Origin of the sequence: Gilliamella sp. B14384G10 (assembly GCF_016101685.1) — a bacterium.
Lineage (GTDB): Bacteria > Pseudomonadota > Gammaproteobacteria > Enterobacterales > Orbaceae > Gilliamella > Gilliamella apis_A.
This window is the reverse complement of sequence record NZ_JACFQA010000004.1, coordinates 1-115,343: the sequence shown is the minus strand read 5'-3', so window position 1 is coordinate 115,343 and position 115,343 is coordinate 1. Positions and strand designations below refer to the sequence as shown.

General features: G+C 35.5%; 102 protein-coding genes and 1 riboswitch. Of the genes, 45 read left to right on the top strand and 57 right to left on the bottom strand.

Annotated features, from left to right (window positions below):
• Positions 1 to 198: 198 nt before the first annotated feature.
• The 30 genes from dnaE to pgk all read right to left on the bottom strand — a co-directional run bounded on the left by dnaE (position 199) and on the right by pgk (position 35,199).
• On the bottom strand, positions 199 to 3,678 hold the full coding sequence (gene dnaE, locus H3T54_RS10120) for a DNA polymerase III subunit alpha (RefSeq protein WP_198222297.1): 3,480 nt from the start codon (positions 3,676 to 3,678) through the stop codon (positions 199 to 201).
• A gap of 167 nt (positions 3,679 to 3,845) precedes the next feature.
• Entirely contained in the window at positions 3,846 to 4,937 is a 1,092-nt protein-coding gene (locus H3T54_RS10115; protein ID WP_198222299.1) for a glycerol dehydrogenase, read from the bottom strand.
• 238 nt (positions 4,938 to 5,175) lie between these two features.
• On the bottom strand, positions 5,176 to 6,420 hold the full coding sequence (gene fabF, locus H3T54_RS10110; RefSeq protein WP_065614599.1) for a beta-ketoacyl-ACP synthase II: 1,245 nt from the start codon (positions 6,418 to 6,420) through the stop codon (positions 5,176 to 5,178).
• A 158-nt stretch (positions 6,421 to 6,578) separates the two neighbouring features.
• Positions 6,579 to 6,812, bottom strand: a complete 234-nt coding sequence (gene acpP, locus H3T54_RS10105) for an acyl carrier protein (protein WP_025316503.1) — start codon at positions 6,810 to 6,812, stop codon at positions 6,579 to 6,581.
• 150 nt (positions 6,813 to 6,962) lie between these two features.
• Positions 6,963 to 7,697 (bottom strand): 3-oxoacyl-ACP reductase FabG, encoded by a 735-nt coding sequence (gene fabG / locus H3T54_RS10100; protein ID WP_110448548.1) that lies wholly within the window; start codon positions 7,695 to 7,697, stop codon positions 6,963 to 6,965.
• Positions 7,698 to 7,715: 18 nt separating this feature from the next.
• The gene (gene fabD, locus H3T54_RS10095; RefSeq protein ID WP_110448549.1) at positions 7,716 to 8,651 is read right to left on the bottom strand and encodes an ACP S-malonyltransferase; all 936 of its coding nucleotides are present in this window, start codon (positions 8,649 to 8,651) and stop codon (positions 7,716 to 7,718) included.
• A gap of 35 nt (positions 8,652 to 8,686) precedes the next feature.
• Positions 8,687 to 9,640, bottom strand: a complete 954-nt coding sequence (locus H3T54_RS10090) for a beta-ketoacyl-ACP synthase III (protein ID WP_110448550.1) — start codon at positions 9,638 to 9,640, stop codon at positions 8,687 to 8,689.
• Positions 9,641 to 9,644: 4 nt separating this feature from the next.
• A complete protein-coding gene (gene plsX, locus H3T54_RS10085; protein WP_232350190.1) occupies positions 9,645 to 10,691 on the bottom strand; it encodes a phosphate acyltransferase PlsX in 1,047 nt (348 codons plus the stop codon).
• A gap of 33 nt (positions 10,692 to 10,724) precedes the next feature.
• The gene (gene rpmF / locus H3T54_RS10080; protein WP_025316508.1) at positions 10,725 to 10,892 is read right to left on the bottom strand and encodes a 50S ribosomal protein L32; all 168 of its coding nucleotides are present in this window, start codon (positions 10,890 to 10,892) and stop codon (positions 10,725 to 10,727) included.
• A 4-nt stretch (positions 10,893 to 10,896) separates the two neighbouring features.
• The gene (gene yceD / locus H3T54_RS10075; RefSeq protein WP_086320900.1) at positions 10,897 to 11,406 is read right to left on the bottom strand and encodes a 23S rRNA accumulation protein YceD; all 510 of its coding nucleotides are present in this window, start codon (positions 11,404 to 11,406) and stop codon (positions 10,897 to 10,899) included.
• Between the two features lie 297 nt (positions 11,407 to 11,703).
• The gene (locus tag H3T54_RS10070; RefSeq protein WP_198222301.1) at positions 11,704 to 13,623 is read right to left on the bottom strand and encodes a transcription antiterminator; all 1,920 of its coding nucleotides are present in this window, start codon (positions 13,621 to 13,623) and stop codon (positions 11,704 to 11,706) included.
• A gap of 3 nt (positions 13,624 to 13,626) precedes the next feature.
• Positions 13,627 to 14,367, bottom strand: coding sequence for a KDGP aldolase family protein (locus H3T54_RS10065; RefSeq protein WP_198222303.1), 741 nt, complete (start codon positions 14,365 to 14,367; stop codon positions 13,627 to 13,629).
• On the bottom strand, positions 14,367 to 15,506 hold the full coding sequence (locus H3T54_RS10060; protein ID WP_198201735.1) for a DgaE family pyridoxal phosphate-dependent ammonia lyase: 1,140 nt from the start codon (positions 15,504 to 15,506) through the stop codon (positions 14,367 to 14,369). The genes H3T54_RS10065 and H3T54_RS10060 overlap by 1 nt, the downstream gene beginning before the upstream one ends.
• Positions 15,484 to 16,638, bottom strand: a complete 1,155-nt coding sequence (locus H3T54_RS10055) for an amidohydrolase/deacetylase family metallohydrolase (protein ID WP_198222305.1) — start codon at positions 16,636 to 16,638, stop codon at positions 15,484 to 15,486. The genes H3T54_RS10060 and H3T54_RS10055 overlap by 23 nt, the downstream gene beginning before the upstream one ends.
• Positions 16,639 to 16,687: 49 nt before the next feature.
• Positions 16,688 to 17,341: a DUF4310 family protein gene (locus H3T54_RS10050; RefSeq protein ID WP_086358844.1), complete on the bottom strand. Its 654-nt coding sequence runs from the start codon at positions 17,339 to 17,341 to the stop codon at positions 16,688 to 16,690.
• Between the two features lie 18 nt (positions 17,342 to 17,359).
• Entirely contained in the window at positions 17,360 to 18,112 is a 753-nt protein-coding gene (locus H3T54_RS10045) for a DUF4311 domain-containing protein (RefSeq protein WP_086362279.1), read from the bottom strand.
• A gap of 15 nt (positions 18,113 to 18,127) precedes the next feature.
• Entirely contained in the window at positions 18,128 to 18,424 is a 297-nt protein-coding gene (locus H3T54_RS10040) for a DUF4312 family protein (RefSeq protein ID WP_065578355.1), read from the bottom strand.
• A gap of 13 nt (positions 18,425 to 18,437) precedes the next feature.
• Positions 18,438 to 18,806: an SFCGS family glycine-rich protein gene (locus H3T54_RS10035; RefSeq protein ID WP_198222307.1), complete on the bottom strand. Its 369-nt coding sequence runs from the start codon at positions 18,804 to 18,806 to the stop codon at positions 18,438 to 18,440.
• Between the two features lie 45 nt (positions 18,807 to 18,851).
• Complete coding sequence (locus H3T54_RS10030; protein WP_198222309.1) at positions 18,852 to 19,187, bottom strand: PRD domain-containing protein; 336 nt, start codon at positions 19,185 to 19,187, stop codon at positions 18,852 to 18,854.
• A 350-nt stretch (positions 19,188 to 19,537) separates the two neighbouring features.
• Positions 19,538 to 20,455, bottom strand: a complete 918-nt coding sequence (locus tag H3T54_RS10025) for a YgcG family protein (RefSeq protein WP_198222311.1) — start codon at positions 20,453 to 20,455, stop codon at positions 19,538 to 19,540.
• Between the two features lie 5 nt (positions 20,456 to 20,460).
• Positions 20,461 to 21,060, bottom strand: a complete 600-nt coding sequence (locus H3T54_RS10020) for a LemA family protein (protein ID WP_086358839.1) — start codon at positions 21,058 to 21,060, stop codon at positions 20,461 to 20,463.
• Between the two features lie 362 nt (positions 21,061 to 21,422).
• Positions 21,423 to 21,734: an antibiotic biosynthesis monooxygenase gene (locus tag H3T54_RS10015; RefSeq protein ID WP_065614605.1), complete on the bottom strand. Its 312-nt coding sequence runs from the start codon at positions 21,732 to 21,734 to the stop codon at positions 21,423 to 21,425.
• A gap of 84 nt (positions 21,735 to 21,818) precedes the next feature.
• Positions 21,819 to 26,039 (bottom strand): DNA-directed RNA polymerase subunit beta', encoded by a 4,221-nt coding sequence (rpoC, locus tag H3T54_RS10010; protein ID WP_086358838.1) that lies wholly within the window; start codon positions 26,037 to 26,039, stop codon positions 21,819 to 21,821.
• 90 nt (positions 26,040 to 26,129) lie between these two features.
• Positions 26,130 to 30,158 (bottom strand): DNA-directed RNA polymerase subunit beta, encoded by a 4,029-nt coding sequence (rpoB, locus tag H3T54_RS10005; protein WP_198222313.1) that lies wholly within the window; start codon positions 30,156 to 30,158, stop codon positions 26,130 to 26,132.
• Between the two features lie 243 nt (positions 30,159 to 30,401).
• Positions 30,402 to 30,770 (bottom strand): 50S ribosomal protein L7/L12, encoded by a 369-nt coding sequence (gene rplL, locus H3T54_RS10000; protein ID WP_034901671.1) that lies wholly within the window; start codon positions 30,768 to 30,770, stop codon positions 30,402 to 30,404.
• Positions 30,771 to 30,828: 58 nt separating this feature from the next.
• A complete protein-coding gene (gene rplJ, locus H3T54_RS09995) occupies positions 30,829 to 31,326 on the bottom strand; it encodes a 50S ribosomal protein L10 (protein ID WP_086362789.1) in 498 nt (165 codons plus the stop codon).
• Positions 31,327 to 31,549: 223 nt separating this feature from the next.
• The gene (gene rplA, locus H3T54_RS09990; RefSeq protein ID WP_198222315.1) at positions 31,550 to 32,251 is read right to left on the bottom strand and encodes a 50S ribosomal protein L1; all 702 of its coding nucleotides are present in this window, start codon (positions 32,249 to 32,251) and stop codon (positions 31,550 to 31,552) included.
• Between the two features lie 3 nt (positions 32,252 to 32,254).
• Positions 32,255 to 32,683, bottom strand: a complete 429-nt coding sequence (rplK, locus tag H3T54_RS09985) for a 50S ribosomal protein L11 (RefSeq protein ID WP_110448561.1) — start codon at positions 32,681 to 32,683, stop codon at positions 32,255 to 32,257.
• 196 nt (positions 32,684 to 32,879) lie between these two features.
• Positions 32,880 to 33,959 carry a class II fructose-bisphosphate aldolase gene (gene fbaA / locus H3T54_RS09980; protein ID WP_086362787.1) on the bottom strand — a complete coding sequence of 360 codons (1,080 nt, stop codon included), beginning with the start codon at positions 33,957 to 33,959 and terminating at the stop codon, positions 32,880 to 32,882.
• Positions 33,960 to 34,035: 76 nt separating this feature from the next.
• Positions 34,036 to 35,199 (bottom strand): phosphoglycerate kinase, encoded by a 1,164-nt coding sequence (pgk, locus tag H3T54_RS09975; protein ID WP_110448562.1) that lies wholly within the window; start codon positions 35,197 to 35,199, stop codon positions 34,036 to 34,038.
• Positions 35,200 to 35,429: 230 nt separating this feature from the next.
• Between pgk and rpsT the strand changes: the two genes are divergently transcribed.
• The 4 genes from rpsT to dtd all read left to right on the top strand — a co-directional run bounded on the left by rpsT (position 35,430) and on the right by dtd (position 37,695).
• Entirely contained in the window at positions 35,430 to 35,693 is a 264-nt protein-coding gene (gene rpsT, locus H3T54_RS09970; protein WP_034901681.1) for a 30S ribosomal protein S20, read from the top strand.
• Between the two features lie 116 nt (positions 35,694 to 35,809).
• Positions 35,810 to 36,397, top strand: coding sequence for an SPOR domain-containing protein (locus H3T54_RS12115; RefSeq protein ID WP_034901683.1), 588 nt, complete (start codon positions 35,810 to 35,812; stop codon positions 36,395 to 36,397).
• Positions 36,398 to 36,410: 13 nt separating this feature from the next.
• Entirely contained in the window at positions 36,411 to 37,253 is an 843-nt protein-coding gene (locus H3T54_RS09960) for a virulence factor BrkB family protein (protein WP_198201743.1), read from the top strand.
• 7 nt (positions 37,254 to 37,260) lie between these two features.
• Positions 37,261 to 37,695 (top strand): D-aminoacyl-tRNA deacylase, encoded by a 435-nt coding sequence (gene dtd / locus H3T54_RS09955; RefSeq protein ID WP_034901687.1) that lies wholly within the window; start codon positions 37,261 to 37,263, stop codon positions 37,693 to 37,695.
• A gap of 54 nt (positions 37,696 to 37,749) precedes the next feature.
• Here dtd and H3T54_RS09950 read toward each other — a convergent pair whose 3' ends face one another.
• A complete protein-coding gene (locus H3T54_RS09950; protein ID WP_034901689.1) occupies positions 37,750 to 39,129 on the bottom strand; it encodes a histidine-type phosphatase in 1,380 nt (459 codons plus the stop codon).
• Positions 39,130 to 39,321: 192 nt separating this feature from the next.
• Between H3T54_RS09950 and dauA the strand changes: the two genes are divergently transcribed.
• Positions 39,322 to 40,995, top strand: coding sequence for a C4-dicarboxylic acid transporter DauA (dauA, locus tag H3T54_RS09945; protein WP_198222317.1), 1,674 nt, complete (start codon positions 39,322 to 39,324; stop codon positions 40,993 to 40,995).
• Positions 40,996 to 41,182: 187 nt separating this feature from the next.
• Positions 41,183 to 41,728 (top strand): HdeD family acid-resistance protein, encoded by a 546-nt coding sequence (locus H3T54_RS09940; RefSeq protein ID WP_198222319.1) that lies wholly within the window; start codon positions 41,183 to 41,185, stop codon positions 41,726 to 41,728.
• Positions 41,729 to 41,822: 94 nt separating this feature from the next.
• Here H3T54_RS09940 and rsgA read toward each other — a convergent pair whose 3' ends face one another.
• Complete coding sequence (gene rsgA, locus H3T54_RS09935; RefSeq protein WP_198222363.1) at positions 41,823 to 42,848, bottom strand: small ribosomal subunit biogenesis GTPase RsgA; 1,026 nt, start codon at positions 42,846 to 42,848, stop codon at positions 41,823 to 41,825.
• 80 nt (positions 42,849 to 42,928) lie between these two features.
• Between rsgA and orn the strand changes: the two genes are divergently transcribed.
• The 5 genes from orn (at position 42,929) to H3T54_RS09910 (ending at position 48,795) form a co-directional block, all read left to right on the top strand.
• Positions 42,929 to 43,501 (top strand): oligoribonuclease, encoded by a 573-nt coding sequence (gene orn / locus H3T54_RS09930; RefSeq protein WP_198222321.1) that lies wholly within the window; start codon positions 42,929 to 42,931, stop codon positions 43,499 to 43,501.
• Positions 43,498 to 44,766: a lipid IV(A) 3-deoxy-D-manno-octulosonic acid transferase gene (gene waaA, locus H3T54_RS09925; RefSeq protein WP_232351568.1), complete on the top strand. Its 1,269-nt coding sequence runs from the start codon at positions 43,498 to 43,500 to the stop codon at positions 44,764 to 44,766. The genes orn and waaA overlap by 4 nt, the downstream gene beginning before the upstream one ends.
• 3 nt (positions 44,767 to 44,769) lie before the next feature.
• Entirely contained in the window at positions 44,770 to 45,747 is a 978-nt protein-coding gene (gene hemH / locus H3T54_RS09920) for a ferrochelatase (RefSeq protein WP_110448569.1), read from the top strand.
• A gap of 155 nt (positions 45,748 to 45,902) precedes the next feature.
• Complete coding sequence (locus H3T54_RS09915) at positions 45,903 to 47,234, top strand: CoA-disulfide reductase (RefSeq protein WP_198201749.1); 1,332 nt, start codon at positions 45,903 to 45,905, stop codon at positions 47,232 to 47,234.
• Positions 47,235 to 47,373: 139 nt separating this feature from the next.
• On the top strand, positions 47,374 to 48,795 hold the full coding sequence (locus H3T54_RS09910) for a cation:dicarboxylate symporter family transporter (protein WP_198222323.1): 1,422 nt from the start codon (positions 47,374 to 47,376) through the stop codon (positions 48,793 to 48,795).
• Between the two features lie 90 nt (positions 48,796 to 48,885).
• Here H3T54_RS09910 and galU read toward each other — a convergent pair whose 3' ends face one another.
• From galU to H3T54_RS09880, 6 genes are all read right to left on the bottom strand, one after another.
• Positions 48,886 to 49,800, bottom strand: coding sequence for a UTP--glucose-1-phosphate uridylyltransferase GalU (gene galU, locus H3T54_RS09905; protein ID WP_198201751.1), 915 nt, complete (start codon positions 49,798 to 49,800; stop codon positions 48,886 to 48,888).
• A 20-nt stretch (positions 49,801 to 49,820) separates the two neighbouring features.
• Positions 49,821 to 50,321, bottom strand: a complete 501-nt coding sequence (locus tag H3T54_RS09900; RefSeq protein ID WP_198201752.1) for a DUF2569 domain-containing protein — start codon at positions 50,319 to 50,321, stop codon at positions 49,821 to 49,823.
• Positions 50,322 to 50,331: 10 nt separating this feature from the next.
• On the bottom strand, positions 50,332 to 50,838 hold the full coding sequence (locus H3T54_RS09895; RefSeq protein WP_198222325.1) for a hypothetical protein: 507 nt from the start codon (positions 50,836 to 50,838) through the stop codon (positions 50,332 to 50,334).
• Positions 50,839 to 50,883: 45 nt separating this feature from the next.
• Positions 50,884 to 51,033 carry an entericidin A/B family lipoprotein gene (locus tag H3T54_RS09890; protein ID WP_110448575.1) on the bottom strand — a complete coding sequence of 50 codons (150 nt, stop codon included), beginning with the start codon at positions 51,031 to 51,033 and terminating at the stop codon, positions 50,884 to 50,886.
• 24 nt (positions 51,034 to 51,057) lie between these two features.
• On the bottom strand, positions 51,058 to 52,254 hold the full coding sequence (locus H3T54_RS09885) for an amino acid aminotransferase (RefSeq protein WP_198201754.1): 1,197 nt from the start codon (positions 52,252 to 52,254) through the stop codon (positions 51,058 to 51,060).
• A 265-nt stretch (positions 52,255 to 52,519) separates the two neighbouring features.
• Positions 52,520 to 52,903, bottom strand: coding sequence for a RidA family protein (locus H3T54_RS09880; protein WP_110448577.1), 384 nt, complete (start codon positions 52,901 to 52,903; stop codon positions 52,520 to 52,522).
• Between the two features lie 147 nt (positions 52,904 to 53,050).
• On the opposite strand from H3T54_RS09880, the gene ffh reads away from it, so the two are divergent.
• A complete protein-coding gene (gene ffh / locus H3T54_RS09875) occupies positions 53,051 to 54,418 on the top strand; it encodes a signal recognition particle protein (protein ID WP_065651701.1) in 1,368 nt (455 codons plus the stop codon).
• Positions 54,419 to 54,486: 68 nt separating this feature from the next.
• Here the strand turns inward: ffh and H3T54_RS09870 are convergent, their stop codons facing one another.
• Positions 54,487 to 55,359, bottom strand: coding sequence for an EamA family transporter (locus tag H3T54_RS09870; protein WP_198201755.1), 873 nt, complete (start codon positions 55,357 to 55,359; stop codon positions 54,487 to 54,489).
• A 166-nt stretch (positions 55,360 to 55,525) separates the two neighbouring features.
• Positions 55,526 to 56,509, bottom strand: a complete 984-nt coding sequence (gene ispB / locus H3T54_RS09865; protein WP_110448580.1) for an octaprenyl diphosphate synthase — start codon at positions 56,507 to 56,509, stop codon at positions 55,526 to 55,528.
• A gap of 155 nt (positions 56,510 to 56,664) precedes the next feature.
• Between ispB and H3T54_RS09860 the strand changes: the two genes are divergently transcribed.
• Positions 56,665 to 57,510, top strand: coding sequence for a TonB family protein (locus tag H3T54_RS09860; protein WP_110448581.1), 846 nt, complete (start codon positions 56,665 to 56,667; stop codon positions 57,508 to 57,510).
• Between the two features lie 106 nt (positions 57,511 to 57,616).
• On the opposite strand, the gene pepP is transcribed toward H3T54_RS09860, so the two are convergent.
• Together pepP and H3T54_RS09850 are read right to left on the bottom strand one after the other, a co-directional pair.
• Positions 57,617 to 58,930 carry a Xaa-Pro aminopeptidase gene (pepP, locus tag H3T54_RS09855; RefSeq protein WP_232351569.1) on the bottom strand — a complete coding sequence of 438 codons (1,314 nt, stop codon included), beginning with the start codon at positions 58,928 to 58,930 and terminating at the stop codon, positions 57,617 to 57,619.
• Positions 58,931 to 58,962: 32 nt separating this feature from the next.
• Complete coding sequence (locus H3T54_RS09850; RefSeq protein WP_086362765.1) at positions 58,963 to 59,505, bottom strand: UPF0149 family protein; 543 nt, start codon at positions 59,503 to 59,505, stop codon at positions 58,963 to 58,965.
• Positions 59,506 to 59,628: 123 nt separating this feature from the next.
• Here H3T54_RS09850 and H3T54_RS09845 point away from each other — a divergent pair, with 123 nt between their 5' ends.
• From H3T54_RS09845 to crr, 4 genes are all read left to right on the top strand, one after another.
• Positions 59,629 to 59,973 (top strand): hypothetical protein, encoded by a 345-nt coding sequence (locus tag H3T54_RS09845; protein WP_034901722.1) that lies wholly within the window; start codon positions 59,629 to 59,631, stop codon positions 59,971 to 59,973.
• A 142-nt stretch (positions 59,974 to 60,115) separates the two neighbouring features.
• A complete protein-coding gene (ptsH, locus tag H3T54_RS09840; RefSeq protein ID WP_034901724.1) occupies positions 60,116 to 60,373 on the top strand; it encodes a phosphocarrier protein Hpr in 258 nt (85 codons plus the stop codon).
• Positions 60,374 to 60,424: 51 nt separating this feature from the next.
• Positions 60,425 to 62,152, top strand: coding sequence for a phosphoenolpyruvate-protein phosphotransferase PtsI (gene ptsI, locus H3T54_RS09835; RefSeq protein ID WP_198222327.1), 1,728 nt, complete (start codon positions 60,425 to 60,427; stop codon positions 62,150 to 62,152).
• Positions 62,153 to 62,161: 9 nt separating this feature from the next.
• Positions 62,162 to 62,665 (top strand): PTS glucose transporter subunit IIA, encoded by a 504-nt coding sequence (crr, locus tag H3T54_RS09830; protein WP_065614627.1) that lies wholly within the window; start codon positions 62,162 to 62,164, stop codon positions 62,663 to 62,665.
• 62 nt (positions 62,666 to 62,727) lie between these two features.
• Here crr and pgi read toward each other — a convergent pair whose 3' ends face one another.
• Positions 62,728 to 64,377 carry a glucose-6-phosphate isomerase gene (gene pgi, locus H3T54_RS09825; RefSeq protein WP_198222329.1) on the bottom strand — a complete coding sequence of 550 codons (1,650 nt, stop codon included), beginning with the start codon at positions 64,375 to 64,377 and terminating at the stop codon, positions 62,728 to 62,730.
• Between the two features lie 256 nt (positions 64,378 to 64,633).
• Between pgi and H3T54_RS09820 the strand changes: the two genes are divergently transcribed.
• The gene (locus tag H3T54_RS09820) at positions 64,634 to 65,383 is read left to right on the top strand and encodes an IclR family transcriptional regulator (RefSeq protein WP_086362760.1); all 750 of its coding nucleotides are present in this window, start codon (positions 64,634 to 64,636) and stop codon (positions 65,381 to 65,383) included.
• Between the two features lie 56 nt (positions 65,384 to 65,439).
• On the opposite strand, the gene H3T54_RS09815 is transcribed toward H3T54_RS09820, so the two are convergent.
• A complete protein-coding gene (locus H3T54_RS09815) occupies positions 65,440 to 66,582 on the bottom strand; it encodes an iron-containing alcohol dehydrogenase (protein WP_110448584.1) in 1,143 nt (380 codons plus the stop codon).
• A 219-nt stretch (positions 66,583 to 66,801) separates the two neighbouring features.
• Between H3T54_RS09815 and H3T54_RS09810 the strand changes: the two genes are divergently transcribed.
• The 9 genes from H3T54_RS09810 (at position 66,802) to fucO (ending at position 77,805) form a co-directional block, all read left to right on the top strand.
• Positions 66,802 to 67,719 carry a dihydrodipicolinate synthase family protein gene (locus H3T54_RS09810; protein WP_110448585.1) on the top strand — a complete coding sequence of 306 codons (918 nt, stop codon included), beginning with the start codon at positions 66,802 to 66,804 and terminating at the stop codon, positions 67,717 to 67,719.
• Positions 67,720 to 67,733: 14 nt separating this feature from the next.
• Positions 67,734 to 69,002: an MFS transporter gene (locus H3T54_RS09805; protein ID WP_110448586.1), complete on the top strand. Its 1,269-nt coding sequence runs from the start codon at positions 67,734 to 67,736 to the stop codon at positions 69,000 to 69,002.
• Positions 69,003 to 69,031: 29 nt separating this feature from the next.
• The gene (gene ilvD, locus H3T54_RS09800; protein WP_110448587.1) at positions 69,032 to 70,744 is read left to right on the top strand and encodes a dihydroxy-acid dehydratase; all 1,713 of its coding nucleotides are present in this window, start codon (positions 69,032 to 69,034) and stop codon (positions 70,742 to 70,744) included.
• A 235-nt stretch (positions 70,745 to 70,979) separates the two neighbouring features.
• Positions 70,980 to 71,756 carry a class I SAM-dependent methyltransferase gene (locus H3T54_RS09795; protein WP_198222331.1) on the top strand — a complete coding sequence of 259 codons (777 nt, stop codon included), beginning with the start codon at positions 70,980 to 70,982 and terminating at the stop codon, positions 71,754 to 71,756.
• Positions 71,757 to 72,370: 614 nt separating this feature from the next.
• Positions 72,371 to 73,129, top strand: coding sequence for an IclR family transcriptional regulator (locus H3T54_RS09790; RefSeq protein ID WP_110448589.1), 759 nt, complete (start codon positions 72,371 to 72,373; stop codon positions 73,127 to 73,129).
• A 28-nt stretch (positions 73,130 to 73,157) separates the two neighbouring features.
• Positions 73,158 to 74,363 carry an L-rhamnonate dehydratase gene (rhmD, locus tag H3T54_RS09785; RefSeq protein ID WP_086362754.1) on the top strand — a complete coding sequence of 402 codons (1,206 nt, stop codon included), beginning with the start codon at positions 73,158 to 73,160 and terminating at the stop codon, positions 74,361 to 74,363.
• A gap of 144 nt (positions 74,364 to 74,507) precedes the next feature.
• Complete coding sequence (locus tag H3T54_RS09780) at positions 74,508 to 75,773, top strand: MFS transporter (protein ID WP_198222333.1); 1,266 nt, start codon at positions 74,508 to 74,510, stop codon at positions 75,771 to 75,773.
• Between the two features lie 55 nt (positions 75,774 to 75,828).
• Positions 75,829 to 76,635: a 2-keto-3-deoxy-L-rhamnonate aldolase gene (gene yfaU / locus H3T54_RS09775; RefSeq protein WP_198222335.1), complete on the top strand. Its 807-nt coding sequence runs from the start codon at positions 75,829 to 75,831 to the stop codon at positions 76,633 to 76,635.
• 18 nt (positions 76,636 to 76,653) lie between these two features.
• Positions 76,654 to 77,805 carry a lactaldehyde reductase gene (gene fucO, locus H3T54_RS09770; RefSeq protein WP_086362751.1) on the top strand — a complete coding sequence of 384 codons (1,152 nt, stop codon included), beginning with the start codon at positions 76,654 to 76,656 and terminating at the stop codon, positions 77,803 to 77,805.
• An 86-nt stretch (positions 77,806 to 77,891) separates the two neighbouring features.
• Here the strand turns inward: fucO and metA are convergent, their stop codons facing one another.
• The 6 genes from metA to rne all read right to left on the bottom strand — a co-directional run bounded on the left by metA (position 77,892) and on the right by rne (position 85,374).
• Complete coding sequence (gene metA / locus H3T54_RS09765) at positions 77,892 to 78,824, bottom strand: homoserine O-succinyltransferase (RefSeq protein WP_086362750.1); 933 nt, start codon at positions 78,822 to 78,824, stop codon at positions 77,892 to 77,894.
• Between the two features lie 188 nt (positions 78,825 to 79,012).
• Positions 79,013 to 79,825: an ATP-binding cassette domain-containing protein gene (locus H3T54_RS09760; protein ID WP_086365112.1), complete on the bottom strand. Its 813-nt coding sequence runs from the start codon at positions 79,823 to 79,825 to the stop codon at positions 79,013 to 79,015.
• Positions 79,826 to 79,846: 21 nt separating this feature from the next.
• A complete protein-coding gene (gene sapD / locus H3T54_RS09755) occupies positions 79,847 to 80,836 on the bottom strand; it encodes a putrescine export ABC transporter ATP-binding protein SapD (RefSeq protein WP_086362748.1) in 990 nt (329 codons plus the stop codon).
• Positions 80,837 to 80,838: 2 nt separating this feature from the next.
• Positions 80,839 to 81,699 (bottom strand): ABC transporter permease subunit, encoded by an 861-nt coding sequence (locus tag H3T54_RS09750; RefSeq protein ID WP_198201771.1) that lies wholly within the window; start codon positions 81,697 to 81,699, stop codon positions 80,839 to 80,841.
• Positions 81,692 to 82,621: an ABC transporter permease subunit gene (locus H3T54_RS09745; protein WP_198222337.1), complete on the bottom strand. Its 930-nt coding sequence runs from the start codon at positions 82,619 to 82,621 to the stop codon at positions 81,692 to 81,694. The genes H3T54_RS09750 and H3T54_RS09745 overlap by 8 nt, the downstream gene beginning before the upstream one ends.
• Before the next feature lie 68 nt (positions 82,622 to 82,689).
• Positions 82,690 to 85,374, bottom strand: coding sequence for a ribonuclease E (gene rne / locus H3T54_RS09740; protein WP_198222339.1), 2,685 nt, complete (start codon positions 85,372 to 85,374; stop codon positions 82,690 to 82,692).
• Between the two features lie 741 nt (positions 85,375 to 86,115).
• Here rne and syd point away from each other — a divergent pair.
• The 5 genes from syd (at position 86,116) to gluQRS (ending at position 90,215) form a co-directional block, all read left to right on the top strand.
• On the top strand, positions 86,116 to 86,649 hold the full coding sequence (gene syd / locus H3T54_RS09735) for a SecY-interacting protein (protein ID WP_198201774.1): 534 nt from the start codon (positions 86,116 to 86,118) through the stop codon (positions 86,647 to 86,649).
• Positions 86,650 to 86,778: 129 nt separating this feature from the next.
• Positions 86,779 to 87,954, top strand: a complete 1,176-nt coding sequence (locus H3T54_RS09730; protein ID WP_110448600.1) for an amino acid aminotransferase — start codon at positions 86,779 to 86,781, stop codon at positions 87,952 to 87,954.
• A 258-nt stretch (positions 87,955 to 88,212) separates the two neighbouring features.
• Positions 88,213 to 88,698 carry a 2-amino-4-hydroxy-6-hydroxymethyldihydropteridine diphosphokinase gene (gene folK, locus H3T54_RS09725; RefSeq protein ID WP_198222340.1) on the top strand — a complete coding sequence of 162 codons (486 nt, stop codon included), beginning with the start codon at positions 88,213 to 88,215 and terminating at the stop codon, positions 88,696 to 88,698.
• Between the two features lie 135 nt (positions 88,699 to 88,833).
• The gene (gene dksA, locus H3T54_RS09720; protein ID WP_110448602.1) at positions 88,834 to 89,289 is read left to right on the top strand and encodes an RNA polymerase-binding protein DksA; all 456 of its coding nucleotides are present in this window, start codon (positions 88,834 to 88,836) and stop codon (positions 89,287 to 89,289) included.
• Positions 89,290 to 89,324: 35 nt separating this feature from the next.
• Positions 89,325 to 90,215: a tRNA glutamyl-Q(34) synthetase GluQRS gene (gene gluQRS, locus H3T54_RS09715; protein WP_198222342.1), complete on the top strand. Its 891-nt coding sequence runs from the start codon at positions 89,325 to 89,327 to the stop codon at positions 90,213 to 90,215.
• Here gluQRS and moaA read toward each other — a convergent pair.
• On the bottom strand, positions 90,195 to 91,169 hold the full coding sequence (moaA, locus tag H3T54_RS09710) for a GTP 3',8-cyclase MoaA (protein ID WP_363317454.1): 975 nt from the start codon (positions 91,167 to 91,169) through the stop codon (positions 90,195 to 90,197). The genes gluQRS and moaA overlap by 21 nt on opposite strands.
• Positions 91,166 to 91,291, bottom strand: a riboswitch (molybdenum cofactor riboswitch). It overlaps the preceding gene by 4 nt.
• A gap of 407 nt (positions 91,292 to 91,698) precedes the next feature.
• On the opposite strand from moaA, the gene ppnN reads away from it, so the two are divergent.
• Positions 91,699 to 93,075, top strand: coding sequence for a nucleotide 5'-monophosphate nucleosidase PpnN (gene ppnN, locus H3T54_RS09705; protein ID WP_065614640.1), 1,377 nt, complete (start codon positions 91,699 to 91,701; stop codon positions 93,073 to 93,075).
• A 94-nt stretch (positions 93,076 to 93,169) separates the two neighbouring features.
• On the opposite strand, the gene radA is transcribed toward ppnN, so the two are convergent.
• From radA to H3T54_RS09690, 3 genes are all read right to left on the bottom strand, one after another.
• The gene (gene radA, locus H3T54_RS09700; protein WP_198222345.1) at positions 93,170 to 94,546 is read right to left on the bottom strand and encodes a DNA repair protein RadA; all 1,377 of its coding nucleotides are present in this window, start codon (positions 94,544 to 94,546) and stop codon (positions 93,170 to 93,172) included.
• Between the two features lie 9 nt (positions 94,547 to 94,555).
• Positions 94,556 to 95,530 (bottom strand): phosphoserine phosphatase, encoded by a 975-nt coding sequence (gene serB, locus H3T54_RS09695; RefSeq protein WP_198222347.1) that lies wholly within the window; start codon positions 95,528 to 95,530, stop codon positions 94,556 to 94,558.
• Between the two features lie 199 nt (positions 95,531 to 95,729).
• Positions 95,730 to 96,071, bottom strand: coding sequence for a helix-turn-helix domain-containing protein (locus tag H3T54_RS09690; protein ID WP_232351571.1), 342 nt, complete (start codon positions 96,069 to 96,071; stop codon positions 95,730 to 95,732).
• Between the two features lie 111 nt (positions 96,072 to 96,182).
• On the opposite strand from H3T54_RS09690, the gene H3T54_RS09685 reads away from it, so the two are divergent.
• Positions 96,183 to 96,722 carry an NAD(P)H-dependent oxidoreductase gene (locus H3T54_RS09685; protein WP_198222349.1) on the top strand — a complete coding sequence of 180 codons (540 nt, stop codon included), beginning with the start codon at positions 96,183 to 96,185 and terminating at the stop codon, positions 96,720 to 96,722.
• Positions 96,723 to 96,778: 56 nt separating this feature from the next.
• Here H3T54_RS09685 and rsmB read toward each other — a convergent pair whose 3' ends face one another.
• Both rsmB and H3T54_RS09675 read right to left on the bottom strand, forming a co-directional pair.
• The gene (rsmB, locus tag H3T54_RS09680) at positions 96,779 to 98,068 is read right to left on the bottom strand and encodes a 16S rRNA (cytosine(967)-C(5))-methyltransferase RsmB (protein ID WP_198222351.1); all 1,290 of its coding nucleotides are present in this window, start codon (positions 98,066 to 98,068) and stop codon (positions 96,779 to 96,781) included.
• A gap of 31 nt (positions 98,069 to 98,099) precedes the next feature.
• Positions 98,100 to 99,443 carry a Na+/H+ antiporter family protein gene (locus H3T54_RS09675; RefSeq protein ID WP_110448607.1) on the bottom strand — a complete coding sequence of 448 codons (1,344 nt, stop codon included), beginning with the start codon at positions 99,441 to 99,443 and terminating at the stop codon, positions 98,100 to 98,102.
• Between the two features lie 361 nt (positions 99,444 to 99,804).
• Here H3T54_RS09675 and H3T54_RS09670 point away from each other — a divergent pair, with 361 nt between their 5' ends.
• From H3T54_RS09670 to H3T54_RS09620, 11 genes are all read left to right on the top strand, one after another.
• On the top strand, positions 99,805 to 100,677 hold the full coding sequence (locus H3T54_RS09670) for a shikimate dehydrogenase (protein ID WP_198222353.1): 873 nt from the start codon (positions 99,805 to 99,807) through the stop codon (positions 100,675 to 100,677).
• A 23-nt stretch (positions 100,678 to 100,700) separates the two neighbouring features.
• Positions 100,701 to 101,465, top strand: a complete 765-nt coding sequence (gene aroD, locus H3T54_RS09665; protein ID WP_086365103.1) for a type I 3-dehydroquinate dehydratase — start codon at positions 100,701 to 100,703, stop codon at positions 101,463 to 101,465.
• A gap of 349 nt (positions 101,466 to 101,814) precedes the next feature.
• Complete coding sequence (gene plsB, locus H3T54_RS09660) at positions 101,815 to 104,235, top strand: glycerol-3-phosphate 1-O-acyltransferase PlsB (protein WP_198222355.1); 2,421 nt, start codon at positions 101,815 to 101,817, stop codon at positions 104,233 to 104,235.
• Positions 104,236 to 104,528: 293 nt separating this feature from the next.
• Positions 104,529 to 107,597, top strand: coding sequence for a formate dehydrogenase-N subunit alpha (gene fdnG / locus H3T54_RS09655; protein WP_110448611.1), 3,069 nt, complete (start codon positions 104,529 to 104,531; stop codon positions 107,595 to 107,597).
• A 15-nt stretch (positions 107,598 to 107,612) separates the two neighbouring features.
• Positions 107,613 to 108,587 (top strand): formate dehydrogenase subunit beta, encoded by a 975-nt coding sequence (gene fdxH / locus H3T54_RS09650; protein WP_086358780.1) that lies wholly within the window; start codon positions 107,613 to 107,615, stop codon positions 108,585 to 108,587.
• Positions 108,580 to 109,278: a formate dehydrogenase subunit gamma gene (locus H3T54_RS09645; RefSeq protein ID WP_086362721.1), complete on the top strand. Its 699-nt coding sequence runs from the start codon at positions 108,580 to 108,582 to the stop codon at positions 109,276 to 109,278. Before fdxH ends, H3T54_RS09645 begins: the two co-directional genes overlap by 8 nt.
• An 89-nt stretch (positions 109,279 to 109,367) precedes the next feature.
• On the top strand, positions 109,368 to 110,276 hold the full coding sequence (gene fdhE / locus H3T54_RS09640) for a formate dehydrogenase accessory protein FdhE (protein WP_198222357.1): 909 nt from the start codon (positions 109,368 to 109,370) through the stop codon (positions 110,274 to 110,276).
• Between the two features lie 118 nt (positions 110,277 to 110,394).
• Entirely contained in the window at positions 110,395 to 111,357 is a 963-nt protein-coding gene (locus H3T54_RS09635; RefSeq protein WP_198222359.1) for an ABC transporter substrate-binding protein, read from the top strand.
• A 248-nt stretch (positions 111,358 to 111,605) separates the two neighbouring features.
• Entirely contained in the window at positions 111,606 to 112,583 is a 978-nt protein-coding gene (locus H3T54_RS09630; RefSeq protein ID WP_198201785.1) for an ABC transporter substrate-binding protein, read from the top strand.
• A 62-nt stretch (positions 112,584 to 112,645) separates the two neighbouring features.
• The gene (locus tag H3T54_RS09625; protein WP_110448614.1) at positions 112,646 to 113,590 is read left to right on the top strand and encodes an ABC transporter permease; all 945 of its coding nucleotides are present in this window, start codon (positions 112,646 to 112,648) and stop codon (positions 113,588 to 113,590) included.
• A 2-nt stretch (positions 113,591 to 113,592) separates the two neighbouring features.
• On the top strand, positions 113,593 to 114,387 hold the full coding sequence (locus H3T54_RS09620; protein WP_198201787.1) for an ABC transporter ATP-binding protein: 795 nt from the start codon (positions 113,593 to 113,595) through the stop codon (positions 114,385 to 114,387).
• Positions 114,388 to 114,456: 69 nt separating this feature from the next.
• Here the strand turns inward: H3T54_RS09620 and H3T54_RS09615 are convergent, their stop codons facing one another.
• The gene (locus H3T54_RS09615) at positions 114,457 to 115,002 is read right to left on the bottom strand and encodes an NADAR family protein (RefSeq protein WP_198222361.1); all 546 of its coding nucleotides are present in this window, start codon (positions 115,000 to 115,002) and stop codon (positions 114,457 to 114,459) included.
• Positions 115,003 to 115,343 lie beyond the last annotated feature (341 nt).

The window sequence follows — 115,343 nt, the reverse complement described above, 5'->3', positions numbered from 1 at the left end:
AATACGTTACTAAATTTAGTATACAGACTATTTATTAAAAGAAAATTAAATCAATTTTACTATGTAATCGTCATTGAAGTCATCAATATTTATTATTAATACACTTAAACAGGTTAAATAGCACCTTTAATGTTTATTTAAATCTTTACATCTAAATAGCCCAGATTTTTTATTACTTATTCGATTAATATAACTTAATTAATCAAATTCAAAATTCACACGTTCATTACCTAGTAAGGTTTTTAGTTCTATTATTAATGCATCTTCAGGTACTATACGCCAAGTGGTACCAAATTGCAGGCGTACGATGGAGTCTTCTCTTTGATAATATAAATTAACAGGCACACTACCATGTCGATAAGGTTCTATAATTTGTTGAAGCCTTTGTAGGATTGTCCGATTAACCTCAATATCAGTTAATGTAACAGCTAACCCCTTAACATATTTAGCCCGAGCATCTTTTAAGTCAACAATGTCTCGCACAGATAATTTAAAGCCACCATTGAAATCATCATGACTTACTTGACCAGAGACAATTAAAATTTTATCTTTTACAAGTAAATGCCCAAATTTATCTAATGCTTCAGAAAAAAGCATTCCATCAATTCGTCCTGACCTATCATCTAAAGTGAATAATCCAATTTTATTACCTTTTTTGGTAATCCGAACTCTGGCATCAACAACTATACCGGCAAAAGTAGCCATTTTTCCCCATCCAGTAGGTGCTGCCTCGCTAATACGAACACCTCCGGAATATCGATTGAGTTCTTTTAAATATTGGGTAACCGGATGTCCGGTTAAATAAAGTCCTAATGCTTCACGTTCACCTTCAAGTAAAACTTGTGCTGGTAATTCAGGTACAGCAGCATATGCGTGCTCAACTTGTTCTGGCTCTTCAGCAAGGACGCCAAACATATCTTCTTGACCAATATTCTGCGCTTTAGCATATTGATCTGCCGCTTGCATAGCATCATTGATACTATGTAAAATAGCCGCTCTATGTGGTCCTAGTTTATCAAAAGCACCAGCCATAGTTAATTTTTCTAACACTCGACGATTAATTTTTTTCATATCCGTTCGAGCACAAAGCTCGAAGATATTTTTAAAATAACCACCGCTATTACGAGCTTCAACAATAGCTTCTATTGGGCCTTCCCCTACTCCCTTTATAGCACCAATACCGTAAACAATTTCACCTTTATCATTCACATGAAAATGGTAAAGACCACTATTAATATCAGGAGGATTAACTTGCAACCCCATTCTTAGACATTCGTCAACTAAACCAACAATTTTATCAGTATTATCCATATCAGCAGTCATTACTGCAGCCATAAATTCAGCTGGATAATGTGTCTTTAACCATAAAGTCTGATAGGAAACAAGCGCATAAGCAGCAGAGTGAGATTTATTAAAGCCATAACCAGCAAATTTTTCAACCAGGTCAAAAATATGCATTGAAAGTTCACCATCAACGCCTTGCTTTTCCGCACCTTCTTTAAAAACAGAACGCTGCTTAGCCATCTCTTCTGGTTTTTTCTTACCCATCGCTCGTCGTAACAAGTCTGCGCCACCTAGCGTATAACCAGATAGTGTTTGGGCAATTTGCATAACTTGTTCTTGATATAAAATTATGCCATAGGTTGGCTCTAATATTGGTTTAAGAGATTCGTGTTGATGATTGATATCTGGATAAGATACTTCTTCTCGTCCATGCTTACGGTCAATAAAATTATCCACCATCCCTGACTGTAACGGCCCCGGTCGAAATAAAGCAACTAAAGCGATCATATCTTCAAAGCAGTCTGGCTTTAACCGCCTGATCAAATCTTTCATACCACGCGATTCCAATTGGAAGACCGCGGTAGTTTCAGCTTTTAGTAGTAATTGGAACGATTCTTCATCATCTAATGGAATACGAGTAATATCAACTGTTGGCTTGCCATCTCTTAACTGACGCTCATTAATCATTTTAATCGCCCAGTCAATAATGGTTAAGGTACGTAATCCTAAGAAGTCAAATTTAACTAGTCCAGCATATTCAACATCATTTTTATCAAATTGCGTTACCGGATGATGCCCCTCTGGATCACAATAAATAGGAGAAAAATCAGTAATCTTAGTTGGCGATATTACGACACCTCCAGCATGTTTACCTGCATTTCGATTAACACCTTCCAACTGTCTTGCGATATCAATAAGAGACTTAACTTCTTCATTATTATCATAAAGCTCTTGTAGTTGTGGTTCAGCTTCAAACGCCTTAGCTAAGGTCATACCAGGATCAAGAGGAATTAATTTGGAGATACGATCGACAAATCCATAAGGATGGCCAAGTACTCGCCCTACATCACGGATAACCGCTTTTGCAGCCATAGTACCAAAGGTAATAATTTGCGATACCGCATCTCGACCATACATATCAGCAACGTGATCAATAACCATATCACGCTTTTCCATACAAAAGTCGACATCAAAATCCGGCATTGAAACTCGTTCAGGATTCAAAAAACGTTCGAAAAGTAGATCAAATGCTAATGGGTCTAAATCAGTTATTTTTAAAGCATACGCAACCAGTGATCCTGCCCCTGATCCTCGCCCAGGGCCAACGGGAATATCGTTATCTTTTGACCATTGAATAAATTCCATCACGATCAAAAAGTAACCAGGAAAACCCATCTGATTTATTACGTTTAATTCTGTTTCTAATCGCTCATCATATTGTGAACGTTTTTGTTTTCGTTCTTCCGGATCAGGAAAAAGAAATTCTAATCTCTCCTCTAAACCTTCTCGAGATTTATGTACCAAAAAATCTTCCGTCGACATATCACCAGTAGGAAATTGCGGTAGGAAATATTCACCAAGCCTTATAGTAACATTACATCGCTTAGCTATTTCTACGCTGTTTTCTAATGCCTCTGGAATATCTGAAAATAAATCACACATCTCTTGTTCAGTACGCAAATACTGTTCAGCAGAATAATTTTTCGGTCTATTAGGATCGTCAAGTGTATTACCATCATGAATAGCAACTCGAATTTCATGAGCTTCAAAATCCGAAGATTTCAAAAATCGTACATCATTAGTCGCCACAACAGGTAAGGAATATTGTTCAGCTAGCTGAATGGCGCTATGAATAAATAATTCTTCATTAAGCCGATTAGTGCGAACTAATTCAAAATAAAAGTGTTGATTAAAATTTTCTCGATAAAAGTTAATTGCATCTTCAATAATTTCCTGATTATCGCGAATAATACCAATACCAATATCACTTTCACGACCAGCTAATATAATTAAACCATCGCGATGCGACCTTAACCATTCCTGATCAACAACCGGCATATCTCCAATATAACCACGCTGGTAAGCTTTAGAGATTAATAATGTAAGATTTTGATAGCCTTCATTGTTTGCTGCTAACAATGTTAATCGATAAACATCATCATTTAATTGTGAATTTTTAACGGCTAAATCGGCACCAATAATCGGTTTGATGCCCTTACCCATTGCTGAACCATAAAACTTCACCAGTCCACACAGATTGGTAAAATCAGTAATGGCAAAAGCAGGCATTTGCAACTTGCTTACTTCATTAACTAAAGTACCTACTTTAGCTATGCCATCAATCATTGAAAAATCGCTATGTAAGTGAAGATGAATAAACTTAGGTTCAGTCATATTTACCAAAAATAATTACCCAGAAAATTAGCCACAATTATAGCATAAACCATATGAATTTTCTTATTGTCTTTATTTGTCACTAATTATACCAACTAATCAATTACAAAAACGTCCGTCATAAAACAACGGACGTTAATCGAATTAGTGTTGATAAATGCGAAACGTTATTTGCGTCGTAAACCTTCAGCATTTGCGGCTTTTATTGCTGCAAATACTGTGTCGGGAGTGATTTCGGCAGGAGAATTATAAATTGACTCACCTTGCGCACAAGCTAAAATTGCCACTTGCATTAAGTCATCATCGCTAACATTAGCTAAACCAATTTCTGCTAGAGTGGTTGGCAACCCAACGGACTGACAGAAATCATAAACGGTTTCAATCATTTGTGGATCACTATCAATTAACATTAACATAGCAAGTGTACCAAACGCCACTTTTTCACCATGCCAGTAATCATGTGTCGCTTCTAATGCAGTAAATCCATTATGAATGGCATGTGCAGCTGAAAGGCCACCACTTTCAAATCCTAATCCAGAAAGTAACGTATTAGCTTCGATCACATGTTCCAATGCTGAGGTTACTACTTTTTGTTCACAAGCATTTTTAGCTTGTACACCATATTTTAACAATATTTCAAAACAAAATTTTGCTAGCGCAAATGCGGTCATTGGGCCAGGTCGCCCACTCATATTCCCTGCTTTTGATTGCCTACAATCTTCGGCTTCAAACCAAGTTGCTAAAGCATCGCCCATACCTGCAACTAAAAATCTTGCAGGAGCATTAGCGATAACTTTTGAATCAACTAAAACAACATCAGGATTTCTTGGTAGCACAAAATAGCGTTTAAATTCACCTGTTGAAGTGTAAATTACTGATAAAGCACTGCAAGGTGCATCTGTTGAGGCAAGCGTTGGCACAACAACACAAGGATAATGAATAGTTGCGGCTACAGCTTTCGCTGTATCAATAACCTTCCCTCCACCTATACCAACAATCACATCAATGTTTTGAGTTTTGGCTAACTCAATTATTCTTTTAATTTCTTCATCACTACATTCTCGGTTAAAAATATCAACGACACTTTCAATCTTATCTGATAGTGATTTTTCGATAGTTTTAGATAAATTTTTGTGGGCAGATGGACTTTCAAGCAATAACGCTTTTTTTCCAAGTCTCGCTAATTCTTCGCCTAAACTATTTTCAATTGCATTAAAGCCTTGAATGTATCGATTGGGGAAAAGTGCAGTAGTAATCATAATAACAGCTCCTAAAAATTAAAAAATCCTGCATAGATAAATCTTATTACCATTATTCAGCAAAATATTTTTTATCCATGTATTAAGTTAAAACATACGCTTTTATTAATATTAAGCTACTAAATATTTTTAAAAATGAGGTATATGCCACATTTTTTAGTCTGTGAAGTGTATTATCAAAAGAAAAGATAATAGAATAGGTGATTCCCATCACTTAATTGTGATGGGAAGAAAAAGATTAGATCTTCTTGAATAAAACTGAACCGTTAGTACCACCAAAACCAAATGAATTACAAAGCGCATATTCTAAGTTTTTCACTTGACGAGCTGTATGTGGAACATAATCCAGATCACAACCCTCATCAGGGTTATCAAGATTAATTGTTGGTGGAACAGCTTGATCACGTAATGCAAGCACCGTAAAGATAGATTCAACAGCACCAGCAGCACCTAATAAATGCCCAATCATTGATTTAGTTGAACTTACCATTACTTTATTAGCATTTTCTTGGAAAATACTTTTAACTGCTTGCGTTTCTGCTTTATCGCCAGCCGGAGTTGACGTACCATGCGCATTAATATATCCAACTTGTTCCGCCGTTATCCCTGCATCACGAATAGCACATTTCATAGCTAATGCTGCACCACTACCATTTTCTGGAGGTGAAGTCATATGATAAGCATCGCCACTCATACCAAAACCAACGATCTCAGCATAAATTTTAGCACCACGTTTTTTAGCATGTTCATATTCTTCTAAGAACATGATACCTGCACCATCACCAAGCACAAAACCATCACGATCTTTATCCCACGGGCGACTAGCAGCTTTAGGATTATCATTGTTTGTTGATAATGCACGAGCAGCACCAAAACCACCAATACCCAATGGTGTACTCGCTTTTTCACCACCACCGGCTAACATTGCATCGGCATCACCATAAGCAATCATACGTGCAGCATGACCAATATTATGCACACCCGATGAACAAGCAGTAGCAATAGTAATACTTGGCCCCTTTAATCCGTAGATAATTGATAAATGACCAGCAATCATATTAACTATTGTTGATGGCACAAAAAATGGGCTAATTTTACGCGGTCCACCATTGACTAATGCACTATGATTTTCTTCAATTAATCCTAGTCCACCAATACCTGAACCGATAGCACAACCGATGCGTTCTGCGTTTTCTTCAGTAACTTCAATGCCAGCATCTTGCATTGCTTGCATTCCTGCAGCAATACCATATTGGATAAAATAATCCATTTTACGAGCATCTTTACGTGAAATATTATAATCTTCGCCATTAAAGTCTTTAACCATCGCTGCGAAGCGGGTTGCAAAAGGGGCTGTATCAAAGTGTTCTATAAGTTCTACGCCACTTTGACCTGCTAATAAAGCTTGCCAAGTAGACTCAACTGTATTACCTAATGGAGATATCATGCCCATTCCAGTAACAACAACTCTGCGTTTAGACACATTGTCCTCCAGAAAAGGATTGAAATGAAATTTGAATCATTGAAAATTTTATTATGAGTTTTCAGAATTAAATTATGTCAAATTCACTCTATAAAAATAGAGACATAAATAAAAACTAGGCGATCATTTGACCGCCTATTGTGAAAACTCTGCTAACCTTATTGATTTGCAGTAATATAATCAATTGCTGATTGTACAGTTGTAATTTTTTCAGCTTCTTCATCAGGAATTTCTGTATCAAATTCTTCTTCTAAAGCCATAACTAATTCAACTGTGTCAAGAGAGTCAGCGCCAAGATCTTCAACGAAAGAAGATTCATTCTTAACTTCGTCCTCTTTCACACCAAGTTGCTCAACAATAATTTTCTTAACTCGCTCTTCAATAGTGCTCATACTCTTTTTTTTCCTATAAATATCGCCGAAAGTGGCGGTGAATGTAAGTTTATAAAATGTTGAAAAAGATGCCAATCATTTTTCAACCCAATTGCTTGTTTTTTGTTCAAAACTTCAAATTATTGGTTCATTTTACACTATTCTGATCAATTACACCATATACATGCCGCCATTGACATGTAAAGTTTCACCTGTAATGTAAGATGCTTCATCAGAAGCCAAAAATGCCACCGCATTAGCAATCTCAGCCGGTTCACCTAAACGTCCTGCTGGTACTTGTGCTAACGTTAAAGCTTTTTGCTCATCCGTTAGGGCTTCTGTCATATCAGTTGCAATAAATCCTGGTGCAACAACATTAACTGTAATTCCACGAGATGCAACTTCACGTGCTAAAGATTTACTAAATCCGATTAATCCAGCTTTTGCTGCAGAATAATTAGCCTGACCAGCGTTACCCATAGTGCCTACAACTGAGCCTATAGTAATAATTCGACCATAACGTTTTTTCATCATAGTACGCATTAATGCTTTTGATAAACGAAAAACTGATGTTAAGTTAGTATTTAAAATATCTTGCCATTCGTCTTCTTTCATTCGCATTAATAGATTATCACGGGTAATGCCTGCGTTATTAACTAAAATATCAATATCGCCAAACTCCGTTTTAATTGCATTAATAACTGATTCAATAGATGCTTCGTCAGTTACATTTAGTGCCAAACCTTTTCCGTTAGAGCCTAAATATTCACTTATGGCCTGTGCGCCTTTTTCTGTCGTTGCAGTACCAATCACTGTTGCACCACATGCAACTAATTTTTCTGCAATGGCCTTTCCAATTCCACGGCTTGCACCAGTTACTAAAGCAATTTTTCCTGATAGGTTCATAACTACCCCTTTTGTATTCTATTTAGTATTTTCAATTGCAACATCTAATGACGCTTTATCATTAACAGCACAAGCTGATAATGAATCAACAATTCGTTTAGTTAAGCCCGTTAAAACTTTACCTGGACCCATCTCAACTAATAGTGTTACACCTTGTTTTGCCATTTCTTCAACCGTTTCAGTCCAACGAACTGGGCTATATAACTGGGCTATTAATGCCGCTTTAATATTATCTGCCGATGATTCAACTTTAACATTAACGTTATTAATCACAGCAAATTGAGGTGGATTAAACGTCATGTTATTTAAAGTTGTCGCTAGTTTATCAGCGGCTGGTTTCATCAATGCACAATGAGAAGGAACACTTACCGCCAATGGTAACGCACGTTTAGCGCCGGCCTCTTTACAAAGAGCACCAGCACGTTCAACAGCTTCTTTATTACCAGCAATAACAACTTGGCCTGGTGAATTAAAATTAACTGGCGCAACAATTTGACCTTGAGCCGCTTGCTCACATGCTTTTTTAATTGAATCGTTATCTAAACCAATAATAGCAAACATTGCACCAGTACCACTTGGCACTGCCTCTTGCATTAATTTACCACGTAACTCGACTAATTTAATAGCATCTTTAAAATCAATCACACCAGCACATACTAATGCTGAATACTCACCCAAACTGTGACCAGCCATAAATTCTGGTTGAGGGCCATTAATACTTTGCCAAACTCGGTAAATCGCAACCGATGCAGCAAGTAATGCCGGTTGTGTTTGCCAAGTTTTATTTAATTCTTCAGCTGGACCAGCTTGAACTAAAGTCCATAAATCATAACCTAATACTTGTGATGCTTCATCGAAAGTTGATTTCACAACTGGATAATTTTCAGCAAGATCTTTTAACATACCAACAGCTTGTGAGCCTTGTCCTGGAAATACCATTGCAAATTTGGTCATTTTGAAATCCTTGATTACCTAAATAATTTATAAAATTAAAATCTAACGAGTGCTGAGCCCCAAACAAAGCCGCCACCGAAAGCTTCTAATAAAATTAGTTGCCCACGTTTAATACGTCCATCTCGTACACCTGTATCTAATGCACAAGGTACTGATGCAGCAGACGTATTTCCTTGTTTATCAAGTGTAACAATCACCTTACTCATATCCATATCAAGACGTTTAGCTGTAGCTGAAATAATCCGTAAATTAGCTTGATGTGGCACTAACCAATCTAAATCAGATTTATTGAATGTATTTTCGGTTAAAAGTTCATCAACTAGATTAGAAAGTTCTTTGACTGCAATTTTGAATACATCGTTGCCTTGCATTGTCATATAGAGAGGATCATTAAGTGAACGGCGATCAACATATGGGTATTTTAATAATTCACCATAACGGCCGTCGGCATGTAAATGAGAGGCAATAATACCTGGCTCTTCAGAAGCACCAACCACAACTGCTCCAGCACCATCACCAAAAATGATAATTGTACCTCTATCTGTTGGATCAACACCACGAGTTAACATATCAGAACCAACAACTAAGGCATATTTTATTACACCACTTTTTACATATTTATCAGCAATATCTAATGCATAAATAAATCCAGAACAAGCTGCCGACACATCGAAGGCAACCACATCACCGAGATCTAATTTAGCTTGTAATTCTGTAGCCGAGCTAGGAAAAGCGTTAGCAGACGTTGCTGTTGCAACAATAATCAAACCAATCTCTTGTTTATCAATATCCGCCATTTCAATAGCTTTAATCGCCGCTTCATAGGCCATACTAGTAACAGTTTCATCGGGTGCAGCTATCCTTCTTTCTTTAATACCCGTACGAGTAGTTATCCATTCGTCACTAGTATCCACCATTTTTTCAAGATCGGCATTAGTTCTTATTTGTTTTGGAAGATAACTTCCTGTTCCTAATATTTTTGTATACATCGAATTATTCGCTCTTGGGTAGTGCAGAAGAAAGGCTATTGGCAATCTTCTCTGGTATATTTGTTTCGATAGCTAAAATAGCTTGCTCTATTGCTGCAAAAAATGATTTTTGATTGGCACTACCGTGACTTTTAATCACAATACTTTGAAGACCAAGTAAACACGCGCCATTATATCGCCCAGGGTCTAAATAACCAAAATTTTTTACTAATTTTCTTTGCAGCCATTTACTCAAAAACTTCATAACTAATGAGTTGTGCCCTAAAAGCATTTTGAACGAAGATAGAAAAATTTTAATTAACCCTTCTACCGTTTTCAAAGTCACATTACCAACAAAGCCGTCACAAACTAATACATCTGTTTTACCAGTTAATAGCTCATTACCTTCTAAATAACCAATATAATTAATTTGATGATTAGCTTTCAAAATAGACGCAGCAGCACGAATTTTATCCAATCCTTTGATGTCTTCTTCACCAATATTAAGCAAAGCAACACGAGGATTTTCAATATGAAGAACCGATTTTGCTAGTATTTCACCCATTATAGCAAATTGAACCAGCATATCGCTATCACATTCAGCATTTGCTCCCAAATCAAGTACCACAGTATTTTGATTATTTAACGCCGGAATGGTGGCAACTAATGCTGGTCTATCAATACCGGTTAGAGAATGTAATAATAACTTAGACAACCCCATCAGCGCACCCGTATTACCAGCACTAACACAAGCTTGAGCTTTATTATTTTTTACTAACTCTAATGCAATTCTCATTGACGAACCTTGACTATGCCTAATCGCATAAGAAGGTTTCATATCATTAGTAATGATAGATGTTGATTCTGTCACCATCAAGCGACCAGTTTCTTGGTACTGGGTAACTAGCTTGGTATTTTCTTTAGATAAAAAAAATCTAACTTCCTTTATGTCACCAACAAGAAAGATAGAAAGATTTGGATAATGATGTAATGCTTGAATTGCAGCAGGAACAACAATACGAGGACCAAAGTCCCCGCTCATAGCATCTAACGCAATGGTTAGATTATCCAAAATGTCACCTGAAGATTTCTAATTACTAATTAATTATTTAGAAATCACTTTTCGACCGCGATAATAACCATCAGCGGTTACGTGATGACGTAAATGAGTTTTACCTGATTCATCAACTGAGATATTAGCAACAGTTAATGCATCATGAGAACGACGCATACCACGTTTTGCACGAGTTTTACGATTCTGTTGAACAGCCATGGATTTACCCCTTATTCTTTAAACTAACTAAAATTGCAAATGGATTTGGTTTTTCATTCTCAGCAGGAATTTCACCAAACACCATATCTGCCTCTGACACTTCGCAGTGTTTACTATCATGCACCGGCGCAATTGGTAATGAGAGAATAATTTCGTCCTCAATTAACGCTAATATATCTACTTCACCAAACTCGTTAACTAAAACGGGTTCATAATGTTCCGGTAATGTCTCTGCTTGAGCATCGCTCTTAACAGGACTAAATTTATTCATCACATGAACTTCAGTGATAAAAGGTTTAAAACAACGCTGACAAATTTGTTCTAGCGTCATTTTTGCATCAATAGTGATAACGCAAAGTCTTTGCTCATCAAAATCAAAAGACAAATGACATTCGATATCACTTTTTGGACTTTCAATCCTTGTTGCACTTTTTGCTGGATAATATCCAACATAATCAAGTCTTTTTTGTGCTGCTTTGATTGGGTCAATTGTTAATGGTAATTTATTTTGCATAAGATATGCATGCCTACCTTAAAAATTATTAAGTGCAGCTAAAAACCACACAAAGCCATAAGGCGCGCATAATACCTTTAAATCACCATTTCGTCAATGGGCAAGCACATGATAATTTGTTTTAATTGTTGATTATTTCTTAAATATTTATAATTATAATTTTACTTATTTCTTAACAAAAAATTTTGAGGAACGGGTTTTTTTAGCGTTCACAATTGTTATTTATTTAATCACTAAATAACTTGTGTTACTCGCTTAGTTAAATCCCTTTTTTAATTGCAAATTAAATCGAGTTTATTACGATAAACGCCCAAAACTATCTTTTACAATAGCTTGAAAATCATCAAAATTACGACTATTTAACAACCGCTTAGTTGATCTCTCTTTAACAAAATTGACGACTAAGTTATAAATTCGCATCGCATCTTCGTATTCATCTTTGCTAATTGCTAATAAGAAAATAACATGCGCAATTTCATTTTTATTCCATTCAATACCTTGAGGAGCCAAAATAGTGGTAACTACTGTCTTTTTGGCCAACAACCCAACTGAATGAGGAATAGCAATATTTTCACCTATTAAAGTCGATACAATACTTTCTCGTTCTACTACCGATGGATAAAAGTCCTGTCCCACATATCCAAATTTTTCCAGCCGTTGACAAACTCTCTGGAATAGTTCGCTTTGTGTCATCGGTTTGTCAATAATTAGGAAAAATTTTTCATTAAAAAAACGCTCAATAATATATGGCATAGTGCGATCAACCATTGATAAACGCCCTAATTGTTCTAGTTGATAAGGCGTTGGAAATGGTGCTATTTTCACTATTTGCTTATCTTTTTCGTTTAAGCGAACCGTCGATACCACAAAATCTTCTTCAATATGCGTTAACTGTTCATATTCTCTATAAGAAATCGTTCGATTAATTAAAATATGAGGAAAATCGCGTTTAATTTTTGATTCAATCATACGCAAAGTAGCGTTACCCAATTCACTGACTAATAAAATTTGCACTAATCTTTTATATCCTGCACTATAATTGCGCTCTAATGCTACCCCTATATGAATTGCTAAATAGCTAATTTCGTCTTCAGTCATTTTCACATCAGTAAACTTAGGAATATTCGCTAATGCCGATAAAGTAATATCATAAGCAAAAGGATAATATTGTTTAATTTCATGTAATAACGGATTAGAAGTATGAATTTGATATTTTATACGAGATAGCAACGATGAAATATGAATTAACATATCTTGACGTAGCTTCATATCTTGTTTCAAATTATAGTGATAAGAATCATTGATATAAGATAAGATATGTTCAAATAACTCTAAACTTTTAGCTTGATTAGGTGATTCCATAATAGTGCGCGACATAATCTGCACACATAAATAGTTAAATTCAGCATCAGAAAGGGTACTACCTAAAAAATAGGAGAAGCCTTCAGAAACCTCACGTGCAGCGCCAATAACTGTCGAATCAATATTATCGACTTGATATTCAACTAGTTCATACCCTTGCGTAATTCTGGTGATTGAAACAGCACAACAATAGAGCAAATACCCTTGCCCTTCCGAGGTTAATTTTAATTCAAAACGTTCAAACTGATTTTGTAGTACATTTTCCAGATAATCTAAATCAATATCAGATAATATCGTCTGAATTAACCGATTAACATTGATAGTGTCCCCTGTGATATGATGTTGCCATAAAATATCAGTTAAACATGCTCGAATAGCCGATTCCTCACCAACTAATCGCATACCTGAATAAGGACGATTATCCAGCGATAAATGGTATTTATCTAAATATTGCTTAACTTCAATAACATCATTTTGTAATGTATTACGGCTCAAAAACCATTCACCAGCAATATCATCCAATTTTACCGACTTTGATTGAGTTAAAAATGCAATTAATAAAGCGGAAACGCGCTCTTTATTAGTTCGAGGAACTCGTTCTATTTGCTGAACAATCGGAATGGTTGCATACAGATTAGGATCTGTTATGACAAGGTGATAACCAACGTTTTTAATATAATCAACTTGCGCACCATACTTATTTAATACATCGTTAAGCGCAACAATATCAGACCGAATTGTTCTGATTGATACTGTAAAACGATTTGCTAGCTCTTTTTGAGGTAGCAATTCGTTTTTTATCGTATCAAAAATATACGCTAATCGTTGATAAGGGAATAGCAATTTAGATGCCATTACTCATCCTGCTAACTTTTGCGTAATCGCTAATAGTTGTTTAACATCTTCAGTTCTTGTCGCCCCAGTTGCTTTATCAATAATTGAGGTATAAATATGTGGAATAACTTTTTTCACACCGGCATTTAAGGCAATTTTTAAAATTGCTTCATAATTGTCTAAATCTATACCACCAGTAGGTTCTAGATAGAAATCATGTTCAGCACAACATTTAGCCACATACTCATATTCATCTATATGTTTTAACCCACCCATAGGGAAATATTTAATTGAGCTTCCCCCCATATCTTTTAATAAAGCAATAGCGGTTTCAACCGGAACGATAGCAGCTGGTGATTTTGAGCTTAGTGGCCCTGTAGCTATATTAACTAATCCTACTTTCCCTGTTGGTGATACAAGACCATTAATTACCGTTTCTTTTTGTCCTAATAAAGCACGACTTGTTGCCACCCCTGTAAAAACTTGATTAACATGTTGAGGCTGTAGAACTGCAGATATTTCTGACACCATAGTAGATTGATTAGGATCACCCGCTCCCAGACCAACTGAAATAGCATTATCAATGGCTAACGCATATTTTTTCATATCTTCTATTGCTTGCTGATTATCTGGATAATTTTTAGATAACACTCCCACAACAACATAAGTTTGTGCAGCTTCATAAATAGCACTAGCATTATCAATTGAATTGGCTAATACGTTTAAACAAACGCGATCGTTAAAATAATTTGGTGTCAATTGCATTATTTAACTCCTTGGATAATTTTTATAATTTTGTTATAGACAATATCAAGCTGTTCCGCCGTTACACTACGAACATCTGCATCTACTTTACCCTCATTGGCTTTATATTCCCGAAAATAGACTGCAATCTCGCCTTGCTTCATCAGGTCTATCATTTCAACAGCACTTTTACCAATAACCTTTGCATCAAATGATATTTCTGCACGAGCAATATCTCGGCCAGCACCATCCCAGACAACTTTTGCCGATATACCATTAATAGAATTTAACTTTTCGATAAATGGTGTCATTTTGACAACCATTTCTTGCCCAGTTTCTTGTTTAGGATCGTTAATATATAACTCAATTGCCCTGGTTAAGCCTAAAATACCTTCTTTACCAACCTTCATTGGTCGGCCAATACCTTGAGACTGAAGTTTAAGCCATTCAATAGCTTGGTGGCGGCCAATAACTAAGCCACTAGTTGGCCCTTCAATTGCTTTTGCACCACTATAAATAACTAAATCAGCGCCTTGTTGATAATAGGTTTGTAAATCCTCTTCCGCTGCGGCATCAACAATTAATGGAATATTATATTTTTTGGCCACTGTTACGGCTTGCGCAACTGATAACATACTTTTTTGCACACAATGATGTGATTTAACATATAAAATAGCCGCGGTATCAGAATTAATTAATGATTCAATGTGCTCTGGTTTGCACTCATTTGCATAACCCGCTTCAACCACAATTCCACCACCTAGAGCGACCATAGTACTAATAGGAGCACCAAAATTTACGTTATGTCCTTTTGGCACAATAATTTCCCTTGCTACCCATTTATCAGAACTATGTAAATTAAATAATAAATCACGATCATCTTTAACGATTAAACCTGCGACAGCTTGCGCAATGCCAGCCGAGGCACATGATACGACCACAGCGTTTTCGACATTGAGTAATTTAGCAATGTATTGACCAGTTTTATCAACTAAATCTTTTATTTCAAAATATTCATTTAATCCGTGGGATACAGTATCAACCACTTCTGCTCTAGGTGTTGAAACACCTAAAATAGTCATTCGCCCCGAAGCATTAATCACTTTTTTCAAGTGGTATTTACTGTATATTTCTTTTTCAGTTTGAGATTCTGAGCTCATTTTTACTACCTTCTTGTGTTATTTCAATGTGTGTAACTTTTTTGGTTGTATTTGTTACGATAGCGGCTAAAGGAACAAACTGTTCATGGCATTCCCTCTGCTCACCTTCTGAATCAGTTAAAGAGACGGTTTGCTGTTTTATATCAAAAATAGTCAAATCGGCATCATAGCCAATAGCTATTTCCCCTTTATTATTTAAATGCAATATTTGTGCCGCATTTTTAGTGACACTATCAATAATTCTAGTTTTGCTATAACCTAGACAGATAAATTTATTCATCACATTTGCTAAGCTAAATACAGGACCTTGCAAGCGATTTTTAGAATATATATCAGAGCTAATAGTGTTTGGATAAACATCTAAGCATTTAGCTCGCTCAGCTACTGCAAAACTGAAACTTTCACCACCATGACCAATATCTAAAATCACCCCACGTCCAATGGCGCGTTTAATTGAATCACGCAGATTATTCTGCTTATCAAATATTTGGTTTGGCTTACCATTAAAACAATGAGTAATAATATCGCCTTTAGTTAATAAATCTGCAATTTCATCAAGTTCAGGCGGATTATTTCCTACATGAATCATTAGTGGCAACCCCGTCTTTTTCTGCATCTCTTTCGCTTTGATTAACGGTAAAATACCATTTTCGCCAACAACGCTACGACTCATCCTAACTTTTATTCCAATAATAAAATTAGGATATTTAACTAAAGTTTGGTCAAATAACGGCACATCTATATCTTGCATATCAGCAAGCTCACTTTGTCTTATTAAACCAATTTTTGAGATATTTAAAAAAGAATAAACATGAGTTTTAGCCTGCATCGCTAAATCATAAAATTCGTCCGCATCAAGTGCGCCAACACTACCAGCATCAACCACTGCCGTCACACCAGTTTTAACACCAATGAGATCTGGTTCATCGTGGTAAATTGGTGAGTGAGCAAAGCAATGAGTATGGGAATCTATCCAGCCGGCACTTATATAGTGTTGATTTTGTAAATCCAATACTTGATTTGATGTTGCGATTATATTTTTGCCAATTTCCACAATTTTGCCTTGTTGAATGGCAATATCGGTTATTGAATTATCAATGAGTTTGGCATTTTTTATAATTAAATCATACATAATTTAATCCAATCCCCTCGACCATAATCATGATAGAGGGGACATAATATTATATAATTGGGAAGATACCGCCAAAAATCATGGCACCTAATATTGCACCACCTGTAATAGGCTTTTTCCATACATAAAATAATAGTGCACCAAGCAATGACCCTATACCAATAGGAATAGATGCAACCATAGCTGATAAAATAATCATTGGACCAAGAAATCGACCTGATGCATTTCCCGCTCCCATCATGACATCTGCGCCAAAGGTTGATCCACCACCACTGTTAACTGTAAATTTACGAATAAGGATGATAAGTAAGCCGATTACCATACCGAGCAGTAAGCCGGTTAATAACGCTACCAAAAAATTCTCAATTGGCAATGTATAGCCACCCGCTAATAACAACGCTGGCACACCTAAACCAATACCTGTTTGTAGCGCACCACCAATATCAAGTATCCCAACCAGCGATCCCTCAATGACACGCGCAAATAAAAAGCTAGCACCAAAAGCGGCTACGGCACCATAATCACCTGTCGTCATACCAGATTTAAGCATTGCAACAAATGCTATTTCGTTAAAAGCACCAATCCCATATACATAAAAAGTATGTGTTCCAGCGAAAATACCTGCAGAGAGTAATCCACAAAGAATAGGGAATGACCAATCGGCATACCAAAAACTTTTATTAATGGTTGTTTGAGTATTCATAATCTGTTGTTCCCTATATTATTTAAACCAATAAGACAAACCATCTCGGAATGAATTAATCATTTTCATATCAAATCCACGGAAATATCCGCTCATGACAAATAAAACAATTACCGCAGCTAACATGATTTTCATCACTCGATTCCAACCACTGTCATCCACTCCTTTACCAATCAAAATACCTAACACTAAACCAGGTACTGCATTACCCATAATTAATTGCGCTAGCCCACCAAACAAAGTGCCCCAAAAACCACTTCTTCTACCGGCATCTAAAGCTGCCAACCAGAAAATAACCGGCATCACAGTTGCGACCAGTAAATTTGCGGCTGGAACTAAAACTTTAGTTGCAGTAATTTTTAAAGAATCAGGAATAACCGAGGTGGTTGTATTTAAAAATAACACAACAATCACGCCGATAAATGCACAAGCAAAGGCCATTTTCTTAGGATCATGTAACGTTTGTGCTAAATTTCGGTTTTTTATCATCAATAGTGCAGCACCCCAATTTGGAATGATGCGATGATCAACATCTTGGGTAAATGAACCAGCAGCAACAGATGAAGCCCAGGCATTAAAAAAGAATCCTAAGCCAAATGAAAAATGTGCAGCAGGATCACCCTCACAAGAATTAAGTTCACCTAGTGTTCGAAAGGCCCCCATACCTTGATAAGTTGGAGCATGAAACATTCGAGCTGCACCAGCGCCTACTCCAAATCCACACAGTCCACCAATTACAATGGACTTCAATGCTATAATTAGAATTTCCATGACTTTCCTTTTACGTTATTTAGAGATAAATTTAATATCGTTCAGATCGATAAACGTAACATTTACTGAGACATCGAGTGTGATGTCATAAAATGTCTTTTTTCTAGGTAAAAAGATAAATAAAAAGCGTTCTGTAGTTATCTTTTCAATAGCAGAAACAACACTAATATCAAGCGGTTCAATTCGTAACATGACATTATTAGTATTTTTAAGTACCTGCTTTTGCACTTGATTTAGCGCTATAGCAAACGCACGCTGCTTCGAATCTCCTTGCCCAGTTACTCTTACTTGTATCTGCTCAGTTTTTTTCATATTTCTAACCTATTTAAGAACGAGGATATTTTTTCAAAAATGCTTGGGCTATACGTTGGCCAAGTTCTACTGTATCCATAAAACCAAAACCTAGTACTTTACAACCGTCATTAATGGCTGTTTCACCTTCTTCAATTGAACGCATACCGTGTCGTTGAGAATAGCCATATTTATTTTGTGCCGTTATGGCACCTGCACCTCCACTGCCACAAAACGAAAGCCCTAGATCTGCATTCTCACTATTCATTACGTCACCCAATTTCATATCAGCTGCCATACCTGGAATAACAATTGCACGACACCCTTCTATAGAATTAATTCCCTCTGCAATTTTTTGTCCTTTGCCCATTCTATCGCCGATGACAATGATTACTTCTGCCATAATTATGCTCCTATCAATTATTGTTTTTTAAATTTATTAATTCGTTTAATTTGCTATAGCTACTTCATAATGAACAGCCAGTAAATAAGCCTCTTCCATTGGTAGACTATTGAATAATTGTATGGTTTTACGTGCAAGCATTAAGGATTGCTCTGAGAGTTCATCAAATAAAGAAGGATCAACCTCAGGTAGTTTTTCTAGCGTTTTCGCTCTTTCAACCATTGCTTTAACATGTGATAACAACATCGCTTTTTGCACGTCATTTTGGGTTATTTGATGATCAGTTAACCAACGATTAATGATTTCTATCGTTTGCGCAGTCACAACTTCGGGATCTAAATCATCTTCGATCATACGGAATTGTATTTGTGGCATAGTCATTCTAATTCTCTTGTTTCTTTTTAAGATGACTTAGCCTAAAGGAAATAATTATCAATGTGGAGAGAGACTTTTTCCTATTGCAAAAGGAAATTTATTGTCAGGCAGGCTAAAAGCTATTGTAAACAAGGATTATTATGTAGGATGTGATTGAAGATCAACTAAATTGATTTTAAATTTAAATAAACTATTACTTAAAAGTATCATTAATAAATTTTTATGATATAAAAAACCCCTCTCCTCAAAATTTTTCAAGCACAGATAGTTATTTTTGCTATCGAGGCTATGAACCTAAGTAGTATTTTTGTTAAAAAAGTAAATTGCCAATTTCTTTTGGTACTTTTTAAGAAAGTTTACCAGCTGCCAGAGGCACCACCGCCACCACTACGGCCACCGCCTCCACCACCAAATCCGCCGAATGAACCTCCGCCAAAACCACCACCATTCCCCCCATCGAAACCGCCTCCTCGACCACCACGTCCGCTACCGCCACTCATGGTTAAAATTCCACTTAAAATCGCACTGGCAACAAATGCTAAAAATATTAGAGGTAAGACAATATGTAATGAATAACCATTGAACAAAGTAAAACCGCCAACTGATATACCATTTAGTAAACCAGTACCTAAACTTCGGCTAGCACTACGTTTAGAGAAAGTAATCGAAAATAAGCTAGCAATAGTGAAACAAATAAAAAAGGATGCTAATCCATAACTAAATAAATTGGCACCAAAATCACCAGCAAGTACCGTTTTGAGATCTGGATCACTATTAGTCGCTGGTACCTGTTGAGGATCATTCAACTTATTAATTAAAACTGAAAGCGCATCATGTATACCTTGATAATAGTTATTTTGTCTAAATTGTGGCACTAATTGTTCACGAATGATATGACTAGCAATTAAGTCGGTAATGATGCCTTCAAAACCATAACCAACTTCGATTCGCATCAACTTATCATCTTTAACAATTAATAATAAAATACCATTATCTTGCTCTTTTTTACCTATTTTCCACTTAATAAACACCCTATCAGCATACTGTTCAACCGTTTCATTATCGAGTTTGGGGATCATTAATACCGCGATCTGTGCACCATCAGTTCGCGTTTTTTCAAAAGTAATCAAGCTTGATTCCAAATCATCTATTTGTGATGGTTCTAAAGTATCTGATGTATCAATAATACGGCGATCAAATGTTGGAATTTCAGTTAATGCATAACTTACAGCACTAAAAAACAGTAAACAAAAGAGCAGATAATATTTTTTCATTATGTTTATTGTCCAAAATTGACTGCTGGTGGATTAGAAATTTGTTGTTCATTTTCAACCGTAAACTGTTGTTTTGGTTGTACCCCTATAACATTTGCAATCCATTTGGTTGGTAATTGACGGATATAAGTATTAAATGATTGTACTGTTTCTATATATCGACCTCTAGCAACCGTTATCCGGTTTTCAGTACCTTCCAATTGGCTCATTAAATCTTGATAAAGAGTGTTTGCTTTAAGTTCAGGGTAATTTTCACTAACCGCAATTAAGCGACTTAATGCGGAACTTAACTCTGATTGGGCTTGTTGGAATTTTGAGAATAAAGCGGGATCGCTAAGTTGATCTGCATTAATTTGGATCGAACCCACTTTCGCTCTCGCATCTGTTACCTGAGTAAAAACATCTTTTTCATGAGTTGCATATCCTTTTACTGTATTGACAAGATTCGGAACTAAATCTGCTCGACGTTTATACTGATTAATCACTTCCGACCAAGATGCAGCAACTTTTTCGTCTTGAGTTTGAATACTGTTATAGTCTTTAAAAAAGAAAAATCCACCAACAATGATTAAAATAAGAATAAGCAATAGTAATTTCGATTTCATGGCAAGCCCCTGTAAATAGTTAAACTTTCAAATAACTTAAAAAAGCAATGATAATTAGAAAATACTAACCAGTAGCCTAAAAATTTTGTTACTAAACAAACTGAAAATGCTTAATTGAGGAATATATTTTTAAAACTTTTTATAAAAATAATTATGAACTATAAAATACAAAGAAGAGACTTTTAGATAGTAGATTTAATTTACATGGACTGCTCAAGTTCTTTAATAGATGTTATGCCCATATAATTTTATTTGATTATATCTTTTTTTATGCAATTTGCGAAGAATTATCATCGGTAATTTTTTATTGGTATTGCTCACAATGCTTATTTTTAAATTTGATTTTTTAGTTTAAAAATTACTTAGATAATGACTTCAAAACATTCAAGTTGAGCCGGTTCAAAATAGATATCTGCGTTATTTGGACGGCTATCTGTATTACGGTGAGTATGTTTGAAATGAGCAGAATTAACCCAATTTTCAAAATCTTGTTTTGATTCCCATTCGGCATATGATGAAAACAATGTGTAATCTTCATAAGTTTTTCCTTTAAGGAAATAAAAACGATTAAAACCTTTCATCTCTTTTAAATGACTATCACGATTACGCCATATTTCAATAAAAGTGTCTTCACTACCTAACTTAATTTTAAAACGATTCATTACAATATACATCTAATACTCCTTTCATACCCCATACACTCGACAAAAAAAATAGCACGTGATAACACGTGCTACTTTAGTCGATTTATCTAAAATCTATTGATTTTCTTCTGCTGAATTCAATAATTCCGCTAAGTTAGCTGTAGCTTCCTCAGCTGAAACAGTTGTTGGTTGAATTGCATCATCAGATGGCATTGCGCGTTTACGCAAACGCTCTTTATGATATGCATAACCAGTACCTGCTGGAATTAAGCGACCAACAATAACGTTTTCTTTCAGACCACGAAGTTCATCATTTTTACCTGCAACTGCTGCTTCAGTTAATACGCGAGTCGTTTCTTGGAACGATGCCGCAGAAATAAATGACTCAGTAGTAAGTGATGCTTTAGTAATACCAAGCAAATCATGCAAGTAAACAATTGGTTCTTTACCTTGTGCTTCAAGCTCACGATTAATAATCTTCAAGCGTGAAACTTCAAGTTGTTCACCATCAAGTAAACGAGAACCACCAGGATGAATAACAGTTGCTTTACGTAACATTTGACGAACAATAACTTCAATATGTTTATCATTAATTTTTACACCTTGTAAACGATAAACTTCTTGAACTTCATTCACAATATAACGAGTTACTGCATTAACACCACGTAGACGTAAAATATCATGTGCTGATTCAGGTCCATCAGAAATCACATCGCCACGGCCAACTTGTTCGCCTTCGAATACGTTAAGTTGACGCCATTTTGGAATCATCTCTTCATATGGTTCACTACCATCTAGTGGAGTGATAATTAAACGACGTTTACCTTTAGTTTCTTTACCGAATGAGATAATACCATCAATTTCAGCAAGAATTGCCGGCTCTTTAGGTTTACGAGCTTCAAATAAATCAGCTACTCGAGGTAAACCACCGGTGATATCTTTAGTACCTACAGATGCTTGTGGAATACGTGCAAGTGTATCACCAACATTAATTTCCGCACCATCTTCTAATTGTACTAATGCTTTACCAGGTAAGAAGTACTGCGCAAGCATTTCTGTACCTGCCACAAAGATATCATTACCTTTAGCATCAACAATTTTAATTGCTGGACGTAGATCTTTACCAACACCAGTACGTTCTGCTACATCTAAGATCACGATAGATGATAAACCTGTTAACTCATCAGTTTGACGAGTAATGGTTTGGCCATCGATCATATCAACAAAACGAACAAAACCTTTCGCTTCCGAAATAACTGGCATTGTATGCGGATCCCAGTTTGCTACCGTTTCACCAGCATCAACAGTTGCACCATTACCTTTAGTTAGAATCGAGCCATAAGGAACTTTATAAGTTTCTTTCATTCGACCTAATTCATCAATAATAGTTAATTCAGCATTACGTGAAGTAATAACTAGTTTCTGATCTGGATTAGTTACAAATTTAGCATTAGTCAGTTTAATACTACCTTTGTTTTTAACTTGAACACTAGATTCTGCTGCTGCTCGAGATGCCGCACCACCGATATGGAACGTACGCATGGTTAACTGTGTACCTGGTTCACCGATTGATTGAGCAGCGATAACACCGATAGCTTCACCTTTGTTCACTAAGTGACCACGAGCTAAGTCACGTCCATAACATTTCGCACAAACACCAAAATCAGTATCACACGAAACGACTGAACGAACTTTGACACTATCAACAGATTCTTGTTCAAGTAGATCACAATAACTTTCATCAAGTAATGTATTGCGAGGGATTAAAATATCCGCACTACCTGGTTTTAATACGTCTTCAGCTGTTACACGACCTAATACACGTTCACGTAATGGTTCTTTAACATCACCACCTTCAATCACAGGTGTCATTACCACACCTTCTAACGTGCCACAGTCATCTTCAATAACAACTAAATCTTGAGCCACATCAACTAAACGACGAGTTAAGTAACCTGAGTTCGCTGTTTTCAATGCGGTATCAGCAAGACCTTTACGCGCACCATGGGTCGAAATAAAGTATTGAAGTACGTTTAATCCTTCACGGAAGTTTGCCGTAATTGGCGTTTCGATGATTGAACCATCTGGTTTAGCCATCAAACCACGCATACCCGCTAACTGACGAATCTGAGCTGCAGAACCACGAGCACCAGAGTCGGCCATCATATAGATGCTATTAAATGAAGATTGAACTTCTTCTTCACCTTCTCGGTTAATCACTTTTTCAGTTGATAAGTTATCCATCATCGCTTTAGCAACACGCTCATTAGCTGCTGCCCAAATATCGATAACTTTGTTATAACGTTCACCTGCAGTTACTAAACCAGATTGGAACTGTTCTTGAATTTCTGCAACTTCGATTTCAGCTTCATTGATAATTTGTAATTTCTTAGCAGGAATTTCCATATCATCAATACCAACCGATACACCTGAACGCGCTGCATAAGCAAAGCCGGTATACATAACTTGGTCAGCTAAAATAACAGTTTCTTTCATGCCCAATTGACGATAACAAATATTTAAAATTCGTGAAATTGCTTTTTTACCAAGCGGTTGATTGATAACAGAGAAACTCATACCTTTAGGCATAATTAACCATAAGATAGCACGACCAACAGTAGTATCAATTACAGAAGTCGTATCTTCCCATTCACCAATACTGTTACGATGACTTTCAGTTATACGTACTTTAACTTTAGCATGTAATTCAACTAGACCTAAACGATACAGTTTTTCTGCTTCTTTAGGGCCGGTTAATACCATGCCTTCACCTTTAGCATTGACTTTATCACGAGTCATATAGTAAAGACCTAATACCACGTCCTGAGATGGAACGATAATAGGTTCACCACTTGCTGGTGAAAGAATATTGTTGGTTGACATCATTAACGCACGCGCTTCTAATTGTGCTTCTAACGTTAATGGAACGTGAACCGCCATTTGGTCACCATCGAAGTCAGCATTGAATGCCGCACAAACTAATGGGTGCAATTGGATCGCTTTACCTTCAATTAGGATAGGCTCAAACGCCTGAATACCAAGTCTATGAAGTGTTGGTGCACGGTTTAATAATACCGGATGTTCACGAATAACTTCATCTAAGATATCCCAAACAATTGCATCTTCACGTTCAACCATCTTCTTAGCAGCTTTAATGGTTGTTGCATAACCACGACGCTCTAATTTACCGTAGATAAATGGTTTAAATAGCTCAAGAGCCATTTTCTTCGGTAAACCACATTGATGTAAACGTAAGTATGGACCTACAGTAATTACTGAACGGCCAGAATAGTCTACACGTTTACCTAATAGGTTTTGACGGAAACGACCTTGCTTACCTTTAATCATATCGGCAAGTGATTTTAATGGACGTTTGTTTGAACCAGTGATTGCACGACCACGACGACCATTATCTAATAATGCGTCTACAGATTCTTGTAGCATACGTTTTTCGTTACGAACAATAATATCTGGTGCAGCTAAATCTAATAAACGTTTTAAACGATTATTACGGTTGATAACACGACGATATAAATCGTTTAAGTCTGATGTTGCAAAACGACCGCCATCAAGTGGTACTAATGGTCGTAAATCTGGTGGCAACACAGGTAACACATTTAAGATCATCCATTCAGGTTTATTTTCTGATTGGATAAATGCTTCAATGATCTTAATTCTTTTGGTTAACTTTTTACGTTTTGTTTCAGAATTAGTGGTTGAGAGTTCATCACGTAATGCTTCACATTCAGCTTGAACATCAATATTACGTAATAATTCTTGAATAGCTTCTGCACCCATGCGTGCATCAAACTCATCACCGAACTCTTCTAACGCATCTAAATACTGTTCTTCAGTTAAAATTTGTCCACGATCTAAATTTGTCATGCCTCCATCAAGAACCATAAATGATTCAAAATAAAGTACACGTTCAATATCACGAAGTGGCATATCAAGTAATAAACCAATACGAGATGGTAATGATTTTAAAAACCAAATATGTGCAGTTGGTGATGCAAGTTCAATGTGGCCCATACGTTCACGACGTACTTTAGCTTGTGTGACTTCTACACCACATTTTTCACAAATAACACCACGGTGTTTTAAACGTTTATATTTTCCACACAAACATTCATAATCTTTAACTGGCCCGAAAATACGCGCACAAAACAATCCATCACGTTCAGGTTTAAACGTACGATAGTTAATTGTTTCAGGTTTTTTAACTTCACCAAAAGACCATGAACGAATCATATCAGGAGAGGCTAGGCCTATCTTGATAGCATCAAAATCTTCAGTTTTTGTTTGTGCTTTTAGAAACTTTAGTAAGTCTTTCACAATTGACTCCTATGGAGTTAAACCAATTAGATAACTTATCATTACTGATAAGTTATCCCTATAAATAGAAATCATTTTAGTTAGCTAAGATTACTCTTCATCTAACTCGATATTAATACCTAACGAACGAATCTCTTTTAACAATACGTTAAATGATTCAGGGATCGCAGGTTCCATACGATGATCACCATCTACAATATTTTTATACATCTTAGTACGACCGTTCACATCATCTGATTTAACAGTTAACATTTCTTGTAAGGTATAAGCTGCACCATATGCTTCAAGTGCCCATACTTCCATCTCACCGAAACGTTGACCACCAAATTGAGCTTTACCACCCAATGGTTGTTGAGTAACCAGACTATATGAACCTGTAGAACGGGCATGCATCTTATCATCAACTAAGTGATTCAATTTCAACATGTACATATAACCTACAGTTACTGGACGTTCAAATTGTTCACCGGTACGTCCATCATACAAGGTAATTTGACCTGAAGTTGGTAAATCACCAAGTTCAAGTAATGCTTTAATTTCTTGCTCTTTTGCACCATCAAATACCGGTGTTGCAAGTGGCATACCATTACGTAAATTTTGCGCCAATGTCATCACTTCTTGATCGGTAAATTCAGCAACATTTACTTTTTGTGCTGCACCTAAACCAAGGTCATAAGCTTTTTGGATAAAATCACGTAATTTAGCTAACTCTTGCTGTTCTTTTAGCATTGCATCGATCTTTTGACCAATACCTTTCGCCGCCATACCCAAGTGAGTTTCTAAAATCTGACCGATATTCATACGAGAAGGAACACCTAGAGGATTCAATACGATATCTACTGGGCGACCTTTATCATCATATGGCATATCTTCAATTGGGTTGATTTTAGAGATAACCCCTTTGTTACCATGACGACCAGCCATCTTATCACCAGGCTGAATTTGACGTTTAACAGCTAAGTAAACTTTAACGATTTTGAGTACACCTGGTTGTAAATCATCACCTTGAGTGATCTTCATTCGTTTAGCTTCAAGTTTTTTGTTAAACTCAGCTTTAATTTCTTCGTGTTGTTCAGCTAGTTGCTCTAATTGAGCTTGCTTACTTTCATCGGCAATACCAATGGTTAACCATTTTTCACGTGGTAACGCATCTAATTTATCTGCTTTAATGCCACCAGAAATCAATACATCACGAATACGAGCAAATAATGCTGCTTCAAGGATTTTAAGTTCTTCTGTTAAGTCTTTGCGAACTTGTTTAAGTTGCATCTCTTCAATTTCAAGTGCACGTTTATCTTTCTGTACACCATCACGAGTAAAGACTTGAACATCAATAACTGTACCTGAAACACCATTTGGTACACGAAGTGAAGTATCTTTAACATCTGACGCTTTTTCACCAAAAATAGCGCGTAGTAATTTTTCTTCTGGAGTTAATTGTGTTTCACCTTTTGGTGTTACTTTACCAACCAGAATATCGCCACCTTTAACTTCAGCACCAATGTAAACAATACCTGATTCATCTAGTTTAGAAAGCGCCGCTTCACCAACATTTGGAATATCTGCGGTAATTTCTTCTGCACCTAGTTTAGTATCACGAGAAACACAAGATAATTCTTGAATATGAATCGAAGTGAAACGGTCATCTTGTACCACTTTTTCAGAAACTAAAATAGAATCCTCAAAGTTATAACCATTCCATGGCATGAATGCCACACGCATGTTTTGACCTAAAGCCAACTCACCTAAGTCAGTTGATGGACCATCCGCAAGGACATCACCACGCTCAACTTTTTCACCTAATTCCACACATGGAATTTGGTTAATACAGGTATTTTGGTTTGAACGGGTATATTTAGTTAAATTATAAATATCAATCCCAGTTTCACCAGCGTACATTTCATCATCGTTAACATTAATTACAATGCGTGATGCATCAACATATTGTACTGTACCACCACGACGAGCAACTGCAGTTACACCTGAGTCAACCGCTACTGCACGTTCCATACCTGTACCAACAAATGGTTTTTCTGCTTTTAACGTTGGTACCGCTTGACGTTGCATGTTTGCACCCATCAATGCACGGTTCGCATCGTCATGTTCTAAGAATGGAATTAATGAAGCACCAACCGATACGATTTGTTGTGTTGATACGTCCATATAGTGGACTTGTTCAGGGCTATATAAACCAGACTCACCATTTAAACGACAAGTCACTAAATCTTCTTTAAAACGACCATCGTCATCAAGATTTGAGTTAGCCTGGGCAATAACAAATTCACTTTCGTCAATTGCTGATAAATAGTTAATTTCATCAGTTACCACACCATCAACTACTCGGCGGTATGGAGTCTCAAGGAATCCATACTCATTAGTACGAGAATAAACCGCTAGTGAGTTAATCAAACCGATGTTTGGACCTTCTGGTGTTTCAATCGGGCATACACGACCATAATGAGTAGGATGTACGTCACGTACTTCAAAGCCCGCTCGTTCACGTGTTAAACCACCTGGACCTAATGCAGAAATACGGCGTTTATGCGTAATTTCAGATAATGGATTGTTTTGATCCATAAACTGAGATAATTGGCTTGAACCAAAGAATTCGCGGATAGCTGCTGAAATTGGTTTAGCATTAATCATATCTTGTGGCATTAGTGAATCTAGATCGCCTAATGATAAACGTTCTTTTACAGCACGCTCTACACGCACTAAACCAATACGGAATTGGTTTTCTGCCATTTCACCAACACTACGGATACGACGGTTACCTAAGTGATCGATATCATCGACTTCACCATGACCATTACGAATGCTGATCAATTTCTTCATTACATCAACGATATCAGTTTTAGTTAAGACACTTTCGCCTTCAATATCGTCACGTCCTAAAGAACGATTAAACTTCATACGACCTACTGCTGATAAGTCATAACGCTCATCAGAGAAGAATAAGTTATCAAATAAAGCTTCAGCTGCTTCTTTTGTTGGTGGCTCACCCGGACGCATCATTCGATAAATTTCAACTAATGCATCTAGTCGATCTCGAGTAGAGTCAACATTTAAGGTTTCAGAAATAAATGCACCATGATCTAAATCATTAGTGAATAATGTTTCGATTTTCTTATAGCCAGCATTAGTTAATTCAAGCAATAGCTCTAGTGAAATTGGTGTATTAGCAAAAGCAACAACTTCACCTGTTTCTTGATTTACATAATTTTTCGCTAATACTTTATTAACAATATATTCAACTGGAACATCGATCTTAGTTACTTTATCTTTTTCAAGCTCACGAATATGACGAGCTGTAATACGACGACCTTTTTCTGCGTAAACTTTGCCTTTTGATTCAATATCAAATAACGCTGTTTCACCACGTAAACGCTCTGGCACAAGATCCATTTTTAATTTTGATTTGCCCACTTCGAAAATAGTTTTTTCGAAGAACATATCTAAAATTTCTTCAGTTTCATAACCCAACGCACGCAAAATGATTGTTGCAGGAAGTTTACGACGACGGTCAATACGAGCAAAAAGATTATCTTTTGGATCAAATTCGAAATCAAGCCAAGAGCCACGATAAGGAATAATCCGAGCATTATATAAAACTTTACCAGAAGAGTGTGTTTTACCTTTATCACTATCAAAGAACACACCTGGACTACGGTGTAATTGTGAAACGATAACACGTTCTGTACCGTTAATCACAAACGTACCATTGTCAGTCATTAAAGGAATTTCGCCCATATAGACGTCTTGCTCTTTAATATCTTTAACTGTTCCTTCTGGCGCATCTTTATCATAAATAACTAAACGTAATTTAACGCGCAATGGTGCTGAGTAAGTGATCCCTCTAATTTGACATTCTTTTACATCAAATACAGGTTCGCCCATCTTAAAGCTCACGTATTGTAACTCAGCGCTACCACTATAACTTTTTATCGGAAATATTGAACGAAAAGCGGCTTCTAAACCATATTGACCTTCAGGGTCTTGCTCAATAAACTTCTGGAACGAATCAAGTTGAATAGAAAGAAGATACGGTATATCCAAGACTTGTGGACGCTTACCAAAATTCTTACGAATTCGTTTTTTCTCGGTATAAGAGTAAACCATTAGTTCCTCAACTTGCTTATCTGCTATTTTAGCATGATTAAATATTCATCAGGGTACTACGAAATAATAACGCCTGACACCTCATCGAAAATATCTATAAATATCAAATGATTAGGCTTAATAAATATATTATTTCTTTATTACTTTTTATTGATAATCTTCAAATAAAATTCTTTGACTTATTACAGCGCAAAAAGGCTGGAGGTATAAAACCCCCAGCCAGTTAGCTTGTTATCGATAAACTTACTTAAGTTCGACAACTGCACCAGATTCTTCAAGTGCCTTTTTAAGTTCATCTGCGTCAGCTTTACTAACACCTTCTTTAACAGTTGCTGGAGCTGATTCAACAAGGTCTTTAGCTTCTTTTAAGCCTAAACCAGTTGCACCACGAACTGCTTTGATAACAGCTACTTTGTTAGCGCCAACATCTTTTAAGATTACATCAAATTCAGATTTTTCTTCTGCTGCTTCAGCTGGACCAGCTGCAGCAACTGCTACAGCTGCTGCTGCAGAAACGCCAAATTTTTCTTCCATCATAGATACAAGTTCAACAACATCCATTACAGACATTTCAGCAACTGCATCTAAAATTTGTTCTTTAGTGATAGACATAATATAGTTTCCCAAATTTACATTTTTTTAATTAATAAAATTCACAATCATACTGCTATTAAGCAGCTTCTTTTTGATCGCGAACCGCTGCAAGAGTACGAACCAATTTGCCAGCTGCGGCTTCTTTCATGGTTGACATCAAGCGAGCTAATGCTTCTTCATAAGTAGGTAATGTTGCTAAGCGATCAATGTTCGCTGCAGTAATCAACTCACCTTCAAAGGCTGCGGCTTTAATCTCAAAATTATCATTTTCTTTTGCAAACGCTTTAAAAATACGCGCTGCAGCACCTGGGTGCTCATTTGAAAACGCAATTAGAGTTGGACCAACAAACGTATCTTTTAAGCACTCGTATTGAGTTCCCTCAACAACACGGCGTAATAAGGTGTTACGAACAACACGCATATAAACACCAGCTTCACGAGCAGATTTACGTAATGCAGTCATTTTTTCTACAGTTACGCCACGAGAATCAGCAACAACTGCAGATAGCGCACCTTTGGCTATTTCATTAACTTCAGCAACAATTTCTTGTTTATTTTGAAGATTTAGTGCCATTGGTATTGCTCCTGGATTAAACTAGGCAAAGCCTAGAATTACTTTAACTAACTACAAATGTAGTTAGCACAATCACGATGAGCAGAATTCCTGTATTATATCTTATCAGGTTCTGTCACCGTCTACGTAGGAAAATTAAGTAATCAAATATCAATTACACCTACGGTCTTGGACGGGGTCTGGTTAAGGCCAGACACCAACCGATTCTTTGTTTAATTGTTAATTAAACAGATGTATTTAATGTTGCTTGATCGATAGCAACACCAGCGCCCATTGTAGTAGAAAGGCTAACTTTCTTCACAAATACACCTTTTGAAGATGCTGGTTTTGCACGTTTTAAAGCAACGATTAATGCTTCTAAATTTTCTTTAAGTTTATCTGCATCAAAATCAGCTTTACCGATAGTAGTATGGATAATACCATTTTTATCATTACGGTAACGGATTTGACCTGCTTTAGCATTTTTAACAGCTTCAGCTACGTTAGGTGTTACAGTACCAACTTTAGGGTTTGGCATTAAGCCACGAGGTCCTAAAATTTGACCTAATTGACCAACAACACGCATTGCGTCTGGAGATGCGATAACAACGTCAAAGTTCATTTCGCCTTTTTTGATTTGATCTGCTAGATCATCCATACCAACTAATTCAGCACCAGCTTCTTTAGCAGCATCAGCGTTTGCACCTTGAGTAAATACAGCAACACGAACACTACGTCCTGTACCATGTGGAAGAACGATAGCGCCACGTACATTTTGATCTGATTTACGTGAGTCGATACCTAAATTAACAGCGACATCGACGCTTTCAGTAAATTTAGCTGTAGCAAGTTCTTTCAATAAAGCGACTGCTTCATTGATATCATATAGTTTAGTTGCGTTTACTTTTTCGCGGATAAGTTTAGCTTTTTTAGATAATTTAGCCATGAATTAACCCTCCACTTCCAAGCCCATTGAACGTGCAGTTCCTTCGATAGAACGCATCATCGTTTCAATGGTTGCACCATTCATATCAGCAGCTTTTAATTCAGCGATTTCGCGAATTTGAGCGCTAGTTACTTTACCGACTTTTTTCTTATTCGGTTCACCAGAACCAGACTTGATTTTAGCCGCTTTCTTTAATAATACTGCAGCAGGCGGAGTCTTAGTTATAAAAGTGAATGAACGGTCAGAATATACAGTGATAACTACTGGAATAGGTAAACCTTTTTCCATGCTTTCTGTTTTAGCATTAAATGCTTTACAGAATTCCATAATATTCACACCGTGTTGACCAAGTGCTGGACCAACTGGTGGACTAGGATTTGCTGCACCAGCTGCAACTTGCAACTTGATGTAGGCTTGTACTTTTTTTGCCATTTTAGTTTCCTTCTCTCGGGTGCAAACGCCTCTATTAATAATAGTTATTAATAAATAGACAGCTCCCCTAAGTTAAATGAGGGCGAAATTATCCTACAACTAATACAAAAATGCAACATTTATTTGTTGAAGGATAAAACAAAAGCAGAGTTCATTACTCTGCTTCTATATATACAATAAAAAATATTAGAAAGTTTTACAGTACGTCGATAGCGTTAAGTTCTTTAAATGCAAGTTCTAAACGAGCAACTAAAGATTCTTGACCTTTACGTAACCATACTCGTGGATCGTAATATTTTTTATTCGGTGCATCGATACCTTCAGGGTTACCTAATTGACCTTGAAGATAAGCTTCATTTGCTTTGTAGTAATCTAAAACACCCGCCCAGTTTGCCCATTGAGTATCAGTATCGATATTCATTTTAACAACACCATAGCTAACTGCTTCAGCAATTTCTTCTTGAGTTGAACCTGAACCACCATGGAAAACGAAGTTTAATGATTTAGCTGGTAAATTAAATTTCTCAGATACATATTTTTGAGAATTATCTAGAATTTTTGGCGTTAATTTCACGTTACCTGGTTTGTAAACACCGTGAACATTACCGAATGATGCAGCAATAGTAAAACGTGGGCTAATTTCGCTTAAACGCTCATAAGCATAAGCAACATCTTCTGGTTGTGTATATAACGCAGAACTATCCATATGGCTATTATCTACACCATCTTCTTCACCACCAGTACAACCTAGTTCTAACTCTAATGTCATTTTCATCGCAGACATACGAGCAAGGTATTGACAACAAATATCAATATTATCTTTTAATGTTTCTTCAGAAAGATCGATCATGTGAGAAGAGAATAAAGGTTTACCTGTTTTAGCAAAGTGAGCTTCACCAGCATCAAGTAATCCATCAACCCATGGAAGAAGTTTTTTAGCACAGTGGTCAGTATGAAGAATAACTGGTACACCGTATTTTTCAGCCATAAGATGAACATGTTTAGCACCTGAAACCGCACCTAAAACTGCAGCTTCTTGTCCATCTAATTTTAAGCCTTTACCAGCGATAAATTGAGCACCGCCATTAGAAAATTGAACAATTACTGCTGAACCAACTTTAGCTGCAGTTTCAATTACTGCGTTAATTGTATTTGTATCAACACAGTTAACAGCAGGTAAAGCAAAATTATTCTCACGCGCGATTTGAAAAACTTTTTGAACATCATCACCAGTAACAACACCAGGTTTAACGACATCAGAAATCTTTGTAGCCATTTTAATTCCTATAGATTTATTTATATAAAAAGTAAAGGATGAGTAATTGGCTCATCCTTATTATCGAAATAGAATATTAAGCTTTTGCTCTCTCTTCTAACATTGCAACAGCTGGTAGTTTTTTACCTTCAACAAACTCAAGGAATGCACCACCACCAGTAGAAATATAAGAAATTTTATCTTCAATACCAAATAAGTCAATTGCAGCTAATGTATCACCACCACCAGCGATTGAGAAACCTTGGCTATCGGCAATTGCTTTAGCAACAATTTCAGTACCACGACGGAAATTAGGGAACTCAAATACGCCAACAGGACCATTCCATAAAATAGTTTTTGCGTTTTTGATAATTTCAGCTAATACTTCTGCTGATTGATCACCTAAATCAAGAATTTGTTCATTTTCTTTCACATCTTTAACTGATTTTTCAGTTGCAGTCGCTGTTTCACTAAATTCAGTTGCTACACGAACATCGGTAGGAACAGGAATTTGACAGTTAGCCATTAATTTTTTTGCTTCAGGAATTAAATCAGCTTCGTAAAGAGATTTACCAACATTGTAGCCTTCTGCTGCGATGAATGTATTTGCGATACCACCACCAACAATAATTTGGTCAGCAATTTTTGATAAAGAATCAAGAACAGTTAGTTTAGTTGATACTTTAGAACCAGCAACAATCGCAACCATAGGACGAGCAGGATTATCAAGTGCTTTACCTAATGCATCAAGTTCAGCTGCCAATAATGGACCAGCACAAGCAACTGGAGCAAACTTACCAGCGCCATGAGTAGAAGCTTGAGCACGGTGAGCGGTACCAAATGCATCCATTACATAAATGTCGCAAAGTGCCGCATATTTTTTAGATAAAGTTTCATCATCTTTACCTTCACCTACGTTAAAACGTACGTTTTCAAGAACGACAAGTTCACCTTCGTTAACATCAACACCATCAAGGTAATCTTTAACTAAACGAACTGGGAAAGAAACATGTTCTTTTAAGTAATCAACCACAGGTTGTAAAGAGAACTCTGGGTTATATTCGCCTTCAGTTGGTCGACCAATATGAGAAGTAACCATTACTTTAGCGCCTTTTTTAATGGCTTCTTCAATAGTAGGTAATGATGCTTTAATTCGCGCATCTGAAGTAACCTTACCATTTTTAACCGGCACATTAAGATCTGAGCGAATAAATAAACGTTTCCCTTTTAGATCAAGATCTTGCATTCTAATGATAGACATGAGACTTCCTCTTATAAATATAAAAACAATAAAATTTTTGCTATTCTAACATAAAATTTCTAATTAGGTTACAATCAATATCGGTTATATAGTAAACATTTACTCGAAATTAGTGATTTATACTTTTTATAGTAAATTTTTTTATGTAACAGCATTGACAATGGAAAGAAAATCAGGCATATTTCCCCGCCTTATTAATATGTATTTTTATTTAAACTTGGGAGTTGACTTTGGCTAATATCAAATCAGCTAAAAAGCGTGCGGTTCAATCCGAAAAACGTCGTAAACATAATGCTAGTAACCGTTCAATGATGCGTACTTATGTTAAAAAAGTTTACGCAGCTGTTGCAGCTGGTGATAAACAAACAGCTGAAGTAGCATTCAAAGACATGCAAGCAGTTGTTGACCGTCAAGCGGCTCGTGGCCTAATCCACAGAAACAAAGCTGCACGTCATAAAGCGAATTTAATTAAACAGATTAAAGCGCTAGCTTAATTTTCTAATCTGTTGACAATAGAGTTAAAGAAAATTGAAAAAAGTGGTGTAAGCCACTTTTTTTATTTATATACTGTCATTTAAATTTATATGAATAAAAGAAAAGAGAGCATATTGTGGTTCAACGTGATTATGTAAGAAAAAAGAGCCAATCAAAATCAAAAGCTAAAAAAAATAAGTCACGAATATTGCCATCGTTAATGATATTTCTTGCGGTTATCATTATTGTTCTGTTTTCTGCTATTTTATACTTACTTTCAACAAATCATCCTGAAAAACCTATTGAGCGTCCAAAAGTAAAAACTGAGTCACCAGTAGCAACTCTACCTGAACAACCACAAGAACGTTGGACTTATCTTAAAGAATTAGAAACACCAAATGCGAGTAGTGGTACTAACTCTACTACAAGTGAAAGACAACAGATATTAGATAGTTTTATCAATAATTCTTCTACAACGACTCCGACTACATCAACCAATATGGAAGATAGTAAATGGTTACTACAGTGTGGTGCATTTAAAGAAAAAACAAATGCAGACACACTAAAAGCTTCTCTAGCTATGACCGGTATTAGTGGTAATATAACCACAAGTCAACAATTATATCGAGTTACTGTTGGCCCATATACAAATAAAACTGATGCACAAAAAGTATTAAACACATTAAAAACTAATGGGATCAATAATTGCATTATATCTAACTAAATGAAGGTATATTATGGGTATACTTAAGCATATGCAGTCATTTTTAGTAATGTTGTGGGCTCGAATAAATCATGATAGATTAACTACTTCAGCAGCAGAACTAGCTTACACAACCATACTTGCATTAGTCCCTCTGATAACGGTAATTTTTGCATTACTCTCAGCCTTTCCTATGTTTGACGAGGTGAGTCAATCATTAAAACAACTCATTTATAGTAATCTCGTTCCAACTGCTAGTGATACTATCCAAAATTATCTTGAGCAATTTATCGCCAATACAAAAAAAATGACCTTGGTCGGAATTATCGGCTTAATAGTGACATCACTATTACTTATTAACTCTATTAATAATGCACTTAATCGTATCTGGCGAACTAAGCGGAAACGTTCGTTCATGTATAACTTAACTATGTATTGGACTATTTTGACTTTAGGTCCTATTTTAGTTGGTTCAAGTGTTGCTGTAAGCTCTTATATATTCTCACTAAAATGGTTATCCGATGCAGCCAGTGGTGATGTACTACTAAGTACCTTACCATTTATTATATCTATTGTCGGATTTTGGTTACTTTACAGCATTATACCTACCGAATCGATACCATTTAAAGAAGCTGTAATTGGCGCATTAGTCGCTGCGATATTATTTGAAATTGGTAAACGTGCTTTTGCGCTGTACGTGACATCATTTCCTACTTATCAACTTATTTATGGTGTAGTATCCTCAATTCCTATTATGTTAGTTTGGATATATTGTTCTTGGTGTATTGTCTTATTTGGCGCTGAATTTGCAGCAACACTCACTGACTATAATAGACATAGCAAAATGCCCCTAAAACATTCTTCCCAATCGGAGTAATATAAAAATGATTGCCTTAATTCAACGAGTAAAACAAGCTTCAGTTTCTGTAAATAACCAAATTATTGGTGAAATAAATCAGGGATTATTGGTTTTACTTGGTGTTGAACAAGGCGATAATGAACAGAAAGCGCTCCGTTTAAGTGAAAAAGTGCTTGGCTATCGTATTTTCAGTGACAATGACGGCAAAATGAATCTCAATGTTCAACAAATTAATGGCAAACTATTAGTTGTTTCTCAGTTTACACTAGCGGCTGATACTCAAAAAGGTATGCGGCCAAGTTTTACAAAAGGGGCTTCGCCAGATATGGCCAATGAGCTTTACCAATTTTTTGTCAAACAGTGCCAACAGCATATTGAAACACAAACAGGGCAATTTGCAGCCGATATGCAAGTATCACTGATTAATGACGGCCCAGTAACATTTTGGCTACAAGTTTAATTATGCTGTCTTAAAGGAATGATATTCTAAATTTTTTAATTAAATATAACGTATTTATTTAATTTTATTTAGCCATTTTAATACCACTCCTTGGTCGGTAAGCCCCCAGTTATTTAATTTATTTTCATAGAACTTCTTCAATTCGTCCCATTGATAATAAGGGTAATCGTTGGTTTTTAAAGGTAAATGGACTTCTCGCTCATTTAACATTACTTTAACTAATATAGGCTGATCAGCTTGTTCACTTCTATAAAATATCCATTGAATATTTGCTGACATTGGAATAATTTTATCGGCTTGCCAAACGGAAGGATAATCAGTTACTGGATTAGCTACCGTATTGGTACCTTCAATTTCCATCAATGTTGCTAATGGTGATACAGTTTCGGCATGAGCAAATCGCAAATTGGCATCAATATCCTTATTAGCTATCGCACTATCAGCTGTTTTTAACATATCTAATAATAGTGGTGCAGCAATCTTAATTTGAATGCCATTACTATCAAAAGCAGGACCAATTTGTAAATAATTTTTTGCTGTGACGACAGTATTAAACCATAATAGCTGATCTTGTGTGAAGTAACCGCTAAAATCAAGATGATTATCAGCTAATACTAGTGGTGAAAAGGATAATAATTCTTGATAAAGCTGATAAACAGAAAGCACAAAATTTTGCGTTTTAACTAAAGAATTTTCTGATAGCAAGATACCATTATTTAATTGATGAATAAAATCAGATGTGAAGATCAAACTTGCGATATTTTCACTCATCTCTACTGATTTAGTATCATTTTCTAAAGATTTTAGTGTATTTTTAATTATTCTATTTTTCTTATATTTAGCATAAGCAGGCGAATATTCAAAAAAACGTAACAACGTTTGCTGATCTTCTAGTTGTTGATTAACGTTTAGCTTGGAATATTTGGTTTTGAATGTATTAATAAAGATTTCAGCCGTTTCTTTAGCCCGTGGAGAGGTTGATGAAATAACCGCTATTTTTTGACCTTTAAACACTGTTGGATTATTCTTTAACATCCGTTGACTAATTAAACTTATATCTTTTCGCCCAAGATCACTAAGTTCACCATAATGATCTTTATTAAGTTCTTTAATAGTAGTAATTTGCGTTAATAATAATTTCCCTTTTTCAGTTAATTGATTATTTTTTTCCGCCAATACCAAAATTTTATAAGCAATATCTTCATATTTAGCTTTGCTGATATAGCGGGAACCATGACGACCAATATGATCAATATAAAACGCTTGATACCCACTAGGCGCAGGAGTAAGAGATTGTCTTGCATCATATTGATATGCAGTCTTTGAACCAGAAATCATCATTCCAGCAAAACTCAATGGCGTAAAAAGCGTAAGCATAATGGCTAATATCTGATTTGCTGGTTGAGTAATAGAAAAATTTTTTATAAAAGACATAATTACCCCTATCTATAATTAATAATATAAGAGCAAAATAACAGGCCATTACTTATAAGCTTATTTTATCTCATTAATAACATTATTTAACTGAAAATAATGCAATTATTTTAATAACACTCTTTCAATTTTTGAAAAAAGGATTATCTTATTATGTATTTTTTCCAACTCATTTAATTGATTTAAAACATAATGAAATTATATGGCCTTTCTGGTACTAAAATTAGTAGTGCATTTATTTCGGCATGCATTAACACCCCTTATAACACAACTCGTTTTCTTAAAGATTTGATTGCTGGAATAACTGTTGGCATTATTGCTATTCCGCTTGCTATGGCGTTAGCTATAGCAAGTGGTGTTGCACCTCAACATGGCTTATATACTGCGATTATCGCTGGTTTCGTGATAGCACTGACAGGTGGTTCTCGTTTTAGTGTTTCCGGCCCAACAGCAGCTTTTGTGGTAATTTTATATCCGGTTTCGATACAATTTGGTTTATCAGGTCTATTAATTGCTACCTTACTTTCAGGCATATTTTTAATATTAATGGGCATAATTAGGTTAGGTCGCTTAATAGAATATATTCCTCTACCTGTGGTATTAGGTTTTACCTCTGGTATTGCAATAACAATTGCAACAATGCAAATTAAAGACTTTTTTGGTTTAACACTGGAACATATGCCAGAAAACTACATCAATAAAGTTATTGAACTAGTGAAGACGTTGCCAACGATCAATATCGCCGATACATCTGTAGGATTAATAACACTTATAGTACTAATTGTTTGGCCAAAATTTCGAGTGAAAATTTCTGGCCATTTACCAGCATTAGTCGCAGGTGTATTAATAATGTTAATCTTCAATCAATTTGGCTATCAAATAGAAACAATTGGTTCACGATTTACTTATACATTGGCAGATAATACTACTGGTCATGGTATTCCGCCAGTGTTACCAGAATTTATCTTACCATGGGAACATGCTGATTTTACTTGGGATTGGACAACATTAAGTGCTTTAATTCCAATCTCAATCACTATGGCAATGTTATGTGCTATTGAATCACTACTTTGTGCCGTAGTTTTAGATGAAATGACACATACTAAACATCATTCGAATAGTGAATTGATTGGCCAAGGTCTAGGTAATATCATTGCGCCATTTTTTGGTGGAATTTCAGCAACAGCCGCTATTGCACGTTCAGCAGCAAATGTAAAAGCTGGAGCGACTTCACCCATTGCTGCGGTATTGCATGCGTTAATTGTTTTATTGGCACTCATCTGTTTTGCGCCACTATTATCCTTTATTCCATTATCAGCAATGGCAGCATTATTATTAATTGTTGCATGGAATATGAGTGCCGTACAGCGAGTTATTTATATCATTAAACGCGCACCTAAAGATGATATTATAATCATGCTTATTTGCATGTCACTGACTGTATTATTCGATATGGTTATTGCTATAACAATTGGTATTGTATTAGCTTCTATCTTATTTATGCGTCGTATTGCAAGAATGACTCGTTTAGTCGAATTAAATCAAGGAAATGAGAAAACATTAGTACTGCGTATTAGTGGTCCATTGTTCTTTGCCGCTGCTGAGCGTACCTTTTTAGAGTTATACCAAAAAATTAATGGTTATCAAAACATTGTTCTACAGTGGGATGCGGTACCTATTCTTGATGCTGGTGGCTTAAATGCGCTTATTCACTTCATTGATGAATTACCTGCGCAGGTGAATCTATCTATTTGTGAATTACAATTTCAACCATTAAAAACTTTAGCCCGCGCAAAAATTGTACCAATTCCAAACAAATTAATGTTTTATTCAACTTTAGATGAAGCACTGAAAGATAAAATTTAAATGCCAAATTCGTTTTATTATATTGCTTAAATACTATACTTAGTGAAAACATAGTATCTGATTTTCACTAAGTATTTTGCATCACCTATATACCTTGTCCTTTCCCAAAATAATATAAGTAAAAGTTAGCCTTGCAAGATAGTACTTGTTTAATTCTTTACATTAACAACAAAAATAGGAAATTAATATGACAACTAATAAAAACACTATTCAAGATGTTAAGCATAAAGCGAATTGGTTTATTGTAATTGGTGTAATTTTAATTGTTCTCGGTTGCTTGGCATTGGGTTATCAATTCATGGCTACCGTTTTTTCTGTTTATTTTATCGGGTCACTACTGTTAATCGCCGGCATCATTCAAGTTATACACGCATTTAATATCAAAGGTTTTGGCCAAACTGCCTTATGGGCAATCATGGGGATTTTATATATCTTTATTGGAGGGATGGCTTTTTTCCAACCGATTACCGTCTCATCAGCACTAACTTTACTGATTTCATTATTATTGACTATTAGTGGATTTAGCCAAATTTTTGCAGCAATGAGTAATCGCAATATCCCTCGTTGGGAATGGGTAGTTTTTTCGGGAATTATTAACATCATTTTAGGGCTAATGCTAATAGCTGGTTGGCCATATGATAGTGTTTGGGTATTAGGAATGTTTTTAGGTATCGATCTAGTTTTCCAAGGTTTTGCCTATATTGCTATTGGTTTCGCATTAAAAAATCACTAAATAGCGATAGTTTATCTTATTGCTCACAACACAGCTTGTGAGCAAGCAAAATTCCGCAACATATCAAAAATAAAAATCTGCTAATTAGCAATGGCTATTTATAACTTTTATTGGTTTTCGCTTTAACCTCACGCATTGATTGCAAAATTCGATGATAATTATCTAATCTTGATGGTGCGATAGCTCCTTCTGATACCGCTTTTTGTAATAGACACCCTGGTGTATCTAAGTGATTGCAATCTCTAAATTGGCAACCACCTAAATAATCATCAAACTCAACAAAACCACCAATAACTTGCTCTGGCTCTAAATGCCATAAACCGAATTCTCGGATTCCCGGCGAATCAATAATATCGCCACCATTAGGTAAATGGTAAAGTCGAGTTGAAGTTGTGGTATGTTGGCCAAGACCCGATATCTCAGAGACCTCACCAGTTAACGTCGCTTGATCATGAGGTAATAGCAAATTAATGATACTTGATTTACCCACACCAGATTGGCCAACCAATATAGATATTTTGTCATCCAGCACCTTTTGTAAAGGTTCAATACCCTGCTGTGATAAACATGAAACATATAAAACTTGATAACCAATTTTAGTGTAAATTTGTAACTGCTGATCAATTTCCTGTTTTTTGTACTTATCAAGCAAATCGATTTTATTCAAAACAATAATCGGTGTGATATTGGTTGCTTCACAAGCAACTAAATAGCGATCGATGATATTAAACGATAATTCCGGCAATACTGCAGAAATAATAACAATTTGATCGACATTTGCAGCAACAGGCTTAACGCCATCATAAAAATCAGGTCGCACTAATTCAGAATGGCGCGGATGAACAGCTTCAATAATACCATTAGTATTTGGTTCTAAACTTTCACGCCATAATACTTTATCACCCGTTACCAAAGATGGCAGCGTACGACGAATACTACAACGATAAATAATTCCAGTGTTATCTTCAACATCAGCAGATTTGCCAAAGCGACTAATCACCACCCCTTCTTGTGGCGCAGAGAAATTAGACAGATTTTCATCTAGCTTAGTTTCTAAACGCTGCTGATGCTTAGCGGCCATACGCCTTTGTTGATTTTTTGAAAGTTGTTTTTTTGCCACGATAACTAATTTTTTGCTCAAACGATTTAGTACTTATGCTACACTACTCGACATTAAAAAGAAAATTAATACCGCAAATTATGACTACACAATCAAATATAAACAGTAATAATCTAATCTGGATTGACCTTGAAATGACAGGGCTCGCTCCAAACAGAGATCGTATTATTGAAATTGCCACCATCGTAACTGACTCTAATTTAAATATCCTTGCTGAAGGTCCAGTTATTGCTGTTCATCAATCAGATGAACAACTTGCACTTATGGATGATTGGAATCAAAAAACTCATGGTAAATCAGGCTTAATCGAACGTGTTCGACAAAGTACCATTGCCGAACAGCAAGCAGAACAACAAACAATTGAATTTTTAAAACAATGGGTGCCTGAAAACTGTTCACCAATCTGTGGCAATACCATTGGTCAAGATCGCCGTTTTCTATTTAATTACATGCCAAATTTAGAAAAGTATTTTCATTACCGTTATCTAGATGTTAGTACGATTAAAGAATTAGCCAGACGTTGGAAACCGGAAATATTAAAAGGTATCAGTAAACAGAGTTCACATCAAGCGTTGGATGATATTCGTGATTCAATTGCCGAATTAGTTTATTACCGACAACACTTTTTTAATCTAACTAATGAATTATCATGAGTATTTTATACACGATTTTACTTTATTTAATTCAACCGTTTGTCTGGATAAGACTACTTTGGCGTAGCCGTAAAGCGCCAGATTATCGTAAACGCTGGTTAGAACGTTATGGATTTTGCAAAAATAAAGTCAAATCAGGTGGAATTTTAGTACATGCCGTATCGGTCGGCGAAACCCTTGCTGCAATCCCGCTGATTAAAGCGCTGCAAAATCAATATCCACAGTTACCCATTACAGTCACAACCATGACGCCTACGGGATCAAAGCAAGTTAAATCATTACTAAAAGACAGTGTTGGCCATGTCTATTTACCTTATGATTTACCTTGCGCAATACATCGTTTTTTAAAAACAGTCCAACCTAAATTAATAATAATTATGGAAACAGAGCTTTGGCCAAACTTAATTAGCCAATGTCATAACAAAAAAATTCCATTGATCATTGCTAATGCCCGTTTATCTGAACGTTCAGCCAAAAGATACCATAAACTAGGGAAAGCAATTAGTAAATTATTTGCTAAAATCAGCACCGTTGCCGCCCAAAACAAACAAGACGGCGATAGATTTATCTCATTGGGCCTACCGGCAGATCATTTAGTGGTAACGGGTAGTATTAAGTTTGATATTGAACTCACGGCCAAGCAACAACAGAATCTTGCGCAGTTAAAACAGCAATGGCAATTACATCGACCAGCACTAATCGCTGCCAGCACACATTCAGGTGAAGATGAAATCATTTTATCAGCATTTCAACAGCTTCTTAAAAATCATGGCAACTTATTACTTATTTTGGTCCCTCGTCACCCTGAACGTTTTAAAACCGTTGAAAAACTAATTGCCGATAATGGCTTGAATTATATTACACGAAGTAGCAAACAAAACCCTACAGATCAGACACAAGTGATTTTGGGTGATACCATGGGAGAGCTGTTAGAACTTTATGGGATGGCGAATATTGCCTTTGTTGGCGGTAGTTTAATTGAACATGGTGGTCATAACCCGTTAGAACCAGCACTACACCATATTCCAATTATTAGCGGTAAACACTTTTTTAACTTTAAAGTCATTGGCGAACAATTCATTGATGCTAATGGTATGCTGGTATGTAATAGTGATATTGATTCGCTTTATTTAACCATAAATAGTTTATTGAATGACAAAAATCGCTGTCAGCAAATCGGCGAAAATGCCTATCAAGTATTAAAAAGTAATCAAGGTGCTTTACATCGTCTATTGACGGTTATTCATCACTATCTTGAGGAATGACTTGTGAATAAAAAACAGGGATTATTGATAGTTAATTTAGGAACGCCAAGTGCCGCAACACCAATGGCTATTCGCAACTACTTGACCGAGTTTTTACTCGATCGCCATGTTGTCGACCTACCTGCTTTTATTTGGTATCCAATTTTAAAATACCTTGTACTACCTAAACGCGTCCCCTACATCATCAACCATTATCAAAAAATATGGATTGAGGGTGAATCACCATTACTTCATTACAGTAAACGCTTAATTAATCAATTACAATTAGCATTACCTGATATGCAATGTGAATTAGCCATGACCTATGGTGAACCAAGCTTACTCTCGGCGTTAAATAGCTTAAAGTCATGTGAACAAATTACATTATTACCGTTATTTCCTCAGTATTCAACGACGACAACTCAAGCGGTATTAGATAAAGTTAAGCAACTTATTGCAGATAATAATATCAAGATTAATCTTAGCTATATTCATGATTATGCCGACCACCCAAGTTATATTGATGCTCTTTATTCACAAATCCTGCAAGCGTTTTCAATCCAAGGGCAGCCTGATGTATTACTCCTTTCTTATCATGGTATTCCTGAACGCTATATTGATAAACGCCATGACGACTATGTGCAAAGATGCCAGTTAACCACTAACTTATTGACAAACAAATGCCAAGAAAATGGTATCGACTTAACAATAAAAATGGCTTATCAATCAAAATTTGGTAAAGGGAAATGGGTTGAACCCAACACTAGCGATATATTAGAAAAATTGGCTAAAACAGGCTCTAAATATGTCCAGGTTATCTGTCCAGGTTTTTCAGCGGATTGTATTGAGACCCTTTATGAAATTGATGAACAAAATCGAGAAATATTCCTAAATGCTGGCGGTAAACAATTTTATTACATCCCGGCCTTAAACGATACGTCTCTACAGGTTGAATTAATCAAAGATATACTTGAAAAACCGCCTTTCCTCAAAAAATTTTAACTGATTAAGATTTATTTTTAACAGGAATCAAATCTTATCAACACAACTTTAAATTGATTAATATTAAAGCTAAATAACCAACTAATCTAACTAGTGTGATTAACCTGTGTTACGATGATAGTTAAAAGTTATTTGCGCTCAAAGGAGAACACTCGATGAAAATAATCATCATTGGCGCTCAAGCTGCTGGTGCCAGTGCCGCAGCAAAAGCCAAAAGAAAGGATCCTAATGCAACCATTCGCATTTATGAAAAATCAGATATTGTTTCATTTGGTGCTTGTGGATTACCTTACTTTATTGGCAATCATTTTCAAGATGAAAATGAAATGATATCTAGAACACCAAATCAATTTGCAAAAGATGGGATTGAAATCAAGACGTTACATAAAGTTATTGCTATTGATGCAAAATTAAAAAAAATTACAGTCAAAGATCTTAATACCAATAACTGTTTTGATGATGATTATGACAAATTACTTATTGCGGTTGGAGCAGTACCAATAATTCCGCCTTTAGAAAATCGCCAACTGGAAAATATTTTCACTTTACGTGATATATATGATGGTCTGGCAATAAAAAGCGCCTTGGCTAATCCACAAAATACCAATGTTGTAGTTATTGGTGCTGGTTACATAGGACTTGAAGTAACCGAATCTTTAGTGGAATTAAACAAAAATGTAAAATTAATTCAATTAGATGATAGAGTATTGGTCGATGCCTTTGATCCGGAACTTACCGAGATTATTGAAGAAAACTTAAAACAACATTGTGATTTACATCTACAAGAACGAGTACAAGGTTTTGAAGGTGTACAGACAGTTACCCACGTTATTACAGATAAAGCTAAATATGCAGCAGATATTGTCATTATAGCTACAGGGGTAAAACCTAATAGTGAAGTATATAAAGATCTGGATATTGAAACACTTAATAATGATGCAATTATTATTGATAATTATGGCCAAACAAATATTGCAGGTGTTTATGCTGCTGGTGATTGTGTCGCACTATATCATCGAGTTAGTCAATCAATGACTTATATACCACTAGCTACTGGTGCCAACAAATTAGGTAAAACAGTTGGTGACAATTTAGCTGGTGGAAATAACCAATTCCCAGGCACACTTGGTACATCAGCATTGAAAGTCTTTGATATTGAAGCCGGACGAACAGGTCTAACAGAATCACAAACAATCAAAGCAGGGATCCCTTACAAGACAGTAATCGTTAAAGATAAAAATCACAGTAACTATGTTGAAGGGCAAACTGGCGTAATCGCTAAACTCATTTATCACGCCGAAACTCGTATTTTATTAGGTGGCCAAATAGCGGGAGGGAACGGTGCTGCATTAAGAACGAATAGTTTAGCCACAGCCATTTGGGCCAATATGAAAATTGATGAATTAGCCATGATGGACTTTTTATATGCACCTCCTTTTTCAAGACCATGGGATATTTTAAATATAGCCGGTGGTATAGCTAAATAGTATTAAAACATATTAATTATTTACAATATGTTAAGTTATTAACATTAAAAATATGTGGTAGGGTTAATAATTTATTAATCCTACCACAATAGATCATTACATAATTAATTCAATTTTATCCAAAAGCTGGGGGTAAACCATGTCAGATGCCATTTTTCAGGGGACTTTTTTTGAAAAGTTCTTATCTATCACCCATTATCAAACCTTAATAGGCATTGGCTTATTGATGTTTTGCTTTTTTGCGATAATGCGACCACTGCAAACCAAAAAAGTTAATTTTTCTATTCGTATGCTAGTTGGCTTAGTACTTGGTGCCGTACTGGGTTTAGGTATTCAAGCCGCTGCAGGTTTTCCAAATAGCTCAACAATTTGGATGCAAGAAATCGCAACATGGTATGGTTTATTCGGACGAGCCTTTATAGCCTTTATTCGCATGCTAGTTATTCCTCTGATTTTCGTCTCAATTGTAAAAGTGATTATTGATTTTTCTGGTAAAGAAAATTTACCACAAATCGCATTCAGAGGTATTTTTTGGCTACTATTCACTACAGCCATTGCTTGTATTATTGGGATTATCTTGGCTAATGTATTATCATTAGGTGAACTAAGTTCAACCTCAGCCAAAACCGCTGTTGCAAAACAATATACCAATATCATTGATACATTCGTCAATCTTATCCCTAGTAACATCATTGCTTCCATGGTAAAAGAGAATATTGTTGGTTTAGTCATCTTTTCGGCATTAATGGGACTTGCAGCTAATCGCATGGAAAAAAAGAATCCTCAACCTATTGCCCTGTTTAAAACTTTTATTGAAGCACTTTATAAAATTATCATGTCAATTGCCATGACGGTCATCAAATATATGCCTTATGCAGTAATTGCCTTACTTGCTCGCACCATTATTTCCAATGGTATTCCTGCAATAGTCGAAGTATCAAGCTTTGTATTAGCAATTTACCTTGCTACCATATTAATGCTTGCAGTACATATCTTGATTGTGATGGTACATGGTATTTCACCAATCACATTTATTAAAAAAGCACTTGGTACATGGTTACTGGCTTTTACCAGCCGTTCATCAGTCGGTACATTACCTATGACAATATCAACATTGACCGTCAGAATGGGAGTAAATACCGGTACTGCTAATCTAGTAGGATCATTGGGTAGTACAATGGGAATGAATGGTTGTGCTGGATTTTTCCCTGCACTGCTTGCCGTAATGGTTGCCCATATGGTGGGCATTAATACTGATATCCAATTTTATATTATGCTAGTAATTGTGGTCGTTATCGGTTCGATTGGTATCGCCGGTATCCCAGGTACTGCAACTGTTGCAGCAACCGTTGTACTATCAGGCATGGGAATGGCAGAATACTTCCCTTTAATCGGTATGGTGCTAGCCGTTGATCCAATCATTGATATGGCCAGAACCTTAGCCAATGTATCTGGTGCAATGACAGCAGCAATTGCAACCGATCATGAAGTTGGATTAATGAATATGGATATCTATAACGATCCTAACGTGACCTTAGATAATGAGCAGTCAGAAGTTTAATGATAAAAATTACACTTTCGATGTATTCTAAACAAATAGCAAAAAGACGCCAATTGGCGTCTTTTTTATATCAGTTGATTAGACAAAAAATTAAATCGTTTTTAACCACGCTTTAACATCATCGCCTAAACTTTTATGACGCATTGCATATTGTACAAAAGTTTGGACATAACCTAATTTATTACCACAATCATGGCTTCGGCCTTTAATGCAATACGCATCAACAGGATCTTCTGCAAGTAACATCGCAATTGCGTCAGTTAATTGAATTTCACCACCAGCACCTAATGGTGTTTTGGCTAATAAAGGCCAAATTTTTTCTGACAATACATAACGACCTACCACTGATTGATTAGATGGTGCTTCTTCAATTGACGGTTTTTCAACTACACTATACATTTGTGTTACATTACCTGCAGATAACTCTTCACCACGGCAGTCAACAATACCATAAGATGAAACAAGTTCTTTTGGTACCGGCTCAACCATGATTTGGCTATGTTTAGTCTCATGATAATTATGAATCATCGCCGCTAAATTATCTTGAGTAAGATCACTTTCATACTCATCGATAATCACATCCGGTAACACAACAGCAAAAGGTTCATCACCAACTAAAGGATAAGCACAAAGTACCGCATGACCAAGCCCTTTGGCTAAACCTTGGCGAACACTTGTGATAGTAACATGTTTTGGTAGTATTGCTTGCACTTCTTGCAAGAGTTGACGTTTAACTCGCGCTTCTAACATAGCTTCAAGCTCGAAGCTAGTATCAAAATGGTTTTCAATCGAATTTTTAGAAGAATGTGTAACAAAAATAATTTCAGTTATTCCTGCCGCAATACACTCTTTAACAACATATTGTATAAGTGGTTTATCCACCACGGGTAACATCTCTTTAGGAATCGCTTTGGTTGCAGGCAACATTCTCGTGCCAAGGCCTGCGACTGGAATTACGGCTTTCTTAACTTTTCCCTTTAAAGATGGTTCAAAATTTGATGACATTTTAGTTCCTTAAAAATATATTAACTAATAATATTGTTATTACTTTCCACTCTACGACGCCCATTAACAAACGTGTTATAAACTCTTTCAGATTTTAACATATAAGAAATACAAATAACGCTCAAAATAATGTTTTTGGCTATATTAAACAAATCACGGCTTTCAATTTTAAATGTGGTAAATTGATGAGTAATAAACTGATCTAAAAGCATCAATCCAATAACTAACAGTTCAAAACAAATCATCAAAGATGGAAATTTATAATTTTTAGTGAAAAAAAGATAAAGTAAGTAGATATTAAAAAAAATAAGAATCAAATTCATGCCAATTTCTAATGGATAAATCCAGTTAAGATTTTCACTATAAAAAATGGAATTTGAATTAGTAAAATTAGCCAATCTTATAAAGATAATGCTTATATAAATAATCAAAAATATATTACTGATACAACTCAAAATTAATCTTATTGCAACAACAATAAGCCAGCCACCTAATCCTCTAAGGGGTAAGTTATCAGTCATATAAATATCCTTATTTAATAATAGATAAATCCGCAGATTCGATTAATGAAGGATTATCTCTATCTTTAGCTAAAGAATCAATGGAAATATAGATAATCTGACAGTTTTCTAATACCGCTTCTTTTACTACAAATTTTGCTTTACGATCACGAGATTCCTTCTGTTTACGACTAATATACAAATCATCATAACCGTCATCATACATTGATGCTCGTTCAAATATATTAGGACTTCGCCAAAATGTCTCTTTCGGATAATCTCGTACAAAAATTTGACCAGTTAATTTGCCTTTTAAACCAACATAGTTAGTTGTTAAATGACGACTAGCTCGACTTTGAGAAAGGTAAATATGGGGATATGTTGAAACATTGCTTTCAAGTTGGTTTAACTTGAATTCAATACCTGAACGATTTTGATACTGGCAATTTTCCATTGTTAAAGGTGCAGTTCGAAAATTTAACGAACTACACCCTACAAGTAAAAATATAAAGAAAATATTAAAAACACGATACATCATTTATTGTTTACTTATAAAATATTTATAAGTAACTCCAGCCACTATTTACATCTTTTCACTAACATTTTCAGCCGTATTCGTAATTGCTTTACCGCCAGATTGAACATCTTTACCGACACCTTTAAACGTGTTACAACCAACTACCATTGTTGTCATCGCAATACTTACTATTAAAATAAATACTTTACGTAACATGTGATTCTCCTCTAGTTAGTCACATTATGATTTTATTGTGGCAAATGCTTCTGCTACACGATGTATATTATGGTGATTTAATCCCGCCACACACATTCTTCCGCTGCCCACCAAATAAACGGCGAAATCATCTTTTAGCTGTGTGACTTGCTCTTTAGAAAAACCTGTATAGCTAAACATACCTCTTTGTTTAACCAAATAATCAAAATTTTGTGCCGGTGCTGCTGTTTTTAATAAATCGACTAAGGTTGAACGCATGGTTACAATACGGTTGCGCATGGTTTGAACTTCATTAAGCCATAAAGCTTTAAGTTCCGTATTATTTAATACATATGAGACCAATTGCGCTCCATACGCAGCTGGGCTGGAATAGTTACGACGAACTGTTGCTTGTAACTGACCAAATACACAATTTGCTGCTTGGCTATCATCACATAATACGGATAATCCACCTACCCGTTCTCCATACAGTGAAAAAGTTTTAGAAAAAGAATTACTGATCAAACCACATAATCCTTTCTCAGCGACTTTTTTGATTGCATAACTATCATTTTCGATACTTTCACCAAAACCTTGATAAGCAATATCCATAAATGGGATAAGATCACGATTTTGTAAAACTTCAATTACTTTATCCCACTGCGGCTGTGTTAAATCGACACCAGTAGGATTATGACAACAAGGATGTAATAGCACGATACTTTTAGCCGGTAAGCTATTTAATGTATCAAGCATAGCGTCAAATTTTACACCACAAGTTGTTGGGTCAAAATAAGGATATTTATTTACTTTAAAGCCTGCACCACTAAAAATAGCAATATGATTTTCCCAAGTTGGATCACTCACCCATACTTGAGAATTCGGAAAATAGTGATAAAGAAAATCAGCACCAACTTTCAGGGCACCTGACCCACCTAACGTTTGAATAGTTGCAATACGTTTAGCTTGAATAGCAGGATTATCTTCACCAAAAAGCAGTGATTGGATCGCTTGGCAATAACTAGGTAAACCACTCATTGGCAAATAAAGTTGTGCGCCTTGTTGATGTTGATAAATATAATCACGAGCCGTTTTAACACATGATAACTGCGGAACCTCACTGTTTTCATCATAATAATATCCAATACTTAAATTGGTCTTATCCTGACGGCTATCATTATTAAATTCTGCGACTAATGACAAAATTGGGTCACCAGCATACGACTCTACTTTTTCAAACATTTTTCCAACCTAATTAACCAATAAATAGCAATGTATAATTGTAGATTATTGCACCAACTCAATTAGCAATCAATCACTAAATAACAGTTTAAATATAAATAATTTTAGGCGAATAAAATCGACTTTTAAACAGCCAGATACAGATAGAAAAACATCATAACTGATGACCAAAAAATAGGAAAATTTAGCAAGAAAAGCCGCGAAAAAACTTCCCTCAACTTTTTTGCTTCATTAGCACCTATTGGTGCTAATGATTTTGGCAAACTTATTTAACAGCAATAACTTCTATTTCAACTTTAGCATCTTTCGGAATTCGAGCTACTTGCACACAAGAACGAGCTGGAAAGCTTGCTTGATTTTCGGTAAAAAATTCTTCATAGACACTATTAACATCAGCAAAATCATTCATATCAGCTAAAAAAATAGTTGTTTTAACGATATTTTTAACTTGATAACCCGCCTCAGTAATAATTGCTTTAACATTAGCTAAACTTTGCTTAGCTTGTTCTTTCACGCAAGTTGGCATCTCACCCGTTGCTGGATTAATTGGGATTTGACCTGATGCAAATAACATATTACCCAAATCGACACCTTGTACATAAGGACCAATAGCTGCAGGGGCTTTATCGGTATTAACTACTTTCACCATAGATAACTTTCTCCTTTCATTTATTATGACTCTCATTTCAACAGGAACACAATTTTGTGTCAAGCCATAACAAATTTATGATCATGGGACTTCTGCAAATTTTCTGATATGATAGGTGATAATTTTTTTAATTTGTTGAGAGTTAGTATGTTTGAGAATTTAACTGACCGTTTATCACAGACATTCCGCAATATTAGTGGTCGTGGACGTCTGTCTGAAGATAATATCAAAGATGCGCTACGTGATGTCAGAATGGCATTACTTGAAGCTGATGTTGCCCTACCTGTAGTACGGGAATTTATTAACCAAGTTAAACAAAAAGCCGTCGGTTTAGACGTAAATAAAACACTAACCCCAGGCCAAGAGTTTATTAAAATCGTTCAAGCTGAACTGACTGCAGCAATGGGTGAAGTTAATAGTTCACTTAACTTAGCTACTCAGCCTCCAGCGGTAATGCTAATGGCTGGTTTACAAGGTGCAGGTAAAACAACTAGCGTTGCAAAACTAGCAAAATTCTTAAAAGAAAAACAAAAAAAGAAAGTATTAGTTGTTTCTGCCGATGTTTATCGACCCGCAGCGATAAAACAATTAGAAACACTTGCTAAAGCAATTGATGTCGAGTTCTTCCCATCAGATATCAATCAAAAACCAGTTGATATTGTTAATAAAGCAATTTCACATGCGAAATTACAATTTTTTGATGTACTGATTGTCGATACCGCTGGTCGATTGCATGTTGATAGCGACATGATGGATGAAATCAAAGCACTACATGATGCAATCAATCCAATTGAAACACTATTTGTTGTCGATGCAATGACCGGACAAGATGCCGCCAATACAGCTAAAGCATTTAATGATGCCTTACCACTAACCGGTGTCATTTTAACTAAAGTTGATGGTGATGCTCGTGGTGGTGCAGCATTATCAATCCGCCATATCACTGGCAAACCAATTAAGTTTTTAGGGATGGGAGAAAAAACGGATGCATTAGAGCCTTTTTACCCTGACCGTATCGCTTCGCGCATTTTAGGCATGGGAGATGTTCTCTCTTTAATTGAAGAATTACAGAGTAATGTTGATCGTGAAAAAGCGGAAAAAATCGCTAAAAAGTTAAAAAAAGGCGATAAATTTGACTTTAATGATTTCCAAGATCAGCTTAAACAGATGCGTAATATGGGTGGAATGGGGGCCATGCTGGCTAAATTACCTGGTGTAGGACAACTACCAGATCATATTAAAGCGCAAATGGATGACAAAATCACCATCAAGATGGAAGCAATAATTGGCTCTATGACTTTAAAAGAGCGAGCAAATCCTGAAATCATCAAAGGATCACGCAAACGCCGTATTGCAAATGGATCCGGAACACAAGTACAAGATGTTAACAAACTACTTAAACAGTTTGAAGATATGCAAAAAATGATGAAAAAAATGAAGGGTGGCGGCATGATGAAGATGATGCGTCAAATGAAAGGCTTAATGGGCGGAGGCATGGGTTTTCCGCCTCGATAAACGTTCACTATACTTCTCTTTCTCTTAATTACTATCGCGTGTTTGAGCGCGATAGTAATTCAATACACTCAATCTTCTCGATTTAGTGCTTTAATTTTACTTGGTCGATGCATAGTTAATACCGTACCAATCGAAGAAACAATAATAAACATAATAGCTAACCACTGGTAATGTGTTAACTGTTCATGTAAAACAATTAATCCCGAAAATGCCGCAAATACTGGCGACAAACTCATTAAGGTACTAAAAGTTTGGGCTGGTAAACGGGGTAATGCGACCATATCAAGACCATAAGGAATCGCTGATGCTAACAGTGAAACCATGAAAGCTAATGGTAAAATGTCCAAGGAAAACATTGTGCTACCACTTTGCCATACCCCAATAGGAAAGAGTAATACTGAAGCAACAATCGAGCCGAGTGCAACACTTGGTGCACCATATATTTCGCCTGCCTTACGACCAAAAAGAATATAACCCGCCCAACAGCCTCCAGCACCTAAAGCAAGTAAAAGACCTATCGGATCTAAATCACTGGCTGCTTGATGAATAGGCAACAACATAACTAATCCAATTATGGCAATAGCTAACCAAATAAAATCGCTTAATCGTCGACCGGAAAACATAGCGACCATAATTGGCCCCGTCAATTCAATTGCGACAGCAATACCTAAAGGAATACGAGAGATAGCATTATAAAAAGATAAATTCATGCATCCCATGGCAATACCATATAAAATAATATATTTAATTGCTGGTTTAGAAATCGTTTTACGCCAAGGTTTAAAGATTATGACCAATAAAATAGCGGAAAAAAATAAACGCCAAGCAGTCATTGCTTCTGGACCAAGTACTGGGAATAAATATTTAGCAAATGAAGCGCTTGATTGCACAGAAATCATCGATACGAAAATTAAAAAAACCGGCCAAGACCTTTTGAACATGATAATAACCTTATTTGAACAATGGGATTGTTATAAAAAGGGCACAACCTATTTGCATAACATAATAAAATTCAACTTGAAATATTCACCATCAATGGTAAAAAACAATGTTAATTAAACAAATTGTATAACTAATGTATTTAAAATCATCAAATAAACATCACTGTCAGTTTTCCCTTTTTACTGATAACAAGGCCAGATCTTGTAGTGCTTTTTTATAAGGAGAATCTGGTAAAATTGAAATCACATTAAACGCTTTATTTGCCTCTTGCTGGGCTGTTTCTAAAGTAAATTCAAGCGATCCGCATGACTTCATCACCGCTAAAACATGATCCAATAAATGACGGCCATTTCCTTGTTCAATTGCTTGCCGGATTAAAGCCGCATCCTGTGCATTAGCATGATGCATTGCATGTAGTAGTGGTAATGTCGGTTTACCCTCATTAAGATCATCACCTAAATTTTTACCCAATTTTTGATTACTATCGGCACTATAATCTAATAAGTCATCAATAATTTGAAAAGCAGTTCCTAAATATTTTCCATATTCTTGTAAGGCAAATTCTTGTTCTGGGGTTGCTTCAGCAAGGACAGCAGCGGAATGAGAAGTCGCTTCAAATAGTCTTGCTGTTTTACGATATATGACTTGTAGATACTGTTCTTTAGTAATATCTGGATCATTACAATTAAGTAGTTGTTGGACTTCACCTTCTGCGATAACATTCGTGGCCTCAGACATAATTTGTAATACTTTAAATGATTCGGTACGAACCATCATTTGAAAAGAACGAGTATAAATATAATCACCGACCAAAACACTAGCAGCATTACCAAATAATGCATTAGCTGTTGATTTGCCTCGGCGTAAATCTGACTCATCAACAACATCATCATGCAATAAGGTTGCAGTATGAATAAATTCAATAAAAGCAGCCGTTATAATATGTTTATCACCCTGATAATTCAGTGCTTTAGCAATGAGTAGCGCAATAATTGGACGAATACGTTTACCGCCACTACTAATAATGTAATTGCCTAATTGATTGATTAATACAACATCAGAGCTAAGCTCTGCTTGTATTGCCTGATTAACCTTCACTAAATCTTCTTGAACTAGATCGAGTATCTGTTTTATCGATGGATTATTCATCAGTCTAACCGCTACAAATGAGAGATATTTACTTACTATTATCTGATAAATATTTTTATGCAACAAGTTATTGATAAATCATATTTAAAAAAATGCTACAAATGATAAGCATTTTCATTTAGAATACACGCCCTAAGGGATAAATTATTACTGCTATGAAGATCAATTTTGATATAGATATCAATACAGAAAAAGAGCCACAATCACCTATTGCTAACAAGCAACAGGATAATTATATATATGTATTTGTATCTGTTGCTGTGATATCACATCTACTTTTATTAGGATTATTATTTAGCTCAGCGTTGTTTGCAAATAACATCATGGTTGATGAAGGTGATGATTCAATTAAAGCCGTAATGGTTGATCTTACTCAATTAGCAGCCCCTGAACAATCATTAGTTGAAAATACACCTGATATTCAAGGCGCAGAAAACAGTGAAATCATAGATAATAAACCTATTGAAGAACAACCCGTTGAACCTGTTGTTGAGCCTGAAATCGTTAAAGAAGAAACACCTGATCCTACACCGGAAAAAGAACCCGAAAAACCTACTGTTGAACCTGATAAACCAACAATAGTAAAACCAGAACCAAAACCGAAACCAAAAAAGAAAAAACCACCAACACAAAAAGCCTCTCGGCAACAAGTTAGACAAGAAGCAATTAGTGATAATACTGCCAAAACGTCAGTAGCACCTAAAATTTCTGATAATCAGCAATATTCGGGTAATCCAACACCGATTAGCCGAAATCGCCCAGAATATCCAAGAAGAGCACTAGACATGCGCTTAGAAGGTCATGTTATTGTCATGTTTGATGTAAATAGTGAAGGACGTGTTGAAAATATTAGAATTATTGAAGCTCAACCCAATAATATTTTTAATCGCGCAGTGATCACGGCAATGAAAACATGGAAATACAAACCAATTGCTGGTAAAAATATCAAAATGAAGATTATCTTTAATCGCGATAGTTCAATTAGTTTAGGTAATAACTAAACTGACATTTATCAATCCATAACTATCATTCAATAGTATTTATTTGAAATAAAACTTAATGGCGCTAATCTTAAATTATTGATTAGCACTTTACTTGATCATAAGTCTATTGATTGATTTGCATTAATTGTTCAATTTGTTGAGGATCTTTAGGCACCATTGCGGTTAAAACTTCATTGCCTGAATCAGTAATTAAAATATTATCCTCTATACGGATGCCAATGCTTTTATAACGTTCAGGAACATCGGCTTCTTGATTAATATAGAGCCCTGGTTCAACCGTTAACACCATGCCTGGAGCAAGGATGCGATCACGATCGCTACCGACATCATGCACATCAATACCTAACCAATGTCCTAAACCATGCATATAAAATGTCATGTAAGCTTTATTTGCAATTAACGTCTCGATATCGCCCTGCATAATGCCAAGTTTAACTAAACCTTCAACCATAATTCGAATAATTTGTTGGTTTACTATTGATATTGAAGTACCTGGTTGTAATAATTTGATTGCCGCGTATTGTGCCGTTAACACAATGTCATATATTTCACGTTGTGACTGATTAAATTTACCGTTTATAGGAAATGTACGGGTGATATCCCCAGCATAATACTGATATTCACAACCAGCATCAATTAAGACTAAATCGCCATCTTTCAATTGGTCGCTATTATTTTCATAATGCAATATACAACCATTATTTCCCCCACCAACAATAGTGTTATAAGATGGCGAACGAGCACCATACCAAGCAAATTCATGTAAAATTTCCGCTTCTAACTGATATTCATACAAACTAGGCTGACACTTTTGCATTGCGCGAATATGTGCCTTAGCACTTATTTCACAAGCTTGGCGCAATATAGCCATTTCGAAATCCGATTTAAACATACGCATTTCATGAACAATAGGTCGCCAATCAATCATTATATTTGGGACAACAAATTTGTTGCGAACACCTTGCCTTAAATTATGTAATGTTGTTTTAACTATTTCATCAGCATATTCGTATAACTGGTCAGCATGATAAATAACCTTTTTACCATTCAATAAATTTGGCAAAAGATTATTAATATCATCAAAAAGATAAGCTTCATCTACGCAAATTTTTTCTAATGCTGCCTGCTGACCTAATCGATATCCGGTCCATGTTTCCGCTAAAGGATCCTTTTTACGGTTAAATAATACGTAACGAGCTTGATTATCAGACTCCTTTATCACTGCCAATAGAGCTTCTGGCTCAGCAAAAAAAGTAAAATACCAAAAATCACTATCTTGCCGATAAGGATAGTGAGTATCATTGCTTCGCGTAACCTCTGGTGAAGCAAAAAACAAAGCGATGCTATTTGGCTCCATTTGTGCCAATAATTTATTTCGTCGCGCTAAAAGTTCTGTTTTGCTATGCATATCTACCATAACTTGCACCTTAAAAATCAATGATACTAATATTAATGAATAGTTGGGGTTATATCAGATTCGTTAAATTCATCAAAACAAAGCATCGCCGTAATCCGAACGTATTCTTTAATTTCTTCAAATGCAAAGCCTAACTCTTGCTGATCTTCATTTTCATCATAACCCAATTTAACGATTTGTCTCAGGTCGTATATTGCCTCACCAACATCACCTTTAACACGATTAATTTTAGGTTGAACCAAACCAATTCCTAATAAAAAATGATTAACCCATCCGACTAAATCATCAATCTGAGTAAATAGATCTTGATCGCCGAGTAACAATTGAAATTCAAAATCTTCATCAATAAGTTGTTGTTTAGTTGAATGATATAATTTTTCAATTTCTTTGTTTAAAGGTTCAGCAATGCTTTGCCCATCATTTAACATATCCTTAGTTAAAATTTTCCAGCTTTCATCATGATTACCTCCTGCTAAAATACCTGATAAAAAACCATGTAGTTCAGCCGCTGTCATGCCGATTTTATTTTGGATAAGTTGGCGATTAAGCTCATTGTAATTATTGCTATTAGTCATTAAATCCACCTTAGTCTTAAATACCGTGAAAACACACCCCTGCACTTTCACGGATTAATAGTATATAATTTATGCCTAGCTATAAATAATAAACAGGTTATTGTGCTTTATAAAGGAAATATTTTGAACATTTTTAGATTGATCGTAGCATTGCCCTCGCTATTTTTATTCTTTGTTATGTCATTAACTGCATGTAGTTCATGGGTGCCCAATAAAGGCGTGATTGTTCTTAATGTACAGAATCAAACAAATACCTCTATAACTAGCCAAGATTTACCTAAAAATTATCATTTAGGCAACAGCGAACAAGAGCTTGAAAAATTTGAATCTTTTTGCCACGAAGAGATCCGAGCTTCACAACTTGATGGTAGTGAAGAAGTTGTGTTTGAAAATATCAAACGAGGAATTCACGGGCAGGTAGAATTTAAAAAATGTCGTGATAAAATCACTCGAATTTACCGATATTAACAATAATATCGGCTAACTTGGTTGATTTATCACCATCAAAATTAGACGAATTGTTAAAGAACAGTGAAATCTTACTAGCCTTTCACGCTGTTTTTATTTATATTGTCGTCTGAAAAAACATATTTTTGGGAGTAAAATAATTATGTACAAACAAGATGTAACCATTACTGCATCGAATGGCCTTCATACTCGCCCTGCTGCGCAATTTGTAAAAGAAGCAAAAAACTTTAATGCTGAAATTACTGTCACCTCAAACGGAAAAAGTGCTAGCGCTAAAAGCTTATTCAAATTACAAACATTAGGCTTAACTCAAGGCACAACGATTACTATTTCAGCCGAAGGTGAAGATGAAAAAGAAGCAGTAACTCATTTAGTAAAATTAATTCCTGAATTGGAATAATACTCCCAATTATTATTGAACGGTTTTAATATTGAATAAGGATTAAATGTTATGGTATCAGGTATACTTGTTTCCCCAGGTATCGCTTTTGCAAAAGCGCTATTATTAAAAGAAGAACCTATTGTAATTAATAATAGGCAAATTCTTGATAACAAAATTGACGCTGAAATCGAGCGCTTTAAAGAAGCGCGTCAAAAATCAAGCGAACAGCTAAATGCTATTATGGAGAGAGCAAAGACCACATTAGGTGAAGATAAAGCTGCCATTTTTGAAGGTCACATAATGCTTCTTGAAGATGAAGATCTTGAACAAGAAGTTATCTCTCGTATCCAAAGTAAACACTCAAGTGCTGATGCTGCCGTTCAATCTGTATTTGAAACGCAAGCAAAAGAGTTAGAAAACTTAGATGACGAATATTTAAAAGAACGTGCTGCAGATATCCGTGATATTGGCAAACGTCTATTGAAAAACATTCTCGGTATTGAAATTGTTGATTTAAGTGCTATTAGCCAACCATGTATCCTAGTTGCAACTGATTTAACACCATCAGAAACTGCACAATTAAATTTAGATATGGTATTAGGCTTTATCACTGATGCAGGTGGCCGTACGTCACATACCTCAATCATGGCTCGTTCATTAGAAATTCCAGCAATTGTTGGTACATCTAATGCAACACAAGCAATCAAACAAGGTGATTTTGTTATTTTAGATGCGATTAACAATGCAATCTATATTAATCCTGATCACACAACTGAAGAAAAATTAAAACAAGTTCAAATAAAATATATTGCTGACAAAGAAGAATTAGCAAAATTAAAAGATTTACCTGCGGTAACTCTTGATGGCCACCAAGTGGAAATTTGTGCCAATATCGGTACGGTACGTGATATTGCCGGTGCGGATCGCAATGGCTATGAAGGTGTTGGCCTTTATCGTACTGAGTTCTTATTTATGGATCGTGATGCGTATCCTAATGAAGAAGAACAATTCAAAGCATATAAAGAAGTTGCCGAATCAACTAATGGCTTATCAATTATTGTTCGTACTATGGATATTGGTGGTGACAAAGATGTACCTTATATGCATTTACCAAAAGAAGAAAACCCATTCTTAGGTTGGCGTGCAATCCGTATCTGTTTAGATCGTAAAGAGATATTACATGCACAATTACGCGCAATTCTACGTGCTTCAGCCTTTGGTAAATTACGTATCATGTTCCCAATGATTATTTCAGTTGAAGAAATTCGTATCTTAAAATCTGAAATCAATATTCTTAAAGAACAATTAACCGCCGAAGGTAAAGCGTTTGATAAAGAAATTGAAATTGGTGTTATGATCGAAACACCTGCAGCAGCAGTTATTGCTCGTCACTTAGCTAAAGAAGTTGACTTCTTCAGTATTGGTACTAACGATTTAACCCAATATACACTTGCTGTTGACCGTGGTAATGAGCTTATCTCACATCTTTATAATCCGTTTTCTCCATCAGTGTTAACATTAATTAAAAATGTCATTGATGCTTCTCATAAAGAAGGCAAATGGACAGGAATGTGTGGTGAACTTGCAGGTGATGAAAGAGCAACTATCCTATTATTAGGTATGGGACTTGATGAGTTTAGTATGAGTGCTGTATCAATTCCTAAAATCAAAAAATTAATTCGTAATACCAATTACGAAGAAGCGAAAAAATTTGCTGAAACTGCACTAGAAAAAGCAACCGCTAAAGAAATAACTGATTTAATTGAAAAATATACTGCTGAAAAGCAAATTTGTTAGGAGGCCATAATGGGTCTATTTGATAAAATAAAACAGTTTGTCTCTGACGATAACAAAAATAGCATTGAAATTATTGCACCTCTTAGTGGAGAGATCGTTAAAATCGAAGATGTGCCTGATGTTGTATTTGCTGAAAAAATCGTTGGTGATGGTGTTGCAATTAAACCATCTGGCAACAAAATTGTCGCACCATTAAATGGTAAAATTGGCAAAATTTTTGAAACTAATCATGCTTTTGCGATTGAGTCAGATGAAGGTATTGAACTTTTTGTTCATTTTGGTATAGATACCGTTGAACTAAAAGGTGAAGGTTTTACTCGTGTTGCTGAAGAAGGACAACAAGTTAAAATTGGCGATACCATCATTGAAATTGATCTACCTTTACTTGAAAGTAAAGCCAAATCAGTTTTAACTCCTGTTGTAATTTCAAATATGGAAACAGTAGTTGAACTAACCAAACTAACTGGTTCTGTTGAAGCAGGTAAAACGCCAATTATGCGTGTTAAAAAATAATCATCTATAAAAAAACCTTCAGTTAAAACTGAAGGTTTTTTCTATCTACGGTAGAACCCGCTCTAACGCCATTTCTTGTATTGATTGATTAAGTTGTTAGTTGAATCATCATGAGAACTTACAGGTTTATCATCGGCTAATTCAGGTAAAATACGACCAGCTAGCTGTTTACCGAGTTCAACCCCCCATTGATCAAAACTAAAGATATTAAGAATAACACCTTGCGTGAAGATTTTGTGTTCATACATAGCAACTAATGCACCTAATGCATAAGGTGTGATTTTTTTGACTAAAATAGAGTTGGTTGGCTTATTACCAGCAAAAACTTTAAAAGGAATAATAGATTTAACTTCATCAAGGCTTTTACCAGCCGCAAGGAATTCTTGTTCTACCTGTTGTTCGGTTTTACCAAAAGCTAGAGCTTCAGTTTGTGCAAAGAAATTTGAAAGTAATTTAGGATGATGATCTCCAACCGGATTATGGCTAATTGCTGGTGCAATAAAATCACAAGGAATCAGTTTAGTACCTTGATGAATCAATTGATAAAAGGCATGTTGGCCATTAGTACCAGGCTCACCCCAAATAATAGGTCCAGTAGTATAAGTCGTTTTATTACCATTACGATCAACGCTTTTACCATTTGATTCCATATTACCTTGTTGGAAATAAGCAGCAAAACGATGCATATATTGATCATAAGGTAAAATTGCTTCAGTTTCTGAGCCACAGAAGTTATTGTACCAAAGACCAATTAACGCAAGTAATGTTGGAATATTTTTCTCAACCGGCGCTGTTTGGAAGTGTTTATCCATTGCATGGCCACCTGCTAAAAACTGTTTAAAGTTTTCAAAGCCAATGGAAAGAACGATTGATAAACCAATTGCCGACCAAGACGAATAGCGACCACCAACCCAATCCCAAAATTCAAACATATTAGCAGTATCAATACCAAACTTTTCCACTTCTTTAGTATTAGTTGATAATGCAACAAAATGCAGTGCTACTGCTTTATCATCTTTAGCTGCATCAAGTAACCATTGACGGGCAGTTTGAGCATTAGTCATCGTTTCTTGAGTTGTAAAAGTTTTCGACGCAACTAAAAAGAGTGTTGTTTCTGGATTAAGATCTTTTAACGCTTCTACAATATGAGTACCATCAACATTAGATACAAAGTGCATCGTTAAATGATTTTTATAAGGTCGAAGCGCTTCAGTAATCATGTGAGGTCCTAAATCTGAACCACCAATGCCGATATTAACTACATCGGTGATAGCCTTACCGGTATAACCTTTCCATTCACCGCTAATCACTTTTTTACTAAAGGACTCCATTTTAGCAAGCACTGCATTGACATCATCCATAACATTTTTGCCATCAACATAAATTGGAGTATTAGATACATTACGAAGTGCAACATGTAACACGGCTCGATCTTCTGTGCGATTAATTTTTTCACCACTATACATCGCTTTAATTGCGCCACCTAAATCACACTCATCCACAAGCTGATAAAGAATTTCTAATGTTTCTTGCGTTAAACGGTTTTTTGAAAGATCAACCAAAAACTCATCCTCAAACGGAATACTCAGTTTTTCGACGCGCTTGGGCTCGTCTTTTAATATTTCGGCTATAGTTTTATTATGATGTTTTTGATAACTAGTTTGAAGGGATTTCCAAGAAGATGTAGAGGTTGGATCTATTGATTTTAACATAACTCATTCCTTAAATAATATAGCATTGCTACTCATAATATAACTATGCCTAACATGATGCAAGATAAGGATTTATCGATTTAAATACACTAAACAGGAAAATAATAAAAGTTATTTTCTTTTCCTTATCAAGTAACTTGAATATAATGTTAAAGATAAGACACTTAATACACTAAACCGTTCAAAAAATGTTTTTCTAAACAATTAGTATCAATAAAATAAATATATTTCTTACATTATTATATTAGGATATTTCATGCCAAATATTCAGACACTTGTACCAGCATTAGATAAAATTGTCCGTATTTGTGATTATTTAGATAATCACCGAGGGGCTACTTTTAGTCAAATATTTCAGGATCTCAATTTACCTAAAAGCAGTACATCAACACTATTAAATGCCTTAGTTATGCATGGTATTTTGCGACAAGATCAAAATAAGTATTATCTTGGGTTAAAATTACATGAATGGGGAGATAAATCCTTAGAACAGTTTGATATCACTAAAATAGCCGAACCGTTAATGATTAAACTGCGAGATAAAACCAACTTGACCTGCCATTTAGGTGTTCTTGACGGTCTTTATTCTGTTTACATTGCTAAAATTGAAAATGATCAGGCTATTGGTATTCGTACTTGGATTGGTAAAAAATTGCCTTTACATAGCTCTGGTATTGGTAAAGCATTAATAGCTTGGTTACCAGACGAAAAAATTGATCAACTTATTCCCGAAGATAAATTAATCAAATATACCGACACAACAATAACCAGCAAGAAACAGTTAAAAAAAGAGCTTGCAAAAATTAGGTCTCAAGGTTGGGCTTATGATAATCAGGAAGATGTTCAAGGTGTTCATTGTATCGCTGCACCAATCTTCAATAAAAATAACGAACCCATCGCCGCTATTAGTATTTCGGGTGTTCTTTTTCAACTACCTGTGGATAAAATTGATAAATATTCACAATTAGTACGTGATGCATGCCAAAAATTGACGGATAAGTTTTAAATAATATTGAATCACTATGATTCAATATTATTTTAACTCATTGGATAAATTAGCTGTTAAGCTATTTTCTTAAATAACTCAATCAATTTTTGTTTATCAAAAAATACTGGATTTGCTCCGGCACAAGCATCTTTCATCGAATTTTCAGCCAATAATTCAAAATCTGGATTATCAACACCAATTTCTTTTAAAGATTTAGGAATACCTACCTCTTGTGCCAAATCTTTAATTCGTTTTATCACATAATCAACACACTCTTGATCCGTTTTATTTTTAGTCTCTAATCCGATTGTTTCTGCGATAACTCTAAATTTTTCTGGCGCATGTTTAGCATTTTCTTCTTCAACTACCGATAATAACATTGCATTACATACCCCATGAGGTAAATCATAAAGACCACCTAGTTGATGAGCCATAGCATGAACATTACCCAGACCGGCATTACTAAATGCAATCCCATTTAAAAAACAGGCATAACTCATCTGTTCTCTTGCTTCGATATCGTTACCATTTTTAACCGCTCGAGCTAAATATTTAAAGGTTTGACCAATCGCATATAATGCGGTTGAATCAGTAACATCCATCGCGCCTTTAGCTACTACAGCTTCAATAGCATGAGTTAATGCATCCATACCTGTTGCCGCAGTTAAATTGGCTGGTTTTGAGATCATTAAATCAGGATCACTAACCGTTATTGACGCCAATGTATTCGGATCAACCATAATCATTTTTACATGTCTACTTTCATCGGTAATAACATAGTTGATCGTCACCTCAGCAGAGGTACCGGCTGTTGTTGCTATTGCCACAATTGGTAAGCATTTATGTTTACTTTTATGCATCCCTTCATAGTCAGTAATTTTACCGCCATTTGTCGCTAACACAGCAACTGCTTTACCACAGTCCTGAGGTGATCCACCACCAATAGAGACAATAAAATCACAGTTAGATTCTTGACATAATTTTAGTGCATTTTCAACATTAGCAACGGTTGGATTCGGTTTTACATCGTAAAAAATAACCGATTCAATGCCCTCTTTTGCTAAGATATCTACTACTCTATCTACAGTACCATTGCCCACTAAAAACTTATCACTAACAACAAATGCTTTCTGACAATTAAGTTTTTTAACTGGTACACCTAACTCAGATAAGCATCCTTTACCTAATAAATTAACCGGCGGAATGTAATAAATCATATTTACCTCTTAATTAATAATATTCAAAAATTCCCACAAAAAGAACTAAATTTCATTATACGGAAAAAATTAATTACCAAAAAAAATATTTTCGACAATGAGAGGATGATCACAAAATTAATTTTCTTTTGAATTAATACATTGCAATTCTAAATTTTTTTACCAATAATCTGTTCCCGTGTAAGAAATAATGTTCCGCATTATGAACAAGGAGAAAAAATGAATTTAGAAAAATTTAAAGGTATATTCCCTCCAGTCCCTACTATCGTTAATAAAAAAGGGGAACTAGATAAAAAAGGAATGGGCAAATTATTAGATCATCTAATCGATAACGAAGCTGATGGTGTTTTGATTCTAGGTAGTGGTGGTGAGTTCTGCCATATGCCGCCTAAGTTGCGATATGAAGTTGCTGAATTCGCAGTAAATTATATCAATAAACGTATTCCAGTTATGCTTGGCATATCAAGCCCAAGCACTGCTGAGACGATTCAATATGGCAAACATGCAGCCCAAATTGGTGCTGATGCAGTTTTAGTTGTTAATCCTTATTATGCTTTATTAAATAGTGATGCGATTTATAACCATTATAAAACTGTTGCTGAAAATATCGATATCCCTGTACTACTTTACAATTTTCCGGCATTAACCGGTCAAGATATAGGTATTGATGTTATTACAAGACTGGCAAAGGATTTGCCAAATATTATTGGTTTGAAAGATACTATTGATAATATCAGCCATACCCGAGAAGTCATCAACAGAGTTCACGCCTTCCGTCCAGATTTTATCATTTTCAGTGGCTTTGATGAATATATGTTAGACACCCTTATTCTTGGCGGCCACGGTGGTATTCCTGCAACCTTTAATTTTGCACCAAAAATTACTAAAGGAATTTATAAAGCTTTCATTAAAAAAGATTATGAAAAAGCATTCAAATTACAACGTCAACTTGCAAAATTAATGCCTGTCTATGCCATTGAATCACCTTTCTTTGGCGTAATCAAACAAGCAATAAAACTTTCTGGCGTCGATATTTCGACGGAAGTTTTAGCTCCAGTAGAAAAGCTACCAAAACATAAAAAAGACTTATTACTTCAAGTTTTAAAGTCAGCTCAAATACCTATTAAAAATAAATAATTGGAGACATCCATATGAATAATATTGAAGATAAAACAATTCCCAAAGGTCGTTGGAAACATATAATTCCGGCCACTATTCTTGTCTATATAGTGGCATATATGGACAGAACCAATATAGCTATTGGTATTGCCGGAGGAATGAATAAAGATTTGGGCATGACCGCATCCTTTGCTGGGCTCGTCGCAGGGATATTTTTTATTGGTTATATCTTTTTACAAATACCTGGCGGTCAAATTGCTGAACGCTATAGCGCTAAAAAATTTATTGCATGGACAATTGTTGTTTGGGGGGGCTTTGCTGCCATCACAGGGTTTGTTCGAGATCCTATTCAACTACTTATTATACGCTTTATCCTCGGTGTCGCTGAAGGTGGCGTTTATCCAGCTATTTTAGCACTCATTGGTCATTGGTTCCCTAACCATGAAAGAGCGAGAGCAATTGCATTTTTCCAAATGAATTTAGCTGCTGCTTCTATTATTACAGGTCCTCTATCTGGCTGGTTAATTGAAGCTTGGGGATGGAGAGAAATGTTTATAATTGAAGGAATTATATCTTTAGCATTACTCTTCGTTTGGATGCCTCTCGTTTCTGACTACCCTCATCAAGCTAAATGGCTCGATCAAAGAGAATTAAATTGGTTAAATCAACAGTTTGAAGAAGATAAAGCACTTATAAAATTAGATGATAAAGCGAGTGTAAAAACAGTATTAAGCAGTATCAACTTATGGAAACTTGTTGCTATCTATTTCTTCTTCCAAATTGGTTTCTATGGTTTTGCACTTTGGATGCCAATGTTAATTAAACAATTAACTGGAAGTGGTATGTCTATTGTCGGCCTTTTAACTGCAGCACCATACATTCTTTGCATTTTTGGGCAATATTATATTGCTAAATTATGTGACCAAACCATGAATCGTAGATTATATACCGCAATTCCAATGATTGGTTTCGCTATCTGTTTAACTTTATCAATATTATTAGAAAATAACACATGGCTTGCATATGGAATGATGGTTCTATGTGGCTTTTTCCTACAAGCATACGCAGGGCCATTTTGGACTTTACCACCATTATTATTCCCATCAAATGTTTTAGGTGGCGTCCGAGGAACAATCAATGCTCTAGGCAATTTAGGAGGATTTATTGGACCGTACCTTGTTGGTTTATTAACCGTTACAGTAAGTAAAAATGCAGGATTATATACCTTGGTTGGCGCATTAATCATTGCAATCATTTTATTGTTCACTTTACCAGCAATAACAGCAAAACCAACAAAATAATAAAATTTAAAAATGCATTGGAGGATATTATGCAACAAAAATGTAAATTTGCCAGGGATCTATGGTCACAATTAGATGCATTACGAATGGGAATGAATTATACCGTTGAAGATACGGAAAAACCTCAAGTCCTGATTGATGACTGTTTTGGCGAAAGTCACCCTGGTAGTTATCATCTTGATAGTTTAGGTTATGAAGTTGTTCTTGGCGTGCATGAACGAGGCGGTCGTTCAGTACGTAGTCATGTTACAGATATTTGTGATGGCTGGGGACAAGGTCATGATGGCATGAATTATATATTAGCCTCAAGGGAAGCGATTGCTAATATGGTTGAAATCCATGGCTCTGTCATACCATATGATGCAGCCGTACTTATTTCTAGCTGTGATAAATCAGTACCTGCTCACTTAATTGCAGCAGCACGACTTGATATACCATTAGTTCATGTGCCAGGTGGTTCAATGCGCCCGGCACCTAATATGACAACATCTGATTTAGGTGGTGCCACAGCACAATATAAAAAAGGTGAAATTGATATAAGACAGATTCAAACCTTACAAAGGTGTGGTTGCCCTACCGCTGGAGCATGTCAATTCATGGGTACCGCAAGTACAATGCAATGTATGTCAGAAGCACTTGGCTTAGCATTACCTGGAAGTGCATTAGCACCATCGACAATGTCCGAAATTCGTAGGATGGCCAGATCTGCTGGACATCATGCCATGTATCTAGCCAAAGAAGGAATAACATCACGTAAAATACTCACACCAGCAGCATTTGAAAATGCCATTAAAGTACACGCTGCTATCAGTGGTAGTACAAATGCGCTTATTCACCTACCAGCAATTGCACATGCATCAGGATTTGAATTAACCGCAGATGTATTTGATCGCATCAATAATACCGTACCATACCTTACCAATGTACAACCAAGTGGAAAATACGTAACAGAACTATTATGGTTTGCCGGCGGTATTCCAATGGTTCAATGGATGATTAAGGATTTACTCGATCTTGATGTAATGACAGTTACTGGGCAGTCTTTAGGTGATAATTTGGAAATGATGCAACAAACTGGTTTCTTTGACCGTAATTTAGGGTATTTGCATAATTACAAATTAGAACGAAATGATTTAATTCGAAATCCTAACAAAGAAAAAATGGGATCTATCGCTGTTTTAAAAGGTAATATAGCTCCAGATGGTGCAGTTATAAAATATACAGCTTGTAGTCCTGATATGCATAAACATACAGGACCAGCCAAAGTTTATAATTCTGAAGAAGCTGCTCAAGAGGCCATTATTAATAATAAAGTTAATCCTGGTGATGTTATTTTCATTCGTTATGAAGGACCAAAAGGTTCAGGTGCCCCAGAAATGTTAATGACTACTGATGCGATTGTCTTTGATAAACGACTTAATGGCAGTGTAGCATTAGTTACTGATGGCCGTTTTTCTGGGGCAACACATGGACCATGCATAGGACATGTATCACCAGAAGCTGCCGATGGTGGTCCAATCGCACTTGTTGAAGATAATGATATTGTCGAAATTGATGTGCATGCAAGAAAACTCAATATCATTGGCATAAATGGCGAGAGCAAATCAGCACAAGAAATTGCTGAAATATTTGCTAAACGGAAAGAAAAATGGACACCGCCAGATTATTCCAAACGAAAAGGTGTATTTAAACAATATACAGAAAGAGCTAAATCATTAATGGCTGGGGCATATATAGAATAATAAATTAAATCTAAAGTGCCATCTAACAACATTAGTGGCACTTTAAATCATTTATTAAAAATAAATATAATCTATCTGTTCATTCTTAATGATCATTCAATAATGTTCCAAATATCAATCCTAAATAACTTGTCTATAGAGTAATGTAAAGAGTATTATGCTATTAAGTAATATTAATAACTATATACCACCTACCTCAGAATTAAAAATTCAAAATAAAAAGCGAGAAGATTAAGTGATATTAGCGAATAATATTGATGATAATATTTTAAGGGATCTTATCATTTATTGGGCAAACCGAGCAAAAGAGTACAGTCAAACCAATCAAGATGAACTAGCAACTGAAAAAAGAATTATCTGGCAAAAGTTAATTCTGCATCATGCTCCACAAAAAGAAAAACTACGTGTATTAGATATAGGCGCTGGGCCCGGCTTTTTAGCTATCACGTTAGCTTTAGCCGGACATGAGGTAACTGCTGTAGATGCTACTGAAGAAATGATAAATCAAGCAAAAAACAATGCAATACAATACCAAGTAAAGGTTAATTTTGTTTTATCAGATGTTCATTGCTTACCATTCGAAAACAGTAGTTTTGATTTAATTATATTGCGTAATGTTACGTGGAATTTGAGTAATCCAATTTTAGCATATCAAGAATGGTTTAGAGTGTTAAGTGCTAAAGGTAAATTACTTAATTTTGATGCCAACTGGTATCTATTTCTTTTTAATAAAGATCTTTATTCACAATATATGCAGGATAGACAAAATACCATGAATTATGGCATTGAAGATCATTATCGACAAACCAATACGCAAGAAATGGAACGAATCGCCAAATTACTACCATTGAGTAAAGAAATTAGACCTGAATGGGATAAGAAGATTTTACAATCAATTGGTTATAAAAATATTCATATTGAAAACGATATATCAAAGATAGTCTGGGATAAAATTGAACAAATTAACTATCATTCAACGCCAATGTTCTTAATAGCAGCAGAAAAACAATAAAAACATATTTCGCATAGAAATATAATTACTTTGGTTCGAGTTACTGAATTTGATTTGTAAAAATAATTGAGGATTCTATACCATGTTATTAAGTTTTAAGTATGAGTAAACTACTCATAAAAACGTGCAAAAATGAGTAAAGATATAATAACATTAACCTTTAACCAGTGTTTTTGCCAATAGTATGGTATGTATTAATCTTTATCAATCAATATTCTTATTGGTTAATTATTTTTTCAGATAATTATTATCTTTGCTTGATTGATAAAGTTTATTTGTAAAAATAATTGAGGAGTCTATACCACCTAACTAATATTTTCATGTTATCTTATTTATACTACTAAATCGTTTCTAATTTAAAACCACACTATTTCATCATTTCAATTTAAATCACAACATTCAAATTTAAGACATCTTATAAATTAGACTATTTTAAATTCCTTTATATTGGAACAACCCCAAAAATTCCAATATAAAGGAATAACCGATTGTAAATTATAAATTTTTTATGATCAAGTTCACAATAATACGATTAAATAGTTGTACCAATATTTGATAAAAGTACAATCTACTTCATCCAATATACAGGATAAAAGTACAATATATAGGAATGTATGTCTAAAGTACCCGCTTTACAAAGAACAATCAAAATACTTAACTTTATCTCATCTAAAGGTAGATGCAGTGCCGCAGAAATAATCAATGGCCTACAAATACCTAAAAGTTCTGCTTATCTTTTACTAGAAGAACTAAAGTCATATCAATTTATTAAACAAGATCAGAATGGTGATTATTTTTTATGGATCAAATTAGTCGAGTTAGGTGAGCTTGCTTCAAATTGTTTTGATATTAGAGAAATAGCCAAAAAACATCTTGCCAGATTAACCAATAATACTGGGCTGTTAACTCATTTAGGAATTTTAGATAACAAAACCGCTTATTATATTTTGAAATGTGAATCACACAGCACAATCAGTGTTCGTTCTTATGTAGGAAAACAAGTATCGCTTTATCGTTCTGGCGTCGGCAAATGCTTATTAGCCTTCCAACCTAGCGAAAAAATATCTGAAATCGTTAACCAACTTTCTTTCGAACAAAAAACCGCAAATACAATTATGTCCATTAGTTCATTACATACTGAATTGGCCAAGATTCGTCAACAAGGTTGTAGTTTTGATAATGAAGAAGATTATATAAATATAAGATGCATAGCGGCACCTATATTTAACGCACAAAATAATATTGCTGCGGCAATATCGGCTGTAGGAACAACATTTCAAATAACCGACCATGTATTACCGGAAATTACGATTAAAATCAAGGAATGTGCAAAAGATATCTCAAAAGAATTGGGTTGTCTTATGTACGAATAATTTTTGTAACTTTTAAAGGAGAAATTAAATGAAGCTACCAAAAATAAAAGAAGTTAGAGCTTATTTTATGGGAGGAGCAACCGCCGAGAAAGGTAGTGGCGGGGCAGACTATCACGATCAGGGCGGCCACCACTGGATCGACGACCATATCGCCACGCCAATGAGCAAGTATAAAGACTATGAACAATCACGTCAATCTTTTGGTATCAACGTCCTTGGAACACTTATTGTCGAAGTTGAAGCTGATAATGGACAAATTGGATTTGCCGTATCAACAGGCGGAGAAATGGGATGTTTTATTGTTGAAAAACATCTAAATAGATTTATTGAAGGAAAATGTGTTTCTGATATCAAACTAATTCACGACCAAATGATGAATGCAACTATGTATTATTCAGGTTCAGGTGGTTTAGTGATGAACACGATATCATGTGTAGATTTAGCCCTTTGGGATCTATTTGGTAAAGTGACTGATCTACCTGTCTATAAATTATTAGGTGGTGCAGTCCGTGATGAAATTCAATTTTATGCAACTGGTGCTCGCCCTGATTTGGCAAAAGAGATGGGCTTTATTGGTGGCAAGATGCCTACACATTGGGGACCACATGATGGAGATCAAGGCATCAAAAAAGATGCGGAAATGGTTGCCGACATGCGCGAAAAGTGTGGACCTGATTTTTGGCTAATGCTTGATTGCTGGATGAGTCAAGACGTAAATTATGCCACAAAACTTGCTTATGCTTGTGCGCCTTATAACTTAAAGTGGATTGAAGAATGTTTACCTCCGCAACAATATGAAGGATACCGAGAGTTAAAACGCAATGCACCGCCAGGAATGATGGTCACATCTGGTGAACATCATGGAACAATTCAGTCATTTAGAACATTATCTGAAACTGGCATTGATATCATGCAACCCGATGTTGGTTGGTGTGGAGGCTTAACCACATTACTTGAAATTGCTGCAATTGCGAAATCAAAAGGACAACTGGTCGTACCTCATGGTTCATCCGTTTATTCTCACCATGCAGTGATTACATTCACAAATACCCCATTTAGTGAGTTTTTAATGACGAGTCCTGATTGTTCAACACTCCGTCCGCAATTTGATCCAATATTGATTGATGAACCCGTTCCTGTAAATGGAAGAATTCATAAATCAGTACTTGATAAACCAGGATTTGGTGTTGAATTAAATCGTGAATGTAAATTAATTCGTCCTTATTCTCATTAATTATATGAGGAAGAATAAGTTTATTTATTGATTTATTGCAGTTTTAAAAGGAACTTAAAACTGCGATTTTAGATTAAATAAAATTATTTTCTTCATATGAACATCATTTATATCTCTGTAATTTTTATGGAGAGGGGGATTTTTATGTCTAATATTCTCGAAAAAGCGGTAAGCAAAACCCGTTTAAGACTTGTTCCATTCATGTTAATACTATACGTATTAGCATTTTTAGACCGTGCAAATATTGGCTTTGCCAAATCAGCATATCAATTAGATACAGGGCTCAGCAATGAAGCATTTGCACTTGGAGCCGGTATTTTCTTCGTAGCTTATGCTTTTTTAGGCGCACCAGCCAATTTATTAATGCGTAAATTTGGTGCTCGTTACTGGATTGGCGGTACAACTTTAGTATGGGGATTATTATCCGCCGCAATGGCTTATGCTGATTCTGAATGGAAATTTTTAACCGTTCGTGTACTGCTTGGTATGGCGGAAGCTGGTTTCTTCCCGGGGATGATCTATTTAACTTCGCAATGGTTCCCACAAAAGCATCGCGCAGGAATAATGGGGTTATTTTATATGGGAGCACCTTTAGCACTAACATTTGGCTCACCGCTATCTGGTGCTTTATTAGAAATGCATGGCTTTTTAGATCACCCAGGTTGGTACTGGATGTTTATTATTGAAGGTATTCTTGCTGTTATAGCTGGTATTGTTACTTTTATTTACCTTGATGACAACATCAGTAATGCTAGATTTTTAAATGAAAATGAAAAACAAGCATTACAAGAAAAATTATCATCAGAAGAGAGTGTAAAAACAACATCTAAAATAATCGATGCTATCAGTAATGTCACTGTTTGGCATCTAGCCATTATTTACATGATAATTCAAATTAGTGTTTACGGGCTAATTTTCTTTTTACCAACACAAGTAGCTCAATTAATGGGAACAACGGTTGGTTTTAAAGCCTCACTCGTAGCCGCAATTCCTTGGATTGCAGCATTATTCGGTACTTATTTTATTCCTCGATATTCAGACAAAGTTGGAGAAAGAAGAAATATCGCTGCTATAACATTATTGGTAGCAGGTTTAGGTATTGGAATATCTGCACTTGCAAGTCCTAGTATTGCAATTATTGCCCTTTGTTTTGCGGCGATTGGTTTTATTGCGGTACAACCGGTTTTCTGGACTATACCAACTAACCTTTTATCTGGAGCAGCCCTAGCAGCAGGCATAGGATTTATTAATATGTTTGGTGCATTTGGCGGTTTTTTAGCACCAATTATTCGTGTAAAAGCAGAAACGCTTTTTAATAACAATATAGCAGGCTTACTAACTTTAGCACTGATAACAATAATCGGCACTATAACTATATTCATGCTAAAACAAACTAACAAAAATAGTTAACAAACAGAGCTTATTGATTTTATCAATAAGCTCCTAATACATTAGGGATAACATAATGAAAAAACTATTGGAAAATAAATTTAAACAAGAAATTACCAAAGGAAATTTACAAATTGGCCTTTGGTTATCTTCAGCGACATCTTATATGGCTGAAATTGCTGCAACCTCAGAATATGATTGGTTACTACTTGATGGTGAACATGCACCAAATACAGCACAAACATTACTCACCCAGCTACAAGCAATCGCTCCATATGCCAGTCATCCTGTCGTGCGCCCTTTAGAAGGTAGTCAAGCTAACATAAAACAGATTTTAGATATTGGTTCTCAGACATTATTAATACCAATGGTTGAAACAGGCGAACAAGCAAAAGCTGTAGTTTCAGCGACACGTTATCCACCCGAAGGAACCCGTGGCGTAGGTGCTAGTGTAGCAAGAGCTGCCCGCTGGGGAAAAATTGAAAAGTACATGCAACAAGTCAATGATTCACTCTGTCTGTTAGTACAAGTTGAAAGTAAAAAAGCACTCGAAAATCTTGATGAAATTGTTATGACCGAAGGAGTAGATGGCGTATTTATTGGCCCTGCAGATTTATCCGCATCCTTAGGTTATCCAGATAATGCTGGGCATCCAGAAGTACAAAAAATAATTGAAAAAACAATTAGAAGAATTAGGCAATTAGGTAAAGCTGCTGGGTTTTTAGCTGTTGATATCGAAATGGCGCAAAAATGTATCTCATGGGGAGCAAATTTCGTTGCTGTAGGTGTGGATACAATGCTGTATATGCAGGCTATTGATGAAAGATTAAAACACTTTAAACAGTTAAAAAGCCCCAATAAATCATCTTCAGTTTCATATTAATAAAGAAAGAGGTTAAAAATGAGTCATAGAATGATTTTGAATCAAACCGCATATTTTGGGGTAAATTCGATTCATAATATTATAGATGAAGTAAAAAAACGCGGCTATCAAAAAGCTTTAGTTGTTACTGATAAAGAACTGATTAAATTTAAAGTTGCAACTAAGGTTACTGAGTTACTTGATTCGGCAGAATTAGATTATCAAATATTTGATGAAGTTATGCCTAATCCAACAATTAGTATAGTAAAACAAGGAATAGAGATATTTAAGCAATCAAATGCAGATTATTTAATAGCGATTGGTGGTGGTTCACCGCAAGATACCGCTAAAGCGATTGGAATTGTAATAAATAATCCTGAATTTTCTGATATTCGTAGTTTAGAAGGTTTAGCGGAAACCAAAAAACCGTCTATCCCAATCATTGCTATTCCAACCACATCGGGAACAGCAGCAGAAGTGACTATCAATTATGTTATTACCGATGAAGAAAATAAGAGAAAATTTGTCTGTGTAGATCCTCACGATATACCTGTTTTGACTTTAGTTGATCCTAATATGATGATTAGTATGCCAGCCAGTTTAAAAGCAGCAACGGGGATTGATGCACTGACTCATGCAATAGAAGGCTATATCACAAAAGGTGCATGGGAGATGAGTGATATGTTTCATTTGAAAGCAATTGAAATTATTGCTCGTTCACTACGCGATTCGGTGAATGGTGATCTCAATGGCGTTGAACAAATGGCTTTAGGTCAATATATTGCTGGAATGGGATTCTCAAATGTTGGTCTCGGCTTAGTTCATGGTATGGCACATCCATTAGGTGCTTTTTATAATGTTCCTCATGGTGTTGCGAATGCAATATTACTTCCTCATATCATGCAATATAATGCACCGTACACAGGTGAAAAATATCGTCATATAGCCAAAGCAATGGGGATAAAAAATACTGAAGATATGACGATTGAAGATGCTCGAAATGCAGCCGTGAATGCCGTTTTCCAATTAAATAATGATGTCAAAATTCCAACAAACTTACATATGGTTGGCGTGAAGAAGGAAGACATAACAGCATTAGCCGAAGCAGCGTATGCTGATGTATGTACACAAGGAAATCCAAGAGAAACAAATATATCAGATATTGAAAAACTATATCATTCAGTTTTTTAATTTTAGTAACTTAACATAATTAACAATATTTAATAATTATCAAATAGATGGAGTTATTCATTTAATAAATCCATCTATCATTAAAGTTAATCATCAATTGTCAAATTACGAGTCGTTAAATCAAATGGCGTTAATTGATAAACGTAATAGTTAAGCCAATTACTAAATAGTAAATAAGCATGACTTCGCCATGTTGCTTTCGGAGTTAAATTAGGATTATTTTCTGGGAAATAATTAAAAGGGATTTCAGGGTTTATACCAGCTTTCAAGTCACGATAATACTCATTAGCCAAAGTAAATGAATCATATTCTGGATGCCCAGTAACAAACGCCATTCGTTTATCAGCGGTTGCCATTAAGTATGGGCCAGTTATATCTGACTCAGCTAAAATATTTAAATCGGTATAGTTTTTAATTTTATCAATTGGAAAATCAGCATTACGAGAATGTGGTGCTAAAAATGTATCATCAAAACCACGGGTTAAAATAGCATTTGGTTGCAAGATTTGATGTTGATAAACACCGGATAACTTTTGTGAACGAGTAAATTTAGGTAAATCATATAAGACATTTAATGCCGCTTGCACCGCCCAACAAACAAACATGGTTGAGGTTACATGATCTTTCGCCCAAGTAATAATTTCAGCTAACTTAGGCCAATACACAACATCTGAAAAAGCGACTTTACCTAATGGTGCTCCGGTAATAATAAGTCCATCAAAATTCTGTTCACGAATATCATCAAAATCACAATAAAAGCTATTCAAATGTTCTATTGGCGTATTTTTGGATTCACGCTGATCTATTCTTAATAACTGAATATTCACCTGTAAAGATGAGTTAGAAAGTAACCGCAAAAATTGATTTTCAGTCTCTATTTTTTTCGGCATCAAATTTAAGAAAAGAAGCTTAAGTGGACGAATTTCTTGAGTATTAGCACGCGTTGAAGTCATCACAAATACATTTTCATTACGAAGAACATCAACTGCCGGTAATGAATCAGGAATACATATAGGCATAACAAAAGCTCCTAACAATAATAAATTATCTTCTATAACACTGAAAAATGGACGTCTAGAAATCTATATAGCTAAATATAGAGCGTTTTAAAAAATTTGTCGAGTATTTATTGGAAAATAAATAGAATATTTTAAACAAAATCAGAATAATAACTGCGTTATTTGGTTAATGCTGCTGCAAAATAAAACTAAAAAGCTCGAGTATCTGTCCGCCAAGTATCGGCTGTTAGTGCTTCACCAAAATAACTATTGATAAGCTTTTGAGTAATGTCACTTAATGGCGAAGCTAAAACTTCGGCAGTATTACCATATTCGACCACTTCACCATTATGCATAACGATAATTTGGTCACTAATATGTTTCATCATACCGATATCTTGTGTGACATAAACATAAGATATCTGTTGCTCTTCTTGTAATGACAACATTAAATTAACAATTTGTGAACGCATTGAAATATCTAATGCAGCTAAAGCTTCATCAAGAATTATCACTTTAGGCTTTAAAATTAGTGCTCTAGCTAAAGCGACTCGTTGTTTTTGCCCTGCTGCCATCACTGACGGATAATAAGAGGCATGTTCCGGCAATAAACCAACTTGTTTTAAAACATCATTGATTAATTTTTCCCGTTCATGACTGCTATAATTGGCATTGCGTTTAAGAGGAATTTCAAGCAATTGGCCAATACGAAGCCGTGGATCAAATGAACTTTCAACATGTTGGAATATCATTCGAATCAGTTGCGAACGATGGCCAAAATCGCCATATTCTACTTTGTTACCATCAATCCAAATATCACCACTATCTGGTTTAATCATACCAACCAGCATTTTAGCTAATGTCGATTTTCCGGAACCATTTTGTCCAATTATGGCTAACGTTTTCCCTTCATTTAGCGAAAATGACAAAGGTTTGACAGCATCAATTTGTAAATGACCAAAGAGTCCTTTAGGGATTTTAAATCGCTTTGATAAATTTCGGACTTTTAATATTGGGTTCATTAACTATTCCTATATCTCAAACTACTCATCAGTATTTAATGGAAAATGACAGGCTACCGAATGATCTTTGATTGGGATAAGTTCTGGTGCTTGTATACATTTTTTTTGTGCATAAGGACAACGCGGGCCTAATCGACAACCAATGGGTAAATGTTCCAATGATGGAATAACGCCAGGTAAGGTATTTAAAGGGCTTTTATGCGGCATCGCTTTACCAAAATCAGGGATAGCATAAATCAATGCCTGCGTATAAGGGTGATAAGGTGATTTAATCAAATCTTCACTATCAGCAACCTCAACAGTTTGTCCGCAATATAGGACATTGATACGATCAGTCCAGCGAGTAACCATTTGCAAATCATGGCTAATCAGTAAAATAGTCGTACCCATATTTTGATTCATACTCGCAAGCAAACGAAATATTTGCGCTTCGGTTGTCGCTTCCATGGCATTGGTTGGTTCATCGGCAATAAGTAATTTAGGTTGATTAGCTAATGCTATCGCAATCATCACTTTCTGACATTCGCCTTCCGTTAATTCAAATGGATATGATTTAAGTATTTCTTTATGATCTTTAATCCCAACACGATGTAGTAATTCAATCGCGCGATTCTTACGCCAAAACAGTCGTTGCCACCAATGTCCTTTAAATGTTCTTCGCGGAATCGCCTCAATTAATTGTTGACCAATTTTCATAGACGGATCTAAACAAGATTGTGGCTCTTGGAATACCATGGATATATTATCACTAATCACTTTTCGCCGTTGTTTCGGTGTCAACTTCAATAAATCAACATCATTAAAATAGAAACGATCAGCAGAAATCTTCCAATTATGATTAGTGACACCAAGTATCGCTTTAGCAATTAGACTTTTACCTGAACCTGATTCACCAACTAGACCTCGAATTTCACCTTCTGATAGTTTTAAATTGACGCGATCAATCGCCCGTAACAGGCCATCAGGAGTAATAAATTCAATAGTTAAATTACGAATGTCTAATAGTGCCATGATTAATGCCCTACTCGCTGACCATATAACCCAAAATTGAATAAATAAACCAAAATAATCGTAACAGAGACGGCAATTCCTGGAGCTAAAAAGGCTAATAAATTAACATCCATTATGTCTTTCATCTTAAACATCATCATGCCTAAATCAGGTCGAGAAAAATCATTCGCAAAGCCTAAAAACGTAATGGTTGTGATAGCTAAAATAACCGAACCAAATAATGACACTATCTCGGTCAAATAAACCGGTAGGATATTAGGTACAATATAATGATTTAAAATAGAAAATGAAGATAAACCATCAAGTCGATAAGCGGTGATGTAAGTTTTATTCCATTCTTTAATAACACGTTGATGGATATTATAAATAAATCTTGGCGCATAAGATAAACCAATGATCACTAAGATATTGGTAATATCATCTTCTAATAGCAAACTAATTACAATCACACCCAATAATGGTGGCACAACCATAAAGAATCTAAAGATAAATAAGATAAACGGTCGAATAAATGCGACAAAAAACATCAAATAGTTAATCACACCACCAATGATAATGACATAAAAAACCGCTTTTAATGTCATTGAGATAGTTGACCGATAGCCGATCAATAAATAATCGAAAATATCTTGTCCTTGAGCCGTTGTTCCTAATATATGATTGATATCACCAGTTGGCCACCAAGCAGGAGGTAAAGAAGCGACATATACTGGATTTAAATGAGCATGAAAAAACCATTTAGTTGATAATGCAATAAAAGCTATGCCCAAAATCCCATAAAAACTGACAATTAAGTACAAATTACTATGCAGTTTATGCAAGCATATTTTCATGTTCTTGGCTAACTGGTTCATCCTAGACATAATGTTCCTTATGACGTAATGGATAAATAGCAATAGCAGTTATCTCACCTAATAAAGTTAATAAGCTAATTACTGTTCCACAAGCAAGGATTGCTATCGAAATAATAAAATAATTATGATTACGATAAGCCAACATAACCCATTGGCCAAGACCAACACGGTTAAACAAGATTTCAATCACCATCGTTAAAAATAATAGAGTCGTTGTATTATATGTCAATTGTGGGATTGTCGATGGAATCGAATTTGGTAATAAATGTCGACGTAAAATCTTAAATGGTGAACGCTCGCGTATAATTGCCATTTTAATATAGTTTTGCCTTGAGGTATTTTTAACATTTTCACTGACTAATTGAATAGTCACAATACTTGGTTGAATCGCTAAAATGATTGTTGGCAAAAGTAAATAATGCAGTTGTTCCCAAAGTGCCGGTAATTTGTCTGCTCGCGATGAAAGAATAATATCTAATAAAGAACTCCCCGTTACTGATATTGATATATCGAAGTTCATTGACATTGGCAATGTTGATGAAAGATAAAACATCACTAATGTTGCTAACATAACAATCGGACAAGAATAAAAGATTAAACAACCTAATCGAATTGTGGTATTTAGCCAATTTATATTACTTAAACCAAGAAAAATCCCTAACGGAATACCAATAAATAACGCAACAAGTAACGCTAAAATACAAAGCTCAAATGTCGTTAATAACGTATCGAAAAAAGGAACGGTTTCACCAGACATTAATCTAAATTGACCTTGCAATAGTTGCTTAAAAAAAGCGCTATAGGCATCAATAAAAGTTAAATCACTAAAAATAGATTGAGGAACAAAATAAACCAGACAAAAGCTGATCTGGGCAAGTACGCAGATAATAAATAAAAACGTCACTATTTTTTTTAAAATATAGATAATCATTGTTTATCTTTATCGCTTTTATGAGTTAAGAATAACGGTGACATTTGTCACCGTTATTTATCTATACACTACTCAGGTATAACCGGTTTACTTGCAGCTGCATAAGCGTGATCTTGTGCACTTAAGCCACCCGCATTACCTTTACCTTCATAATGATAATCCAACTCTTCTCGAGTTTTTATCCCACTATTAGATTCTACATAATCTGGAGCAGGAGCCTTTGTCATCACTGATGAAGAATAACCAGCAGTCGTTTCTGTTGCCGGCATGGTGACAACTTCATCTGTCTGCGGTTTATTTTCTTGAACATCAAAATCAGCTTGAGAGCTCGTTGCTGCTTTTGGTTGTGGTTGTGGTTTTCGGTCACTAACAACCGCTTTTTCAGCACTATTAGTATTCACCTCATCTTTAATTACGATTGGTAATAAAAGTGAAGGAATGACTGGTACGACGTTATTTGGTTGTTCACTATTCACTTGACTATAATCAACCGCTACCCGACCTAATGCTAGCTCTAAAGACGCAGCAGCAAATGACAATGGCACTGGCGACTGTTTTAGTTCAGTATTTTTACCACGACGTTTGGTACGCGGTGTATTCATACGCAAATGTCGAGATGTACGTCGTTGACGTTTTGGTTGTGATTCGCCAACAGCTTTATTTTCACCTGTTTCTGGAACAATAATTGGTAACAATAAAGAAGGGATCACAATACGCTCTTTTTCGTTCTGAACTGGCGCATCACTATTTTTGACCCGAACACTCTTAGTTAAGTTTCGTGGTTGTCTGCGTGGCTTAGCTTCTTTTTGTTTTGGTTGTGCAGTCTCATTAACTACTTTATCTGCCTTAATATTATTCGCTGTATTGGTGTTGCCATTGTTATTTTGTTTGCTACGACGATTGTTACGTGTCGGCTCTTTAACTTCTTCAGTAGTTATATTATTTGCTGCAGCTGCCGCATTATTGTTACGATTATTACGTTGACGTCGATTATTTGAACGTTGATTGTCTCGTCGTCTATTTTGCTGAGGTTTAACTTCAGGTTTTGGAGCCTCTTTTTCAGTCACAAATAGTTGACGAATCTTTTTAAACAATCCACCGAATAAACCAGTTGATGTTTCAACTTTTTTCGGCTCAACTTTTGCTTTTGGCGCTTTGCTTGCTTCTACTTTAGGGCCAGATAATACTGCTTCTTCTACCACCAATTCAGTAACTTGATCTTCTTCCTCTTCTTCAAGCTCACGAATCAATTTAGGTAAATTGTAGCTTAATACATCGGTCTCCTCACCACGACGTTTACGAATGACTTTATAAAGAGGTGTTTCCATCTCTTCATCACCAGCAATAACAATTTTAACATCTGGATGCATTCTTTCGATATTGGTAATGGCTCGACGTTTTTCATTAAGCAAATAACTTGCAATTGGCACTGGCACAATCACGTCAATCTGCACGGTATTATCTTTCATCGCTTCTTCTTGAATTAAGCGAAGAATTGACAGTGATAATGAGTTATTATCACGAACCGTACCTGTCCCTTGACAACGCGGACAAATATGGTGAGTAGCTTCACGCAACGAAGGGCTTAAACGTTGACGAGACATCTCAAGTAGACCAAAACGAGAAATACGTGTGGTTTGAATTCTTGCTCGGTCAGTTTTCATCGCTTCTTTCAAGCGATTTTCAACTTCACGCTGATTACGGATTGGCGTCATATCGATAAAATCGATAACAATTAAACCACCTAAATCACGTAAGCGTAATTGGCGAGCAATCTCTTCCGCTGCTTCAAGGTTAGTATTAAATGCAGTCTCTTCAATATCGCTACCACGGATAGATTTCGCTGAGTTGATATCAATAGCAGTTAATGCTTCGGTTGCATCAATAACAATTGAGCCACCAGATGGCAATCGAACTTCACGTTGGAATGCTGATTCAATCTGCCCTTCAATTTGGAAATGGTTAAATAATGGTACATCACCCTCATAAAGTTTTAAGCGACTAACATACTCAACTCGGCCTAAATCAGCTAATCGCTTTTTAGCAATTTCAAGTACTTTTGGATTATCAATGAGAATATCACCAACATCATCACGCAAGTAATCACGGAATGCACGAGTAATAATATCGCTTTCTTTATGGATTAAACTTGGCGCTGGATGATTTTTAGATTCATTTTGAATCGCAGTCCAATAGTTGACTAAAGCATTCAAATCCTGTTGCAACTCTTCCTGGCTTTTACCAACCCCTGCTGTTCTCGCAATAACGCCCATACCTTTTGGTTTTTCTAGTGCATCAATAATACGCTTAAGGTCAGCACGCTCTTCACCTTCAATACGACGAGAAACGCCACCGGCTCTAGGGTCATTTGGCATTAAAACTAAATAGCTACCGGCTAAACTAATATAAGTCGTTAAAGCGGCACCTTTTTTACCACGAATTTCTTTTTCTATTTGAATAAGAACTTCTTGGCCTTCTTGTAAATGTTTAATACTACGACGACCAGAGATATTGGAAGGGAAATAGCTTTCAGCGATCTCTTTTAGAGGTAAAAAACCATCTCGTTCACCACCGTAAGAGACAAATGCAGCTTCTAAACTAGGATTGATTTTAGTGATTTTGCCTTTATAAATATTGGCTTTTTTTTGTTCGTGACCAAGGCTTTCGATATCTAAATCATACAAGCGTTGGCCATCAACAAGGGCAACACGCAGCTCTTCTTGCTGGGTTGCGTTGATTAGCATTCTTTTCATTATTCTACACTCTTCATTAATCTAAATTAACTGTAGGTAGAATTTTATTATTAACAATAAACGCTTATTTTTAACAATGATAAACAATAGTACTTACTTAAATATTTTTTATACCGTATTCATTATTTTATTTGTGTTATTTTTGTTATTATTTTATGTGAAATCAGTATAACTTATCCAACATCAATACACTTTTTAGAGGTAATATTACATTCAAAACACCTATGCACTTTTTGAACACCACTAAACATACAATTATTGATATTATTTCAATGATGAGTTTGCAAATTCTATTTTTCTACAATTTAACAAACCACTAAATCTTTATATGATTGTTTAAAATAAACATATTAATTAATTATAATAATTCTACTTACGCTATTTTATTTTGACAAACTGTAATGTCTAACGCCATTGCTGCATTACATGGATAAAATATCCGTGTCTATTATTCACGTTTCAGCAACGGATAGCAAGTAAATTAAACTGGCTATTTTATAAACAATTTAATACTGGTTTTGTACTGCCCTAAAATTAAACTGAAAACACAATAAAAAAAGCTTTATCCATTAATTTCTCATCATTTAATTGGGAATAACTTTGGCAAATTTTTTATATCAATTTATAACACATTTCATGAATTTAAAAACTTAACTTTAACAATTGTGTATATGCCAATTTAGTCCGTATAATATTAAACAACTATCGATTATAAAATGAACTATGAGATAATATTTAGTTATGGAATCGCCAGAAAAAGTAGCATTGCTTGATTATACCCAGCGTTGGATCGCTCAATTTGAACATGCTCCACAAAGTGAAGAATTACATGGTTTACCCTCGCCTTGCATTATCAAAACTGAAAATCTAGTCGTTTATTGGCAACCTTTTTTACTTAATCCTCCAAGAGATTTAACCATAGCAGAACAAGTTATTAACATCAAAATCCACCCAAGTGCACATACATTTTACGGTACACAATATGCTGCAAATCTGACAGCAAAATTTGCTGACGTTAATTTAATTTTATTGCAAGCATGGAATGACGATGACTTTTCAAATTTAGAAAAAAATTTAATTGCTCACCTATCGCAACAAAAAAAATTAAAGCGAACGCCGACCATTTTTATCGCCTCAACCAATGAAGATACTGAAATCGTCGCATTAAATAATTTGACTGGTGAAGTAGTTAAAGAAGATTTAATAACTGGACAATTGACAACATTATCATCTGATTTAGCGTCATTTCTTGAAAAACTTATCGTTATAGCATAATAATTAGCTTTCGATAATCACTAAGCTGTGGTACAAATGAGGTTCAAGTGCATTGTGGTTTACAAATTGTAACTTGCCAAACAATATGTATATAATGCAATAAGTGTCACTAAAAGAAATAGGTAACTTATGTTTGAATATTTATTAGCAGCACCAGCAGATCCTATTTTAGGCTTAGCGGATCTCTACAACAAGGATGAACGTACCAACAAAATTAATTTAAGTGTTGGTGTTTATAAAGATGAAACCACCAAAACACCTATTTTAGAAAGTGTAAAAAAAGCTGAGCATCTATTGCTAGATGATGAAACCACAAAAAGCTATTTACCCATTGATGGTGTTAATTCATTTAATATTGCCACTCAAGTTTTACTGTTCGGTAGTGAAAATCAACGAGCGAGAACTGCGCAAGCCCCTGGCGGAACCGGTGCATTACGCATTATGGCAGATTTTTTATCTCGCCGTACGAAAATAAAACGAGTTTGGATAAGCAATCCATCGTGGCCTAATCATCGTAGCGTATTTCAAACTGCAGGATTAGAAGTTCGAGAATACCGTTATTATGATGCTCAAACTCGAAGCCTAGATTTTGATGGTTTAATGAGTGATTTGAATCAAGTTATTGCCGGTGAAGCAGTGCTATTTCATGGTTGCTGCCATAACCCTACCGGTATCGATCCGACTCCAGAACAATGGCAAACAATTTCAGAGTTAGCCTTAAAAAATGGTTGGTTACCACTATTTGACCTCGCTTATCAAGGGTTTGGTCAAGGTATAGAAGAAGACGTATATGGACTTAGACTGTTTGCGAATAATCAACCTGAACTACTGATTGCTAGCTCTTACTCAAAAAATTTCGGTCTATATAATGAGCGTGTTGGTGCATTCACTTTAATTGCAGCTGATAGCGAAATTGCCGATCGAGCATTTAGTCAGGTCAAAACTATTATCAGAGCCAACTACTCTAATCCTCCAGCCCATGGTGCTAAGATTGTCTCTTATATATTAAACAATGCTGAATTAAAAGAAGAGTGGATTGATGAATTAACGGGCATGCGTCAACGTATTCATCGTATGCGCCAACTATTTGTGAAAACGCTACAAGACAAAGGCGCTAACCAAGATTTTAGTTTTATTGCCAAACAAAATGGTATGTTTTCATTTAGTGGTTTAACTGAAGAACAAGTACTTAAATTGCGTAATGATTATAGTATTTATATTGTTAATTCAGGACGAATCAATGTTGCCGGAATGACTATCGATAATATGTCTAGACTTTGTGAATCAATTGTCGAAGTTTTATAGTATAAACTAAAATAACGTATATTCTTCATAATTGGATGTGTTTAAGGTTAAATTGAACCAAATTCACATCCAGTTTTAGTGAAAATATTATAAAAAAATAATAAATAGATAGTTATAAAACTCAAAAAAACTGCTCCTCAATTTTTTCAAAAATTTAATTGAAACATTATTCTATATTCTATTTCCTTTATTAGTTACTAACTTGTTTATATGCTAAAATATCACCATGTTTTAACATCACCTCAATTGAATCTAATTATGCCAATTTGTTATATTGCCTTAGGCAGTAATCTTAACGATCCATTAGAGCAAGCTAATCAAGCTATTGCGGCCTTAAAACAATTACCTGAAACAGTTGTTTCTGATATTTCGCCATTTTATCGTAGCAAACCATTGGGACCACAAGATCAAAATGATTATCTCAATGCAGTCATCAAATTAACCACGTCTCTGACACCAATAGCACTATTAGATCATTTACAAACCATTGAAAAGTCACAGGGTAGAGTCCGTAAAGAAAATCGCTGGGGGGCAAGAACATTAGATTTAGATATATTGTTATATGATGACTTAGTTATAGATACAGAAAGGCTTACCATACCACACTATCATATGAAAAAGAGAGAATTTGTGCTTTATCCTTTATTTGATATTTCACCAGACCTAATATTACCTGATAACGATAACCTATTTAATTTATTAACAAAATGTCCCATTAATGGATTAAAAAAATGGCATGAATAATTAATCTTATTAATAACATATAGTTGTAAATTTTTATGGTTTAAATGCAAAAAAAATAATAAAAAAAATTTGCCAAAGGCTAAATTATTGCTATAGTTTACCGCTCGCAAATAATCTGTACTTAAGGGGATTGCTGTGAAAAAGGAACAAAAAGTAAATACATCTTCTCTTAGCTTGCTTGCTATTGCAGGGCTTGAGCCTTATAAAGAGGCGAAAGATGAGGAGTACATGAATCCTAAGCAATTAAAACATTTCAAACTTATCTTAGAAGCATGGCTGTCACAGTTACAAGGTGAAATGGGTAAAACAGTTTCTCACATGCAAGATGAGGCTGCAAATTTCCCAGATCCGGCTGACCGTGCTACTCAAGAAGAAGAATTTAGCTTAGAATTAAGAGCGCGTGACAGAGAACGTAAATTAATTAAAAAAATTGAAAAGACATTAAAGAAAATTGAAATCGATGATTTTGGTTTTTGTGAATCATGCGGTGTTGAAATTGGTATTCGTCGTTTAGAAGCAAGACCGACAGCTGATCTATGTATCGATTGCAAAACATTAGCTGAACTTCGTGAAAAACAAATGGGTATGTAATTTCCATTTAAACTATTATTTTACTCAATACGCCCATGCAATATATTGGTCGTTTTGCACCCTCACCATCTGGACCATTGCATTTTGGTTCGTTGGTGACGGCTCTCGGTAGTTACCTACAAGCCAAAGCCAATTTTGGTAAATGGCTTGTTCGCATTGAAGATATTGACCCTCCACGAGAAGTCAAAGGCGCCTCATCCTTAATATTAAAAACATTAGAAGCTTTCGAACTGCATTGGGACGACCAAGTTTTATATCAATCAAATTGTAGTGAGCGTTATCGAGCCGTATTACAAACGCTTATTACTCAGCAAAAAGCTTATTATTGTGATTGTACCAGACAAAGGATCCATAATCTTAGCAATGGGATATATGATGGCTTTTGTCGTGATCGACAGTTAGCATCAACTAACCAACAACAATGTGCTATTCGATTAAAGCAAAGTCAGCCAGTTTTTTGTTTTGATGATAAAATTCGTAGTCAACAAACTGTTGATCCAGCCAATGCTCAAGAAGATTTTATTATTCATCGCAAAGATGGGCTATTTGCTTATAATTTAGTTGTAGTATTAGATGATAATTATCAAGGAATAACTGAAATTGTTCGAGGAGCAGATCTACTACCCGTTACAGCTAAACAAATTTCGCTTTATCGATTATTTAATTTTACTATTCCTAATTACTGCCATTTACCATTGGCTTTAGATAATCATGGTAATAAGCTGTCAAAACAAAACCATGCTAGCCCTATTGATAGTAAAAATACGAATTTATTAACTGCACAAGCATTACAGTTTTTAGGTCAGCAATTACCGGAAAGCTGGCAAGATGCCTCACAAAAACAGTTATTAGATTGGGCAATAACTCACTGGAAAATTAACCAAATACCGAAACAAAACCAAGTGTTAACCACCGATATAAGATAAATTAGGTGTGATGCCTAGATTATGCTCATGTAATAAATGTTTTTCTGGTTTTATTAATAGTGAAGCTAACACGCGTGCTTTAAGTTGTGCTTTCTGTTCTGGACTGTTTAGCAAATCCCGTAAATCAACAGCTGCATCACCAAAAAGGCAATAATGTAATTTACCAAGCGATGAAACCCGTAATCGGTTGCAACTTTTACAAAAATCCTGCGAATAAGGCATAATTAGACCAATTTTACCCTGATAATCACTATGAGCATAAACTTTCGCTGGGCCAGATAATGCCTCTTTTGCTTGTAATTGCCAACCTTGTTCAATAAGTTGAGACTCCATCGCTTGACCAGCTAAATGATAATGATTAAATAATTGGCGACTTTCGGTTGTTTCCATCAGTTCAATAAAACGTAATTCTACTGGTCGGTGTTTAATCCAAGCTAAATAATCACTCAGATGATCATTCATATTTTTCATTAGAACGGTATTAATTTTGACTTTCTCAATACCAACATCTAATGATTTTTCAACTCCTTGCATTAACTCTTGGAGTTTGTCTTGGCCTGTTATTCGTTTAAAAATATAAGGAGAAAAACTATCAATACTAATATTAATAGCATTAAGTCCAGCTTGTTGCCAATAATGGACATTTTTTAATAATCGTGATCCATTGGTCGTAATTGCCAATTGTTTAATACTTGGATAAGCCGAAATAATTGACAAAATATCCATAAAATCTCGACGCAAAGTCGGTTCACCACCAGTTAAGCGAATTTTATGCACACCAAGTTCGGTAAATGTTGATATGACATTATCAATTTCATTTAACGATAAAAATTTATGATCTTTATTAGGTCGATACCCATTAGGTAAACAATACTGACATTGAAAGTTACATAGTTCAGTAATTGATAAACGCAAATATTGAAAGCGACGCTGATAATTATCCACTAATTGCATATATATAATAAACACCTTATCCAAATCGGGAAGCATAGCCATTTCTGTGCTATACCGCGGCTAAATTACCATATGAATAATATTATCACTTAGGCAAATCAGCTTCAGAGTTTAGTTTAGTCTAGCATAGCGTTTATTTTTTGACTATGAACAATTATTTAATATCAATCTAATAAAAAACAATTTATTTTTATCTAACATTCAACATAGTTATTACTATACTCAGTAGCGATAATGCTAAGCCAATCAGGTAATGTCCTTGTTTAGCTGGCTCTAGCCGTAAAAAAAATCTGTTTTCATTGATGACACACTTATTTAATAACTAAAATTGCGATAATTTTTTACTACAATGATATTTAAATCATTGGTTAATGTAATATTGAAAAATTCAATTTAAAAAAATAGTTACATATTTTCATGTTAAATTAATTTAATTGATAAATTAGGTTATTATCAGCTTTACTTATTTTTTATTCTGTTTGAATATATAATGATTTTTTGTCGATAAAACCGTCAAATGGAGGTTGTAATGATTACCCATATTAGTCCATTAGGATCAATGGATTTACTTGCCCAAGCAGAAGTCGATATTCTGAAAAAGTCAGCAAATAGTGAACTATACCAATTATTTAGAAATTGTTCACTAGCCACACTAAATGCAGGTAGCAAAACTGATAATACTCAAGAATTATTGGATAGATTTAAATCTTTCGAAATTAACGTTATCAGCAAAGAACGAGGGGTCAAATTAGAGCTTATTGATGCTCCTGAAACCGCATTTGTCGACAAAAAAATTATTCGCTCCATTCAAGCCAATCTATTTGCGGTATTGCGTGATATTCTGTTTTTAAATAGCCAAATTAGTGCAATTAAACATTTGGTGCCTAATGATAAACTGGAAAAAGAACACTCCTATTACATCACCAATCTTGTTTTCTCAATTTTACGTAATGCCAATGCCTTACATGTGGGTGAAGAACCTAATTTAATTGTCTGTTGGGGTGGGCATTCCATTAACGAAAGTGAATATTATTATGCTCGTCAGGTTGGTATGCAGTTAGGGCTACGCGAACTCAATATCTGCACTGGCTGTGGACCGGGTATTATGGAAGCACCAATGAAAGGGGCTGCAGTTGGTCACGCTCAACAAAGGATCAAAGATAGTCGCTTTATTGGTATGACCGAACCATCCATTATTGCCGCAGAGCCACCAAATGCACTGGTTAATGAACTTATTATTATGCCGGATATTGAAAAAAGACTTGAAGCCTTTGTGCGTATGGCGCACGGTATTGTTATCTTTCCTGGAGGCCCTGGTACCGCAGAAGAATTGCTTTATATTTTGGGGATAATGCTCAATCCTGCTAATAAAAATCAAACTTTACCAATTATTTTAACTGGTCCCAAAGAGTGTGAAGATTATTTTGCTGCAATTGACCAATTTATCCGCAACACCTTAGGAGAAGAAGCAACTAAACTGTATGAAATTATCATTGATTCGCCAGAACAAGTCGCTCGCATCATGAAACATGGCGTCAAACAGGTTAAATCATCACGTTTAGCAACTGGAGATGCTTACGGATTTAACTGGTTACTTAAAATTGATGAATCATTACAGCATCCATTTGAACCAACTCATGAAAATATGGCATCACTTAATCTACATAAAAATCAACCTGTTGAAATGTTAGCAGCTGACTTACGTCGAGCTTTCTCAGGTATTGTAGCCGGTAATGTTAAAGAATTCGGTATGAAGCAAATTGCCGAACATGGACGCTATAAATTACAAGGCGATCCAGAAATTATGAAACAATTAGATAATTTACTGCTTAGCTATGTGAAACAAGACCGTATGAAGCTACCTGGAGGTAGTGCTTACCAACCTTGTTATGAAATTTGTTATTAACGCTAAAATTAAATAACTTCTTTTCCGCCGATAGTTAAATTCTAAGACGAAATTGCAGAATTAAATCGGCGGAATATTTTCAGCAAGAAAAACGCTACAAATCACTTAAAATATCTAGTGCTTCAGATACTTTCTTAACCGCAAAGATCTGCATATTTTCTGGTTTCTTTTTCGGCATATTGGCAATAGGTACTATCGCTTTTTTAAAGCCATGTTTAGCCGCTTCTGAAATACGCTCTTGACCACTTGGTACCGGTCTGATTTCACCACCTAATCCTATTTCACCAAAAATTACCACATCTTGTGGTAAAGGACGATTACGGAAACTCGATACCAATGCGGCAATTAATGCTAGATCTGCGCTCGTTTCAGTCACTTTTACCCCACCGACAACATTAACAAAAATATCCTGATCGGCCATTTGTAAACCACCATGACGATGTAAAACAGCCAATAACAGTGCTAATCGGTTCTGATCAAGTCCGACAGTTACTCGTCTTGGATTACCATAAACAGAGTGATCAACTAACGCTTGGATCTCAACTAATAATGGCCGAGTGCCTTCCCACAGCACCATTACTGAACTACCAGATAACATCTCATCACCACGACTTAAAAAGATTGCTGATGGATTGCTAACCTCTTTCAAGCCTTGTTCGGTCATGGCAAACACACCAAGCTCATTTACGGCACCAAAACGATTTTTATGGCTACGCAAAGTACGGAATCGAGAATCCGCATCACCATCAAGTAAAATCGAGCAGTCAATACAGTGTTCAAGCACTTTAGGTCCTGCCAGCGAACCATCTTTAGTCACATGGCCAACCATGATAATGGCAATTCCTTTGGTTTTCGCAAAGCGAGTTAAATAAGCTGCTGTTTCTCGAACTTGTGCCACACTGCCTGGCGAAGATTGGATATCAGCAAGATGCATCACTTGAATTGAATCGATAACCATTAATTTTGGTTGAGATTGTTCGGCCAGTAAACAGATCTGCTCGATACTGGTTTCAGACAACATATTAATATTATCAGTAGGTAAACCTAAACGATGGGCACGCATTGCTACTTGTTGCAATGACTCTTCACCAGTAACATAGAGTGTATTCATTTGTGCAGACAGTTTACTCATTGTTTGCAATAACAAAGTACTTTTACCGGCACCAGGATTACCACCAATTAAGATAGCACTACCTGGTACCACGCCACCGCCAAGTACGCGGTCAAATTCTGAAAATCCAGTTGAAAATCGAGGTAAGGCCTCTAAACTAATCTCAGATAGTTTTTGGATCTTAGTTTGCCCTGCACCACCAGCATAACCGGTTAATCGATCATTGCGTGATGAGGTACTGGCTAACCTCACTTCAGTAATAGTATTCCAAGCATGGCAAGCACTACATTGACCTTGCCAACGAGGATAATCGGCGCCACAATCATTACATACATAAGCGCGCTTTACTGTTTTGGCCAAATTTTTCTCCTAACCTTCACTTAATAAACTGGTAGATAGAATGCACCATAAACCAGTTAAATCAGCATAATTGATACTAATTCTTGCTTTTTCAACCACTTTCGGCTTGCCGTGATAAGCAACTCCAAGTCCGGCAATTCGAATCATCATTAAATCATTAGCGCCATCGCCAATTGCAACCGTTTGTTCAATCGGAATATCTAAAGAAGCAGCCAATTGTTGTAACATTCGAGCTTTATATTTAGCATCAACAATTTGCCCTATCACTTTACCAGTTAACTGGCCTTTTTTTATTTCTAACTCATTAGCATGAGCAGCAACCAGTTTCAACTTCTGTTTTAAATGGTCAGCAAAATAGGTAAATCCTCCAGAAACAATAGCAACGTGCCAATTTTTTTTATGTAGCTCTTTAACTAAACAAGTCAATCCCGGCGTTAGCGGTAGTGTTTTTTTTACTTGCTCTAAAATATCTTGTGGAGCACCAGTTAACGTCGCCACGCGTTTGCGTAAGCTGGAGGCAAAATCAAGTTCACCTCGCATAGCAAGTTCAGTAACTGCAGCAACTTGTTCACCCACACCTTGTAGCTTTGCCAACTCATCAATACATTCAATACCAATAGCTGTTGAATCCATATCCATAACCAATAGGCCAGGAGAATGTAAGGTTGGTAAATTATCGATTGGTGCAACATCAATCCCTAAGCTTAACGAAATCGATTTGGCTTTTTTCGGTATTACCCCTGCAATACGTACAATTTGATAGGTTTTAATTTTCCATGAAGAAACCACAACCATCGGCATTGCTAGCTGTCTTTGAAATTTTGACAGCAAGGTTTTATTTAACTTTTTACCATAAATAATCCAACCGGTTTTTCCGGCATTGTAATCTAATGGGACTACTTCACAACCATTTAAAGATAAAGGTAAACCTTGCCAATATTGTATATTTTCAGGGAGATCACTATAGGTTAATGTGTAAGCCATATTTCGAGAGTCTTAAAAGTGCAAAACAGATTCGGAATTTACCATATCTGCCAAAGATTGTCCAAGTAACGATGATAAGATGTTATTGATTAAATTTTATGGATTAAAAACCCCCTTTCCTCAAAATTTTTTGAGGAAAAATTTAATTCATCATTAATCATTGCAAATCAACTAACAATTAAAAAGGCAAAAATGAAAACTAAATACCTTCCCCCCATAAACATAGCTGTTCAAGGGCAGGACCAATTTTTTCACCCATTGAGGTTAATTTATATAACACTTTAAGTGGTGGTTTTTGACCATACACACTGCGAGTAATAAGTCCATCTTGTTCCAATTTTTTAAGTTGAATGCTTAATGTCATATCGGTAACTTCTGGAACCAATACCTTTAACTCACTAAATCGCTTTTCTCCAGACAGCAAATAATAGAGGATTACACCTTTCCATTTTCCACCAATTAAATCCATTGCTAAACTTATTGGGCAATAATAAGTTTTATTGTTATAGCGTTTTGACGGCCGTTCTTCACCACCTTGCATACATATTCCTAACTATACTATCAAGTTTGATAGATATTGCTTAAAAAATATTTGTCAATAAACTAAATAGAGTAACTCAATTTTTTATAGTATAAAAACAAAGGAAATTTTATGCCATTAATTATTTTAGCTCATCCTAATATTGAACAATCAACAGCCAATAAAACTATTGTTGAAACCTTACAAAATGAAGTTAAAGATCTTGAAGTTCGAAATATTCATCAGCTTTATCCAAACTATCAAATTAATGTGCAAGAAGAACAAACCGCATTACTGAGACACGAGCTAATCATTTTACAATACCCGATGTATTGGTTTAACATGCCAGCAATCCTAAAATTATGGTTTGATGAAGTATTTACTTATCAATTTGCCTATGGTTCAAAAGGCGATAAATTAAAAGATAAAAAATTACTAACCAGTTTAACTATCGGACAAGTTGAGAAAAATTATAGTGATTATGACCCTAATATAATCGATCATCTACATCAACCAGTAAAACTATCCGCACTTTATAGCCAAATGCAATACCTAACACCAGTTGTTTTATATGGGGTATCACCAGTAACCGCTGAGCCAAATGAAATAAAGGCCAAAGCAATACAACATAGTGAAAAATTAGTTGCAATGATTGAAAAATATAAGCAATAGAATAATGGTGATGATTTATATTTGCACAATAAATCATCAAACATCATTGCTAATAACTATTCTTTCTTTAATACAGCATAGAAAAAACCATCACCAGCCAATTCAGTCGGTAAAAACTGCCTAAGTTCTCCCTGCTGTTTGGCGTTGGGGGTTTGTTGTAAAAAACGGGCGATTTGTAACTTATTCTCCTCTGGCAATACGGAGCAAGTGGCATAAACTAAAGTGCCACCAGCTTTTAAATAAGGCCAGATACGTGTCAAAATAGCATATTGTAGTTCGGTGAGCTGAGCGATATCGCTATCACGTCGTAACCATTTTATATCAGGATGACGACGAATAACCCCAGTAGCCGAACAAGGTGCATCAAGCAAGATGCGATCAAACTGACACCCATCACACCACTTCTCAGGAGTTAAACCGTCACCGACTTTGACTTGTGCATGTTGTTTTAGGCGTGTTAAATTTTCATCAATTCGTTTAACGCGGTTGGCATCAACATCTACAGCTAATACATTAGCTGTTGGCGCAAGTTCTAAGATATGGGTGGTTTTACCGCCAGGAGCGGCACACATATCTAAAATTTGCTCACCATTTTTAGGTGCTAATAGATAAGCCGCGTATTGTGCCGATAAATCTTGTACTGTTACTGCTCCTTCAGCAAAAAACGGTAATTTAGTCACATTTACCGCCGTAGTTAAACGAATAGCACAGGGAATATCAGCAAAAGACTCGGAAGTAATCTGTTTTTTTTCAAGTAATTGTTGGTATTCACTAACCGAATAATGGTTAAGATTAACTCGTAACCACATAGGTGGTTTCTGATTATTCGCATTAACAATTGCTTGCCACTGCTCTGGATAAGCTGATTTTAAACGATTTAATAACCAACCAGGATGTAAGGTCTGACTAATTTGTTGTTTACTATCTTGCTGAAATTTTTGTTTTAATGATGCCTGTTGGCGTAAAAATTCACGTAAAACACCATTAATCACACCTTTTAATTGCGGTTTTTTTAAATCATTAACCGCACCAACTGTTTCGCCTACAGCGGCATGTTCAGGAATTCGGGTATAAAGAATTTGGTACAATCCAGTTAGCAATAAGTAATGTAAAATTCTATTTTTCCCAGTTAAGACCTTGCTCATTAAGTTATGAATATAGAAATCCAGTTCTGGTAGCACTCGCATTACACCAAAACAGATCTCTTGCACTAATGCTTTGTCTTTATCAGCAACTTGATTATTCAAAGATGCTAAAGCCGTACTAAGTGATTGTCCTTCTTCCAGTACCGCAAAAATAGCTTTTGCACAAAGCGCACGAATATTTTGGTATGACTTTTTATTCATAACTAATAATAGCCTTAATTCTTTTAATTGTTTAAAGAATCAATGATCCCACCCATCCAGCAATAAATAACGGAATATTGAAATGGGTAAAGGTTGGAATAACACTGTCTCTAATATGGTCATGCTGTCCATCACTATTTAAACCAGCAGATGTGGCTAAAATAGTATCTGAAGGTGGTGAACCGGCATCACCGATAGCTCCTGATGCACCAATTAAACAAACTGTTGCAATTGGTGAAAATCCTAATTGAACGCATAACGGAACATAAATTGCCGCAATAATTGGAACAGTAGAAAATGACGAGCCAATTCCCAACGTAATGACCAAACCAACTAACATCATCATGAAAGAGGCCACGACTTTGTTACCAGCAAATAACGCTGCACTATTAATGACTAAAGGTTCTATTTCATGCGTCTGTTTTAATACTTCGGCAAACCCTTGCGCAGATATCATCACAAAACCAATCATTGCCATCATTTTGATACCATCGGTGAAGATTCCATCTGCTTCGCCCCATTTGATTGAACCTGAAACAATAAAGCAAATAAAACCAATTAACGCACCTAATATCATCGATCCAGTACAAAGTTGCACGGTGAAAGAAAGAACAATCGCTAATAATGAGATAATAAGTGAACGAGCACTTACATTACTAAACTGTTCGGCATGACTCTCTTCACGGATAAGTTCATACTGTCTCGGTTTACGATAACTGACAAAAATAGCCCATAGTAAACCAACAAACATACCGAAAGCAGGAATAGCCATAGCATGCATGACATTAACATGACTAACATCCATTCCTGACGAAATAATATTTTTTAACAAAATTTGATTTAGAAAGATATTACCGAATCCGACCGGTAAAAACATATATGGCGTAATCAAACCAAATGTCATAATACACGCAATCATTCGTCTATCTAGTTGTAATCTCGACATCACATATAAAAGTGGTGGAATTAAAAGCGGAATAAAGGCGATATGAATTGGAATAATATTCTGTGAGGAAATACTAACTAACCCGATAATAATAACTAATAACCATTTAATTCGTGTTTTGGCATCATTAGTAGTTAATTGTTTAATGGCTTTATCAGCTAATAATTCTGGTAAGCCTGATTTAGAAATAGCCACGGCAAACGCACCTAACATAGCATAAGATAAGGCAATATTAGCCCCGTTACTAATACCTGCATTAAAAGCGTCTATGGTTTCTTTTAGGGTTAGATGACTGCATAAACCACCTGCAAATGCACCAATAATTAAGCTAATTACCACATGAACTCGGCAAAGCGAAAGCACTAACATTAAAATAACAGCAACAACAACTGCATTTACTGAGGAAAACAGCTCAAGAATAGTATTCATAAATAGATTCTTCGTAGCGAGATAAAGGTGGTTATTCTAGGCGATAGCTATTTAAAGTGCAATTGTTAGTATACGCTTACTCGCATAAAGCCTTTTTTAATCACCAATTAACTGACCATGTTAAAATGTGAATCAATAAAACAAATAATATTGTTATATCTTTAGGTTGTAGCACACTTGATCTCGTGTCATTATAAAAGCAATAACAAAACTGAAATTACAATTAAATAATTATCCTATTGAATTAAAAAAGCTAAGGTCTAAATTGCCAGCTTTTTGGCTAAACAAAATCAATAAACACAAACATCATGGTATATGATCAGTTTTGGACAAAATTTAGATTAGTTACGGAGAATTTCAAATGAGAAGTAATATTGATGGTCATTTTCTATTGATTGGTTTAATGGCTTATCCGATTCGTCATAGTTTGTCACCGCAAATGCAAAATACCATTTACTCTAAATTAAATATTCCATTTATTTATTTAGCATTTGAAGTTGATCAACCAAAGCTACCCGATGCAATAAAAGGTTTACGAGCGCTTGGGTTACGAGGTAGTGCTATTTCAATGCCCAATAAACAACTTGTTTGCCAATACCTTGATAAATTAACACCTGCGGTAGAAATGAGTGGTGCCTGTAATACCATTTCAAATGATAATGGCGTATTGACTGGTTATAACACTGACGGCATAGGCTATATGCGTATGCTAGCAGAAGCTGGTATTAATATGCTAGATAAAAAAATAACCATTCTCGGTGCCGGAGGTGCGGCAACCGCAATTGCCGTACAAGCAGCTCTTGATGGTGTAAAAGAAATTGCTATTTTTAATCAGAAAGATGAGTGCTATACAAAGATAGAATCGGTAATAAAAAAATTAAATGAACAGACAAAATGTAAAGTACATATTACCGATCTAGCTGATGAGAATGAGCTAAGAAAACAAATTGCTGATAGTGATGTACTTTGTAATGCCACTGGTGTAGGAATGAAACCATTAGAAGGACAAAGTTTAATTACCGATCCAACAATCTTGCGATCAGATCTCGTTGTTACAGATTGTATTTATAGCCCACGCAAAACTAAGCTATTAGAAATGGCCGAACAACAAGGATGTAAAACACTTAATGGCATCGGTATGATGCTATGGCAAGGAGCGGCACAAATAAAAATTTGGACAGGCGAAGATGCACCAATTGATTATGTCAAAGAACAAATGGGATTTAATGATTAATTTTGTGGTGAACAGGAAATAAAATGAATATAGTAACAGTTAAACAGCTTGAGATAGGTAAAGGTACTCCAAAAATAATTGTGCCAATTATTGGTAAAACCGAAGATGAACTCATTGATGAAGTAAAGTTTTTACAATCTATTGATTTTGACGTTTTAGAATGGCGAGTTGACCACTTTACGCAAGTTGATAATATTGATGCAGTCAAATCCATAGCACAAAAAATAGCGACCTTATTGCCCAATAAACCAATTTTATTTACTTTCCGTACCGCAAATGAAGGTGGCGTAAAACCATGGCCATTAGATGCTTATATGCAACTAAATAAAGCAATGGCAAGCAGTGGCTTAGTTGATTTAATTGATGTTGAAGTCTTTATTGGCGATGACAATGTAAAAGAAATTATCGATATTGCGCATAAAAATAATGTATTCGTGGTTGCCTCAAACCATGACTTTGAAAAAACACCATCACAAAGTGATATTGTCTATCGATTAAGAAAAATGCAAGACTTGGGTGCAGATATTCCTAAAATTGCCGTGATGCCACAAAATACTAATGATGTATTAACATTACTTGCCGCAACCAGCGAAATGAATGAAAAATTTGCTACACAACCAATTATTACCATGTCAATGGCCGGTCTTGGTGCAATCAGCCGCATTGCAGGGACAACCTTTGGTTCAGCCATGACATTTGGTGCTGCCAAAAACGCCTCAGCTCCAGGTCAACTCGATGTTAAACAATTACGTTACATTTTAGATGTAATGTATCAAAGCAAAGCTTGATAATAAACTGATGCCATCACGATTTAAACTGGATTGTGATGGCTAGTTTTCGCTCATTAATACAACCATTGTGATAACTTAATTTCAATAAACTATATAGTGTTGCTATTAATATGTCTTTATAATGGGTAGGCATAGGCATCTATAAATTAAAACAATCTAGCTGAAAGATTATGCAAATTAACTAACAGTTAGACAATAACACATATATACTTGGATTAATGTTTATTGTTAAAAAGTAAAATAACAATATAAATTTGCAATTTATGCATCGACAAGTCAGTCGATAAACGAATGGCTAACAATGATTTAATTATATAATTAGCCACAAAATATGAGGTTTATTTTTATGTTTTCTTGGTGGACAAAAGTTTATTTTTCACTAATTCAGATCCCTGTTAAGCTTTTTGTTAAAAGTAAACCAATTCCTACCGATCCTATTACTGAATTGGATCTCGATATCCATCGACCAATTTTGTATGTGCTACCTTATAATTCGCAAATTGACTTAATGGTAGTGAGATCACTTTGTCTTAAATATGATTTGCCAGATCCTTTACTAGGCATTGATATTAATGGTAATACTATTCCTGCTTATATTTATATTGATAAAGGGCCGGGTATTTTTGCCTCTAAAAAACAAAAAAATAAATCAATTGAAATTTTAAGGGAATATATCTCAGCGCATCAACAAAATGATGAACTAGATGTGCAAATGTTGCCAGTTTCCGTTATGTTCGGGCGAAAACCAGATAAAGAAGGTAAAAAAATGCCTTCACTACAAGTTTTGGGCGCAACGTATAAACTTTATAAAATCTTAATTTCTGGCCGCGACTGTTATACTCGATTCTCTCGAACGGTATCATTTAAAAATATTAAGGTTGACGATAATCAAGATATCTCTGTTTTAGCCCACAAACTTGCTCGAGTCGCACGCATACACTTTGCTAAACAAAGGGCTGCCTCTGTTGGCCCGAAGTTACCTATTCGTCAGGAGATGCTTAACAAATTACTAACTAATCCTGCCCTTGCCGAAGCTATACAAGAAGAAGCTAAAAGCAAAAAAATAGATCAGGATAAAGCCAAAAAGAATGCCCTATCATTATTAAACGAAATTGCAGCTAATTTTTCTTACCGCATGCTTAGAGTGACCGATTTTGTTCTGACTTGGGCATGGAATAGACTTTATCAAGGTCTAAAAGTTACTAATGCTGACCCAGTTCGAGAATTAGCTGAAAATGGCCATGAAATTGTCTATGCGCCATGTCATCGCAGTCATATGGATTACTTATTACTATCCTATGTACTTTATCGACAAGGACTGGTGCCACCACATATTGCCGCAGGTATTAATTTAAACTTCTGGCCAGCAGGCCCTATTTTTAGGCGCTTAGGGGCATTTTTTATTCGCCGTTCATTTAAAGGTAATAAACTTTATACCGCTGTATTTCGGGAGTATTTAGCTGAGTTATTTATCCGAGGTTATGCGGTCGAGTATTTCATTGAGGGTGGTCGATCACGCACAGGTAGGTTACTTGATCCTAAAACAGGAATGTTAATGATGACAGTCCAGACTTTATTGCGTGGTGATCCTCGGCCAATCACAATCGTTCCTGTTTATATTGGTTATGAACATGTTTTAGAAGTTGCCACTTATGCCAATGAACTTCGTGGCGCAAAAAAAGAAAAAGAGAGCTTGTGGCGTACAATTAAAGCATTTTTAAAATTGAAAAAATTAGGCTTTGGTTATGTTAACTTTGGTGATCCTATCCCTTTAAACCAATTTTTAAATCAACAAATTCCCGATTGGCGAGATGCGATTGATCCAACAGGAACACAACGTCCTAGCTGGTTAACACCCACAACTAATCTGCTGGCTACACAAATAATGGAACACATTAATTCATCTGCAGCAATCAATGCGATGAATTTATGTTGTTCAATATTGTTAGCAGCAGATCAATGTACATTAACCAAAGTAAAATTATTAGAAAATATTGATTATCTCTTAAAATTATTAAAAAACATTCCTTATTCCAACTTAATTACCATTCCTGATCAAACTGCTGAACAGATGTTCGAACATGCTAAAGATATGGGCAAATTTGTCATTACCACTGATGAAGTTGGTGAAATGGTAGGTTTAACAGCCGATCAAGCAGTATTGATGACCTATTATCGTAATAACATTCAGCATTTACTGATCATTCCAGCAATTGTCGCGCGAATTTTGCTTAAAAATAACCGTATTTCGCTTGATGAAGTACTTATGCAAGTCAAACTGCTGTTCCCATTAATAAAATCAGAACTATTTTTATATCACAATGATGAACAACTAACTGAGTATGTGAATAAAATTATTGCAACTTATGCTGAATTGAATCTAATCAGTTACACGCCAGACAAATTAACCTTGAACTACTTAAAAATGTCAGGTTTACAGCTATTGGCATCATCCTCAAAAGATACATTACAACGCTATGTCATTGCATTTTCATTATTGCAAAAAGATCCAACCATCAGCCGAGCAAGTTTGGAAAAAGAAGGGCGATTAATAGCAGAACGTTTATCGATACTTCATGGTATTAATGCACCAGAATTTTTCGATAAAGGCGTCTTTTCAACATTGGTTGCTTCACTAAGAGAACAAGGTTATTTAGATGATAAAGGTGATGCTAATTTAGCGAAAATCGAAATCATGAATAAAATTCTTAAACCTCTTATTACCACTCGTGTAATGCAAACCATCGACGAAATTAATCCAAAATAATAAATTGGTTAAGGCTTACTTGATTATTATCAGTAAGCCAAATATACTGCATTTATAATCATTAATTTAAACAATTTTTTCACTTAATTAATTTCACTAACAATATATTTATATCTAAATAAAACCCTAAAACAATTAAATAGCAAACGCTATTTTTGATATATATCAAACTTTTGAATATTTATCCCTTTATTTCCATTCAATTAAATATTATCATTACAATTAATAAGGATGTTTATCCATTCCAACATAACAATCTAAATAATGTAATGTCAGCTTTTTAAGGAGTTCATATGCTATTTAACCGTAGACAGTTCTTTAAGATCTGTGCTGGTGGCATGGCAGGAACCACAGTAGCTACGCTGGGTCTTGCCCCGAGCATAGCTCTTGCACAAACTCGCCAATATAAATTATTAAAATCAAAAGAGACGCGAAACAATTGTACTTACTGCTCCGTTGGATGTGGAATGCTCCTCTATAGCCGAGGAGATGGAGCAAAAAATGCCGAATCATCTATTTTTCATATCGAAGGTGACCCTGACCATCCTGTTAGCCGTGGCTCTCTTTGTCCGAAAGGAGCTGGAGTACTTGATTATATTAAAAGCGAACAACGGGTTAAATATCCTGAATATCGTGCTCCTGGTTCTGATAAATGGCAACGGATTAGTTGGGATGAAGCAATTGATCGCATTGCACGACTCATGAAAGCTGACCGAGATAAAAACTTTCAAGAAAAAAATGCACAAGGTACGACAGTTAATCGCTGGACAACAACCGGCTGGTTGGTTACCTCAGCAGCAAGTAATGAAACTGGTTGGTTAGCGTTTAAAGTTGCTCGTTCATTAGGAATGTTAAGCCTTGAAACCCAAGCTAGGGTTTGTCATGGTCCTTCTGTTTCTAGCTTAGCTGCGACATTCGGTCGAGGCGCGATGACCAATAATTGGAATGATATCAAAAATGCTAATGTTGTTATCGTTATGGGGGGTAATGCAGCGGAAGCCCACCCTGTTGGATTTAAATGGGCTATTGAAGCTAAAATTACTAACGGTGCGGAACTGATTGCAATTGATCCACGTTTTCATCGAACTGCCTCCGTCGCCGATCATTATGTACCAATTCGTGCTGGTTCTGACATTGCTTTTTTACTTGGCATTATTAACTACCTTATCTCACATAACGAAGTAAACTTTGAATATCTAGTTACCCACTCTAATGCCAGTTTAATTGTCCGTGATGATTTTAACTTCGATACAAATAGTGGTTTATTTAGTGGTTATGATGCCGCTAACCGCCAATACGATCAAACCAGCTGGGCATATCAAAAAGATGAAAAGGGTTATGCATTAAGAGATAAAACACTAAGTCATCCACGTTGTGTATGGAATTTATTAAAACAACACGTTAGTCGTTATACACCAGAAGTGGTGAATCAAATAACCGGTAGTCCAATAGACGGTTTTTTACATGTTTGTCGATCTCTTGCTAGTACCAAAACCAACGATCGTGCAGCAACTTTCTTATATGCTTTAGGTTGGACTCAACATACTTATGGTTCGCAAATTATTCGTACCGCGGCAATGATACAATTGATTCTTGGTAATATTGGTGTCATGGGTGGCGGTATAAATGCGCTTCGCGGTCACTCCAATATTCAAGGATTAACAGATGTTGGTTTACTGTCTAATCGTTTGCCTGCTTATCTTGACTTACCAAAAGAATCGCAAACTTCACTTGAGCAATATCTAACAGAAAAAACCCCTAAACCACTCGGTCCAAATGAGGTCAATTTTTGGGGTAATTACCCGAAATTCTTTGTTAGCTTTATGAAAGCGATGTACGGCGAGAATGCCACTCAAGATAACAATTGGGGATTTGATTGGTTACCAAAATGGGATAAAACCTATGATGTTTTAAGATTCAGCAAAATGATGCGTGATGGTCAAGCTAATGGTTTTATTTGCCAAGGTTTCAACCCATTAGCAGCACTGCCTGATAAAAACAGTATTCGTGATGGACTATCTAAGCTTAAATTTTTAGTTAGCATTGATCCAATGCCAACCGAAACAGCTGAGTTTTGGAAAAATCATGGCGAATCAAATGATGTTGATCCAAGCAAAATTCAAACAGAGGTATTTAGGCTTCCTGCAAACTGCTTTGCTGAAGAAAACGGAACAATTGTTAACTCATCACGTTTATTACAATGGCACTGGGCAGCAGCAAGACCACCTTACGAATCACTTTATGATCCAGAGATTATTGCCCGCATTTACTTAAGAATTAAAGAGCTTTATGAAGAAGAAGGTGGTGCTTATCACGAACCAATTAACAATTTAAGCTGGGATTATCTAGATCCAGAAGGTCCATCGGCTGAAGAACTAGCTAAAGAGTGTAATGGTCGAGCATTAACTAACTTAACTGATGATAATGGCAATATTATTTTGAAGAAAGGCCAACTATTAAGTGGTTTTTCACAATTAAAAGCAGACGGCTCCACCTCATCAGGGATCTGGATATTCTGTGGCTCTTGGACTGAACAAGGTAACCTAATGGCACGCCGAGATCCTAGTGATCCATCCGGTAAAGGTATCCATGCTGGCTGGGCATGGGCATGGCCAATGAATCGACGAGTGCTGTATAACCGCGCCTCTGCCGACGAAAATGGTAAACCATGGGATCCAAATCGAGTATTAATCAAGTGGAACGGTACAAATTGGGATGGTAATGATATCGCTGACTTTACAGGTACATTATCACCAAGCTCTGGTGCTGGTGCATTTATCATGAATAATGATGGTTTAGGTGGATTATTCTGCTTAAATCGTTTGGTTGATGGCCCATTCCCTGAACATTATGAGCCATTTGAAACACCAATTTCCAATAATCCAATGCATCCTAAACAGGTGAATAATCCTGTTGCTAGAGCATTTAAAGAAGATCTTGCACGTTTGGGTAAAGCAGACGAGTTTCCTTATGTCGGCACAACTTATAGTATCACTGAACATTTCCATTTCTGGACTCAACATGCAAGACTAGCATCAATAACACAACCAGAACAATTTATTGAATTAAGTGAAAATCTTGCCAATAAGAAAGGCATAAAATTAGGCGATACGGTAAAAGTTACCTCTTATCGAGGTTATATCAAAGCGAAAGCAGTTGTGACAAAACGTTTACCAACTTTGACTGTTGATGGTAAAGAGATCGAAACCATAGGAATTCCAATTGTATGGGGATTCACTGGGCAAACGAAAAAAGGCTTTTTGGTTAATGAATTAACACCTCATTTAGGTGATGCTAATTCACAAACACCAGAATATAAATCTTTTTTAGTTAATATCGAAAAAGTTACTACAGCGGCATAAGAGGGAGGATAAATTATGTCATTACAAACTCAAGATATTATTCGCCGCTCAGCAACTAACGCTTTAACCCCTGCACCTCGTGTACGAGATTATCAGCAGGAAGTTGCCAAGTTAATTGATGTAACTACCTGTATCGGTTGTAAAGCTTGCCAAGTCGCTTGTAGCGAATGGAATGATCTGCGTGCCGAAATAGGTAATAGCGTCGGTGTTTATGACAACCCTGCCGACTTAGAACCTAAAGCATGGACCGTTATGCGCTATTCAGAAGTTGAAATTAATGGCAAATTTGAATGGCTTATTCGTAAAGATGGTTGTATGCACTGTTCAGATCCTGGCTGTCTAAAAGCGTGTCCGTCGGAAGGGGCGATTATTCAATACGCTAATGGTATTGTTGATTTTCAATCGGAACACTGTATTGGATGTGGATATTGTGTGGCCGGCTGTCCATTTAATATTCCTAGAATCAGTAAAGAAGATAATCACTCTTATAAATGTACCTTATGTGTTGATCGCGTTGCAGTTGGCCAAGAACCAGCCTGTGTAAAAACATGCCCAACGGGAGCGATTCATTTTGGCACCAAACAAGATATGATTCGTCATGCCGAGCATCGAATTACTGATTTGAAAAAACGTGGATTTGAACACGCTGGTCTCTATAATCCAGAAGGTGTCGGTGGCACACATGTTATGTATGTTTTACATCATGCTGATCAACCTGAACTTTATCATGGCTTACCAAAAGACCCACAAATTAGTGAAATTGTTAAATTCTGGAAAGGTGCTTGGAAGCCACTATCCGCAGCGGCTTTTGTCGCTACTTTTGGTGGATTGCTGTTCCATTATATGGGTGTCGGTGCGATTGAAGTCGATGAAGAAGATATAGAACACGAAAAAGAAGCAGATAAACAAGCAAGAAAACGTTTAGGATTGCCTATTTTTGGCCGAAAAAATACGCCTAATTCGTCGCAAACGGAGGCTCATCATGAATAAAAAAGGAATGATATTAAGAACACCACTTATTGTACGTTTCTGTCATTGGTGTATGGTCTGTTTGTTTATTCTAACGGCACTATCTGGTTTGTCCCTGTTTTTTCCATCCATTAAGCTATTTGGATTATTTCTTGGTACACCACAACTAGTTAGAGCGTTGCATCCAATCATTGGTTGTGTCGTATTCGTTTTATTAATGTTTATGTTTATAAAACTCGCACATCATAATATTCCAAATAAAAATGATCTGTTATGGATTAAAAACTTTAAACACGTCATTATGGGTAAAGAAGAAGGTATTCCGATCGGTAAGTATAATGTTGGTCAGAAATTTCTATTCTGGTGCATTATGAGTCTGATCTTTGTATTATTTGTCACAGGCTTAATTATGTGGCGTCGCTATGTTTCCGATTATTTCCCAATTCAAATAGTCCGTATTGCCATATTTTTACATTCTTTTGCAGCTATATGTCTTATTTTATTAGCCATTGGGCATGCTTATATGGCACTTTGGGTAAAAGGTTCAATAAAAGGTATGATAACTGGCTATGTTTCTCGAGCTTGGGCGCTTAAAAATCATTCATCATGGTACGAAGAAGAAATGAAAAAAGTTTATCAGCAAGAACTTAATGCCGAGAGTGAAACTAAGGTTGAACAATCACCGCAAACTGAGCAAAAACCTGCTTTATAAAGTCTAATAGTAGATCTGCTGATATTAATCAGCAGATTAGCTAAATGGCTAAATCAATTCTGGATAAAACCTCAAAGTGGTAATCAATAATGAGTATAAAAATCATTTCGCAAGAACAACTCGAACAACAAAATATAAGCTCAGTAATTAGGCAGATCCCATTGCTATTTTATCCATCAACGAAAACACTTTATATTCACCGCGCGGCACGTTTAAAAACTTTAGCCGAAAATAACCCATTAAGCGATTATTTACGATTTTGTGCAAAAATAGCAGAGCAACAAGCCAAATTAATTAACCAACAAAACACTATTGAAGCACCAAATTTACTCAATAATGACTTAGCGCCATTAAGTTTAGAGAATTTACCATTAAATGATATTTGGCAAGATTATTTATCTGAACTATTAAATTCTTTTTCCGATACCAGCGAACAAATCGATGCCGTAATTCAACGATTAAAACAAAATAATCCTGAACAACTTCAAGAAAAAGCAATTAGTTTACTACAAGGTAAATTTGATCTAGTCGAAGGCAACGAATCTATATTTATTTGGTCTGCATTATCGGTTTATTACAGTCAACTGGCTAATCAAATTAAAGGAAAAGCAGTCGCTGAAAATACTGATCAAAGTTGGCTATGCCCTGTTTGTAATAGCCTACCGGTTGCTAGTGTGATTCAACTTGGCGGTAATAATGGTTTAAGATACCTTCATTGTAGTTTGTGTGAAAGCGAATGGTATGTACCACGGGTAAAATGTACTTGTTGCGATAATATGCAAGATATCCAATATTTCTCATTAGATAACGAAATGGCAGCAATAAAAACTGAATGTTGTGATGCCTGTCATAGCTATCTGAAAATTTTAGATCAAGATAAAGATCCTCACATAGAAGTTATTGCCGATGATGTAGCATCATTAATCTTAGATATAAAAACAGAAGAAGAAGGATTCGCAAAAAGTGGGATAAACCCATTTGTTTTTGCACAAAAATAAAATTTTCAATTAGGAACATTTTATCTTTTTATAATAATTAATTATAAAAATATTACTTAACATTTTAAATTATTAAGACTAAAATAATATCACTGTACTAGTTTATGAGTTCTTGATAATGAAACGTTATTTATTATTGATAGTGATGTTAGTAATTACATCATTTTCCTGTTTAGCTGATACCATAAAAAATGTTGCGATAACAGCAATTGTTGAACATCCTTCATTAGATCAAATCCGTGATGGGGTAAAAGACGAGTTAATCGCAAGTGGTTTTAAATTGAATGAAAACTTACAGGTACAATATCGAAGTGCCCAAGGTAGTAGTGCTACAGCCGCACAAATTGCACGCCAATTTGTCGCAGCTAAACCTGATGTTATCGTCGCTATAGCGACACCAAGTGCCCAAGCAACGGTTGCCGCAACCAAACAAATCCCAGTCGTCTTTGCTGGAATTACCGATCCAATTGCAGCTAAATTAATCAAAAACTGGGAACCAACACATAACAATGTTACAGGAGTTTCAGATTATCAAGAAATAGGCCCTCAAATTGAGTTTATGAAGAAAATTGTACCTAATGTAAAAGCTGTAGGTTATATTTATAGTCCTAGTGAAATTAACTCAACTGTAGTGCTAAAAAACCTACAACAGCAACTTAGCCAACAAAATATATCATTAATAGCGGTACCTGCTCAACGTACCGCAGATATCTCAACTGCGGCTAATACACTTAAAGGAAAAGTTGATCTTATTTATACGACAACAGATAACAATGTTGTTTCGGCTTATGAATCATTAGTTAAATTTGCCAACGAAAATAAAATACCTCTGTTAGCATCATTCCCCGATGCAATTGAACGTGGTGCAGTTGCCGCTTATGGTATGAGTTATTACGATGTTGGCCTCCAATCAGGCAAACTTGTGGTAAGAGTTTTAAATGGTGAAGCACCAGGAGATATTACGCCAGAGATAGGTCAAGCATTACGTTTGGTGGTCAATATTGATGCAGCTAAGAAGCAAGGAATTGATTTATCAGCAGATGTTATCGAATCAGCCTATAAAGTTATCGGTCAAAAATAAATTCTTATCTTAAATAATCATCAAATCCCTTGCTCATTGAAATGAGCAAGGTTTTAAAAACCCCTCTCCTCAAAAATTATTACTATCGTTTATTGGTAAATAACGCATTTATTTCGACAAAAATAACACAAACTGTAAAAAATAATTTACATATATACTTTCTTTTAACTATAGAAAATTGTCCGATTTTGCTTTATAGTAAGCTAATATTTAGATTGAATGTAAAATAAATATTACAGGAGTAGCAAATGCGAAATTCAATAATTAAACTTTTTATGTTACTCAGTTTATCCGCAGTAACATTTTTTTCATCTGCAGATAATAAAACCGAACAAAAATTTGTTGCTATCACCGCTATTGTCGAACATCCTGCCTTAGATAATGTCCGTAAAGGTGTTGAAGATGAGTTAAAAGATAATGGCTATATTGCTGGTGAAAACCTAAAATTACAATTTGCTAGTGCCCAAGGTAGTAGCGCTAATGCAGCCCAAATCGCTAAACAATTTGTTGCCAATAAACCAGATGCTATCGTAGGGATTGCTACACCAAGTACCCAAGCGTTAGTGGCTACCACTAAATTAATCCCTATCGTTTTTACTGCAGTAACGGATCCGGTTGCAGCTAAATTGACGCCAAGTTGGGAAGCATCTAAAACAAATGTAACTGGGGTTTCCGATGCTTTATCATTAGAATCACAAATCGATATGATGTTAAAAATCAAACCAGATGCAAAAAATATCGGTTATGTTTACAGTCCTAGTGAAGTTAATTCAACAATTGTACTTAAAGAATTACAAGTTGCACTTGAAAAACGTGGCATGAAAATCATCGCTGCACCGGCACAACGAACCTCTGACATTTCAACTGCAGCAAGAAGTTTAAAAGGAAAAGTTGATCTGATCTATACAACAACCGATAATAACGTCGTTTCGGCCTACGAAGCTTTAGCTAAAGTTGCCAATGAAAACAAAATTCCACTAGTAGCATCAGATCCTGATTCAGCTGAACGAGGTGCGATTGCCGCTTTAGGAATGAGTTATTATGATCTTGGCCGTCAAGCTGGTAAAATTGTTATTCGAATTCTTAACGGTGAAAAACCAGGTGATATTGCACCACAAGTTGGCAATATCACACAGTTAACAATTAATAAGAAAGCAGCTGAACGTCAAGGTGTAACGCTATCGGAAGAAGTATTAAAATCAGCGGCAAAAGTTGTCGAAAAATAATTTAAATCGTTTTAATAACTAAACCGCCAAATTTGGCGGTTACTTTTTTAGTGGATTTTTTCATGTCATTTGAATTTTTATTAGGCTCAATTGGAATAGGACTTATTTACGCATTAGTTAGTTTGGGTGTGTTTATCTCATTTAGATTACTTGATTTCCCCGATCTAACTGCTGATGCTAGTTTTCCACTTGGTGGTGCAGTATGTGGATTATGCATGTACGTTGGTATTGATCCATGGATAGCAACATTTTTAGGTATGTTTGCTGGTTGTATTGCAGGTGCAATGACTGGACTACTCTATGTTAAACTTAATATATTGCAATTACTATCCAGTATTATTGTAATGATAGGTCTATATTCTATTAACTTAAGAATTTTAGGGATAGGCCCATATATTATGGACGAAACCCCAAGAATGGCAGGATCGCCTAATTTATCATTGCTAGATGCAAAAACTATTTTTTCACCATTTATGGCTGAAGATTACAGCAATCAATATCTAGTACAACCTATGATAATTTTAGCGTTTGTTATAGTTTTTTGGCTGCTACTTAATCTATTTCTAAATACTCAAGTTGGATTAGCACTAAGAGCAACCGGTACTAATCAACGAATGGCAAAATCTCAAGGCATTCCAACTGGTGCGATCACTATTTTAGGGATGGCAATATCAAACGGATTAATCGCTCTAGGTGGTTCATTATTCGTGCAAACACAAGGTGGTGCCGATATCACTATTGGAGTTGGTACCATTGTTATTGGTCTTGCTTCAATTATTATTGGTGAAAGTATATTCCCAACAAAACGCATCTGGGCAGTTATGATTGCAGTTATTTTTGGCGCAATCTTATATCGGTTATTTATCGCTTTCGCGCTCAGTAATGAATTCTTACAAGAAATTGGTGTAGGTACTGAAGACCTAAATCTTATTACGGCAATATTGGTTGTATTGGCATTAGTATTACCAAAACAACTAAAAAAATATTCTAAAAAAAGAGGTAAGTAAGCATGATTAAAGTAGGACAATTACAATTGACGTTTAATAAAGGAACGCCAATTGAAAATCATGTATTACGTGGTTTGAATCTCAATATCAAAAAAGGGGAATTTGTTACTATTATTGGTAGTAATGGTGCAGGAAAAAGTTCATTACTTAATGTCATTAGTGGTGATCTGATTGTTGATTCTGGCCATATTATCATCAATAATAAAAGTGTTACACGCTGGCCAGCTTGGAAAAGAGCTGGAATGGTGGCACGAGTATTCCAAGATCCAATGGTCGGAACGTGTGAAAACCTAACCATAGAAGAAAATTTAGCTATCGCTTACAACCGTGGTAATAATTTTACTTTACGACCAGCTTTAAATCGTAGACTGCGTGCTCTATTTAAAGAGAAACTAGCAACGCTAAATTTAGGTTTAGAAAATAGACTATCAGATATGATGGGCTTGCTTTCTGGTGGACAAAGGCAAGCAGTTAGCCTACTCATGTCAACATTACAACCATCCAAGATATTATTACTTGATGAACATACCGCAGCTCTCGATCCCAAAACAGCACAATTTGTTTTGGATCTGACTAATGAAATTGTTCAGAAAAACCAGTTAACCACTATGATGGTGACTCATTCAATGAAACAAGCATTAGAATATGGCACAAGAACAGTGATGCTACATCAAGGACAAGTAGTACTTGATGTGTCAGGAGAACAACGAGATAAGCTAACAGTCACAGATTTATTAGATATGTTTGAAAAAACTCGTGGTGAAAAAGTAACTGACGATGCCTTATTATTAGGTTAATAAATCAGCAAGCAATATTTAATAGCTGAATATTGCTTCTTATCCAACAAGATTCGTATAAATAATTCATTATTTTTCTTGTAATTGTTGGCGAACATTCATTAAAGCAAATCCAAGCAAATTTTTTCCACACCACATTAGCGGATTATCAATATTAGGATCATCCTGAGACAATCCTATGCCCCATATTTTATCAACCGGACTTGCTTCTACTAATATTCTTTGTTTGGTTGATAATATAAAATCCGTCAACTTTGGATTCTGTGAAAACTTAGCATAATTACCATTTATGACAATATTAAAGCAGTGTTCATCCCAAATATCCGGTATGAATCCTTTTACTTGACGCCCTAATGCCTTTGCTAATCCAGGAGAATTAGCAGTAAGTATTTTTGATAATATTTGCTCATCACCGAATAATCTTGCTTTCTCAGCCATCATATAATGTTCTGCAGTTGGATAGTAAATATTATCAACCTCAAAACGACTTGGATACCATTGGCTAAAACAACTCTTTGTTACGATAGAAGGTTGTTTTTCTACATGTCCCCAAAAATATATATATTTATACCGTTTACCACTTTTATATTGCTGGCGTAATTGCAATAAATCCATATAAATTCCTTATCATCACTGATGAATATGTTATATGTATTTCCATCAAATACCAATATTGTATTAGTAAAAAATATTTTGTTTTTTAATAGAAAAGAACTGTATACCATTTTCATATAACAAAAATAATGATGCCGATAAGAAGTATTTAAGATTATGTATGATATGTAAAAGAAATATAACGTTATATTTTTGTGATAAGGCGTTGTATAGAAATTATTTGACTATCTACAATAGTATTTATTAATCCTAAAATGCAAAAAAGCCCAGCATCGCTGCTGGGCTCGTATATTTAAAAGTCTGGCGGCACCCTACTCTCACATGGGTAATACCCACACTAC

Excerpts from the sequence above, each read along its gene's own strand:
- dnaE (WP_198222297.1), bottom strand. The coding sequence starts at position 3,678 with ATGACTGAACCTAAGTTTATTCATCTTCACTTACATAGCGATTTTTCA.
- H3T54_RS10115 (WP_198222299.1), bottom strand. The coding sequence starts at position 4,937 with ATGATTACTACTGCACTTTTCCCCAATCGATACATTCAAGGCTTTAAT.
- acpP (WP_025316503.1), bottom strand. The coding sequence starts at position 6,812 with ATGAGCACTATTGAAGAGCGAGTTAAGAAAATTATTGTTGAGCAACTT.
- fabG (WP_110448548.1), bottom strand. The coding sequence starts at position 7,697 with ATGAACCTATCAGGAAAAATTGCTTTAGTAACTGGTGCAAGCCGTGGA.
- fabD (WP_110448549.1), bottom strand. The coding sequence starts at position 8,651 with ATGACCAAATTTGCAATGGTATTTCCAGGACAAGGCTCACAAGCTGTT.
- H3T54_RS10090 (WP_110448550.1), bottom strand. The coding sequence starts at position 9,640 with ATGTATACAAAAATATTAGGAACAGGAAGTTATCTTCCAAAACAAATA.
- rpmF (WP_025316508.1), bottom strand. The coding sequence starts at position 10,892 with ATGGCTGTTCAACAGAATCGTAAAACTCGTGCAAAACGTGGTATGCGT.
- yceD (WP_086320900.1), bottom strand. The coding sequence starts at position 11,406 with ATGCAAAATAAATTACCATTAACAATTGACCCAATCAAAGCAGCACAA.
- H3T54_RS10070 (WP_198222301.1), bottom strand. The coding sequence starts at position 13,623 with ATGGCATCTAAATTGCTATTCCCTTATCAACGATTAGCGTATATTTTT.
- H3T54_RS10065 (WP_198222303.1), bottom strand. The coding sequence starts at position 14,367 with ATGCAATTGACACCAAATTATTTTAACGATCGCGTTTGTTTAAACGTA.
- H3T54_RS10060 (WP_198201735.1), bottom strand. The coding sequence starts at position 15,506 with ATGAGCTCAGAATCTCAAACTGAAAAAGAAATATACAGTAAATACCAC.
- H3T54_RS10055 (WP_198222305.1), bottom strand. The coding sequence starts at position 16,638 with ATGTATGATTTAATTATAAAAAATGCCAAACTCATTGATAATTCAATA.
- H3T54_RS10050 (WP_086358844.1), bottom strand. The coding sequence starts at position 17,341 with ATGAATACTCAAACAACCATTAATAAAAGTTTTTGGTATGCCGATTGG.
- H3T54_RS10045 (WP_086362279.1), bottom strand. The coding sequence starts at position 18,112 with ATGGAAATTCTAATTATAGCATTGAAGTCCATTGTAATTGGTGGACTG.
- H3T54_RS10040 (WP_065578355.1), bottom strand. The coding sequence starts at position 18,424 with ATGAAAAAAACTGAGCAGATACAAGTAAGAGTAACTGGGCAAGGAGAT.
- H3T54_RS10035 (WP_198222307.1), bottom strand. The coding sequence starts at position 18,806 with ATGGCAGAAGTAATCATTGTCATCGGCGATAGAATGGGCAAAGGACAA.
- H3T54_RS10030 (WP_198222309.1), bottom strand. The coding sequence starts at position 19,187 with ATGACTATGCCACAAATACAATTCCGTATGATCGAAGATGATTTAGAT.
- H3T54_RS10025 (WP_198222311.1), bottom strand. The coding sequence starts at position 20,455 with ATGAAAAAATATTATCTGCTCTTTTGTTTACTGTTTTTTAGTGCTGTA.
- H3T54_RS10020 (WP_086358839.1), bottom strand. The coding sequence starts at position 21,060 with ATGAAATCGAAATTACTATTGCTTATTCTTATTTTAATCATTGTTGGT.
- H3T54_RS10015 (WP_065614605.1), bottom strand. The coding sequence starts at position 21,734 with ATGTATATTGTAATGAATCGTTTTAAAATTAAGTTAGGTAGTGAAGAC.
- rpoB (WP_198222313.1), bottom strand. The coding sequence starts at position 30,158 with ATGGTTTACTCTTATACCGAGAAAAAACGAATTCGTAAGAATTTTGGT.
- rplL (WP_034901671.1), bottom strand. The coding sequence starts at position 30,770 with ATGTCTATCACTAAAGAACAAATTTTAGATGCAGTTGCTGAAATGTCT.
- rplJ (WP_086362789.1), bottom strand. The coding sequence starts at position 31,326 with ATGGCACTAAATCTTCAAAATAAACAAGAAATTGTTGCTGAAGTTAAT.
- rplA (WP_198222315.1), bottom strand. The coding sequence starts at position 32,251 with ATGGCTAAATTATCTAAAAAAGCTAAACTTATCCGCGAAAAAGTAAAC.
- rplK (WP_110448561.1), bottom strand. The coding sequence starts at position 32,683 with ATGGCAAAAAAAGTACAAGCCTACATCAAGTTGCAAGTTGCAGCTGGT.
- fbaA (WP_086362787.1), bottom strand. The coding sequence starts at position 33,959 with ATGGCTACAAAGATTTCTGATGTCGTTAAACCTGGTGTTGTTACTGGT.
- pgk (WP_110448562.1), bottom strand. The coding sequence starts at position 35,199 with ATGTCTATCATTAGAATGCAAGATCTTGATCTAAAAGGGAAACGTTTA.
- H3T54_RS09960 (WP_198201743.1), top strand. The coding sequence starts at position 36,411 with ATGGGTATACTTAAGCATATGCAGTCATTTTTAGTAATGTTGTGGGCT.
- dtd (WP_034901687.1), top strand. The coding sequence starts at position 37,261 with ATGATTGCCTTAATTCAACGAGTAAAACAAGCTTCAGTTTCTGTAAAT.
- H3T54_RS09950 (WP_034901689.1), bottom strand. The coding sequence starts at position 39,129 with ATGTCTTTTATAAAAAATTTTTCTATTACTCAACCAGCAAATCAGATA.
- dauA (WP_198222317.1), top strand. The coding sequence starts at position 39,322 with ATGAAATTATATGGCCTTTCTGGTACTAAAATTAGTAGTGCATTTATT.
- H3T54_RS09940 (WP_198222319.1), top strand. The coding sequence starts at position 41,183 with ATGACAACTAATAAAAACACTATTCAAGATGTTAAGCATAAAGCGAAT.
- orn (WP_198222321.1), top strand. The coding sequence starts at position 42,929 with ATGACTACACAATCAAATATAAACAGTAATAATCTAATCTGGATTGAC.
- waaA (WP_232351568.1), top strand. The coding sequence starts at position 43,498 with ATGAGTATTTTATACACGATTTTACTTTATTTAATTCAACCGTTTGTC.
- H3T54_RS09915 (WP_198201749.1), top strand. The coding sequence starts at position 45,903 with ATGAAAATAATCATCATTGGCGCTCAAGCTGCTGGTGCCAGTGCCGCA.
- H3T54_RS09910 (WP_198222323.1), top strand. The coding sequence starts at position 47,374 with ATGTCAGATGCCATTTTTCAGGGGACTTTTTTTGAAAAGTTCTTATCT.
- galU (WP_198201751.1), bottom strand. The coding sequence starts at position 49,800 with ATGTCATCAAATTTTGAACCATCTTTAAAGGGAAAAGTTAAGAAAGCC.
- H3T54_RS09900 (WP_198201752.1), bottom strand. The coding sequence starts at position 50,321 with ATGACTGATAACTTACCCCTTAGAGGATTAGGTGGCTGGCTTATTGTT.
- H3T54_RS09895 (WP_198222325.1), bottom strand. The coding sequence starts at position 50,838 with ATGATGTATCGTGTTTTTAATATTTTCTTTATATTTTTACTTGTAGGG.
- H3T54_RS09890 (WP_110448575.1), bottom strand. The coding sequence starts at position 51,033 with ATGTTACGTAAAGTATTTATTTTAATAGTAAGTATTGCGATGACAACA.
- H3T54_RS09885 (WP_198201754.1), bottom strand. The coding sequence starts at position 52,254 with ATGTTTGAAAAAGTAGAGTCGTATGCTGGTGACCCAATTTTGTCATTA.
- H3T54_RS09880 (WP_110448577.1), bottom strand. The coding sequence starts at position 52,903 with ATGGTGAAAGTAGTTAATACCGATAAAGCCCCTGCAGCTATTGGTCCT.
- ffh (WP_065651701.1), top strand. The coding sequence starts at position 53,051 with ATGTTTGAGAATTTAACTGACCGTTTATCACAGACATTCCGCAATATT.
- H3T54_RS09870 (WP_198201755.1), bottom strand. The coding sequence starts at position 55,359 with ATGTTCAAAAGGTCTTGGCCGGTTTTTTTAATTTTCGTATCGATGATT.
- ispB (WP_110448580.1), bottom strand. The coding sequence starts at position 56,509 with ATGAATAATCCATCGATAAAACAGATACTCGATCTAGTTCAAGAAGAT.
- H3T54_RS09860 (WP_110448581.1), top strand. The coding sequence starts at position 56,665 with ATGAAGATCAATTTTGATATAGATATCAATACAGAAAAAGAGCCACAA.
- pepP (WP_232351569.1), bottom strand. The coding sequence starts at position 58,930 with ATGGTAGATATGCATAGCAAAACAGAACTTTTAGCGCGACGAAATAAA.
- H3T54_RS09850 (WP_086362765.1), bottom strand. The coding sequence starts at position 59,505 with ATGACTAATAGCAATAATTACAATGAGCTTAATCGCCAACTTATCCAA.
- ptsH (WP_034901724.1), top strand. The coding sequence starts at position 60,116 with ATGTACAAACAAGATGTAACCATTACTGCATCGAATGGCCTTCATACT.
- ptsI (WP_198222327.1), top strand. The coding sequence starts at position 60,425 with ATGGTATCAGGTATACTTGTTTCCCCAGGTATCGCTTTTGCAAAAGCG.
- crr (WP_065614627.1), top strand. The coding sequence starts at position 62,162 with ATGGGTCTATTTGATAAAATAAAACAGTTTGTCTCTGACGATAACAAA.
- pgi (WP_198222329.1), bottom strand. The coding sequence starts at position 64,377 with ATGTTAAAATCAATAGATCCAACCTCTACATCTTCTTGGAAATCCCTT.
- H3T54_RS09820 (WP_086362760.1), top strand. The coding sequence starts at position 64,634 with ATGCCAAATATTCAGACACTTGTACCAGCATTAGATAAAATTGTCCGT.
- H3T54_RS09815 (WP_110448584.1), bottom strand. The coding sequence starts at position 66,582 with ATGATTTATTACATTCCGCCGGTTAATTTATTAGGTAAAGGATGCTTA.
- H3T54_RS09810 (WP_110448585.1), top strand. The coding sequence starts at position 66,802 with ATGAATTTAGAAAAATTTAAAGGTATATTCCCTCCAGTCCCTACTATC.
- H3T54_RS09805 (WP_110448586.1), top strand. The coding sequence starts at position 67,734 with ATGAATAATATTGAAGATAAAACAATTCCCAAAGGTCGTTGGAAACAT.
- ilvD (WP_110448587.1), top strand. The coding sequence starts at position 69,032 with ATGCAACAAAAATGTAAATTTGCCAGGGATCTATGGTCACAATTAGAT.
- H3T54_RS09790 (WP_110448589.1), top strand. The coding sequence starts at position 72,371 with ATGTCTAAAGTACCCGCTTTACAAAGAACAATCAAAATACTTAACTTT.
- rhmD (WP_086362754.1), top strand. The coding sequence starts at position 73,158 with ATGAAGCTACCAAAAATAAAAGAAGTTAGAGCTTATTTTATGGGAGGA.
- H3T54_RS09780 (WP_198222333.1), top strand. The coding sequence starts at position 74,508 with ATGTCTAATATTCTCGAAAAAGCGGTAAGCAAAACCCGTTTAAGACTT.
- yfaU (WP_198222335.1), top strand. The coding sequence starts at position 75,829 with ATGAAAAAACTATTGGAAAATAAATTTAAACAAGAAATTACCAAAGGA.
- fucO (WP_086362751.1), top strand. The coding sequence starts at position 76,654 with ATGAGTCATAGAATGATTTTGAATCAAACCGCATATTTTGGGGTAAAT.
- metA (WP_086362750.1), bottom strand. The coding sequence starts at position 78,824 with ATGCCTATATGTATTCCTGATTCATTACCGGCAGTTGATGTTCTTCGT.
- H3T54_RS09760 (WP_086365112.1), bottom strand. The coding sequence starts at position 79,825 with ATGAACCCAATATTAAAAGTCCGAAATTTATCAAAGCGATTTAAAATC.
- sapD (WP_086362748.1), bottom strand. The coding sequence starts at position 80,836 with ATGGCACTATTAGACATTCGTAATTTAACTATTGAATTTATTACTCCT.
- H3T54_RS09750 (WP_198201771.1), bottom strand. The coding sequence starts at position 81,699 with ATGTCTAGGATGAACCAGTTAGCCAAGAACATGAAAATATGCTTGCAT.
- H3T54_RS09745 (WP_198222337.1), bottom strand. The coding sequence starts at position 82,621 with ATGATTATCTATATTTTAAAAAAAATAGTGACGTTTTTATTTATTATC.
- rne (WP_198222339.1), bottom strand. The coding sequence starts at position 85,374 with ATGAAAAGAATGCTAATCAACGCAACCCAGCAAGAAGAGCTGCGTGTT.
- syd (WP_198201774.1), top strand. The coding sequence starts at position 86,116 with ATGGAATCGCCAGAAAAAGTAGCATTGCTTGATTATACCCAGCGTTGG.
- H3T54_RS09730 (WP_110448600.1), top strand. The coding sequence starts at position 86,779 with ATGTTTGAATATTTATTAGCAGCACCAGCAGATCCTATTTTAGGCTTA.
- folK (WP_198222340.1), top strand. The coding sequence starts at position 88,213 with ATGCCAATTTGTTATATTGCCTTAGGCAGTAATCTTAACGATCCATTA.
- gluQRS (WP_198222342.1), top strand. The coding sequence starts at position 89,325 with ATGCAATATATTGGTCGTTTTGCACCCTCACCATCTGGACCATTGCAT.
- moaA (WP_363317454.1), bottom strand. The coding sequence starts at position 91,169 with ATGCAATTAGTGGATAATTATCAGCGTCGCTTTCAATATTTGCGTTTA.
- ppnN (WP_065614640.1), top strand. The coding sequence starts at position 91,699 with ATGATTACCCATATTAGTCCATTAGGATCAATGGATTTACTTGCCCAA.
- serB (WP_198222347.1), bottom strand. The coding sequence starts at position 95,530 with ATGGCTTACACATTAACCTATAGTGATCTCCCTGAAAATATACAATAT.
- H3T54_RS09690 (WP_232351571.1), bottom strand. The coding sequence starts at position 96,071 with ATGCAAGGTGGTGAAGAACGGCCGTCAAAACGCTATAACAATAAAACT.
- H3T54_RS09685 (WP_198222349.1), top strand. The coding sequence starts at position 96,183 with ATGCCATTAATTATTTTAGCTCATCCTAATATTGAACAATCAACAGCC.
- rsmB (WP_198222351.1), bottom strand. The coding sequence starts at position 98,068 with ATGAATAAAAAGTCATACCAAAATATTCGTGCGCTTTGTGCAAAAGCT.
- H3T54_RS09675 (WP_110448607.1), bottom strand. The coding sequence starts at position 99,443 with ATGAATACTATTCTTGAGCTGTTTTCCTCAGTAAATGCAGTTGTTGTT.
- H3T54_RS09670 (WP_198222353.1), top strand. The coding sequence starts at position 99,805 with ATGAGAAGTAATATTGATGGTCATTTTCTATTGATTGGTTTAATGGCT.
- aroD (WP_086365103.1), top strand. The coding sequence starts at position 100,701 with ATGAATATAGTAACAGTTAAACAGCTTGAGATAGGTAAAGGTACTCCA.
- plsB (WP_198222355.1), top strand. The coding sequence starts at position 101,815 with ATGTTTTCTTGGTGGACAAAAGTTTATTTTTCACTAATTCAGATCCCT.
- fdnG (WP_110448611.1), top strand. The coding sequence starts at position 104,529 with ATGCTATTTAACCGTAGACAGTTCTTTAAGATCTGTGCTGGTGGCATG.
- fdxH (WP_086358780.1), top strand. The coding sequence starts at position 107,613 with ATGTCATTACAAACTCAAGATATTATTCGCCGCTCAGCAACTAACGCT.
- H3T54_RS09645 (WP_086362721.1), top strand. The coding sequence starts at position 108,580 with ATGAATAAAAAAGGAATGATATTAAGAACACCACTTATTGTACGTTTC.
- fdhE (WP_198222357.1), top strand. The coding sequence starts at position 109,368 with ATGAGTATAAAAATCATTTCGCAAGAACAACTCGAACAACAAAATATA.
- H3T54_RS09635 (WP_198222359.1), top strand. The coding sequence starts at position 110,395 with ATGAAACGTTATTTATTATTGATAGTGATGTTAGTAATTACATCATTT.
- H3T54_RS09630 (WP_198201785.1), top strand. The coding sequence starts at position 111,606 with ATGCGAAATTCAATAATTAAACTTTTTATGTTACTCAGTTTATCCGCA.
- H3T54_RS09625 (WP_110448614.1), top strand. The coding sequence starts at position 112,646 with ATGTCATTTGAATTTTTATTAGGCTCAATTGGAATAGGACTTATTTAC.
- H3T54_RS09620 (WP_198201787.1), top strand. The coding sequence starts at position 113,593 with ATGATTAAAGTAGGACAATTACAATTGACGTTTAATAAAGGAACGCCA.
- H3T54_RS09615 (WP_198222361.1), bottom strand. The coding sequence starts at position 115,002 with ATGGATTTATTGCAATTACGCCAGCAATATAAAAGTGGTAAACGGTAT.